Genomic DNA, 115,343 nt, shown 5'->3' on the forward strand with positions numbered 1-115,343 from the left:
CGCATTCTTTCAATATTTTACCAGCCAAATGTACAGCGGATTCCCGTTTCGTACCTGTACGAAGCAGGATCGCAAGCAATTCAGTATGACTAAGCGCTTCAGCCCCATATTGTATCATGCGTTCTCTTGGTCGCTCTTCATGGGGGACATTTCGTAATAAGTTGCCTTGCTCCATGTCCGTCCCTGCCTTCTCTTCCAAATGAATGATATGGCATTACTTGGTGTTATGTCCAAATTAAGATCACTTCATGAAAAGTAAATTAGAAAACATGAATCTCATAATGAGCCAGCATGTCCGACAGCAGCGATAACGGTAAGCCAACAACGTTGAAATAACAGCCCTCGATCTTATCGACAAGTGTTGCTCCTAGTCCTTGAATACCGTATGCACCCGCTTTATCATCGGGTTCACCTGTTGCAATATATCCTTTGAGTCCTTCATCCGACATCGGTTTCATATAAACCTTAGTCATCCTGTGTGCGACAGTCGCAATTCCGGTATCAGCAATGACACAAGCTACACCTGTATAAACTTCATGCTCCCGTCCTTGCAGGCTGCGGAGCATCGATAATGCATCATCCCGGTCCTTCGGCTTGCCAAGCACCTGGCCGTCAACAACGACAATTGTATCTGCACCAACGACAAGAGACGCCTCTGCTTCTTGGCGTTCTCTAAGCAGTGACGCTGTTGCATTAGCTTTACGCAAGCTCAATTGCTCGACAATATGTGCAGGCGACCATTCGGCAGGAACCGACTCATCAGCATCCGAAGACATAATATAAACCGGCAAGGATAGGCCCAGGGATGCGACCAGTTCCTTCCGGCGCGGTGACGACGATGCCAGCACAAGCTGGCTGATCGGACGGATATTTACAGATTCATTCTTGCTCAAGTGTCTCATTTACTCCTTCATTTCCGGTTACACCGGGTAAGTACGGATTTACATTTTACGATACAACCATATAGCGGCTAAAGCGCCAATAATGCTGAATAAACTAATTTGAACATGCACATTCAGATCAAGGCTGAGTACATAGAGATCCACGGCGGGAGACCAAGTTGAATCAATTGTTTTGGTCAAAAAAGAGATTCCGGATACCGGCTCCAGCCAACGTGCAACGAGTGCACCTGCTAATAAGCCAAGCACGAGGAAAAGCAGTAAAATCCAGCCGTTTTTCTTCATTTTTCAACGCCTCTCGCCATTAATTGACACCTGTCTCCTATTATACTTAGGATCGATTTCGTTTACAATGCGTTGATTGGTTCATACCATTCTTTTTGTGTCACGATAGCTTCCATCAAAGCACCTTGAACAGCCCACAAATGCGATTCTGACGGCTTTTTATCGTATTCCTCGAGTGATTTGGCAGCTGTATTCATAGATTGAATTAATTTTATGAGAAATGCCTTTCCTGCCTCATCCTGAACGCCTGCCTGCATTGCTTTTACGCTTTCTGTCCATTTCTGATGCTCGGCCTGCCAGGCATCGGCAGCTGCAGAGCCAAGAGGTGATAGACTTGGCTGCTCAAGCTGTGTCAAAGATAGCTCATCAAGCATACTAATCAGATTAATTGTGTTGTTTAGAAAGGTATCTGCCGCCTTCGCATCTCCGGCAAACGGAAACTGCTGCGGCACCTGAACATCAACTTGCTTAATATATACAGGCAGTTCTTCCCCAATATCTTTAGTGAGCGTAATTGCACGGGCACGATCGATGGCCATCCCCGCATAAACCCGGTAATCAGTAACTGTCTTCATCCCTGCTGCCGCCAGGCCCTTATCTGTCAATTCCTTAATGGCAGCATCTCTGCCCTCCGTATTGCTGAATACCCCGTACTGCAGCAATTGATAGGACTGTGTTGGGATCGTCAGCTTCACGGTTTTCTGTCCAGAAGCATCATTAACCGCCGAACCTGATGTACCACCATTCGTGTTTGTTGATTTATCCCCGCTTGGCGCTGCACTTGGATTGTTACTCACGGAGCCGTTAACGGGATTGGCCAGGTTATTCGTGCCTGAAGTTTGATCAGGTGAATTTGTAAATAACGAGAGCAGCAGGTAGCCGAATAAAGCACCAGTTGCTAATGCGCCAGCAACTGAGAGGAACACTTTAATCCAAGACGGTGGTGTAGAATATCGCTGTACAGGTCTGGACCAGCGCTTGGCAGACTTGTTGTCCAGCTCAAGCTCAGGGTAAAAGGAATCGTCGTCTAGCCCCTCCCACTGGTTCATCATCGGATGTACGTCTGTTGCCAGCACTTCCGCCGGCGGCTTCATCTGCGGCTTCATCTCTGATTGTGGCTTAGACTCAGACTCAACACGCTGCCGTGGATGCCACTGTCCCTTTTTCTTCGGCTGGCTGACAGGCTCCTGCACATGCTCGGCAGCTGGATAGACCTCTTGAGCAGGGCTCTCTGCTTGTTTCTTCGCTGAAGCCGGAACAGACTTACGGTCTGTATCACGTATCAGATCTTCAAGGGCAATAATATCTTCTTGAAACGGGCTAATCCAAGGACTAAACGGACTTTCTCCGTTCTCATATTCGGTATTGGAGTATAACGGTACAACTTTGGAAGGCGTGCTGCTTTTGCTTTGATCCCGAGCAGGGACTTGCTGCGGCACCGAGTTACTGTCCTTACGGCTGTTTTCTTCTACGGTCTGGCCAGTACGATCAAATCGGTAGGTAATTCGGTTATTCTTGTTCATGTCATTCTCTCCTTGTCCCATTCTTCTATTCCTACTCTATGAGACTTTTAAGAGATTTATGATAGATTTGGTCCGAACAAAAAAACGCCCCGAAAAGCCTCCTTCGAGGTTTTCAGGGCGTTCTTCGCCTACATTTTATACATTTGCCTTCAACGTTTTCGCAAGCGCATCCGCTGTCTTCCAGATATCGCCCGCTCCCATTGTAATGACGAGATCACCTGGAGCAACTTTAGCAGTCAAATGCTCCAGCACCTCTTCTTTTGTAGGAATATATAACGTATTGGCATTACTGTTTGTCTTAATCATATCAACAAGCTTCCGTGAATGGACGCCTTCGATTTGCTGTTCGCCTGCCGGCGAGTAGATATCCGTAATAATAACCTCATCTGCTTCCGGGAATGCCCGGCTGAATTGTTCAAGCAGGAAGAAGGTCCGCGTATAACGCTGCGGCTGGAACACGGCGATAATCCGTTTTCCTGTTGCTTTAGCCGCACTGATTGTCGCTTGGATCTCAGTAGGATGATGCGCATAATCATCAATAACCAAGATATCATTCACTTCGCCCAGCACCTGGAACCGGCGTTTCGCACCAATGAATTCATGAATGGCCTCCGCAATTTTTGCGAAAGTCAATCCTGCTTCAAGGCAAGTAATAACCGTAGCCATCGCATTATAAACGTTGTGAAGTCCTGGGACTGATAATTGAATTGTACCAAGCGCTGTACCACGCTTACTCATCTCAAACGCTACTTTTCGATCACCAAGACGGATATTTTCCGCTTTGTACTCCGCATCGCTGTTAACGCCATACGTAATCAGCTTGGATGTTGTATCGCTGTCAAGCTTAGGCAGCAGCTCGGTGATCGTTTCGTCGTCTGCACACACTATCGCTTTACCGCCAGACTTCACCTGAGACAGGAATGTAACATACGCTTCCTTCAGCTTGCCAAAGTCACCATCATAATTCTCCAGATGATCAGGCTCAATGTTTGTCACGATTGCAATGCTTGGGTGATACTGCAAGAATGATCCGTCGCTTTCATCTGCTTCCGCCACGACATACTCGCCTTTACCTGCTTTAGCGTTCGTTCCCACATTAACAATCTCGCCGCCGATAATATACGTTGGATCAGCTTCGCATTTCTCCATGACGAGTGCAATCATAGAAGATGTTGTTGTCTTCCCATGCGCTCCGGCTACAGCAACGCCTTTGCCAGCATTCATAAGCCGTGCAAGCATCTGAGCACGATGCAGCACAGGAATGTTAAGATCTTCCGCTGCTTTCCGTTCTACATTGTCCTTGGAGAGTGCTGTCGAGTAAACGACAAGATCGGCACCCTTTACATGATCCGCCTCATGGCCGATATAGATATGCGCGCCTTTAGCCGCAAGCTTCTCCGTCAACTCCTGACGGGCCACATCGGAACCGGTAATTTTATAACCCATTTCAAGCATAACGCGGGCGATCGCGCTCATGCCGTAACCGCCGATTCCGATGAAATGAACATGTTCTGCCGTATTCAAAGACGGTTCACCAACCTTTTTCAGAATCCGAGTTGTACAATATGCGGGAGCGAACGTCACCTATTAAATAAAGCGTACCAGTGACCACCCCAAGGTCTGTTTCCCCGGTCATTTGTTGCAATTTGCGGAGGCCTTCGCGCCAATCCTTCTCCACGATAAGCTCAAAGGAATGCTCCTCCGATTTCTCTTCGCGGACAAGATCGGCAAGAAGTTCCGCATCAAGTTTGTTGCGGAAATCAGGCTCGGTCACGATAAGCGTATCCACTATTGGTAGTATATGCTTTAGAACATCACGATGATTCTTATTCTCCACCATCGCCATCATGACATGAAGCTGATCATATTGATACGTCGAGCGAAGCGTCTCAACAAGGGCTGCAGCGCCCTCGGGATTATGCGCGCCGTCGATAAGAATACGCGGCGATTGCGACACAATCTCCAGTCGTCCCGGCCATGCAGCCGCGCGGAGTCCTTCTGTGAGTGCGTCATCTTCTAGGATTAAAGCGTAATATTGACGAAGCACTTCAAGAGTCATTACCGCCACAGCAGCATTAGTCCGTTGATGAGCACCATTTAGTGTTATCGTTAATGGATCAATCGCTCTGAACATGCCTTCAAAGCGGAAGACCTGTTCATCTTCCTTACTCGACAGCTCCTTGATATTAAACTGCTCTCCGAGCAGATAAAGCGTGCTTTTCTTTTCTTTCGCCGTCTGTTTTACAACTTCAATCACTTCTGGCTGATCAACTGCACTCACAACGGGAACACCGGCTTTAATAATACCTGCCTTCTCGTTAGCAACTGCTTCCAGTGTATTGCCGAGACGATCCATATGATCATGGCCAACATTTGTAATAACCGAAACAATAGGAGTTACAATGTTCGTAACATCCATTCTGCCGCCAAGACCGGTCTCCCATACTACAAAGTCTGGATAAGTAACCGTAGCATAGAAAAGAATAGCCAGTGCTGTCGACACTTCAAACATCGTTGGGGAGCCAAGCTCAGTCGCTGCAATTTCTTCAACATGAGGCTTAAGCGTGTTCGCAAGATTAAGAAGAGTCTCTTCCTCGATATCTTGGCCGTTATATTGGAATCGGTTCGTGAACTTCGTAATGTATGGCGAAGTAAACGTCCCCACATCATAACCGCACTTTAACAATACACTCGTTAAGTAAGCACAAGTCGAGCCCTTGCCGTTAGTACCGGCAATATGAATAAATTTAAGTCTGCGCTGCGGATTATGAAGCCGCTCCAGCAGAAGCTCGATACGATCAAGACCAGGACGGATTCCGAACGGGATGAGCCCGTTGATCCAATCGACCGCTTCTTTATAGGAACGAAGCGTGCCGCTTCGTTCCATTTCAATCCCGTTATCGATCATAAATAAACGTCCTTCTTCCATCAGATCATTAGCTGCGTAATTCGGCGATTCTCGCAAGCACCTTGTCACGTTTGTCAGCATAGTCCATCATTTTAGCACGTTCTTCTTCAATTACTTTAGCAGGCGCTTTCGCTACAAAACCTTCGTTATTAAGCTTCTTCTCGACACGCTCTACTTCGGAGTTAAGTGTAGCTACCTCTTTCTCGAGGCGTGTGATCTCTTGCGAAATATCGATCAAGCCGGCAAGCGGAAGATAAAGCTCAGCACCAGTAACGATCGCGGTCATCGCTTTGTCAGGAGCAGCAATTGCAACACCTGTCTCCAGCAATGAAGTGCCGCAGAAGCGTCTTACGAATTCTTCATTGCGGCTGACGATAGCAGCTTCAGCTTCTCCTGAAGGTTTGATCAGCAGTTCTACCTTTTTACTCATCGGCACATTTACTTCTGCACGAACGTTACGCACCGCACGGATGATATCCATCAGCAACTCCATCTCTTTCACTGCTTCAGGCGCTTCAAGCGCTTCGTCATACAGCGGCCATGCTGCAACCGTAATAGATTCGCCTTCATGCGGCAGATGCTGCCAAATCTCTTCGCTGATATATGGCATAAACGGATGGATCAGGCGCTGTGTACGGTCAAGGACATAAGCGAGTACCGATTGTGTCGCACGTTTTGCCTGCTCATCTGTACCATAAAGGTTCAGCTTCGCAAACTCAATGTACCAGTCACAAAGATCATCCCAAATGAAGTTATAGAGAATTCGGCCTGTTTCGCCAAATTCATAGCTGTCAATCAGACGAGTTACTTCACGTACCGTTTCATTCAAACGATGGAGAATCCAGCGCTCTGCCGTACCAAGATTGCTCTTGATATCAATATCCGCAGCCGAGAAATCTTCCAGGTTCATTAACGCAAAGCGTGAGGCATTCCAAATCTTGTTTGCAAAGTTACGTGCTTGCTCGACCTTCTCAAGACGGAAACGCAAATCCTGCCCTGGCGTACTGCTAGTCGAGATCATATAACGCATGGCATCTGCACCATAATTCTCGATAACATCAAGCGGGTCAATACCGTTGCCAAGCGACTTGGACATTTTGCGGCCTTCAGCATCACGAACAAGACCATGCATTAATACATCCTTGAATGGAATTTGATCCGTGAACTCAAGAGCTGTAAAGATCATACGCGCTACCCAGAAATAGACGATATCATAACCCGTTACGAGAACATTGGTCGGGTAATAACGTTTGAAGTCTTCCGTTTCTTCCGGCCAGCCAAGTGTCGAGAACGGCCACAGACCAGAGCTGAACCAAGTATCCAGAACATCTTCATCCTGACGGAGCGATGTGCTTCCACAAGCCGAGCAGGCAGTTACATCTTCAAGGGCAACATGCATTTCACCACATGACTCGCAATACCAAGCCGGAATACGGTGACCCCACCATAGTTGACGGGAAATACACCAATCGCGGACATTCTCAATCCAGTTCAAATAAATTTTTTCGAAGCGATCTGGTACAAAGTTAACACCATTGCCAGCCTTCTGTGCTTCAATAGCACGCTCAGCAAGTGGCTTCATGGCCACGAACCATTGTGTCGACAAGTAAGGCTCAACTACTGCGCCGCTGCGCTCGCTATGGCCGACTTGATGGACATGGTCCTCAATACGGATACAAACGCCTTGCTCCTGCAGATCTTTCACAAGCTGTTTACGGCAGTCTGCACGATCCAAGCCTTGATAAGGACCGGCATGCTCATTCATTGTGCCTGTCTCATCCATAACAATAATTTGCGGCAGATCATGACGAAGACCAACCTCGAAGTCATTAGGATCATGTGCAGGCGTAATTTTAACCGCACCGGATCCAAAGTCACTCTCTACGTATTCATCAGCTATGATCGGAATTTCACGGTTAACAACTGGCAATATGATCATTTGGCCAATCAGATGCTTGTAGCGCTCGTCTTCCGGATGAACAGCTACAGCTGTATCGCCAAGCATCGTCTCTGGACGAGTTGTTGCAACGGTAATATATCCGCTGCCGTCTTTGAGCGGATATTGCAGATGATACAGATGACCGTTCAGCTCTTTGTGCTCAACTTCAATATCGGACAAAGCTGTCCGTGCTGCTGGATCCCAGTTGATGATTTTTTTGCCTCGGTAGATCAAGCCTTTCTCATGCAAACGAACGAATACTTCACGAACTGCCTTGGACAAGCCTTCATCCAATGTAAAACGTTCGCGAGAGTAGTCCAGAGACAGTCCCATCTTGCCCCATTGTTCACGGATTGTGTTCGCATAAAGCTCTTTCCAGTCCCATACTTGCTCAAGGAACTTCTCACGGCCAAGGTCATAACGGCTCAGTCCCTGCTCGCGCAGCTTCTGTTCTACCTTGGTTTGAGTTGCGATACCCGCATGATCGGTACCAGGCAGCCAGAGTGTATCAAAGCCCTGCATCCGTTTCGTACGAATAATAATATCCTGAAGGGTAAAATCGAGCGCATGCCCGATATGCAGCATCCCTGTTACGTTCGGCGGCGGAATTACAATTGTAAATGGTTCTGCTTCCGGGCGCTGGCCCGCCTTGAAAAATTGACCCTGCTGCCAGAAATCATACCATTTCTGCTCGGCAGCCTTCGGATCATAAGTCGTCGGCATCGTTGTCTTGTCTGACATCTTTACATCCTCCTAAAATGAATTGCCATACCAAAGGTAAACCATTAACCATTGTGGTAATTCATGCTTCGTAAGCATTTGCTCTAAAAAAATTGTGCATACAATTTTACTTCGTAAGCATTACCACTCTTGTCATTGCTTGGATAGAAATACAAAAAAACCTTCCGCCCTTATAGCAAAGGACGAAAGGTTATCTTCCGTGGTACCACCTTTGTTCCGCGCTCAAAAAATAAGCACGGCACTCAAACAGATAACGGCTGTGGCCGGCTCGAAATAACGGAAACCGCTTCATTCAAGCAACTCCGGGGCGACAAGCATAGCAGTAAATTCCTGCGGCACCTTTCAGCGTTACAGTCCCGCTCTCTGAAGGCTTGGCTGCTAACTCTTCCCCTTCAACGTCAATATATGTTGAAAAAAATCAGATATAGCATATTTTATCCAAGATGTCCTCGAAAGTCAACTTGTGACTACGCCTATTAGTGACCCATCATCATTGGCATTTCTGCTTTTTCTGCATCTTTGCCAACCGCACGCTTAGGCTTCGACAGCAGGAAACCAACCAAAGTACCCACAACACCAACGATCGTTAAGATCAGGAACGTGTCGCCATAAGAAGCAGAAGCAATATGCGACGCAATAGCTGGTGTAATGTCAGCAGGATTCGTAATGCCTTCCGACGCCATATAATGCTCCGTGCGCCGAGCCAGAATCGTTGCAAGGCCTGCTACCGCAAAGGAAGTCATAACCTGCTGGGCAGCACTTGTAAGGGATGTAACACGGCCGACCAGCTCAGGAGGTGCTGCTTGAATAATATGTGTATTAAGCGGCATCATCGAAAGGCCCATACCCGCTCCAAGCAAAATCAAAGGAAGAATATAAGTGCCTACTGTTGCATCGGCCGAAATATTAGAAAGCAGGAATGCGCCAATCGTAACAATCGCAAGACCACTCATAACAAGCGGACGAGCACCAATCTTGTCAAACAGTTTCCCGCCAATAGGCATAAAGATCGCAGCTGCCAGTGCTTGCGGAAGCAAGATCAAGCCCGTATCAAGAGCGGAGTAACCTTTCGCTGTTTGCAAGAACAACGGGAACAAGAACAAGGTACCAAAGAGAGCAATTTGCGAAACCCATTGAACAACGATACCTTTGGAGAAATCCGGGGATTTGAATACACGAAGTTCCAGCAAAGGCTGCTTACGGTTCAATTCAACGATAATAAAGATAATAAGGGACACGCCGCCAACAATTAGACCGGTCAACGTTTTCGTAGAGCCCCAGTCTGTACCGCCTTCACTTACACCGTATGCGAGACCTGCAAAGGCAAGTGGTGCAAAGATCATGCCAAGAAGATCAAGCTGTGGAACGGATTGGCGTGCCAAAGCCGGCAATGTACGAAGACCAAGGAAGACCGCTACCGCACCAACAGGGATATTGATAATAAAAATCCAGTGCCAAGTTACGTAGTCAACAAGCCAGCCGGCAAGTACGGGTCCAAGTGCAGGAGCAAGCAGCATAGGAATACCGATCATGCCCATTACCGCACCTTGTTTGCCCGGAGGGCTTAAGCGATAAGTAAATGCCATTGCGATTGGAGCAACCATACCACCGCCAAGGCCTTGAATAATACGATAAATAATCAATTGTTCAGCATTAGTCGCGAGCGCACACAACGCAGAACCAATTGTAAATAAAACGATCGAAGTCAAATAAATCTGCTTCGCTCCAAAACGGTCGGATAACCAGCCAGCGAGCGGAATTACGGCTGCTTGTGCAAGTGCATAGCCCGTAACGGTCCATTGCACGAGCGACAGAGACGCTCCTCCAAAATCGTCACGCAGCTTAGGAATCGCTACGTTCATTGCCGTACCATCAAGAATAACCATGAACATACCCACAATGATAGCCAGAAGCGGCACCATAATGGATTTGATAGACATGGAGTTGTTTGTTGCATTTACTTCAGTCATTAATTTCTCTCCTCCTAAATTATACTTCTATCTGTATCTAGCCTTACGGCGTCTTGACCTATTTATGAAGCAGCAGTAAAATGGGTTAGGTGCAAGCCGACTGCGGACAATTGTCCGCTAACGTATGATACCGGACAATTGTCCGGTTGTCAATACAGCCTTGCTCTGTTTATTTTTTCTTAATAATTTGCATGAAATGGAGGGTGCGCGCATGACCGATAAAAAGAAGGACTCGCAAGAGGTTAGCAAGATGATTTTGCAAACCGCCAGGTCCCTTTTCGCCGAACACGGCGTCGAAGCAGTCAGCATGCACCAAATTGCTAAATCTACTCAGATTGGACAAGGTACGCTGTATCGGCGTTATGCGAATAAATCCGACTTATGTATGGATCTAATGAATGATATATTCGAGAGCTTGATAGAGGAAATCACTATCATGCTCGAATCCATGAAGGAGCTGACGGTTCAGCAAAGACTGACCTCCGTTTTTCGGCGTCTGCTGTATTTTTCTAATGAACAGCTGGTTTGGCTTAATGTCATTAAGATCAGCAAGCCCTGCAAGCCGGATGATATGAACTTTTTTGAAAGTCCAAACTATTTACAATTGAACAGCATCTATGTCGCCCTACTAGAAGAAGCTCTGAGCAAAAACGAGATTATCCCACTCACTCCTGAATTTACGGCACATACGCTGATCAGTGCGATGGCTCCGGAATCACTGATCTACTACTCCAGGGTTCTGGGCTACTCGATCGAACAAATCGCTGACAATTATTGCGGAACATTCATTAACCCGCTGTTCGCGCGATAATACAAACTGCATATCAACTAGAGGAATGATTACGGAAGAGGTGGCAAACTTGTCACCTCTTTTACTTGTATTGGAGGGGAAAATCCATTCGCTTCACGGCTAACGAATCCTCATAACGCTATTCTCCGCATATGACCATCATTTTTCCACAATCTAGACAGATAGCGATATCAGGATTCGTTAGATTCTTGAAGCTGCTGTTTTTAGCCAAATAAGCATTCTATGGTTCGTTAGAATAGTGACGACACGTTATCCCTCTTCCCAAATCCACACAAAAATAAGAGGCTGTCTCAAAGTCATTAAGATGACGATGGGAAAGCCTCTTATTTTCAATTAGGTTAAAAACTTATGGGATATACAGCAGTTGTCCCTCTGCAACGGAAGACTCGTTCAAGCCGTTGTAGAGCAGAATCTCACGTGGATTTAAGCTGTACCTTACCGCGATCGATTCCAGTGTCTCGTCTCTTTGCACAATGCAGACCCGGATTTTGCGGAATTCATTTTCATCCGACTGCTTATTCAGGAAGAGAGTTTTCCACTCAATCTCATCGCCGGATGAGCGGCTTTTCTCTTGCTCGGCCTGCTTTGCCGCTACCTGCTCCGCCACTTGGCGGGCTGCCTGCTCACGTCTGCTCGTCTGAAGCAGCGTCATCAGTCCGACATTAGGTGCCTGTTCCGGATCAGCCTCCGGCTGCTTGCTTCCTACTCCAATTCGAATCTCTTGCTTGTCGTTATCTGGTATACGAGACGACTCCGATTGAACATTCCAATCGGGCTCGCTTGAAGAATTTTGAGCAAAGGATGCAAAGGATTGGTCAGGACTTTGTGCTGCTTCCTCCTCAAATGGCTCCTGCCATTCATCCTCATCTTGATCTTCCTGCTCTGAAGCGTAAGTATTGTCCCGCTGCTCCACTTGTGGAGGCTGGGCTGGCGCAGCCGACTGGAATGGCTGTTCAATAGGCTGATTAGCAGCAGGCTGATTGGATTGGAACCATTGCGATGCTGACCAGCCGCCATCCCTCGGGGATGCCGAAATCGTCACAGAAGCTTCCGCTTCCTCAGCGGAATCATCAGCCTCTACTTCATCCTGCTCTGCTTCCTCAAAGGCTTCGAAGTTCTCATCTTCCTCTTCCGCCTCCGCCTCTTCTTCATCCTCAAACGACGTCTCTTCTGCACGCTGAGCATTCGGTAACTGACCTGCAAAGCCTGTAAAATAAGGCTGCTGCGTTACGGACTGCCAATCATCCTGTCCAGGGTTCGCAGCTTCAATTGGAAATTCATCCTCTGAAGCTTCGCGTTCATGCAGAGCGGTAATCGGCTCCTCACGCCAGGCTTCATCAGCATCCGGAAGCGGTTCTACAAGAATGCCCCTGAGCGACAAGACGCCAGTCACATTTAATGTCCGAGCGGACAATAAATCGACGTCAAAGTTATCGATCTCTACCGAAATATCATCGAGCCTGGATACACGGTTAAGCGGCAGTGTAATCTCCACTGGGATCCAATGCTCCAGCGTCTGCAGGCTGCCTCCATCGGTTTGGCCGCGATACACACCATTTAAGAGCAGCTGTCCTCTTAGTACCGCATGATCCCCCTGCTCGACCACCTGAATACGCGGAGTAAGCTCAATCTCCTCCAGTTCGTCAATCGCCGCTACTTCATCCGGCAAGTGAATACGCTCATACAAATCAAATCGCAGTCCCTTGGATTGATCCGTCACGCGATGTCCTCCCTCCCTATTACCTGAATAATAGATAGCAAATGCATAAAGCTTGGGCTAAAGTTACATTCACTACTATCTATATGGCGAGGAAATAAGGAGCATGACTATCAATTTGTCCGGCCGGCCAGCTTGTCAAGCAGCGACATCAGCCAAACAGGCTCCGGTGCTTGTACCTGAACCATTTCTCCAGTCCATGGATGAGGGAAAATCAGCCGTTCTCCATGCAAAGCTTGATGTAGCAGCAGCCTTGAATCGCCTCCGTAAAGCTTGTCTCCAACAAGGGGATGACCGATATGGCTCATATGCACCCGAATTTGATGGGTCCTGCCTGTCTCCAGCTGTAATCGAACAAGAGAGACCTGCGGATACGTCTGAACCGCCTCAAAATGCGTGACTGCTGTATCCCCGCTTGGAGTCACCATACGCCTGGAGGAATGATGGCGGTCCTTGCCGATCGATGCTCGAATCGTACCGGAAGATTTCGTAAGTTTGCCATGTACAATGGCCAGATAACGGCGATCAATCCGCTTCTCTCGCATCGCTTCATCGAGTACCCATTGTGCTAGATCATTCTTCGCATATAGCACCGGACCTGAAGTATCGTCATCAAGACGATGAATATGCCGGACAAGCACTGGGTCACCTGCCTTCAGCAGCCAGTGTGCAGCCGCCTGGTCCAGCGTACCGGTCTGCCCGGAGTAAGATTCATGAACGGGCATTCCTGCAGGTTTATTCATAACAAGACAAAAATCATCTTCATACAACACTTGAACATCGTCTTTATTATTTTGCGCTTTGCAGTACAATGGATCAGCGGCAGGATCTACAGCAGGAAATGCAAGAAGGCGGATTGCCTCCCCTTCCCATCGAATACCACCAACGGAGAACAAACGATTTATCCATTTTGCCGGAAATACAGAACGGGCCAGCAGCCATTGCCGCAGAAGATGCGGGTGACTGCCGGCCTCCGGTATGGAGATCAGCTCCGTTTGCTGTGTGGAATCCGAATCCTTGCCTTGCCCACCCAGCAGATCTGCCGGGTGAAGCTCCAGCCATTGCCCTACGCGCCGGTAAGGATGCTTTTGCATGGATTATTAGATCTCCTTAAAAGGATTACTACATAAGCGGCCTATACTAAGACTGCTTGTAGTGATTCTTACTTCGTAAGCATAAGCTTTTCGTTCTTATAAGCTGCCAAACGCCTCGTCATGCGCTGCAATTGTCGCTTTAATATCTTCGTCCGAATGGACGGCAGACACAAACATTCCCTCAAATTGTGAAGGAGCGATGCTTACGCCAAGATCAAGCATAGCCGAGAAATATTTTCTGAACTGTTCAAGATTTGATGTCTTCGCTGTCTCGAAGTTAATAACATGGGTTTCCGTAAAGAATGGACATACCATTGAACCGACACGGTTAATCGTACTGGCAATGCCATGCTTCTCCGCATTACTCTCGAAGCCAAGCTGAAGCTTAACGGCTTGACGCTCCAGAAGCTCATATGTCTCTTTCGTCAGCAACTTAAGCGTTGTATAACCTGCTGCCATAGCAAGCGGGTTACCCGATAGCGTACCGGCTTGGTAGATCGGGCCGCTTGGAGCGATCATTTCCATAATCTCACGTTTACCGCCATAAGCACCAACCGGAAGGCCGCCGCCAATGACTTTACCGAAGCAGGTAAGGTCAGGTGTCACACCATAAAGTCCTTGTGCACAGTTATAATGGACACGGAAGCCGGTCATTACTTCATCGAATATCAACAGGCTGCCGTATTGCTCCGTCAGCTCACGTAGTCCTTGCAGGAAGCCAGGCAGCGGAGGTACAACACCCATATTACCCGCTATTGGCTCAACGATAATACAAGCAATTTCCTCGCCAAACTTCTCGAAGGCAAGTTTAGCAGATTCCAGATCATTATAAGGAACCGTAATCGTTTGGGAGGCAACACTTTCCGGTACACCAGGGCTGTCCGGCAAGCCTAATGTCGCCACGCCTGAACCTGCTTTAATCAGCAAGCTGTCAGCATGTCCATGATAGGAGCCTTCAAATTTCAGAATTTTGCTTCGTTTCGTGTAACCACGAGCGAGACGAAGCGCACTCATTGTCGCTTCCGTACCCGAGTTAACCATACGGACAATATCAACCGAAGGAACACGTTCTACAACCAGCTCAGCCATCAACGTTTCCAGCTCAGTTGGTGCGCCAAAACTTGTTCCCTTCTCAGCCGTTTTCTTAATCGCTTCGATTACTTCCGGATGAGCATGACCCATAATAAGCGGTCCCCATGAACCGACATAATCAAGATAACTATTGCCATCTATGTCATATACACGGCTTCCCTTGCCATGATCCATATAAACCGGGTTAAGACCAACTGATTTGAAAGCACGTACCGGGCTGTTCACACCGCCAGGAAGTACTTGTTTTGCGCGGGCAAATGCCTCTCTTGAACGATCATCACGTCTATTGCCAATACTCATCCGCTTATTCTCCTCTCAGCCAGCGCGAAGCATCCTTCGCATGGTAGGTAATAATGAGATCTGCACCTGCACGCTTCATGCTAATCAGCTTCTCGAGAACGATAGCACGTTCATCAATCCAGCCATTAGCCGCAGCAGCTTTGACCATCGCATATTCTCCACTTACGTTGTAAGCAACAATCGGAAGATCGAAGTTCTCTCTCAGTTGGCGAACGATATCAAGATATGACAGCGCAGGCTTCACCATAAGCATGTCCGCACCTTCCGTAACATCAGAATCTGCTTCCCGAAGTGCTTCACGGGCATTAGCTGGGTCCATCTGATACGTTTTGCGGTCACCGAACTGCGGCGTTGATTTGGCTGCATCGCGGAAAGGTCCGTAGAAGGCAGAAGCATATTTTACCGAGTACGACAAAATTGGAACATGACTAAAACCCGCTTCATCAAGACCTTCGCGAATAGCTGCAACAAAGCCGTCCATCATGTTGGATGGAGCAATAACGTCAGCCCCAGCCTCTGCTTGTGATACAGCCGTGCGAACAAGCAGCGAAAGCGATGGATCGTTATCCACGACAGCCGTTCCTGTCACTTCATCCTGATGTACCATTCCGCAATGTCCATGGTCGGTAAATTGGCACAAACAGGTATCCGCCATCACTACAAGCTCAGGTGCCCATTTCTTGATTAGACGAGTTGCTTCTTGAACAATGCCGTTAGGATCATAAGCCGAAGTACCTTCTGCATCTTTATGATCCGGCAGGCCAAACAGCATAATCGATGGAATGCCAAGTGATGTAATCTCACGAATTTCTTGTTCCAGAAGATCAAGAGAGAACCGGTATACCCCGGGCATCGAGCTGATCTCTTCTTTGATATTCGTCCCGTATTTCACATAGATCGGATAAATAAAATCATTAGCTGTCAGCACAGTCTCACGAACCATGCTGCGCATAGCGGCCGACTGGCGTAATCTGCGGTGTCTTACAATTGGGAATGCCATATCAATTCCTCCTCATTCTCGGTCCTAAGGTCCTGATGGATATGAAAAATAATTTCTAAATAATTGTTCTACTATGCTTAACATTCGTGCGAATAGTTACTTGATGTTGAACGAGAGCCTCAACTAGCGCATCTATCGTTGCCTCTTCTGGCTCAATAGTAACCGTAAGCCCTGCCTCCACCGCCGTCTGAGTGGTAAGCGGGCCAATACTAGCGATAGCGATGCCTGCAAGGTGTCCAGCAGGGTCTTCAATACCTTTGCGTTTCAGCAACTCAAGCAGATTGATTACCGTTGAAGAGCTGGTGAACGTAATCGCATGGATCTCCCGATTGCGGATCCAGTCCAGTGCCTGTTCATCTTGATCATCTGCCAATACGGTCTCATATACATTCAGCTCGACTGGAAGAAGACCTCTCTCTGCAAGTTCCCGAGGCAAAATTTCACGTGCTAAATCGCCGCGTGGCAGCAGAACTTTTTCACCCGCTTTAAGCTCCAAGTCCAGTTGCTCCAGCATACCTTCTGCCTGGAACTTGGCTGGCAGTTGGACAACGCCAAGCCCCCGCTTCCGAAGTGCTTCAGCTGTCTTTGGACCTACAGCTGCAATTCGAGCGGTATGGAAACGACGAATATCTACATCAAATCGAGCCAACCAGTTAAAGAAATAATCAACCCCGTTCACGCTAGTGAACATGATCCAGTCATATTGCTCCGCTTCAGCTAGAGCTGTACGAATCGATGCAACTACAGCTTCATCCTTTGGCTCACGCGTTTCAATAACAGGCAGCTCACAAGGCTCACCACCAAGCTCCTCAATCCTGTCAGCCAAATCACTGGCCTGCGCTCTGGCACGGGTAACAAGCACGCGTACGCCAAACAATGGCTTTTGCTCATACCATTTCAGCTTTTCACGCTGCAACACAACCTCGCCAACGACGATAACCGCAGGAGGCAGGAAATTCGCTTCTTTTACGATTCGCTCAATCGACTCCAACGTGCCAACAATCGTTTCCTGCTCAACACGTGTACCCCATCGAATCAAGGCAACTGGTGTATGAGCGGGTTTGCCATGGCGGATCAGCTGCTCGGCGATATAGCCGATCTTGGCAACGCCCATAAGGAATATAAGCGTCCCTGTTGCATTCGTTACTTTGTCCCAATGAATAGAGCGGTCAAGCTTATCCGGGCTTTCGTGGCCCGTTATAATCGATAAGGAAGAAGCAAGATCCCGATGGGTAACCGGTATGCCTGCATAAGCAGGCACCGCAATAGCTGATGTAATGCCTGGCACAATCTCAAAAGTGATGCCATTGTCCTGCAGCAATTCCGCTTCCTCGCCAACACGCCCGAATATCGTCGGATCGCCGCCCTTCAGCCTTGTAACCGTATGACCTTCAAGCGCCAAATCAACAAGCAGCTGGTTGATTTCTTCCTGCTTCATCGTATGGCGGTCCGGCAGTTTGCCCACATAGATTTTGCGGGCGCCTTCCTTCACATGACGAAGAAGCCTAGGACTAGCCAGACGATCGTAGACAACAACATCACTTCTTTTCAAACATTCCAGTCCACGAACTGTAATCAGCTTCGGATCACCCGGTCCTGCGCCAACTAAATAGACGATCCCTTTATTCATATGTTTTCCCCGATTTCTGCCAAAATGCGATCTGCACCTCTAGCTACCAGAGCATCTGCAACGTCGCGGCCAAGCTGCTCAGGATCCGTTCCTTTCCGGATTTCCTTCAGCATAACCTCTCCATTCGGGGACCCTACCATACCCGTCAGCTCCAGCTCTGCATTCTCGAAGCTGTCTTCTGACTTCTTCTGAACCACTGCAAAAGCACCAATCGGAATTTGGCAGCCGCCGTTTAGTGCACCAAGGAAGCTTCTCTCTGCTCTTACGGCAAGTGAAGTTTCTGTATCATTGAATAAATCAAGTAATTCCCGAACTGCTTTATCTTGAACGCGGCACTCAATGCCAAGTGCGCCTTGTCCAACAGCCGGTATAGAAAGATCTACCGGAATATAAGCGGAGATCCGGTCCTGCCATCCCATACGTGTAAGACCCGCAGCAGCAAGCATAACGGCGTCAAAGCCATCGGTTTCCAGCTTACGGATCCGGGAATCAATATTGCCGCGAATCGAATCAAGCTGAAGATCCGGACGCATATTTTTAAGCTGGCTGGAGCGGCGAAGGCTGCTCGTTCCTACACGTGCTCCCTCCGGCAAATCATCAAGCGAAGCACCTTGCTTCATAATGAGACAATCGCGTGGGTCAACACGCTTCGGTATTGCGCCGTTAGTTAGTCCTTCGGGCAGTTCGTATGGCATATCCTTCATACTGTGCACAGCCATATCAATCTCACCATCAAGCAAGGCCTGTTCAATCTCTTTAACGAACAAGCCTTTACCGCCAACCTTGGATAAAGTAACGTCTAGAATGCGGTCACCTTTCGTCACAATTTTCCGAATTTCAAATTTATAATCGAACCCATGCTTTGCGCTGATACGCTTCAGTTCATCAATAACTTGCCCGGTTTGAGTCAAAGCTAATGCGCTTTGGCGTGTCCCAACCACGATTGTGCGTGGTTCGTTATTCGCTTTTTCCATTATGATTATCCTCCCGTTGTCCATCCTCAAGCCTCTTCGCTCGAAGGCTGTCTGTCCAAGCTTGCATATCCTTCTCGGTTTCACTCCCGAACGGTACCTCTTCAGCAGCTAGCCGCAGCAAAATTTCACGTTCCAACACATCCGAGACTGAAGTTTTCACATAGTCACGCAGCTTTCTAAGCTGCACCAGACTATCCGTGTATTCACTGCCGTATTGCTGCTCCAGCTCCCGCTTCAATCGGATAGATAAAGATGGGCTTGCTCCTGAAGCCGAGACGGCGATAAGCAAATCCCCGCGCCGTACAACCGCAGGATTAACAAAGCCTCTGCCTTCCGCCTCATCAACGGTATTCACTAGTACCCCGGCCCGTCTGCTATCTTCCGCAATACGACGGTTGAGTTCTAAATCATCTGTCGCAGCAAACAGCAGCCTTGCACCTTCGACATCAGAAGATTGATAAGGACGACCTTGCCATTCAATGGATCCACATGCAGCAAGATCCTGCAAGCCCGGTGTAAGCTGTGAGCTAATGAGAACCACGCCATCTGCCCCCGCCTCTAGCAGGCCTTTTACTTTTCGTTCTGCGATACGGCCGCCGCCGATCATAACGACACGTTCGCCTCGAAGCTGAAGCATTATTGGATACATGCGCATCCCCTTTTTCAATGAAAGGTCGATAAGTAACTGGATGAAAGATTAATAATCAACATAACAAATGCAATGAGATGAAGTCTTGCGAGCTGAGTGCCCGGACGTCTAAGCATCGCCCTTTGAATAATATAGTTCACATAAAAAATCAAAGTCGCAAACGAAGTAAGGACCTTCCAGTCGAGCAGCAGCTGCGGCCTTCCTTCTGCCAAAAGCACGGTAACCGCAACGGATAACGACAGGGCCAGCAGCGGTACGCCGATAATAATAGCACGGTCCGAGAACCGCTCAATCCTATCAAGGCTTGGCAGCCTTCGAGTAAAGGGAGTCCATCTCTTCCCTTTAAGCTGACGGTGCAGGAACAAGTACATCCCTGCGAATATAGAGCCAATTGTAAGTGATGCATAAGCGCATAATACCAGACTAATATGTACAAGAAGCAAGTCGCGCATCGCCTGGGACACACCAAACTGCTCATCCATTCCTGGCCGGCTGTAGAGATTAAGGGCCAACACGGAGAAGCTTACGATATTTACAAGAAAGACAAGAAATTCAATTTTGAAAAATTGACTGATCACAAGTGAGATCGTAACAAGAAGCCAAGAGAAGCCTAGCCAATACTCAAAGGATGAGATCGCTGAGGTCTCAAAATGAGTCACAAGCCGACTTACAAGTATGATCGTTTGTAATATCCATACAAAAATAAGGAGCCCTGTTCCAATCCGCTTTGCTCTCCGGTTCGCATCCATGAAATCGGAGAAGTAAAACAGAAGGCTCAGGGCGTATATATAAAGTATCGCGTCGTATATCCATTTTTGCGTTAAGAACATAGCTTCCACCTTGCCGCCCTTCGCGATTATTCGGGTAGCGCGCTATTATCGAAGGATGGACGCCAGTGCCGAAGCAGCAGAACGTGCAGGCATGTTTTTCTTTTTCTCCGCAGCCGCCGTGTTTGCTTCCTCTTGTTTCGACTGGGCCAGTTCATCTTCAAGCGCAAACAACTTCACGAACATATCCATTGCTTCTTCCGAATGTTTGTCCCCAGCCATCTCTTTAATCCGCAAAATAGGATCTTGAAGCATCTGGTTCACAATGCTCTTCGTCAGCTTGCGGATAACTTTCAACTCATGCTCCTCCAGATCAGGGAGCTTGTTCGTCAGACTATTAAGCGTCTCTTCATGAATATCAGCAGCCTTGGTCTGCAAGGCACGGATCAGCGGCACAACGCCTAGGGTCTTGTACCATAGTTCGAACTGTTCGCGTTCTAGTTCAATCATCGCTTCGATCTTCTCCGCTTCCTTCCGACGTTGTTCGAGATTGCTCGCTACAATGCCTTCCAAATCGTCGATATCGTATAAGAACACATTCTCGACTGCAGCAATACCGGGATCGAGGTCACGCGGAACAGCGATATCAATCATAAAGAGCGGCTTCGACTTACGGCGCTTCATGGCCGTTGCAACAGCCTGGCGTGTTAATACATATCCATCAGCACCTGTCGAGCTAATCACAATATCTGCTTCATGGAGCTTGTTAACCGCATCCTCCATGGAGCTCGCGATACCGTTGAACTTCTCGGCTAGCTGCGCTGCCCGTTCATAAGTCCGGTTCACGACGATAACTCGATCAGCACCATTCGCATACAGATGCTTAGCCGTCAATTCGCCGGTCTCACCAGCGCCAATGACCATAACCGTCTTCTTGCTAAATTGGCCAAAAATCCGTTTGCCTAGTTCAACTGCTGCATAGCTGACCGAAACCGCCGATTCTCCAATCGTAGTTTCCGAATGGGCACGCTTAGCCATCGTAACAGCTTGCTTGAACAGCATGTTAAATAATGTCCCTGTCGTCTTCTGCTGCTGCGCCAGCGCAAATGCGTCCTTCACTTGTCCGAGTATTTGCGTCTCGCCAATGACCATAGAATCAAGACCACTTGTCACCCGGAATAAGTGCTCAATAGCCTTGTTATCTTCATACATATATAAATGACTCGTGAACTGCTGTCTAGGCAGCTTGAACCATTGTTCCATAAAACTGCGAATATAATGTCCGCACAAATGGTGTCTGTCCACTACCGCATACAGCTCAGTACGATTGCAGGTCGCAACAATGACACACTCCATAATACTGCTTGTGTTCATTAGTTGTTTGAGCGCTTCTGACAATTCCTTCTCCGCTATAGCAAACCGTTCTCTTACTTCTACAGGAGCCGTACGATAGTTCAAACCGACTACGATAATGTGCATGCGCGATCACCTGCCTTTCCTTAAATTTACGTTAGAATGATTATAACATAGTTCGACATACGAAAATGCCTTCATAATGTCTTCATTTATGAATAATGTTTGAAAACCCTCTTTGCCATTATTCCCTGTTTATATAAAGAAAATAACCATGGACCGGAGTCTATGGTTATCTCTATATCTTTTCAATTTAATAGCTTAGACAAGCTCAATTTGTTTCATAATTGGTTCTTCGACCTTCAACTCACCCATACCGCGAACAAGTTTCTTCGCATGAGTCGTTGTAGGCTTCAATACAGAGATCATGTAGTCAATTGCAAGCTGTGGATCCACGGTTTCACCGCATGTGTAGCAATCGAGAGCGGCAAATCCCTTCTCAGGATACGTGTGAATCGAGAGGTGACTCTCCGACAGCAGTACAAGCACTGTTGCTCCTTGAGGCTCAAATTGTTTCGATTGTACCGATAGTACAGACGCGCCGCATGCTTCAGCAGCCTCCACCATTTGGGCTTGCAGAAATTCCGCATTGTTCAGTAGATCAAAGTCTACCCCCCCAAGTATCAACAGCAACGTGTCTTCCGAAAGTTGAATATTCCATCTTCCGGTTCCCCCTTCCTAGGAATAAAATGTTTAAAAAAATTTCATCCGCTAGGACCTACGTCATTCACTTCCCGAGGGAATAATCTCTCGCAACATAACCATGTCCTGAGTGAATCCTGGTTCCTATTTTGTTTAGACCAATGTTTTCAACGAGATTAAAAATAACATCTATTGGGGAGAATTGCAACTGTTTTTTTTCGGGACATACGAAAACTTTTTGGTATGCCAATCCCGTATTCAAGGTATGTATCGGAAGTGAGATAGGTACCATTCACAGCATTCATCCCGTTGTTATTTTTTTCGTGAACAAATGTAAAAAAAAGAAGCCGTATTAAGCGGCTCCATGTCTTGATAATAGGACGGTCAGGCTTCTAAAACAAACAGCTTGCGGGTCAGCATCGATAGCCTTTCATCGATACCGGCAATTTGCAACCGATCCTTGGTTTGATTTCGAAGATCAAGCAGTTCGTTAATTGCGTTGTTTACCAGCTCAATCTCACGTTCGATCAAGCGGCTGCGGAACACACGCTCTAATTGGCCAAGCGTATCCTTGTATTCGAATACAACCCGTGTGCCAGAAGCTGTGCTTTCAACGATTTTGCGGACGCTGCCGTTTGTATAATGATAGATCATCGTATAATGGCTGTAGATCCGATTGACAACTGCGTCTCCATGGAAAGCAGTTACCGCTTTACGCATAGCGTTAGTCAGTTTGGGGTGAATCAGGCGGCAAGAGAGTTCACATACATAGTGGTTCTGCTGACGTTCAAACGTCAGTGTAACCTCTTCCTTCCCTGCTACGTCTTCGAGAACCAGCTCCTGGTTTCCGTTATCGAGTACCTTCACATTCATACTAACTTGTTGGTCATCGAAAAAACGGATAAATTGCTTCATCTCTTCGCTCGTCAATTGCAGTTTGGCACTTACATACTCTGTGGCTAGCCGCTGAGCCATAAAAATCTCCTCAATTCTATAAACTTGCGCTTGTGTTCTTAATTCCTAAGTATATTATACGTGATCAGAGCTTTTTATTCCTGCCGTCCAGCTTCGATATTCTCGCATATTTCTGAAAAATCCCGTAGAATTCACGATGAACACAACATTTCTTACAGAATCCTCGCCATTATAGAGGAAGTTATTGAACTATCTCCGTTATGTGCCAATTACCTCGGTAATGACCTCCCACAGTCTGTCGCGTCCAAGCCCTGTCTCCGAGGAAAACATGACGACAGAATCGCGGGGATCCGCCTCCAAAGTCTCTTTAATAACCTTAATATGCTTGTCCCATTTGCTTTTCGGAATTTTGTCTGCCTTAGTACAAACAATACATGTTGGCACGTTATAATGCTTCAGCCAGTGATACATGAGTACGTCATCCTTCGATGGCGCATGCCGCATATCGATAACAAGAAGCTGCAGCTTTAATTCCTCTCGGTCGCGAATATAAGTCTCGATCATCTGACCGAACAACTCACGCTTCGTCTTTGATACTTTTGCATAGCCATAGCCTGGAAAATCGACAAAATAAACCATATCATTCACACGATAATAGTTAAGCTGCTGCGTCTTGCCGGGCTGCGAGCTAGTTCTTGCTAAGTTTTTACGCAAAATCAATTTGTTAATCAGTGACGATTTTCCGACATTGGAACGCCCTGCCAGAGCGATCTCTGGCAAGGCGTCAATTGGATATTGCTCTGGTCTTACTGCACTTATTATAAAATCTGACTGTGTAATTTTCATCCGATTACTGTTCCTGCTTTCTCTTCGGTGTTGACCGGCAGCAGCGCGTGCTGCAGTACTTCATCCATATGGCTGACAGGTACAAAGGTCATTTCACTGCGAATACTGTCTGGGATATCACTTAAGTCACGTTCATTATCTTTTGGCAGAAGCACCTTCTTGATGCCTGCACGATGGGCAGCTAGTGACTTCTCCTTCAATCCGCCGATTGGAAGCACCCGTCCACGGAGCGTAATCTCACCGGTCATTGCAACTTCCTTCGATACGTACCGATTCGTCAGCGCTGAGATAAGCGCCGTTGCCATCGTAATACCAGCCGATGGGCCATCCTTCGGTATCGCCCCTTCGGGGATATGAATATGGATATCCCTGTTCTCGTGGAAGTTAGGATCGATATTCAGCTCAATCGCTTTGGAACGCGTGTAGCTGAATGCAGCCTGAGCCGACTCCTTCATAACATCACCAAGCTTGCCGGTTAGTGTTAGTTTACCGCTTCCCGGCATAACTGTCACTTCAATGACAAGTGTATCGCCGCCTACCTCGGTCCAAGCAAGGCCCGTTACTGCGCCAATCTGATTCTCAGCTTCAGCAGTGCCATGACGGAACTTCGCAGGACCAAGCCACTCCTTCAGAAGCTCTGGCGTAACCGTTAATGGAGCAGGTGTTGCTGCTTCCACAGGCTGCTTATAGGCAGCGGCATCAGAATCAGCATCAGAGCCAAAGGCCGCTTCAAGGGTATTAAGCTCTGGCGCTTCATAAGAGGCCCCCTCCGCTTCACTGGTGGTCCGCGGCACAAAACCTGAAGCTACGATATGCTTCGCAGCCTTACGGCATAGAGCAGCCACTTGCTGCTCCAGATTACGTACGCCAGACTCACGCGTATACTCCCGGATAAGCTGAAGGACTACCTCGTCCTCTAGGATTAGCTGGTCTTCTGTCAGCCCATGCTCCTTACGCTGCTTCGGCAGCAAATAACGCTCGGCAATCTGCTGCTTCTCCAGTTCCGTATATCCTGGGATATACAGCACTTCCATCCGATCAAGCAGCGGACGAGGAATGTTATGCATCGAGTTAGCCGTTGTAACGAACATCACATTCGATAAGTCAAAAGGTACTTCGATAAAATGATCGCTAAACGTATTGTTCTGCTCCGGATCAAGCACCTCAAGCAGGGCAGATGAAGGATCTCCACGGAAATCACTTGCCATCTTATCAATTTCGTCTAGCAGGAAGACTGGATTATACGAACCTGCCGTCTTCATCCCCTGGATGATCCGGCCAGGCATTGCACCGACATAAGTCCGGCGATGACCACGGATTTCCGCTTCATCACGTACGCCGCCAAGCGAAATCCGCACAAATTTGCGGTCAAGAGATTTGGCGATGGAGCGAGCGAGCGAGGTTTTGCCGACACCTGGAGGCCCTACAAGGCAAAGGATCGGCCCTTTCATCTTCTTCACAAGCTGCTGTACCGCCAAATATTCAAGCACACGTTCCTTCGGCTTCTCAAGACCGTAATGGTCATTGTTCAAGATGTCCTCCGCTTTGCTTAAGGAAAGATCATCTTCCGTATGCTTGCTCCATGGAAGAGCTAATAACCAATCGATATAATTGCGAATAACGCCGCCCTCGGCGGAGGTTGCGGGCATTTTCTCCAGACGGTCGATTTCCTTCTCAACCTTTTCTCTTACGAGATCAGGCACTCCTGCTTCAGCCAATTGGTTACGAAGTTCTTCAACTTCACCCGCACGGCCTTCTTTCTCGCCAAGCTCCTTCTGAATCGCCTTCATCTGCTCGCGCAAATAATATTCCTTCTGCGTCTTCTCCATCTGCTTCTTAACGCGTTGGTTAATCTTGCGCTCGAGCTCCAGCACTTCACGTTCGTTATTCAGAATATCAAGTAACCGCTCCAACCGTTCACGCACATCAATGGTCTCAAGGATATCCTGCTTATCTTTGATCTTTAGCGACAGATGGCTTGTAATGACATCGGCAAGCCTACCAGGTTCATCGATGTCAGATACAGCTGCAAGGGTCTCTGGCGTAACCTTCTTCGACAGTGTGATGTAATGCTCAAATTGACTGAGCACCGACCGCATGAGCGCATCCACTTCTGGATCATCTGTCTCAGGTTCTGGAAGCTCAAATACTGAAACCTCATAGAATTGTTCGTTAGGCACGTAATCCACAATCTCAGCTCTTACAACACCTTCAACAAGAACCCGAATCGTACCGTTTGGCAGCTTGAGCATTTGTCTGACTTTCGCAATGGTGCCGACGCGATAAATATCGTCCTCAGTAGGCTCTTCAATATTGACTTCGGATTGGGAGCACAAGAGAATCATATGATCATCGATCATTGCTTTCTCCAGTGCTCTTACCGATTTGTCCCTTCCCACATCAAGGTGGAGCACCATGCTGGGATATACAAGCAGCCCCCTTAACGGAAGCAGGGGAAGCCGCCGGCCTTTCGTTTTTCCGGATCCCACACCAGCACCTCCAATTGTTTCGAATACCTTATTTTATCATTCTACGGAATCCGCCTGCAAATAGGGAACGCCTGTAGCGATAAAAAGATCGGAACTGACATGGTTTTCCACCTCTGCGACAACCGTGTCGCCGATTGGAAATACGTATCTAAACACTTCATCTACCCGATCTACTGGTATAACTTTAAGCCCTTCCAACCCTGCAAAAATCGCCTGCCAGTTCTCACGTGGGATGATAACCGTATCTGCACCAGCTTGGAAAGCTGCTTCAACCTTGGCAAGTACGCCGCCAACCGGCTTCACATTGCCATGAATACCAACCTCGCCTGTCATCGCCAGCTTGTTGTCAATCGGGATCTCTTTAATAGCCGATGCGATAGCTGTTGCCATAGCCACACCAGCGGACGGACCATCAATAGGCGTACCGCCAGGGAAGTTAATATGCAGATCATAGTCTTGCGGGTTGAGGCCGTAACGGCGGAGCATGGTCAATACATTTTCAACCGAGCCCTTAGCCATACTTTTTCTTCTGAGAGTACGGGAGCCGCCTCCCAGCTCTTCCTCGTCCACTACACCCGTAATGGTATAGAGGCCTTTGCCGGAAGCGACCGGAATAGCACTAACCTCGATTTCAAGCAGGGTGCCCATGTTAGGGCCATATACGGCAAGCCCATTCACGAAGCCGATCTGAGGGGCCTCTGGAATTTTGCGGTCAGGGCGCGGCGGAATTTGACTGCTGTTAACTACCCATTCCACATCTGCACCTGTAATCGTGTCACGTTTCTCCGATAAAGCAATACCTGCTGCCAATTGGATAACATTAACCGCTTCCCGCCCGTTGGTCGCATATTTTTTCACCACATCAACTGCATCAGGGCAAGAGCCAAAACCAATCTTTTTAATTGCATTTTCTGCAATTGAAGCAATTTCACTCGCCAGTAGAGGCCGGAAATAAATCTCCATACAGCGGGATCGAATTGCCGGAGGCAGATCCTGAGGTGAACGTGTTGTCGCACCAACAAGCCGGAAGTCAGCTGGAAGGCCGTTCTGGAATATATCATGGATATAGACCGGAATATTCGCATCCTCCGAATTGTAATATGCGCTCTCCAGGAACACTTTGCGATCTTCCAGTACTTTTAACAGCTTATTCATTTGAATTGGATGCAATTCACCGATTTCATCGATAAACAGAATCCCGCCATGCGCCTTCGTTACTGCACCTGGCTTCGGCTGAGGAATTCCTGCTACCCCCATCGCGCCGGCACCTTGATAAATAGGATCATGAACGGAACCGATCAAAGGATCGGCAATCCCACGCTCATCAAACCGCGCCGTTGTTGCATCAATTTCGGTAAATTTCGCTTCTGTCAGAAAAGGTGAGGAAGGATTCTTCTTCGCCTCTTCCAATACAACACGTGCAGCTGCCGTCTTCCCAACACCTGGTGGTCCATAAATAATAACATGCTGCGGATTAGCACTGCAGAGCGCTGCCTTGAGCGCACGAAGGCCGTCTATTTGACCCACGATGTCCTGCATCGCCTGCGGACGTGTTTTCTCCGCTAGAGGCTTTGTAAGCGAAATGGAGCGCAGCTTACGAAGCTTATCCATCTCCTTGCGTGATTCCCGATCGACCGCCGAGCGGTTCGTCTTCTGATTACGCAGTAAATTCCAGAAATATAAACCAATAACCACAGCAAAAAAGACTTGAATCAGCATTAATACCATACTTAAACTCATCAATATCTTCTCCTCTCAAAAGCAAATCATCCGGCAAAAGAGTACGTAATTGGTAGTATTGCCCCTTGCCGCAGGGAATAATCGCTTTAAGAAGAAAAAAGAGGTATTCCTATACCCTGCCTATAAAGGCAGCTAAGGAATACCTCTTCGTTAAGTTATTGAGAGTCGTTATGCATGAGCATGATTCTTGCGTCCAGGAATTTCTCCTGTCTCTTCAAAGGCGCGAACAATCACGTCGATTTCTTTCTTCAGCTCGTTAAGCAGCTCCGCTTCCGGCACCTTACGAATCATTTCTCCATAGCGGAACAACATGCCTTCGCCGCGGGCACCAGCAATGCCGATATCCGCTTCACGAGCCTCACCAGGACCATTTACGGCACAGCCAAGGACAGACACCTTAATTGGCACCTTCAGCTTCGAGATATACTCTTCCACTTCGTTAGCGATAGAGAAGAGATCAATATCAAGACGACCACATGTCGGACACGAAATCAGAGTTGCTGCATTCGTAATAAGACCAAACGTTTTGAGCAGCTCGCGTGCTACCTTCACTTCTTCAACCGGATCTGCACTTAAGCTGATGCGCACCGTATTACCGATGCCCATTGCCAGCAAAGCACCGATGCCTGCCGAGCTCTTGATCGTTCCCGTATGAAGCGTTCCAGCCTCAGTAATACCAAGGTGAAGTGGATACTTGATTTTCTCCGCTGCCATGCTGTAAGCCGCAATAGCCATCGGCACATCTGAAGCCTTCAATGACACGATAATGTCGTGGAAATCCAGCTCTTCCAGGATCCCGATATGGAAGAGCGCGCTCTCCACCATCGCTTCCGGTGTTGGATAGCCGTATTTCTCGAGCAGATGATTCTCGAGCGAGCCGGCGTTAACGCCGATCCGGATCGGAATACCACGTTCCTTACAAGCTTTAACAACAGCTTCTACTTTCTCGCGGCGGCCGATATTACCCGGATTAATCCGGACTTTATCAATGCCGTTCTCAATAGCTTGCAGCGCAAGACGATAATCGAAATGAATATCCGCAACGAGCGGAATATGAATCCGTTTCTTGATTTCCTTGATCGCTTCAGCAGCTTCTTTATTATTAACCGTTACCCGGACAATCTGGCAGCCGGCTTCTTCCAGACGCAAGATCTCGGCTACTGTAGCCTCTACATCAGCCGTCTTCGTTGTACACATACTCTGAATGATGACTTCATTGCTGCCGCCAATCGTTAAGTTGCCGACTTTGACCGGCACAGTATCCTTGCGCAAATACATAAAATGATCTCTCCCATGAACGTCAAAGTCCACCCTTTGACGAGCGAAAAAATCCGCGGTCTACGGGTGGAAGCAATGACGGTAATGAACTTAGGCGCTCTCTTCTTTTTTCTTGTTGCCCTTCTTGGCTGTAAGCTCCGGCATGATTTTGTCTTTTACGGTTTTCTCCGTAATGAGACAAGTATTCACATCATCACGCGAAGGGACTTCGTACATAACTTCCAGCATAATGCCCTCGATAATAGCACGCAAGCCACGAGCACCTGTGTTCCGCTTAATCGCTTCTTTGGCGATTTCTTCAAGAGCAGCAGGCTCAAAGTCAAGCTTCACGTTATCCATCTCAAGCAGCTTCTGGTATTGTTTAACCAAAGCATTCTTAGGCTCAGACAAAATACGCATCAAAGCATCTTCATCAAGCGGCTCCAAAGTCGAAATAACCGGCAAACGGCCTACGAACTCTGGGATCAAACCAAATTTGAGCAAGTCTTCAGGCAGAACCATCGACAAATACTCGCCTGGCTTCAGATCTTTTTGCAGTTCGCCCGTCGAGCTGAAACCAATCACTTTTTTGCCGATCCGGCGTTTAATGAGCGATTCCAGACCGTCAAATGCGCCGCCGCAGATGAACAGAATGTTAGTTGTATCAATTTGAATAAACTCTTGGTGCGGGTGCTTACGTCCGCCTTGCGGTGGAACAGAGGCAACCGTGCCTTCGAGAATTTTGAGCAACGCTTGCTGAACGCCTTCGCCCGATACATCTCTTGTAATGGACGGGTTTTCAGACTTACGAGCTACTTTATCAATCTCATCGATATAGATAATGCCGCGCTCGGCCTTCTCCACATCGTAGTCTGCAGCTTGAATAAGCTTGAGCAAAATATTTTCAACGTCTTCACCGACATAACCGGCTTCCGTCAGCGATGTTGCATCTGCAATTGCAAACGGTACGTTCAAAATTTTAGCCATTGTTTGAGCAAGCAGCGTTTTACCCGAGCCAGTAGGGCCTACGAGCAGGATGTTACTTTTTTGAAGCTCAACGTCTTCGATTTTGCTTTGCGAGTTAATCCGTTTGTAGTGGTTATATACCGCAACAGAAAGGGATTTCTTCGCAAATTCTTGTCCGATGACATACGAGTCAAGAATCGCACGGATATCTTTTGGTTTCGGGATATCCTTCAGATCAAGCTCTTCCTCATGACCGAGCTCCTCTTCTACGATTTCAGTGCAAAGCTCGATACATTCATCGCATATATATACGCCGGGACCGGCTACCAATTTTCGTACTTGTTCTTGCGATTTGCCACAGAACGAGCATTTCAATTGACCTTTTTCATCATTGAATTTAAACATACTTTTTCACCCCTTCGATTAAATCCTTACGATACCGGAGTTGTTATTACTCTGTCAATCAAACCATAATTCAGCGCATCTTCCGCGCTCATGAAATTATCGCGGTCAGTATCGCGGTCGATCTTGTCATAAGGCTGACCGGTACGTTCCACATAGATTTGATTCAGCTTTTGCTTCGTCTTAAGGATCCAATCTGCATGGATCTTAATATCCGATGCCTGACCACGGACGCCGCCAAGCGGCTGATGGATCATGACTTCTGCATTAGGAAGGGCAAAACGCTTGCCTTTCGCGCCAGCCGTAAGGAGGAGCGAACCCATGCTTGCTGCCATGCCCATACAAATCGTGGACACATCAGGTTTAATATATTGCATCGTATCATAAATAGCCATACCAGCCGTTACCGAGCCGCCTGGGGAATTTATGTACAAGTGGATGTCTTTCTCCGGATCGTCGGCCGCCAGAAAAAGCAGCTGTGCGATAACTGAATTTGCTACGTCATCATCAATAGCGCTCCCGAGAAAAATGATTCTGTCCTTCAATAAGCGCGAGTAAATATCGTAAGACCGTTCTCCGCGATTCGTTTGTTCAACTACGATAGGTACCAGATTCATGCGACCAACCTCTTTTCTTTTTGGGACTTTTATGTTTCATGTTTTCTATTGTATCACGTCAAATGAGCAATGTCATTTTTCCAAGTAATACAGTAATACAGTATACGGTGAGCTTCGCTCGATATGTACGGAGATTCATTCTCCATTGTAAAGCACTTCGGTTATGTAGGGTGAAAAGAAGGCACGTATCTGACGATGACGTGCCTTTTCTTCGTATTTATTCAATTGAAAGTTTGAGACGATTACGCTCCAGCTACTTCAGCTGTTTTGCTGTTTTCAACGAGGAATTCAATCGTTTTACGAAGCTCGATATCTTCTTTCAAGCTGTCGATTTGACCGTTTTGCTCGAAGATTTCGCGAAGTTCAGCCGCTGGGCGGTTGTAAGATTTTGACAGCGATTCGAGTTCTTCGTTCACGTCTTCTTCGGATACTTGAACGCCTTCTGCTTTCGCAATTGCATTCAGAACCAGGTTGTTGCGAACGCGTTTCTCAGCATCGCTCTTCATTTGGTCGCGCAGAACTGCTTCGCTTTGACCGGAGAATTGATAGTACAGGTCGATGTTCATGCCTTGCATGCGAAGACGGTTCTCGAAGTCGCGAAGCATGAAGTCAACTTCTGTATTGATCATTGGCTCTGGAACTTCTACTTCAGAAGCTTCAGCCGCTTTCTCGATTACAGCATTTTGCAGGTTACGTTCTGCTTCGTTCTCTTTGCTTTCTTTCAGCTTGGAGACAAGATCCTGCTTGTACTCTTCAAGCGTGTCGAATTCGCTCACATCTTTAGCGAACTCATCGTCAAGAGCTGGCAGGTTTTTACGTTTGATTTCATGCAGTTTCACTTTGAATACAGCTTGTTTACCAGCCAGGTTTTCTGCATGGTACGATTCAGGGAATGTTACTTCAATATCCTTGAAGTCGCCAGTTTGCATGCCAACTACTTGATCTTCGAAGCCAGGGATGAACGAACCTGAACCAATTTCAAGCGAGTAAGCTTCAGCTTTACCGCCGTCGAATGCTTCGCCGTCTACATAGCCGTCAAAGTCGATTACAGTGATGTCGCCTTGCTCAGCAGCGCCTTCTTCAAGGACAGTCAGCTCAGCATGACGTTGTTGCAGACGCTCAAGTTCAGCGTTTACCTCTTCGTCGCTAACTTCAGCTTCAAAGGATGGAATTTCCAGACCTTTGTATTCGCCAAGCGTTACTTCTGGACGAACGATAACTTTTGCTTTGAATTTGAACGTTTCGCCTTTAGCGAATTGTTCAACATCAATTTCAGGACGGTCAACAGGACGTTGTTCCGTCACTTTAACTGCTTCTTCATAAGCTGTAGGCAACAGGATGTCAATTGCATCCTGGTACAGGCTTTCCACGCCAAAACGGGATTCGAACATTGCCCGTGGCACTTTACCTTTACGGAAGCCAGGTACGTTTACCTTTTGTACGACTTTCTTAAATGCTTGATCAAGCGCTGCAGCGACTTTCTCAGCTTCAACCTCAACATCGATCGATACGAGGTTCTTGTCTATTTTTTCCCAAGTTGCTTTCATTTTATGCTTTCCCCTCCAAAATACGCATCACGCCAATTAGTATTCGCTTCATAAACCACTCTATTATAATCAACCTGCGCCATCATTTCAAGGCTGATGATCATCTTCTGTAGATTGCTGCATCGCAGCGACCTGCCGAAGTGTCCTGCAAGCCTGCTCATATCTGAATCTTAATGGCTCGGTTATGCCGTAGGCTTCCCGGACATCATCATCATTGGCAGAGCCGTAAACCGTCAGTAACAGCGTGAGATGTAGCGCCGCTGCATAGCTGTCGACCGTCTCCTCATCCTCTCGGAGCATCCATTGATAGGATGTGGTTCCATACAGAAATTGGAGACTTTCTTTCCACAATTCTTTGGCAAAATGAGGCAGTGTTGGGTCATCTGCTTCTGTCACAGCTTCCACTCGTTCAAGAATCCGGATGACCGGTCTTGGAAAATCATCAAGTGCAAGCGGTGTAGATTCAATGTCGAGTTCTACCCTCTCGCCCATCCGATCCAGCGTCAGCTGACCGGATATTTCCCGCTTACGCAGGCATTGCAGCGCCTTAAACTGTACAACAGGATGAATGGCCTTGCCGCTAGTCAGCCATTCTACCATTACCTGATCAATCTCAGGTGAATGTATGTATGCTGCTCGTTCCAATGCCAATATTTGCTGGTCAATCATTGGATGATGCTCCATGATATAGAGCACCTGCTTAATGTATGCCTCATCCTGTTCTGGCGGATTCAGCAGCTGCTCGCGAAAGCTCTCCTCACTGACGCCTTCATCATCCTGGCCTCCGGGCACAACGGCTCCTTCGGAATCTGAACCGGGAAACGCCATGTCAAGCCAGGTTAGAAGGCTTTTCCACTCTTCATAATGCCGTTCATCCTCACCGCGGCATTGCAGGAGAAAGCGGAGTAAATTTTTGGCTTCGCTATATTGCTCGGATTCCAGCATCCGGGTGAGCTGAATTTGATAATGATCCAGCATCTTTGGAAATAAATAAACGTTATCTGGTGTAGTTATGGTATCACCGCCTTGTCGGTCAAACCGCTTCATTCGTGACTATTGCTTGCGTTAGATTATATCACGTTACATGCTAATATAAAAACAATGCATTCACGAGTCTTGATTTTTTGATCAGGCCTATGCTATATTTACCAAGCGAATTTTTTTCACAGGCTTTTAGAAGACAAAGACCATGATTCGATTCTCTTCACCCGCTCCAAACTTTTTGAAATTAGGTATTGCTAACTCATGTGATCGCATGATATACTACTTCCTACGTGTCCCAGTAGCTCAGCCGGATAGAGCACACGCCTTCTAAGCGTGCGGTCGGGGGTTCGAATCCCTCCTGGGACGCCATTTTCCCAAACATAATGACAATTAATAAAACCCGCAAAACCTTGATACACAAGGCTTTGCGGGTTTTTTGCTTTTTTTACCTTTTAATTAAATCTTGAAAGTAGCATCCTGTTTCTCTGTGTCGGTACAGGTCCAGCTTGCATCTTTAAGTCACCAGGGCAGCTGGGTGTCAGGCAGGTAAGCAGGATTAATATAGCACCTTCCAAGAAGGATTTATTTAGAATAAATGGTTCATTTCATTTGTTTTTTGTTCATCTATATATAAAAAGACGAAACCTCTATTCAAGGCCTCGTCCTATATAACTATACCTTTGTTACTGTTTTGTCTGTCACGAATTGATAAAGCGTCTCCACTTGCTCGCCGCTCATCTCACCGCTGTTATCATATACAAGAATGGAAGATTGCGGGATATCCCAATTAATCTCAGGAACAAAAGCTACACGTTTCTCAAAATGCGACCAATGGTCCAATTTCCATTGATCACGCTCCGTTTGACGCCCGATAATGCGGTTTTTCTGCAGTTCGATATTCTCAAGGGTGACTACGATGACCTTAACGTTCACCTGATCTTTGGTCAGACCTGCAGATGTAATGACTTCTTCGATCCATACTCTATTCTTAAGCTCGGCTGTGAACGGAGAAATCATAAATACGTTCTGGCCTGCAGCTAAGTTCTCAATACAAATATCCTTAGTCGTATCATATTCCAAATCACGAAGGTTTTGTTTATAGAAGTCCGAATCACGGTCGTTCTTGTCGAGGCCGTTAATTTCCAGCATCGCCTCTACGAATCGTCCGCCTACCGTATCACGATCAAGAAAAGCAGCCGGAATACGTTCCGATAATTTTCTTGCAACGGTTGTCTTACCTGTACCTGCTACACCAACGAAAAACACTAACTTTTGCAATGCCTGATGCCTCCACTATGAAACTAGTTTATCCTCCCATTGTACCACTCCTCGCCCAATAAAGGTATCACAAAGGTTACAAATTCCGTTAGATTCCGACATTTCACTTACAAAAAAAGGATAATGTCCGCATAGCGCTCAACCACGCTTTCGGTGCTCATTATCCTTGTATCCCATTCTTATAATCTGCCCGGATCCAATAATCCCATAGATTCAACATGCTTCTGAGTGGATGCAGTCCCATGCTCGTGAATAAATAAATAGATATCGTGCAGAATCGCATCGTATCCACCATTCATCTGGCTGTCACTGGTTTGCGATAAATGGGTGCCAAATTCGTAATTGAAATGACCCGTAATGGCATTATCCATGCTGGACAAATCCTCGAACATCACTTGAAGCTGGTTGAACTCCTCGTTGTTTGCCATGATCTCCAGCTCATAAGAAGCTGCACCTTGATCCTCCAAAATTTGTCCAGCCTGGACCGAGACATAATATTTTTTTCGTTCATCGACTGACATGCGTTATTTTCAGCTCCTTTTTAAGACATGCTCTCTTAGCATCCCCTAGCGGACAGACATTTTATGCCTTTTTTCAGCATATAACGGATATTATTGCTACTGGAGTCCAGCAGAAGAGAGGAATGAGATTATGTGTGGAATAACCGGCTGGATCGATTGGACCCGAGATCTAACCCATGACAGCAACAGCCTAGTTAAAATGACGGAGACGTTATCACTGCGCGGTCCTGATGCGTCAGGTACTTGGATCTCATCGCATTGTGCGCTAGGCCATCGCCGGCTCAGCGTGATTGATCCGGAAAATGGCGCTCAGCCGATGATTCGGCGCTCGGGCGATGACACATATGTCGTTGTCTATAATGGTGAACTTTATAACGCACTTGAACTAAGGAAAGAGCTGGAAGACCGAGGCAGAACGTTTACAACCCATTGCGATACAGAAGTACTGCTTGTGTCTTATATCGAATGGGGCAAAGCCTGTGTTGAACGCTTCAACGGCATTTTCGCCTTTGCCATCTGGGATGTAACTGAACAGGAGCTGTTCCTTGCCCGCGACAGACTAGGTGTAAAACCACTGTTCATCAGCTTTGCAGATGGACTGTTTATTTTTGGTTCGGAGCCAAAAGCTATTCTTGCTCATCCGGCTGTTAAAGCTGAGGTAGGTGCAGAAGGATTAGCTGAAATCTTCATTATTGGTCCCGCCAGAACACCTGGCCAAGGCGTTTACAAGGATATTACCGAACTGCTGCCAGGACAATGTGCAACTGTTAATCGTTCAGGTATCCGCAAGACAAAATATTGGAGTCTCGAGACGATTCCGCATGAAGAAGATGTCGATACGACGGCTGAACATGTCCGGGAGCTGCTGAAGGATACAACGGAGCGCCAGCTTGTTTCGGACGTGCCAGTTGGCACCTTACTCTCCGGAGGCCTTGACTCCAGCGCTTTAACCACACTGGCTGTTCGTTACTACGAGCAAACCGGTCAAGGTAATGTGCATACGTATTCCGTCGACTACGCGGATAACGATAAGCATTTCACGGCTCATGCCTTTCAGCCAAACAGCGACGCCCCTTGGATCGAACGGATGACTTCCCATCTGGACACCATCCATCATCCAATCCAATTTGATACACCTGAGCTCGTAGCTGCTCTCAGAGACGCTACATTGGCACGCGATTTGCCAGGTATGGCCGATGTGGATGCCTCGCTCCTGCTATTCTGCCGGGAGATAAAGAAAGGTGCTACCGTCGCAATTTCTGGTGAAGCAGCGGATGAAATCTTTGGCGGCTATCCTTGGTTCCACCGTGAAGAAGCACTGAGTGCAAACACCTTCCCATGGTCTCTCGCCTCTTCTATGCGGGCAGATCTGCTTGCGCCGGATGTAGCTGCATGGATTAAACCACTTGATTATATCGGTGACCGTTATGCCTCTGCGATCGCGGAGGTGCCGCACTTGGATGGTGAATCCGAGACGGTACGGAAGATGCGCAAGATGTCTTATCTTAACATTACCCGCTTCATGCCAACACTGCTTGACCGGAAGGACCGGATGAGTATGGCAGCTGGCCTCGAGGTTCGTGTCCCGTTCTGCGATCACCGGCTCGTGCAGTATGTCTGGAATATCCCTTGGGAGATCAAGACAGCTGGGGACCGGGAGAAAGGCATCCTTCGCCGTGCTTTGAAGGGCGTACTTCCTGAAGATGTGCTGACTCGTAAAAAAAGCCCTTATCCAAAAACGCATAATCCAAATTACTTGGCAGCAGTCAAAGGACTTCTTCTTGATGTGCTGAACGATCCGTCTTCCCCGCTCCTGCCGCTGATTAACTTGAATAAAGTAAGAGAGCTTGCTGAATCCGATTCGGCAAAATCTAATATTCCGTGGTTCGGACAATTAATGTCCGGTCCTCAGCTGTTTGCTTATTTGTATCAGGTGAACGTGTGGCTTAAAGAGTACGGTGTTAGCGTGAAGTAAGTAGCAGCTAAGTTATATTCACTGAACATTCGAATTGCTCCGCTCACCTAACCTTTAAAGAGTGAAGAATAAAAAAGGCGTCACAGGAATTTCTCCTGTGACGCCTTTTGCTTAATATTACTTAACTTCCAGCTTCTCGATCAGCTTTGCCAGAGCGTTGCCGCGATGGCTGATAGCCTGCTTTTCTTCCTTGGACAGCTCTGCCATGGAACGTCCGAGCTGTGGGAGCCAGAACAATGGATCATAACCAAAGCCGCCTTCGCCACGAGGCCGGTCGGCGATGAAGCCGTCGACTGTACCTTCCGTCTCGATAAATTCCCCTGTCGCAGGGTCATATAAAGCGAGTACGCAGACGAATTGCGCTTTGCTGAGCAGCCGCGTGCCGTCAGCAAGCGGTTCTGCTGCGTCCACATTCAATTTACCAAGCTCGTGAAGCAGCTTTGCATTGTTATCGGCATCTGCTGCACCTTCACCGGCATAACGGGCTGAATATACACCTGGAGCACCGTCAAGGGAAGCTACACGCAGTCCAGAATCATCTGCGAGCACCGTTACTTGAAAAGCATCGCCGGCCGCTTTTGCCTTAATACGAGCATTTGCAGAGAACGTATCTCCGTCTTCTACAATATCCGGGAAGGTTGGAAAATCATTTAGGCTAACGACGGTTCTGCCAAGCTTCTCAAAGGCATGTGCAAATTCCTTCACCTTGCCTTGATTTTTGGTTGCAATCAATATAGGCTGAGTCAACGTGTTAACCCCCGATCCGGTCTGCCTGCTCACCCAAAGCAGCGCGCTGCTTCTCGATTAATTCCTCGATACCGCCTTCTGCTAGTTCCAGCAGCTTGTTAAGCTCTTCACGCGAGAACGGGGAATCCTCGCCTGTTCCTTGCAGTTCAACAAATTTACCATTGCCTGTCATGACGACATTCATATCCACTTTGGCCTTGGAGTCCTCATCGTAGTTCAAATCAAGCAGTTCACGCTCTTGAATAACCCCTACACTTACCGAAGCAAGAAAATCCGTAATCGGATATTTGGCAAATTGTGTTGTTTTCGAGATTTTGTTAACCGCAAGGCAAAGAGCCACAAATGCACCTGTAATCGAAGTGGTACGTGTACCGCCATCGGCTTGAATAACATCACAGTCAAGCGTAATTGTACGCTCACCCAGCGCCTGCAGATCAACAATAGATCTGAGGGCACGTCCGATTAAGCGTTGAATTTCCATTGTTCGGCCGGAAAGTTTGCCTTTGGCCGCCTCCCGGTGGTTACGGGAATGAGTTGCGCGTGGCAGCATCGCATATTCAGCCGTAATCCAGCCTTTACCTTGCCCCTTCATGAAAGGGGGTACCCGTTCTTCCACACTGGCTGTACAAATAACCTTAGTCTCGCCTACCTCAATGAGTACCGAGCCTTCCGCATATTTATTAACGCCTGTCGTTATCGTAACCGGCCGAAGCTGGTTCGGTTGCCGACCGTCTGTTCGCATGCTTATGTTCCTCCTGAATCAATCGTTATCGCTTATGTGTAGATCGCGTTGCAATCTTTCCTATTTTACCAAAGTGGCATGTGAAAAGCATCTTTAATTCTCCTCTAACAAAAAGCTGCCTTACCTGGTCCCGAAACGGGCCTGGTAAGGCAGCCTTTCTCTAGTTATGGCTTTTTTCGCTTACCCTTTAATCGCATTCACATGATGCGGACGCGATACTGGCTCGCTGTAAGAAACATTGTTCTCGTCCGTGACTTTCTGACCGTTCAGTGTAATCTGAACTTTGTCAGCGCCCGTATTTTCAGTAACCGACAGGACGATGGCTTCAAGCATCTCTGCTGGAGCAGGCAGTCCTTCTTCATACGCTTGGTCTTTTAAGTCCACCATTACTGTGTCATCCTGCTGCTTGATGTTTGTTACTTCCACATCATTCGTAAGGACACTGATCAAATCCTTCGTGTTAAGCGGACCTGTGATCAGCTGTTCAAGAGCAGCTTGTGCAGCTGTTTCCTCTGTGCGGTTAATTAACCTTGTAACCGGCACATAATATTGTTCATCGTTAGTTGTTTGCGAAGAGAAGTACAGAGTAACCGGTGTCGAGTTCGAATAGTTCACACCATCGGCAGCTTCAAGGTTAATCCCTACCGAACGTGTAAGCGGCTCATCGAGCGGGAAGCCATCTTGCGGCATCTCCGACAGCTTAGCCCCTTCATACCACAGCTCTACTCCTTTTGCTCCCATAGCCGTCAAAGTCCAAGTAATCGCCTCTACAATTGTACGCTCGTCCGTCGCAGGATAATCATTGAAGGTTCCGCCAAATTCAACGGTAGCCAGTTGAGTTTTCGGATCAATATGAAGTGACTTGACCTCAGTGCCTTTCGGAATGACTGCACGGAAGTCTTCTGGCAGCTGGCTTGCCATGCTACCGCCGTCCACCATGATTTCCAAAGCTTTTTTGCCGGCTTCGTCAACTGCATTCTCGGTAAGTGTTGTCTTCAGAGATACCGGGGCAAGATAGCCATTGCGGTCCTCTAAGTAAACCGTGAGATTGGAATCATCATCTTGTCCAGTCACGACAGCCTGTCCGGTATTTGTACCGTCTACGGCACCTGTTGCATCAGTTTGCTGCGGTGGATCAATCTCCCCTTTTGTGTCCTGCGAAATCAAGCCGCATCCTGTTGCAAGAATGGGAAATACCATCACACCGCAGATTGCTGCACGGCGAATCCATCTTGTTTGAGCCATTGACTTTTTCCTCCCCAAATTGTAATTGCCTGTTCGGCGACTTTGTACATTTGTTGATTTGTAGTACTATGTATACGAGCCCTTCCCTGTTTTAGACCAGTTTTGTCCACAAAATCTGAGGGGGTAATCAATTTGTTCAAACAAGTCACCTACAGCTTAAACAGCCGCGAGGTTGCGGAAGCAACCAATTCATGGCTCGACAAACGAGGCGTATCTAGAACATCCATTGCACAGCTCGTGCATTTTCTGCAAAAGGATTATTATCCAGAGCTTACGCTGGATGAATGCATCTCTCATGTTGAAGCTGTGCTGCAAAAGAGAGAGGTACAAAATGCCATTTTAACTGGCATACAGCTCGATTTGCTGGCGGAGGAAGGCAAGCTGATGGCGCCGCTTCAAGATATGGTTCGTAATGACGAAGGCCTGTACGGCTGCGATGAAATATTGGCTCTATCCATTGTTAATGTATATGGCAGTATCGGATTTACTAATTTTGGCTATATCGACAAGCTTAAGCCCGGCATCTTAAAGAAATTAAACGATAAAAACGATGGGCAAATTCATACCTTCCTGGATGACATCGTTGGAGCAATCGCTGCTGCTGCTGCAAGCCGACTGGCGCATCGCAAGCAAGCAAGCCGTGAAGAAGCCGCACAGAATGTGAAGGAATAGAAACTGGTCTAAAGACTGTCCTACAAAAGTAGGGCAGTCTTTTTTTTGCCCTCTAACTCTAGCTGCACCTTTTGAAATAAATGGAATATTTTAGTAGTAAATTACAAGATAGAGAGGAGTGATCATACCGTTGAATCACAATCCCCTAGTGTGGCATAACTCTCGCATCACCAAACAAGATCGGCAGCTCCTGAATGGCCATCGCAGTTATGTTCTTTGGTTTACTGGCCTTTCGGGATCAGGTAAATCAACGCTTAGTACAGCCTTGGAACATGAACTTTATAAACTGCAATGCCGCAGTTACGTACTTGATGGCGATAATCTTCGTTACGGCTTAAATCAGGACTTGGGCTTTCAGCCAAAAGATCGTTCTGAGAATATCCGAAGAATTGGAGAGGTGGCCAAGCTAATGATCGATGGAGGCATGATTGTCATTGTAGCTGCTATTTCGCCTTATCGGCAGGATCGTGATGGGGTACGATCTTCTATGCTGCCCGATGAGTTTATAGAAATTCATGTAAAATGTTCGATTGAAGAATGCGAGCGAAGAGATCCAAAAGGAATGTACAAGAAGGCAAGAGCTGGAGAAATTACACATTTTACAGGTGTTTCTGCGCCTTACGAGTTTCCTCTTAATCCGCATCTTACCATTGAAACCGATAAGCTGACGGCTGCTGAGTCTGTCAACGCAGTAATGGAATACTTGCATCTTCATGGCTTGATCATTGCCGAGGAGAAGGACGGTGAGAGACTTGAACAAGGATAAGCTGTTACTTTACATGCATCTTCCTAAGACTGGAGGCTCTTCTTTTACACAAGCCATTATCGAGAATTGTCCAAATATTATTCATTATCATACAATCCAGACCGCCCCGCAATTAAGTCAAGAACTCGTCAAAGCCGATGCCCTATGCGGACATTTCAGCTATGGTATACACCAGCTGACAGACCGGCCTTATCAGTATGTTACAATGCTGCGTCATCCTGTCGAACGGACTCTCTCCTATTTTTATTTCAAATATAAAAATCCTGAATATGATATTTTTTATAATAAAGATTTAACCTTCGAAGAGTACGTACTTAATTCTAACTATGATCTGGAGTACTGCAATCTTCAAGCCAGAATGATAATGGGCGAGATCGCTAACCCTTACCCGAATTTCAAAAAAGTCCAGGCTCATCTCTTCAAGCATTTTACCTTTGTTGGTCTTACGGAACAATATGACATTTCTTTATTTTTATTTATGCACAAGATGAACTGGAAGCCAAAGTATTACCCTAAAGTCAATGTAACGCCTAATCGCCCTCCTGCAGAGCTTTCGTTATCCAGTGAAGCCATCCAATCTGTCCTGCAAAAAAATGAGATCGATATAAAGCTATACGAATACGTCTGTCGGGAATTTATCGATCACGTGTTAGATCTGTCCTCTGAACAAGAGCAACAGCTCAGAGCTTATTTAAGAGCGTCCAGAAATTAAAAAAGGCCTCACAAATGTGAAGCCTTCTTTGCTATTTATTCAGCTGTACGAAACATAACCGTATCCATTGTTCCGGTTCGAATGATTTTGCCCCGCTTCTCCAAATAATGGAGGTGAGCAATAGTCTCCGACATCGCAAACCGCAGATTATGAGGATTCGTCCGCAGGTGACCACCAAAAGATTGCTCGCAAAGCTCAAAAGCGCTGCTTGGCACTCTCAAGATTTCCCACATTTTATTCAAACGCCGTTCATGATGCTGCTTGATCTCAATAATTCGGTTTGCAAAATCAGTGAACGGTTCTCGATGGCCCGGAAACGCCAGCTTCACTTCATAATCGGATAGCTCATCCAGACTCTTAAGGAAACATCCAAGCGGATCTTCCTCTTCTCCAGGATTAAAGCTGATGTTAGGTGTAATATGAGGCAGCACTTGATCACCGCAAAGCATATAGCCGTTGGACGGCTCGTAGAAGCATAACTGACCAAAGGCATGCCCCGGCGCATCAATTAGCTGCCATTCCATTCCGCCCAGCTGAATCGTCTCTCCTGCCTCCAAATACGTGACGTCGGGCTGAGGAGATACTCTTCTGACAAAGCCATCAAGGTTGTTCTTAATATCAAGTGTCAGCTCATCAGGCATGCCGTGGATGGCGAAATGCGCCCGAAGTTCCTCAGAGTAAGTACTGTTGTCTCCCCATAATCGCTGTGTATATGCATGAGATCTTTCTGATATATATACCGGAGCTCCGGTCCGTTCTTGAAAATAACCTGCCAGCCCATAATGATCCGGGTGCTGATGAGTAAGAACGATCCGTTTAATCTGCTCTATAGTTATGCCGTGCTTCAGGAAAGCCTCATCCCAAGCTGCCAGCGCTTCATCGGTATGCAGGCCGGGATCAATAACTGTATAACCTGTCCCATCCTCTGGTATTAAGTAACTGTTTACCCACTTTAATGAGAAAGGGAGCGGAATCTTTACTTGAATCCACCCGCTGTCCCAGACCTTCGTCTCCACTAGCCCAGTCATGGATGCTGTGCCCTCCCTATCCTGATAAGCCAACCCTTCGACCATCACAAAATTCTCGAGCAGTCTAGTATTTGCTAAGTTGGCCTGTCTTAGTTGTTTAACGGACTGGAATAAGTCGGTTCGTATGTTTGAGTTCCGCAACGGATGCTGCCCCGATCCCGAACATCGCCGCACGAAGCTCAAATTCAATCCGTTCGAATTGCTCATTTAACTGGTCGACCGATACTTTTGTCTCACCTTCTGCAGCACGTGGGAGAAGGGCACGTCCAAACCCAGCAATATCGGCCCCTAATGCAATGGATTTCGCTGCGTCTACACCATGCTGCAGACCACCACTCGCGACAACCAGCATATGCGGCAGACGACTTTTCACTTCCTGAATGCTTTGAGCAGTTGGGATCCCCCAGCCAGCGAAAGCTTCTGCAGCCAATCGGCGCATCGGATCATTTTGCCGGTATTTCTCAACCTGACTCCAGGATGTGCCTCCGGCTCCCGCAACATCAATAAATGCTGCTCCCACCGAAGCGAGCGCTGCAGCAGTATCGGCATCAACACCCCAGCCTACCTCTTTGATACCGACCGGCACCTCAAGTGCCCGGCATACTTCTTCTATCTTTGGCAGCAAGCCGCGGAAGTCCGTATTCCCCTCAGGCTGGAATACTTCCTGCATGCTGTTCAGATGAAGCACTAGAGCATCCGCTTCGGCAATGTCTACCGCTCTGCGGCATGCTTCCACACCAAACCCATAATTTAACTGCACCGCACCAAGATTCGCAATAACGGGTACAGAAGGAGCAAGATCACGGATATAAAAAGAAGCAGCAAGTTCTTCCTGTTCGATCGCCGCACGCATGGAGCCTAGTCCAATAGCCCAGCCGCGGTGCTCTGCCGCCTCTGCTAACCGCCGATTAATGGCACCAGCCTCACTTGTACCTCCTGTCATGGAACTGACCAAGAGCGGTGTTCGCATGCGCCGTCCCAGCCATTCTGTATCCAGCAGGATATCTTCGAATGCGATTTCAGGTAAGGCATTATGGCGGAAGCGAAGACTCTCCAGCCCCGTATCAATGCCCTCTCCAGCCACATTCTCCTGCAGGCATATGCGAATATGCTCACTCTTACGTTTCGATGTGGAAGCGCCCTCATTAGCCTCCGTATTTTGCATTACTGTCATAGGGCAATCCTCCTATTTAAATAGCCAATCATCCCGCTTATGTAGGAATGCCAGCGACATCAGTACATAAGCTTCATGCTTTGCGAGAATACTTTTGTTCATCATAACTCAGTGATTAGGACTGGAGCAAGGATGGAACTAGGTCCACCCATAATTTTGACGTTTACAATCATAATAATGAATTTTACAATCATTTTTGTTGTGAAAATGAATAATATAAATTAGAATAGAGTCAAAAGTAAATGAGGGGGCATCTTCCGATGAACGTGCACATTTTTGATACCCAATTAGAACTGGACGCCTTTGCAGCCAATCTTATTACCGATATCGTGACATCCAAACCAAACGCCGTATTAGGGCTTGCAACAGGATCGACACCTATAGGCATTTATGCCAAAATAGTAGAGAAATACCGTAAAGGTGAAGTATCCTTTGCAGATGTAACTTCCTTTAACCTGGATGAATATGTCGGGTTAAAGCCCTATAACGATCAAAGCTATGCTTATTATATGAATAAGCATTTATTTGCACACATTGATATTCCAGACACACAAACCTTCCTGCCGAACGGAATGGCTGATGATCTGGAAGCCGAATGTGCGAATTATGACCGTATGCTGCTGGAGCGGCAAATTGATATTCAACTGCTTGGCCTTGGCCATAACGGCCATATCGGCTTTAATGAACCAGATCATGCCCTGTCAGGCGGTACTCATGTGGTGAAGCTGAAGCAGGCCACTCTGGAGGCGAATGCTAGATTTTTCGCTACGATGGAAGAGGTGCCCGAATATGCCATTACAATGGGTGTGGGCTCCATACTAAAAGCAAATTCGATTGTGCTTGCGGTGCGAGGCGCGGATAAAGCGGACATCGTCAAGCAAGCGTTGACCGGCCCTATTACAACAGAGGTACCGGCTTCCCTCTTGCAGACGCATCCCCGCGTAACTGTGCTTCTTGACCGCGAGGCGGGAAGGATGTTGGGGTAATGGAACAACAAGGCAGATCTCTGCTTATCAACCACGTAAAGATCGTGCTGGAGGATCGTATTGTAGAAGGCAGTATCCTCGTCAGAGACGGAATCATTGCACAAATTATCGAAGACAGCGAGCAGCCGGAAGCTGATCATATCGTAGACGGCCAGGGCAAATGGCTTCTGCCAGGCTTTATAGATGTTCATGTTCATGGCGGATTTGGCGGAGACTTCATGGATGCAACCGCTGAGAGCTACGATACGATCACTAAGTTTCATGCTTCACAAGGAACCACCGGGATGCTTGCTACAACCGTGACTGCATCCCAGGAAGCCATTGAGACCGTGTTCCAGGCAACCAGCGAATATATGAAGAACGATATGCCATACACAGCACTTCTTGGCGTTCATCTGGAAGGACCGTTTCTCAGCATCAAGTGGATAGGTGCTCAAAACCCTGCTTTCCTCTCCCCTCCTCGGCTCGATTGGCTGCAGGATTGGACAGAGCGTTATCCGGGAATTTTGAAGCTGCTGACGCTTGCACCTGAGAATGAAGGTGCAATTGAAGCTATAAAATGGCTTGCTGATCATAACGTTGTTGTTGCATGTGGCCATACCGATGCCACGTACGAAGTCATGAAAGAAGCAGCTGATGCTGGCCTCACTCATGCCGTTCATACTTATAACGCGATGCGTCCGCTTCATCATCGTGAGCCTGGTACAGTTGGTGCTGTACTGACCGATGACCGGATTTACGCCGAACTGATTGCTGACGGGCATCATGTCAGCCCAGGAGCGATAAAGCTGCTTGCCTCCTCCAAGCCGGCAGACAAGCTTATTCTGATCACAGACGCTATCTCTGCCGCAGGCAGACCTGATGGCCTGTATGACCTTGGCGGCCTCCCAGTCATCGTACAGGATGGTGTAGCAAGACTCCAGGAAGGCAATCTGGCAGGAAGCAGCCTGACGATGATCAATGCTTTCCGTTATATGCTTGAACACACCGATTATAATGTTATGGACATTAGCCGCTATGCAAGCGGGAACACAGCCAAGCAGCTTGGCATGTTCGAACATACTGGTTCTATTGCGATCGGTAAGCAGGCTGATCTTGTTCTTGCAGAGCCTGACTTCAGCAGCGTGAGTCATACTTGGGTAAACGGCAAGCAAGTTTATGAAGCGAAGTAATTTTGAAACGAAAGAGCGGTTGAACAGGAGATGATCTCCGTTCAACCGCTCTTTTGTTATACTCATTCCGGCTTGTCCGCAACATGGACGACGATATGATGCTGCTCCGCCATCTCTGCCAGATCTCCCGTTAGAGGCAAATCGGTTATAAGCGCCTGCAGTTCAGATAACGCAGCTATGGAGAATAACGACGTTTTCCCAACCTTGGTTTGATCGAAAACGGCAAAAGTCGTGTGCGATCGCTTAATAAGTGCTTTTGCAATTTGGGCTTCTTGCTCGGAGTAGGTTGTAATGCCGCCTGCTGCTGAAAGACCGTCAACACCAATGAACATCTTCCCGATATTCAGATGAGCAACCATCCCTTCGCCAAGCGGACCGCAAAGCTCAAAGCTGTTATGCCTCATAATGCCGCCTGTTACAACGACCTGTACGCTGCTTCCGGCAAGCTCCATGGCAATGTTAACCGCATTCGTCACAACGGTTATACCGCTGCGCAGCTTAAGCAGCTTCGCCAGCAAGTAATTTGTTGTTCCGCCCGATAAGCCGATTACATCGCCTTCCTCAATAAGTGAAGCGGCTTTAGCCGCGATACGCTCTTTCTCCAAGTACGACAGCCCTTCCCGCTCCGCAAATGCAACATCACGGACCGTATTCATGCCGTCATACATCGCACCGCCAATGGTACGGATAATGGGATAAGCCGCCTCCATTTGCTCCAGATCACGCCTTGCGGTCGCTTCTGAACAATCAAAGCGCTCAACGAGCTCTTGAATGGTAATGCGTCCTTGCTGCTTGAGCAGCTGCAAAATCGCTTCGCGCCGGCGCTGCCCTTTGGATCCAGAAACGTTCGATTCAGCCATTATTATCGCTCCACCCATACTTTAGCGGACATGCGCTGCTCAACTGCGTTCCACTCTGGAAGCGCCTCCCAATCACCGCGCATTTGTACCACCAGCGATCCGTTAATGCTTGCTAGTTTAACTGCTTCTACTGGGGACATGCCTTTCATTAAGCCAGCTAGGAAACCAGCGCAGAAGCCATCTCCTGCACCAACTGTATCAACCACATTCTCTGCTGGATAGAAAGGAACGGATACTTCTTCCCCTTTTTCCAGCACGACAGTTGTATCACCAAGCCCTTTGATAATGGTTACGGCTTTAAGCTGCTGGAGTTTTGCCTTCACAACTTCGTAATCCTCGGTTTGATACAGAAGCTTGAGCTCATCCCAGCCAGGCAGGAAGTAGTCTGCCGCTTCTGCAATTGGCAGAAGCACCTCGCGCGCTTCTTCGATAGACCATAGCTTCAATCTCAAATTCGGATCAAAACAAATGGTTACACCCGCCTCTTTGGCAATCTCAACTGCCCGAAGCACCGTACGTTTGGCACTATCGCTGAGCGCTGTAGTAATACCCGTTATATGAAGCAGCTTCGCTCCACGAATATAATCCTCATCCAGCTCCTCAGGAGCCATACGACTTGCTGCGGAATGCTTGCGATAATAGTGAACAGCAAGACGCCCCGCAACCTGCTCACGGAACATCATCCCTGTAGGAGCTTCGTCGCTAAATTTAACGCGCGATACATCAACGCCCTCTCCACGAAGCGTTTTCACGATCATTCGGCCAAACGGATCATTACCAAGTGCTCCGAACCAGCCTACCGAACAGCCTAGTCTTGCCAGCCCGATTGCTACATTGCTTTCTGCACCGCCAAAGCCTTGCTCGAGCGTAGCCGCCCGTTCAAGAGATTTATGCTCCTGCGGCATAAATAAAGCCATAGATTCCCCGAAAGTCACTATATCCGGTGATGACTGATGCACGTTTTCTCCCCCTAAAAAGAATTACCACATAAGTGGCTGGTTTCTGCCTACTGTGGTAATTCTTACCTCGTAAGCATTAGCTTAAAGAATTACCACATAAGTGGCGGTTCTTTGCCTACTGTGGTAATTCTTACCTCGTAAGCATTAGCTTAAAGAATTACTGTGGTAATTCTTATCTTCGTAAGCATTAACTTGGAATTACGATTAAGCGTACATCGGGAATGCCATGAAATAGATAACAACCACATAAAGAACCAATACGATCAAGCTGAATGTACGTGCTTTAGCGATATGGCCAGTTGCGCTTTGTCCATCTTGAATCGAAGACACAATCCGTTTCAGCGGCTTCGACATAATGCCGGAGATCGCTGCAATCGCAAGGAACAGCAGCGTTATGATGATCATCCAGGCAACAGAGTAATCAGCCTGTGACATCATGTAACCACCTGTAAGCAATTGGATAACAAGCGCATACTGTACAACGCGGTTTGCAGATGTAAGACCATCAGCTAGTCCGCCTTGTCCAAGACCTGCGAGCTTCGTTGCTTTACCGATCATAATCGGCAGAACGATATAGAAGCCCATCCCGACTGCTCCTAACAAGTGTAAAAAGAAAAATACATCATTCATTAAAAAACCCTCCTGCATATGCGTAATCTACCAATAAGTATACTAAATGCCTGTCTGAAACACAAAGTATCACCCTTAGTTATCCGGCTTTTCGGAAGCATTTCCGGTAAAGTTCAAGATTTTGTCTTAAAGCCGTATTTAGCGATTACACCATGAATGGAAAAATAATCCACTTCTTCCGGTAAAGCATCTTTGATCGGCCTTAATTTATCCGGACCAAGTTCCTGCACAACAAGAACAATCTGCTCCTCATATTGCTCCGGAATAACACGGCCCCAATCGAGCTCATGTCCCTCATCGGCACAACGAATCAGATGTCCCTCAATCGTCACCCGGCTAAGTCCACGTTCATCAGCAATCTCCTGAGTGGATAGACCGGTGTTAAACCGCTCCAGGGTCATGACATGGCTAGGTGTATCCTCTGATGAGGCAGGTGGACGCGCGGCAGGACGCTTCTGCGTATTACTAATGCTAGCAGATGGCGCGTTACTCGTACTTCCCGCATGCTCTTGAATAATAGCAAGTACTTCTGCTCCATACTTGTTTGCTTTCGCCGCGCCAATACCTTTCGTCTGCAGCAACTGCTCTTCCGTCAGCGGCCTTGCATCCGCAAGCTCCTTCAGCGTAGCATCAAAGAACAGCATAAACGGAGGAACGTTTTCCCGTGCTGCCGCTTCTTTGCGCCATTGCTTGAGTGCATCGAATAATGGCGACGATGCTCCAGCACCATCTCCCGAGGCACTTCTCCTAACGCTAGTCCTCAGCCGCTGCTTGACTATCTCGTTGCCTTCCAGCACTGGCAAAGCAGCAGTTGTTAGAGATACTGTAGGATACTGCCCTTCGCTCATACGTAAGTAACCTTCCGCTACAAGCCAGTACAACCAATCGGCGATTTCTTTTTCCGGCCAATTATTGAATAATCCGTATGTCGTTAATCGGTCCAGCCCTAACTCCAATAACCGTTTGTCGCGTGATCCTTTTAATACTTTAGCCGCCATTGTTACACCAAAGCGTCCCTTCATACGGCCAACGCATGAGAGTGCCTTCTGTGCTTCCGGCGTACGGTCAACCAGCTCGCTCTTGTCGAGGCAGTTACTGCATTTGCCGCAAGGCTCAACACCCTTCTCGCCGAAATAATCGACGATATATTGCTGTAGACAGCGCTGGGTGCGGCTGTAGTTCATCATGTTATGAAGCTTGGACAACTGAACCGATTTGCGGTATTCATCTCCCATCCCCTGCTCAATCAGGAAACGCTGTACCTGTACATCCTGCGGTTCGAAGAGCAGCACACATTCGCTCTCCTCCCCATCCCGGCCGGCACGCCCCGCTTCCTGATAGTAGGATTCGATATCGCCAGGCATCTGCCAATGGATGACATATCGCACGTTAGGCTTATCGATGCCCATTCCAAAAGCATTCGTCGCCACCATGATGCGAAGCTCATCAAACCGGAACTTCTCCTGCGTATCCGCACGTTCGGTATCAGACAACCCGCCATGATACTTGCCAGCCGCAATCCCTTTTCGAATCAACAGCTCGTGTACCTGCTCGGTTTCTTTCCGTGTGGCTGTATAGATAATGCCGGATTGATCCTCCCGCTCGCGCAAAAATTGCTGAAGGAAGTTTTTCTTGTCACCACCACTTACAACGGATAAGGACAGATTGGGTCTAGCAAACCCGGTTACAAACACATTAGGCTGCCGTAAACCCAGCATGGCCGTAATATCCTCTGCCACCTCTTGTGTTGCTGTTGCTGTAAACGCAGAGACTAGCGGTCGATTTGGCATTTTGCCGATCCATCCCGCGAGCTGCCGGTAGCTCGGACGGAAATCATGCCCCCACTGCGAGACGCAGTGTGCCTCATCAATCGCAATCATTGGGATATGGAGCTGCTCGGACAAGGTTGTAAACATAGGTGCATCAAGCCGTTCCGGAGCCACATACAGCATCTTGTATTCGCCTCTCAGTGCATTTCGCAACACTGTCCGGTATTCCTCCGCTCCGAGAGAGCTGTTCAGAAAGGCCGCTGAAACACCAAGCCGGTTCAGTGTATCAACCTGATCCTTCATAAGCGAAATTAATGGCGATATAACTATTGAAGTACCTGGCATAATGAGAGATGGAACTTGAAAGCAGATTGACTTCCCTCCGCCAGTCGGCAGAATGGCAAGCGTATCACGCCCCTCCAATATTCCCTCTATAATATCTTCTTGTCCGGGACGAAACGTATCATACCCGTATACTCTTTTCAGCTCGCTTCGTGCTTGCTGCAGCACGTTTATTCCCCCTTCCTTAAATCAAAATGAGGACCCTGGCAGCTAAGTGTCAGGGTCCTCCCAAACGAATCTTTATAAGGCTCATGGCCGTTTACGCTTGGCCTGTAACTACTTTAATAACATTTTGAACGGATTCGGCTGATTTGTCCAGAGCCGCTTTTTCTTCCGCGGTTAGATCCAGCTCAATCACTTTCTCAATGCCATCGCCGCCGATAATCGTAGGTACACCCATGAACAGGTTATTATACCCGTACTCGCCTTCAAGCAGAGCAATGACCGGCAGAATCCGTTTCTTGTCCTTCAGAATCGCCTCTGTCATTTGAACGAGTGAAGCTGCAGGTGCATAGTAAGCTGAGCCATTGCCTAGGAGGTTCACGATCTCACCACCGCCAACACGGGAACGCTGTACGATAGCTTCGATACGGTCAGCTGGGATCAGCTTCTCGATCGGAATACCGCCAACATTCGAGTAACGTACGAGTGGAACCATATCGTCACCATGTCCGCCAAGCACAAAGCCGCGAACATCTTCCACCGATACATTCAGCTCTTGCGCAATAAATGTGCAATAACGGGCCGTATCAAGCACACCGGATTGACCTATGACACGGTTTTTAGGAAAACCTAGCGCTTGGTAGGCCACATAAGTCATGGCGTCCACCGGATTGGAGAGGATGATGACATAAGCGTTCGGGCTTGTTGCCTTTACTTGCTCACATACCGACCTTACGATACCTGCGTTTGTATTGACGAGGTCATCACGGCTCATCCCTGGCTTGCGGGCAATACCTGCAGTGATAATAACAACGTCGGAGTCCTTAGTATCTTCATAACTGGCCGTACCAGTGATGTTCACGTCCAGACCTTGAACAGGAGTTGATTCGAGCATATCAAGCGCTTTACCTTTTGTCGGGTTTTCCAGCTGGGGAATGTCGACAAGAACAATGTCACCCAGTTCCTTTTGTGCTGCCATCAGAGCCGTAGTAGCCCCGGTGAAGCCGGCACCTACAACTGTAATTTTTCTGCGTTTAATAGCCATTTGATAACTACCTCCTTAAAAGAATTACTACACAAATGGGCTGATTCGAGGCCATTTGTGGTGATTCTTACTTCGTAAGCACTACATAAGAATGACCACACAAAGGGCCGAGTTGAGGCCATTTGTGGTGATTCTTACTTCGTAAGCAAGATGACCACACAACAGGCTCAGTTAAGGCATTTGGTGATTCTTACTTCGTAAGCCTTAGTTGTATTAACCTCTGCATTATTGCCATAAATAAGTATTCCTATCTAAAAAAAGAGGGGGCATAAGCCCCCACTTTTTATAATTACATGTTTTTAATTACTTGGTTAGCGAACTCCGAGCATTTCACTTCAGTAGCGCCGTCCATCAGGCGTGCGAAGTCATAAGTAACGGTTTTGTTGTTAATCGAAGCTTCCATACCTTTATAGATCAGGTCAGCCGCTTCTTGCCAGCCCAGATGCTCAAGCATCATAACGCCGGACAGGATTACGGAACCTGGGTTAACAACGTCTTTGTCTGCATATTTAGGAGCAGTACCATGAGTTGCTTCGAAGATTGCATGTCCAGTCAGGTAGTTGATGTTCGCGCCCGGTGCAATACCGATACCGCCAACTTGTGCAGCCAGAGCGTCGGACAGGTAGTCGCCGTTCAGGTTCAAAGTTGCGATTACGTCGAAGTCAGTAGGACGAGTCAGAACTTGTTGCAGAGCGATGTCAGCAATCGCGTCTTTTACGACGATTTTGCCAGCAGCTTCTGCTTCTGCTTGTGCTTTGTTAGCAGCGTCTGTGCCTTCTGCTTCTTTAATGCGGTCGTATTGACCCCAAGTAAAGGTTTCGTTAGCGAACTCTTGCTCAGCCACTTCGTAGCCCCAGTTCTTGAACGCGCCTTCTGTATATTTCATGATGTTGCCTTTATGAACGAGTGTAACAGTTTTCTTGCCATGTTTGATCGCATATTCGATTGCAGCACGAGCAAGACGTTGGGAGCCTTCTTTGGATACTGGCTTGATGCCGATACCCGAAGTTTCAGGGAAACGGATTTTGTTAACGCCCATTTCGTTTTGCAGGAACGCGATTACTTTCTTCACTTCCTCAGAACCTTCTTGGTACTCGATACCAGCATAGATGTCTTCTGTGTTCTCACGGAAGATAACCATGTCAACCAGCTCAGGACGTTTTACCGGGGAAGGCACGCCAGCGAAGTAACGAACTGGACGAAGGCAAGTGTACAGATCAAGCTCTTGGCGAAGCGCAACGTTCAGGGAACGGATACCGCCGCCGATTGGCGTAGTCAAAGGACCTTTAATAGCAACGATGTATTCACGGATTGCAGTCAGCGTGTCAGCTGGCAGCCACTCGCCATATGCGTTGAAAGCTTTTTCGCCAGCGAATACTTCGTACCAAGCGATTTTTTTGCTGCCGTCGTATGCTTTCTCAACAGCTGCGTCAAGTACGCGTTTCGATGCTGCCCAGATGTCACGGCCTGTGCCGTCGCCTTCGATGAAAGGAATGATTGGGTTGTTAGGTACTTGCAGTACACCGTTATCAATTGTAATTTGTTCGCCTTCTGTAGGAAGTGCGTATTTTTCGAATTGCGCCATTAGAATAAATCCTCCTTAGAATATGTAAGCACGCGCTTAATTAGCGCTGCTCGATTGGAATGTATTTCGCGTTAACTGGGCCAACATAGTCCGCACGTGGACGAATGAGGCGGTTATCTTGATATTGCTCAAGAATGTGTGCACTCCATCCGGATACACGGCTGATTGCAAAGATTGGCGTAAACAGATCGCGTGGGATACCAAGCGTAGTATACACGGAAGCCGAGTAGAAGTCGACATTTGGCTTCAGACCTTTTTGGCCAGTAACCATATCTTCAATCTTGATCGACATTTCGTACAGTTCCATATTGCCAGTCAGTTTGCCCAGCTCGCGGGACATTTGCTGCAGGTGCTTCGCACGAGGGTCGCCATCTTTGTATACACGGTGACCAAAGCCCATAATTTTTTGTTTGTTCGCAAGCGCGTTGTTGATGTAGCCTTCAACGTTAGCCATCGAGCCGATCTCTTCAAGCATCACCATAACGGCTTCATTCGCACCGCCATGCAGAGGGCCTTTCAAAGCGCCAATCGCGGAAGTTACGCCCGAATAAATATCAGACAATGTTGCAACGGTTACACGAGCTGCGAATGTCGAAGCGTTAAGCTCATGGTCAGCATGGAGAACCAATGCTTGATCAAGTGCTTTAACTGCAACTTCAGCAGGCTCTTCACCTGTAAGCATGTATAGGAAATTGTAAGCAATGGATACGCCTTGTTTTGGAGCAACCGGCTCTTTGCCTTCGCGAATACGAGCAAATGCCGCAACAACTGTAGGCAATTGAGCTTGCAGCTTGATTGCTTTACGTTGGTTAGCATCTGTCGACATGTCATTAGCGGATTCGTCATACAGCGCCAGGCTCGAAATAGCCGTACGGAGCGCTGCCATTGAATTTGTACCGGCAGGATAAAGTTTAATTTGTTCGATTACTTGGCTTGGGATAGCCGCGTATTGATCTAATTGCTTTTGAAGTCCGTCAAGCTCGGAACGATTAGGCAGCTTGCCATACCAAAGCAGGTAGGCAACCTCTTCAAATGTTGCGTTTTCTGCAAGATCATCAATATTTATACCGCGATACGTCAATACTCCATCGATAATGGAGCTGATCGACGATGATGCGGCCACAATTCCTTCCAGACCTTTTGTAGCTGTCATCGTTCTCTCTCCTCTAACTCGAAAATTTTTCGGTGAAAATAGTATTCGAATCTTTCTCGTCGCTATTAATCATAAATGATTTTTAGAGCGAAGTGAACAAAACCAGACATAGAAATGCTTTATCGGCGCTATAAAGTTTTTTTTCAATCCCTTTCTTCCGCAATTTTCGCACATTTGCTCCAGCTGCATTTTTCCCTAAACTGCACAAAAATAGTCGCATACCGAAATCATATTTCAATGTGATAGAATAGAAGTTATAACATGCACGGAGGAACTTGCGATGACTGAACAACGAATCGGCATCATCGATATCGGCTCTAACTCGGTTCGCCTTGTCGTCTATGAGCGGACGGCAAACGGCGCGCACCGGGTCATTGACGGAGGTAAGCGTCCAGCCCGCCTGGCCGAACGCGTCGATGACAGCGGCTGCTTATCTGAAGAAGCAATTACGGAACTGCTTGGTACATTAAATCATTTTACCATGATTTGCGCTCATAACCGAACCGGACATATTCGCGCAATTGCAACAGCTGCTATCCGCAATGCTGCCAATCAATCGGAAATTCTTGATGCTATTAAGTCGGAGACGGGACTTACCATCGAATTATTAAGTGGTGCAGATGAAGCGACTTACGGCTTCCTTGGCATGATTAACGCGATGGACGTACAAGACGGCTTCCTCGTCGACATAGGCGGAGGCAGCACGGAGGTATCCCTGTTCCGCAATAAGGAGTTAGTTCAATCCGTATCCTTTCCTTTCGGTTGTGTCAGCTTGAATCGGAAATATGCGGTTAAAGGTCTGTTAAGCGAAGAAGGGTTAAAAGGCATTGAGTCACTCGTCACTGAATCCGTCAAGAATGAGCCTTGGCTGTTGAAGTCACCGTCACTGCCACTGATCGGGGTAGGTGGAACCGCCCGTGCGATGGGTAAAATTCATCAAGCGGTGACCAAATATCCATTCACCCAGACTCATAACTATCCGATGACCGGTATGGATGCAGACTTCTTGTTCCAGGATTTGTTCCAAACCCCGCTCGATAAGCGGCGCAAATTCCCGGGGTTATCCAAAGACCGGGTTGATGTCATCGTGCCTGGTATTGCTGTGCTGCGCACTCTTTTCCGCCTGCTCAAGGCGTCTCATTACCGCATATGCGCTTCAGGACTGCGAGACGGATTGTTCTACGCTACCCGGTTCCCAGGCCGTTCTCTGCATCAGGATGTGCTTGCTTTCAGCCTTAGTAATTTAAGCGCCCTTCATCCGGCTGCCCCCAAGCAGCATGTGATGCAGGTTAACCGGCTGGCGCTTCAGCTGTATGATGAGCTGCGGCCTGTCCACCTGCTGCCGAATCGAGGCAAAATGCTGCTTGATGCAGCCTCAACCTTATTCCGAATTGGAGCATCTATTGATTACTATGACTATGCGAAGCATACATTTTATCTGATCGTCAATTCCCATTTGAATGGCCTTGCTCATCGCGAAATTCTAATGATTGCAGCCATAGCTTCCTACAAAAGCAAAAATCGGACCCGCCAGCAGCTCCTCGATTATAGGGAACTGTTAAACGAATCCGACTATGATACAATTCATAAACTTGGTGTTCTGCTCCAGCTTGCAGCAGCACTTGACCGCAGTGAGACACAAGCCATTGGCAGGCTTGAAGCTTCCCAATCGGCAAATCAACTGCTTCTTGATCCCGTACGTTCCGAAGGAACATTAGCTCTTGAAGCACGAGAAGTCGATGAATTAGCTTCCGACTTCAAAAAACTGTGGGGACTTATTCCTGTTCTGAATCTGCCCGACTATACGTAATATTTCCACTGCGGAATCGATCTCGCCTCGAATTGGCTGCGGAACGGCATCATTTCATTTTTAACATGAGTATAGGTGCCGTTCGACTGCAGTTCTCTCGACTTTACATTATCGTCAAGATTCAGCTGCAGCATGTTAATCAGCGTCTTGCGAAGGTTTTTGTCAAACACCGGTGACATTAACTCAATACGTCTCGTTAAATTCCGTGTCATCCAATCCGCGCTCGACAGGTACACCTCTTCATCCCCGCCATTATGGAAGTACATTACCCTTGCATGCTCCAAGAAACGATCCACAATACTGATCACGCGAATATTCTCGCTGCGTCCTGCCACTCCTGGTCTGAGACAGCATACACCACGAACGATTAATTCGATCTGAACCCCAGCCCGTGATGCTTCATACAGCTTATCGATCATTTCCTGATTTGAAAGTGAGTTCATCTTCGCGATAATACGTGCTGGAATGCCCTGCTCAGCATTCGTAATCTCACGATCGATCAACCGGAATAACTTCTCCTTCAAATCCGTAGGTGCTACGCCAAAAGCCTTCCACTCATACGGCGATGAATAACCAGTCACTTCATTAAAGAGCGCCGACGCATCACTGCCGATGATCGGATGTGAGGTGAAAAGACCAATATCGGTATATAACGTTGCTGTACTGTCATTATAATTACCCGTACCGACATGTACATAGCGGCGGAGCGTGCCTTGCTCTCTGCGGACAACTAACAGAATTTTGGCATGCGTCTTTAATCCAACTAGCCCATAGACAACATGACAGCCCGACTTTTCCAGCTGACGAGCCCAGGCAATATTCCGTTCCTCATCGAATCTGGCTTTGAGCTCAACAACTACCGTCACCTGCTTACCAGACTCCGCTGCTTTCGATAAGGCTTGCACAAGCGCAGACTGTCCGCTTACACGATATAAGGTCATCTTAATCGCCAGAACATCTGGATCCTCTGCTGCCTGCTCGATGAAATCAGTCACCGCATCAAACGATTCATAAGGGTGGTACATAAGTACATCACGTTGACGGATTACCTCAAACATGTCATCCGTCTCGTCAAACTCATGCGGATAGACCGGATCAAGCCGGCTATATCGAAGATTATCATGACCTGGAAGAGAATGAACAAATTTCATCAAGAAGCTGAGATCAAGAGGTCCATCGATCTCGATTAGATTATCCTCAATTTCCAGCTCTTCCTTCAGAATCTCAAGAGCCATCGGATGCATACCGCGGGCTACTTCCAGCCGAACCGGAATACCCCAACGCCTTCTGCGAAGCTCCTTCTCAATCTCCTCCAAAAGGTCCTCTGCACCATCTTCATTCAACGTAAGGTCGGCATTACGAGTAAGACGGAAAGGATGAACGGCCGTAGGCGTGTAACCGTTAAATAAGGATGTAATATTATGCTCAATAAGATCTTCCAGCAGGATAAATTCCATCTTCTTGCTGTTAGTTCTGCCGGGAACCGGTACAAACCGAGGCAGGATCGAAGGAACTTGAACGATAGCAAAGAGCGGACCATCCTCGTGGATTGCATGATCTTGCTCCTGTTGGAGCAAGATCGCCAGATACAGCTCCTTGTTATGTACAAGGGGAAATGGCCTGCTCTGGTCTACTGCCATCGGTGTCAGTACTGGGAACACAATTTCTTGAAAATACTGCGTTACCGCTTTGAGCTGATTGGCATTCAGCTCCTCAACGGATGTAATCAATATGCCTTCCCGACCAAGACAACGGAATACTTCCCGATAAGTTCTGTATTGATCATAAACCATCGTCGTGGTTCGTTTAATTAATCTTTTCCAAAGACCTTGAGGCGTATAGCCTGTAAAATCCATCTTCGTATATCCAGCCCGTATCTGATCTTGGATACCGGCAACTCGTACACTCATAAACTCGTCTAAATTACTTGTTACAATAGACAAAAATTTGGCGCGTTCAAGCAAAGGATTGCTCGTATCCTGTGCTTCCTGGAGCACTCTGCGATTAAATTCGATCCAGCTTAGATCCCGATTCACATAGTGGGACAATTGTCTTGTCATTTCCTTACGCCTCCCCAATCATGTCCCTATTATGACAGAAGACTATTATTGGAATATTAACGAATTGTAAAGATAAAGTTAACACGGCTTCGGTTGTTTCGGCCGAGTGCTCCTTGTGGTTTCTTTCTTGATCAACCTTAAACAGGTTGAAACAAACGCACAATAGTCGCACTCGACTCGAAACAACCTCCACATACAATAAAGAAATAAAGAAATAGGGATCAGCTATGCCATTGACTGAAGCAAAGCATATAATTCCGGCAGGCCTTTATCCAGTCTTGCCGGCCGCCATTTCTCATTTACCCAGACATGCTTGGTACCGCCTGTAACCAGTCTTTCACCAGGCAGCTTCTCTTTATTCTCAACGATAGCAGGGTGGAATTCATCAAGATCTACTCTGCGGATTTCGGATTCGAAGGATAGACGAACTGGGGAAAAATCCGCGACTCTTGTACAAATCAGCAGGGTATCGTCATAACGTGCAGGTAGTTCGTAGCGGCATTGAAGATCTACAACCGGCAGCAATAAGCCTTGTTGTTCGATGGATTTGTAATCATAACCTGCAGAGCGGATCAGCTCCGTCCGGCCAATTTCAAACCAAGTTATGTAATTGCCATGAAAAACAACCCCCATTTGATCCGTTTCCTGATAGCGCACGCGCAGCGGATGCAGGAACCATTTCTGTGACGGCATAATTGAAGCTACCCCCTATATTATTACGAACTTCATTTACAAATAATTAACCTTTAGTTGAAACAAAAGCGAAGGTGAATTGCTCACCCTCGCTTCTGCTCCTCTCTACGCTGTAGAGAAATATGAAATTGTGAGATTACAGGACTTTAGCTTGTCCGGAGTATACAACACCAGTCTCACCGTAGACTGTAACTTCAGTACCGTCCATCAACAGTTCAGTTGCATTCGAGATACCCAGAATAACTGGAATACCAAGGTTGATGCCACAAACTGCAGCATGGCTAGTGATGCCACCTTGCTCAGTAATAACGGCTGCTGCTTTTTCGAAAGCAGGCATATATTCTTTATCTGTCGATACCGTTACAAGGATCGAACCAGCTGTTACTCTTGCATTTGCTTCTTCAGGCGTGCGTGCTACAACGATACGGCCGGTAGCTGTTTGGCTGCCGATACCTTGTCCTTGTGCCAGAAGCTCGCCTACATGGTGGATCTTGATCAGGTTTGTTGTGCCAGCGCGGCCAACAGGTACACCTGCAGTAATAACAATTGTATCGCCAAGGCTGATCAGGCCAGTGCTTCTTGCACCTGCAACAGCATTTTCGAACATTGCATCCGTTGTTTCAGCAATCTCACCAAGAACCGGTTTAACGCCCCAGATCAGAGCCAGACGACGCATTACTCTCTCGTCGTTTGTTACTGCGATGATTGGTGCTTTAGGACGATATTTGGCAACCATACGAGCTGTGAAGCCACTTTGCGTCGAAGTTACGATCGCTGCAGCGTTCAGGTCAAGAGCGGATACTGCAACCGCTTGGCTGATCGCTTCTGTTACGGATGTTTGTTGAGCACTTGCTTGTTTGTTGAAAATTTCACGGTATTCCAAAGCCGCTTCTGCGCGCTCAGCAATACGGGACATTGTTGTTACCGCTTCAACCGGGTATTTACCAGCAGCTGTCTCGCCGGAGAGCATGATTGCATCTGTACCGTCGAAGATCGCGTTCGCTACGTCACTCGCTTCTGCACGAGTAGGACGCGGGTTGCGCTGCATCGAATCCAGCATTTGAGTAGCTGTAATAACTGGTTTACCAACGCGGTTACATTTTTCGATCATCGTTTTTTGTACCAGCGGTACTTCTTCAGCCGGGATCTCAACGCCAAGGTCACCACGAGCAACCATCAGACCGTCGGAAACTTCCAGAATCTCATCGAGGTTGTCAACACCTTGTTGGTTCTCGATTTTGGAGATGATTTGGACATGACTTGCATTGTGACGCTCAAGCAGCTCACGGATTTCAAGCACGTCGCTTGCTTTACGTACGAACGAAGCTGCAACGAAGTCGATGCCCATCTCGATACCGAAGATGATATCGTTAGCGTCTTTTTCTGTAATACCAGGAAGGGAAATAGCAACGCCAGGAACGTTAACGCCCTTCTTGCTCTTAATTTGACCGCTGTTTACGATGCGGCAAATAATTTCAGTTCCTTGCACTTCTTCAACTGTCAAACCAATCAAGCCGTCATCGATCAGAATTGTCGAACCAACGGATACGTCGTTTGGCAGGTTGTTGTAAGTGATAGGCACGCGGTTAATGTCGCCCAGAATTTCTTCTGTTGTCAGCGTTACTTGCTCGCCTTGAATCAGCTCGATAGGCTCTTCTTTCAGTTTACCAAGACGAATCTCAGGGCCTTTCGTATCGAGCAGAACAGCTACCGATGTTCCCATCTCTTTGTTCGCGATCTTGATGTTCTTGATCCGGTTGCCATGCTCTTCAAAGTCGCCGTGAGAGAAGTTCAGACGGGCAACGTTCATACCCGCTTTAATCAATTTCTTCGTGTTTTCCAACGATTCGCTGGAAGGTCCAATCGTACAAACAATTTTAGCTTTACGCATGTTTAATTTTCCTCCGTTTAGTGCCTGCTATAGTCATTATTATCAATAATCTAATACTTGAGCCGCAGCTTGTACAAGAATCAAAAATTTTTATACTTTTGCGGATTCCGTCATCTCAGGAGCTTCCGTAACCTCTTCAGCTTCCTGCGAAGCAGTCTGAGCAATTTGGAATTGTCCAATCTTCCGGAATTTATGGTAACGGTCTTCAATGAGTTGCTCAGCTGTCATCGGCAGAAGTTCCGCCAAATGCTTCCACAACTTCTCCTTCAGCCGTTCAGCCGTGAACGCCAAATCTCGGTGTGCGCCGCCTTGCGGCTCCTCAACGATATCCTCGATCACTTCGAATTCGAGCAAATCCTTAGCCGTAATTTTCATTGCCTCAGCTGCAATATCTGCTTTTGTTGCATCCTTCCACAGGATGGAAGCTGCACCATTTGGCGAAATTGCAGAATAAATCGCATTCTCGAGCATAAGAACCCGGTTGCCGACGCCAAGAGCAAGAGCTCCACCACTTCCGCCTTCACCAATTACGATGCAGACGATCGGCACACCAAATCCGGCCATTTCCCTTAAGTTACGGGCAATCGCTTCGGACTGACCACGCTCTTCAGCAGTGTTGCCTGGATAAGCACCCTTAGTATCAATGAGAGTAATAATCGGGCGATTAAACTTATTGGCTTGCTGCATAAGACGCAGTGCTTTCCGGAAACCTTCCGGGTGAGGACTGCCAAAGAAACGGGCAATATTATCCTTCGTATCCTTGCCGCGCTGATGGCCGATTACCGTAACCGGTAATCCGTTCAGCTTAGCGAGGCCGCCGACAATAGCCAAATCATCAGCATATAGACGGTCGCCATGCAGTTCGATGAAATCCGTAAACACCGCTTGAATGAAATCAAGCGATGTTGGGCGCTGATGAAGACGCGCGATATGCATCTTCTGCGCAGGAGTCATTTCGTTGTACAGCTCTTCCTCCATATTCTTGCACTTCTCTTCAAGACGCGCAATTTCTTCGGAAAAGTCCATACCGTTGCTCTCAGCCAGCGTCTTCAGTGTTGCAATTTTCTCGCGCAAATCACTGATTGGCTTCTCAAACGGAAGCATTTGTTCACCCGCCATGGGACAATCCCTCCCTTACGGTATGCATATCCAGCAGCTTGCCAAGCGTTGTCTTCATATCCTTACGGTGAACGACCAGGTCAAGCTGTCCATGCTGCATGTTGAACTCTGCTGTCTGGAAGTTGTCCGGCAGCTTCTGACGAATCGTCTGCTCGATTACAATCCGGCCGGCAAAACCAACAAGAGCGCCGGGCTCGGCCAAATTGTAGTCGCCAAGACTCGCAAAGCTGGCGGAAACTCCGCCCATCGTTGGATCTGTAAACACCGAAATGAACAAGCCTCCAGCCCCTTGAAACATGGAAAGAGCGGCGCTTGTTTTCGCCATTTGCATTAAGCTAAGTATACTTTCCTGCATACGAGCACCGCCGGAAGTGGAGAAAATAAGCAGCGGCAGTTTCTTCTCATGTGCCGCTTCGATTGCTCTTGTTATTTTCTCACCAACTACAGACCCCATGCTTCCACTGAAAAAGTCAAAGCTCATCACTGCGACTACGACCGGATGGCCGCCAATCGTGCCTTCACCTGTTACAACAGCTTCACGAAGATTTGGGTTCTTCTGACGCTGCTGCTCCAGCTTCCCTTTGTACCCTGGGAACTCCAAAGGATCGACCGATTCCATATCAGCATCGTATTCATACAAACGCCCGTCATCAAGCGTCATCCCAATCCGTTCAAAAGCACTCAGACGGTAATGATGCCCGCACGACGAGCATACCTTCAAGTTTTTATCCAATTCTTTGCTGTACTGAATGGTGCCGCATTTGGAGCACTTATTCATTAGACCTTCCGGTATGTCGCGCTTAGGGCGTTCAGAAGGGATGGTCGCATACTTCTTCTTTGAAAATAAGTCCTTAATTTGCAATGTGTGACACCTCTCAAGGCGCAATAGTATAAGGTTCTACGGCTGCATAATGGAGTTAAATACTTCCTGTACTTCCTCCAATTCACCCGATGGAACCAAGATCTCATATTGCTGTTTAGACAGATTAACTGGACGGACTTTTACGAGAAAGCCTTCTTCCGTAAGCCGCTTCTTGATGTTGTCCGCGATTCTAGCGGTTGGAGCGATGTAAATGACCGTCCACATTATGGTACCTCCTGAAAACTTTACCTTGGGCAAAGTTCGCATCTTCAAACAAGTCAATCCCGTTTAAGGCCATATGATGTCATAATGATACCACAGTCATGGCGAATCGGGCAAATGGTATTGGATGGCTTTTGGGTCCTGGTGCGCGATCCTAGCTGATGCTGCCGCAGCCAATCCCGCTACAAGGTCATCGAGAAACACATGAATTTTCTCGCCTTTCAGGTTGAGCTGACGAATAATGCCGGGCTTTACTTTATCCAAATATCCGAAACTCGTCAAGCCAATCATGCCATAAACATTCGTAATCCCTAGAGCTAAAGTCTCATCTACCCCATATAAAGACTCATCCGTCTCCATGATCGCCTGCAGCGGTTCCGGCAGCAGTCTGCGTTCTGCCAGCTCATCCAGCGCAATACCCGTATAGAGCACGTATTGCACTTCACGTTTTTCCAGTACAGCCCTTACGCTCTCTTCGCATTCAGCAATAGTCAAATCTGCATTATAGGGGCGCTGCAGTGTATATACAATTTCTGCAATATCATCAACACTTACTCCACGTTTCAACAACCAATTTTCGATTCCGGACGTCATGTCCATCCCTCCCGCATATGCTTGTACGTCTTCATGCAACGTAAGCTGGGAAAAAACAGCGGCAACGATGCCGCTTAATCCCACTTGTATCACTAAATGTATGCGGGAGATCTTAAGGTTGTGCATAAATTATCTGACAATTACAGCTCCTTGCCCAAGCAATTGCTCAATGGCGCTGAACAACTGTGGTGAAGGCTTCGTGCGGTACGTCTCGCTAAGGGCAATTGAGCGCTGTTCCCGTTCATAGAAAAGCACTGTATCAAGCTGTCCATGATGGGATGCAAGCAGCTCCTTCAGCTTCTCGAGTACATCAGGATGTTCATTTGATGTGGTAATTTTGATATAGATGCGCTGACGCTTGCGTTCAGAGTGCGCTACAGTTTGACGTTCAGACTGTTCGACTGGCCTTGCCGGCGACTGCGGTTGCGGCTGTGGTTGCGGCTGCCGTGAAGTTGTCACCGTCTGAACGGCTTGCTTAGCAGCAGGCTTTAGCGCTGAGGACTGCGGCTGATAACCGGATCCTGCCGATCTGGCAGCACGACTTCTCGCCTGTTTCCTCATCCGGCTAACCTGCTCGGTAAGTTGAGCGGTGGAAGCTGAGCCTTCCTGAATCGGCAGAACGTCCTCGACAATAAGCTTAAAATCTTCATCCTGCTGCTGGACGGTAGCTTGCACAATAGCAAGACCACCTTTCTCCAGCTTATCGCCGCACCGCTTCCATACAGCCGGGAATACGACAGCCTCGGCTCGCATGACTCTATCTTCCAGTTCTAGAAAACCCATCGCATTTCCTTTTTTATTCGTAAAAGGTTTTAGAGATACAATTCTGGCGCCAATTACAGCAGGTGCACCTTCTGCGGCTTCAGCAAGCTCGACGAAACGGTCCAGTCCAAGCGGCTCAAGCTCTTCCTGAACGGCATCAAGCGGATGGCCGGACAAATAAAGGCCCAGCAGCTCCCGCTCCAGCTCCAATTGTTCGCCCGTTGAATAAGGACGGATATCTGGCAGCTCGACATCCCAGTTCTGCACCTCATCAAATCCAAACAGCTCAATTTGCAGCTCTTCGCGTTCTTTCCGCCATTTGAGCGCAGCTTCCACTGTCTCTTCTAGTGCAGCAAGCTGCTGAGCACGATGGCCGGGCAGCGTTTCAAGCGCACCAGCCTGTATTAGGGATTCTAATACACGCTTGTTCACTACACGCAGATCAACACGTCGGCATAGATCAAGCAAGCTGTCGAACGGACGCTCCCTGCGTTCCTTCTCGAGCGCTTCAATCGCCTGTGTACCCACGTTCTTAACCGCCGCAAGGCCGAAACGGACTGCACCTTCAACCGGCGTAAAAGTAACACCACTTTCGTTCACATCAGGCGGCAGAACCTCAATTCCCATCCGCTTGCACTCATCTACGTATTCTGCCGTCTTGCGCTGGTTGCCCGTTACAGAGGCGAGCATCGACGCCATAAAAGGCACCGGATAATTAGCCTTCAGCCAGGCGGTCTGGAAGGCAAGTACACCATATGCCGCAGCATGAGCACGAGGGAAGCCATAGTCGGCGAAACGGACGATCATATCATATACAAGATTCGCTTCTTCGCTCGTATACCCTTCACCTAAGCTGCCCTTCACGAAATGCTCTCGCTGCTCATCAAGCACTTCCCGCTTTTTCTTCGATACAGCACGACGAAGTAAATCCGCTTCACCCAGCGAGAAGCCTGCCATCGCGGAAGCGATCTGCATGATCTGCTCCTGGTAGACGATAATACCGTACGTATCTGCCAGAATCGGCTCAAGTGAAGGATGCGGATATTCAACCGGAGCAAGTCCATGCTTACCTTGGATATATTTCGGAATAAACTCCATTGGACCCGGACGGTACAAAGCGAGTACCGATACGATATCTTCAAATTCCGATGGCTTCATCTCACGCAGGACACGTCTAACGCCTGATGACTCCAATTGAAAAATACCCATTGTCTCACCACGGCCCAGCATCGCATAAGTTGCCGGATCGTTATCTAATACTTTACGGAAATCAATCTCCTTACCATATTGACCCTTTATCCAGGTGAGCGACCTCTCCAAAATCGAGAGTGTCCTTAAACCTAGAAAATCCATCTTCAGCAGCCCGATAGCTTCCAGATGCTCCATGGAGTATTGGGTAAGCGCCGTTCGTTCACTTCCGGCCTGCAGCGGAACATAGTCGGTCAACGGCCCGCCGGAAATGACAACACCCGCCGCATGGGTGGAGGCATGACGCGGCATGCCTTCAACCTTCAGCGCCATTTGGACCATCGCATTGGTCTTCGGCTGACGCTCGCAAGCTTCGCGAAGACCTTCGCTTATTCGAAGCGCATCCTCGAGCGTAATGCCAAGCTGATTCGGAATCAGCTTAGCCGCCCGATCAACTTCAGCAAACGGTACATTCATGGCACGTCCTACGTCGCGGACAGCTGCTTTGGCTGCCATCGTACCAAATGTAATGATTTGCGCGACATGCTCATCACCATATTTGGCCGAAACATACGCAATTACCTCATCACGCCGTTCATCATTAAAGTCGATATCGATATCCGGCATTGTAATCCGCTCCGGATTCAGGAACCGCTCGAAGAGCAGCTTGTATTTCAACGGATCAACATCCGTGATGCGCAATACATAAGCTACAAGGCTGCCCGCCGAGGAGCCCCTTCCCGGGCCGGTACGGATGCCTTGCTCATGCGCAAAACGGACAAAGTCCCACACGATCAGGAAGTAATCGCTAAAGCCCATATTTTCGATAACGGACAATTCATAGTTGAGCCTTGCTTCGGCACGCTCACGGTAAGCCGGATCCTCTGCCCATTGCGGCAATCCTGCGTACCTTGCAGCAAGCCCATCCCGGCATAGCTCTGCCAAATAAACAGCCGAAGTCATCCCATCAGGTACCGGCCGGAACACTGGCAGCGCCGCACGGCCAAACGTAAGCTCAAGCGAGCATTTGTCCGCAATTTCGGCTGTATTCTGAATCGCTTCCGGCACATGACGGAACAGGAGAGCCATCTCATCCTCGCTCTTCATGAACAGCTGATCCGTCTGCATCCGCATCCGGTCCGTATCGTCCACCGTCTTGCCGGTACCGATACAAAGCAAAACATCCTGCACAGCAGCATCAGCAGCAGTTAAATAGTGAACATCATTTGTAGCTGCCAGCTGAATGCCAGTCTCTCTAGACAGCTCAATCATCGCGGCTGCTACTTTCTTTTGATCAAGCATGCCATGATCTTGCAGCTCCAGATAGAAGTCATCACCAAAAATGTTCTTATACCGTAATGCAGCTGCCAGCGCTTCTTCCCGGCGATCATGAAGAAGATGCTGCGAGATTTCCCCATTCAGGCAGGAGCTTAAGCAGATCAGCCCTTCCGAATGAGCTTCCAATACTTCAAGATCAATACGCGGCTTATAATGAAAGCCCTCCAAATGGCCAATGGAACATAATTTCATCAGGTTACGATAACCTGTCTCATTTTTGACCAGAAGAATCAAATGATAGATTGGGTTCTCTTTGCGTGTTCCCTTCTCGAAACGGGATCCCGCTGTAAAATACATCTCACACCCGATAATCGGCTTGATGCCTTGCGCTAGACATGCTCTATAAAAAGGAATAGCTCCGTACATGACTCCATGATCCGTAAGGGCGAGCGCCTTCATCCCAAGACCAGCCGCTCTAACTACTAAGTCGCGGATTCGGGCAGCGCCGTCAAGCAGACTGTATTCGCTATGTACGTGCAAATGCACGAAGTTGGATTCTACGCTGTTCATCCACATCTCCCTTTCCGGTTCTTATTCCTTCTATTTTATCATAATAGGCCATACACCGCCCATAGAATGGTAGTAAAGCAGCCGGACAGGCTGGATTATGCGTCAGAAGGCAGGTGTAACATGTGAACGTGATTTTAACGAAAGCCGGACTAGACTTCTTTATCGCCTTTGGCGTCGTCCTCGGCGGGTCTATGCTGGCCGGAATCGGTTCGGTCTTTCTGCTCCTCCCCACCACCTCAATTATGCTAAGTACTGCCTCAAATTTGAAAATATGGGCGATCGTCGCTGCAGTTGGCGGTTCTATTGATCCAATGCGGGTTATTGAAAGTAATATCGCAGATGGGCATCTCTCTCCTGCCGTTCTACAGATCGGTTATATTGCAATTGCCTTTCTTGGCGCCCATATGGGGACCGAGTTGGTCAAGCTCATCTGTAAAGGAGCGGTTTGATGCATGCGAGTGCCACCGTTCGAACGATATATGAAATGGTTACAAATGTGCGGGGTTCTTTTGCTAGGTATGCTGCTAGGTGCTATCGTCTATAATTCGATCTATCACGCTCAGTTCGATGCGCTAGTCAGCCTAAAGAGCGAACTTGAAGTTAAGCTTGAGCAATATGAGACTGATATAGAAAGCTTAACTGAGTTTAAAAACCAGCATACCGTCATCAAAAGCGTCCTGCCTCACATTGAAGAAGAAGCTGGACAAAAAACAGATAAACCAAAGCTCGATAAAGTAACCGAGGCACAATTAATAAAGCGGATTAAAGCAGATCTGTCGGTCTTCCTTGGGCAAAGTATCTATGAAATCGATTCCGATGCTAAGCTTGCCAGAAAGCTCCTAAGTAGAAAAATCTATACCAATGTCCTCGAAAAAGATTACACCGTTGAAATTACAACTATGCTCCTCGTAGATAATAAACTGCAGGTCTGGGTAAAAGTTAGGCTGTATGAGCGTCCGCCTTCTTAATTCGCATTTATTTCCGGTTCTGGGCGGTTTCATGCTACAATAGCCAAAGTCAAATAGTAAACTTTTACTTACTTATTTAACAAAAGGAGCTGTCGGTTTACCATGGATTCACTCATGCAATGGGTGTTTGCGCCATGCATCATATTCACATTGGCGCTTACTGTGTTTTTCAGCTTTAAATCACGCCGTTCAACAGATACACGCATTCGTGGTCTGAACGCATCCCGAATGAATATCAGCATGGGCTTTATGCTTATGTTTATCGCAGGCGTTCAGCTGTTCCTCTCCGGTACATCCACCGCACGTATCGTGATCGGGTCGATCTTCCTTGTCATCGGATTTTTTAATCTGTTTGCGGGATTGCGTAACCATAGTATTTTTCGGACTATGCAGCAGTAAGAGGTAGTTGTGAAAATGGATGCTGGTCACTGCGTGAACGAATGTTTCTTCCGATCGCTGTTGATTAAGGATTCCTCTGATTTAACTTGGACAAGGTAGGAATCCTAAATCAAAGGCGAACGCTCCGCTTCTCCAGTAACATTCGTTCACTCCGTTCTCTCATTATCACAAAAAATCTACTGCTGCCTGTCCTTTGGGGCAGTTAAAAGAGCCGACCGGTGCATTTCGCCGGTCGGCTCTTTTATATAACACGGAATTTTTTCTTTTAATTAAATTTTCCATGGACATTAATGTCATCTACTACCTATAATTAGCACATCTTACTACAGGAGGCTGATGTGAAATGAAAAACCTATCGATTGTTACAACGTCCCTTAACGTTCATTATTCTCGGCCTATACGGACCGCTTTCTAACTCTTAGAGAAGCGCCGCTGGACCGAGAGGTCCTTGCGGCTTTTTTTGTACCCACCGCAGGGATTCCCTGCGGTTTTTTTGTTGTCCAAATTCAATCAAAACATATAAAAGAGGAGCATTTTAATTTGAAAAATACCGAAACAAAGCAACAACACTTGGCCTATGGCTGGAATCACGATTGGGAAAATAAACTGGCGCAACTGCCAGCTAGCTCACGCTTGCTTTCTCCCGCACGGGTTATCGCTCAGCATTCCCACTCTTATCAGATCATGACGCCGGATGGTGAACATACAGCTACAGTCACAGGCAAATATGAATTTAATGCGGTGCTAAAAAGCGATTTTCCTGCCGTTGGAGATTGGGTCATGGCGGAGAAGCTGGCGGGAGAAACTCGTTCCGTCATTCACTCTCTCCTGCCTCGCCAAAGCGTGATGATCCGCAAAGCGGCCGGAGGTGCAGTAGACGACCAGGTTATCGGTGCCAATATGGATTATTTATTCATTACGAACGCCCTTAACCAAGATTTTAATGTTCGTAAAATGGAGCGCTACTTAATCGCGGCATGGGAAAGTGGTGCTGCTCCGGTTATCTTGCTGACGAAAGCCGACTTATGCGAAGAGCCCGAGGCTTTCGCAGCTCTCATGGAAAGTGCCGCACCAGGCGTACCCATCCACTTGATCAGCGCCCTACAAGACCAAGGGAAAGAGCAGCTTCTCCCTTATTTGCAAGCGGGTAAAACAATTGCTGTCACAGGCTCGTCCGGCGTTGGAAAGTCAACCTTGCTGAATTGGCTCGCAGGCGACAACATCATGGAGACACAGGGCATCCGCGAGAACGATGCGCGCGGACGTCATACAACGACGCACCGGGAGCTGTTCCTACTGCCAAGTGGTGCACTTGTCATGGATACGCCAGGTATGCGCGAGCTCCAGCTGTGGGATGCGCATGACGGACTAGAGCAGGCTTTTTCCGATATTGAAGAGCTGTCTGCCCAATGCCGTTACCGGGATTGCCGTCACGAATCGGATCCCGGCTGCGCTGTTCTGCAAGCAATCGAAGATGGAACACTGGAAGCAAAACGGCTGCATAACTACAAAAAGACAGCCAAAGAGCTGTCTCATCTCGCCCGTAAAGAAAACAGCCTCGCGAAAAAAGCAAAAAAGGCAGCCGGCTCTTCACCACGTAAAAACGAACACCGAGCAAAAACGGACGTTTGGGACTACGATTAAGCCGTTAGCGAGCAAAGCCTTCGCCGATCTATCTGAGAAGTCTGGCGAAGGCTTTCTTCTACATAATCACATAATAGGGTAAGTAATAATTTTCCATGTGGTTAGTTTCATATGTCCATTAACAATCTGACTCAGATTGATTATATTCCTAGTGAATCCATTATTACTGAGAAGAGGGATATATTGAGTGAGGAATGGAAAAAAGACCGGTTTGGAGCAATAGAACGCGGAGAGAATCCGATGGTCATCACCAAAATGAAAAGCGGTTATGCCGTAATAGGAGATACTCAATTCTTGCCCGGGTATTGTGTACTTCTTGCTTACCCAAAGGTTAACTCTCTAAATGATCTAACCCTGCAGCAGCGTAATGACTATCTGCTCGATATGAGCTTAATCGGGGATGCGATTCAGTTCGTATGTAATCCGCGGCGGATCAATTATTCGATTTATGGCAACTCGGATGCTTTCTTACATTCTCATATTTTCCCCAGGTATGATTGGGAGCCAGAGGACAAGCAGTCTTATCCTGTTTGGCAATATGAAGCTCTATGGCATTGGCGAGAGCTTCAATACAACGATGAAAAGCATGGACAACTTCGAAAAAACATCACAGATAAACTTAATAATCTCATAAACGAAGCTTACAAAAATTAGCTCCACTAACTCATTACTACTTTCTCCGTATCACCCTTAATGCCAACATATACAGCAAAAAGGTGATCATTACTCCAATCAGATAAGCCTGCCACGTGAAATGAACAACAACAAAAGAACTATCATGATATTGAAAATCTCCAAAGTCCTCACTCTGCTTAGCATTCATATATCCAACAAACAAAAAAACAAAGTACGGGATCAACAAACTAAGTGCAATCCCCAAAAAAGTCTGCTTCATTGTAAGCTTCAAATCAATTACCTCCATCCATAAAAAGGGCTGCCAAACAAATGGCAGCCCTTTACCTATTCCTTTAAAAATGATTGATTCATTTAGTCGGTAGTGGGGGTGAAAGAAATGTATCTCCTGAAGGAAGGTCTATGCTTCCGAAGTAGCTTTCTTTCAGAAAGCTTTTAAACGCCTGCCTTTGCTTACACTTTGCAACCCTTGAATAGTATTCAAGGGTTGCAAAGTGTAAGCAACAGCGGCCGTAAGGAGATACCTTTCTGCAACCCCCATGCCCTACCTAATAAGAATCAATCATCTGAGCCGTCATCATAACCTTCGCAGCCAGCCCCGTCTGATCAATGAGCTCGATCTCGAGCTTGGTTGATTTGCGGCTCATCTCAAGAGCGCGCGGCACGATCTTAATCTGGCTGTCGATTTGAACTGGCTTGATAAAGAGTGCCGTCATCCCATCGATCAGATAATCCCGCTTGCCGGCGTCACGAATCATTCGCCTGCCTGCTTGCGTCATCAGCGTCACTAGAATCCCTTCCGATACCATACCTAGGGAGCCGGACATCTGAGGCGTTATCGCGCCTTTGTAGATCGGTGTTCCTTCTGCCTCATCCGCATCAAAGCCAGCCCAGATCAGATCGTCAAACGTCTCGCCAATCTCCTGCTGTTTGCCAGCAAATCGCAGCGCTTCAAGCAGCTGCTGGCGGGTAACAACCCCTAGCAGCTTCCGGTGACGGTCAACAATGGGCAGCAAATCAATGCCTTCTGCCGCCATCGTATGCGCTGCTGATGTAACTGCAATATTAGGTGCAGCGGTGATGGGATGCTTCGTCATCAGCTTATCAATCGTGCAGTCATCAGGCGCACCGCCTGTATCCTTCGATGTCATCATACCAACAACTCTGCCTCGGTCATCAATAACCGGGAAGCGCCAGCTGCCCGTCTCACGGCATAGCTTAAGAAAGTCGAGCAGCGTATTGCCGGTTCGCAGCACATCAGCGGGTCTGCTGAAGGTCATTAAATCTTCAATGAGCATGATTTTACGCTTAATAAGACGGTCGTACATCGCCCGGTTAATCATCGAGGCTACAGTAAACGTATCGTGCCGGGAAGAAATGATCGGCAGGCCATTCTCGTTCGCAAGTGCCTTTACTTCTTCACTTGGCTCGAATCCACCAGTGATGAGAACTCCAGCTCCCTGTTCTAGTGCACAACGATGTGCCCCAGCCCTGTTACCTACAATGAGCAAGCTGCCTTCATCAATATAGCGGAGCATGGCATCAATCTCCATAGCGCCAATGACCAATTTATGAAGCGACTTGTCAAGACCCGAAGCCCCTCCGAATAAATGTCCTTCCACAATCTCTGCCACTTCTCCGAAGGTCAGCTGATCAAGTGCTTCACGTCTTCTCCGGTCGATCCGAACCGTTCCGATTCGTTCTTTAGTGCTGACAAGACCAGAAGCCTCAGCTTCCTTAATCGCCTTATAAGCTGTTCCTTCACTGACGCCAAGTGCTTTGGCAATTGCCCGCACAGATATTTTCTCTCCGATGTTCAGCGTCTCTATATATTGCAAAATTATTTCACGTTTCGTAGTACTAGTGTCCATGCCGGAAACGGTTGCCACACTCCTCTTTAAGCCTTCGTTCGTCTCATACCATTATACCAGTCGATGGACACGCTCGCGACCTTTAGTCCTGCGTCCACCTCTTGGCCGTCTGCGCCGGTAAAACGATATTTGTCGAATACTTGTTGGAGGGAGTGCACGGTAAATGCTTCTTGTGTTCCTTTAAATATAAAGGCATACCAGTCATAATTGATAGGCACAGGATACCGCAGCTTCAAAATCGGGTACTGATCGATTACAACGGCCTGCGAAGGAATCTCTGCATATTGACTGGAAAACAACAAAGAGCCTTTCTCACTAAATGGCCTTGCGATCATTTCCGAGGTTAAGCTCATTTGATACTCCACATGCTGCGTACGGGGGTTCACTCTGCAGCTGAAACTGCCGCATGCTTTTGCTGATTTATTAGTCTTATGTAAAATGCGGTACGAAAACTGCACCTGAAACCGCATATGCTGATAGTAAGCTTGTACGTTCCGAAAAAACTCAAACTCATCAACCATAAGCGTTGCTCCTTGTTAAAAAGTTCCTATTTAGGAAATCATATTAATAGGTAGAACCTTTTTACACAATTATAATAAAAAGCATAACTTTTGGTCAATGACTATAAGCACTATTTTTAATAATGACTATAAGACGTTGTTGCTGGAATAGGAAACCTCTATCTTAAGGCTGAGGTGACGAATGTGAACGAAATCAGCCGAAATATCGGTGATAATATACGTGCTATACGCAAGCAAAAAGGCTTCAGCCAAGAGCAATTGGCTCTTAGGGCTGAGATTAACGGCTCTTATATGGGTCAGGTGGAACGCGGCGAGAAAAGTCCTACGATTGATGTCCTGGGAAAAATCGCCCAAGCGCTTAAGTGTCCGCTTGAAGAGCTGGTTCATTTGTCCTCGACAGCTCGAGAGGAACAAAGCAGCAGCTATGCCGATAAGATTGCCAATCAGCTTCAGGGCTTGTCTGTGAAAGAACAAGAGGCCGTCTACAAATTTGTAAAGCAGCTTGTTCAATTTAAAGATATACAACCTTAAACAAGAAAAAGCCCCTCACGGGGCACAGGCTGCGCATTATGGTTAACCTCTTGCTTTTCGTTTGGAGCCTCTGTTCACAGTCTGATGCAGCCTGCGCTCCCAGCTTCTTCTCTTCGCCCGCTTGATACGGTCGAGCTCCTTCTTCTTCTCTTCGTTCATCCACAATAATGCGTTTAAGTGAGCTGCTATAACGAGCAGTGCAAACAAAGTCCACACCACTCCGAAAATCGTCGCCGCATTCCATGGACCATTAAGCTCCACCTTCGTTACCCCGTAGAACAGCATTCCTACAGCCGCCAGCAAATAAATAACATGCTTAGCTTTACCCTTCATCTTCGCCTCAACTCCCGCTCTATCAGCTTGTCCGCATCACTATCCTATGATGACAACCTTACAGATATGACCCGGCATTTCAATCACCAAGGGATAGATGTCCTCATATGATGAAGTAATTCGTGTAAAACACCTATGGGCCTTTATCCGCTTTTCGTCATCCTCCTGCTTGGAAGGAGATTTACACAATGCTCAAATCGAAAGTAGCCGTGCAGCTAATAAGCTCCGGCATGCTTCCGGAAGATACGATTATGCTTGGTGAGGTCTACTTGAAACAGTGGCATATTTCGCACAGCATGTCGATCACGCTCAGATTCGGGACATTCCGGAAGACGGTTAAAATTATCCCGGTACCAAAGTACGATGGTATGCGTATGAACCAATCTCTTGGCAGACAACTGGGCATTCTCACCAATACCGCCCTTCGTTTGCAATACGAAGCGTCTTCCACGACCCTTCGGCTTGGACCGCTGATCGGCGTACTTATCAGCCGCGATTATCCAAGCACACCTGACAAACCATTTGGTACCATCACGATGTTTTGCAAGGAACTAGTCGATGGCAGCGCCTCACAGGGAGCACATGTTTACTTCTTCACTCCGAACCATATCGCTGGAAGCAGCGATAAACAAATCGAGGGCTGGACCTTCGCAAATGGTTGGAAAAAAACGAAGCTGCCGATGCCGGATGTTGTCAACAACCGGTTAACCTCCAGAAAGCTGGAGAGCAAGGCAAGTGTACAGTCGTTTTTTAAAGAGATGAAGAATACACATCATGCAAGTGTGTTCAACGAAAAGTTCCTAGACAAAATGGAAGTATTCGATGCGCTGAAGAAAGATCAGACCGTTGCACGCTATTTGCCGGAGTCCCATTTCCTGCGTAATTACACCACACTTAAATCCATGTGCGCCCGTTATAGCAATGTATTTCTTAAGCCTTCCAAAGGCAGCCTCGGCAAAGGCATCATTCGTGTCTCTAAGCACGAAGGTGATACCTATCAAGCTCTGTTTACAACCGGCACGGGAACAAGACGGCAGGTGTACCCTAACCTCGTGAAGCTGTTCTCAAATATCTCAACCAAGATGAAGACGATCCGCTATCAGATTCAGCAGGGGCTCACCTTGATTGAAATTCAGAAACGCCCTGTTGACTTTCGCGCCGTCGTCCAGAAGAACGCAACGGGCAAGTGGACACTCACTTCGGTCGTAGCACGTACAGCCAGCAGCCAGCACTTTGTCTCCAATCTTGCTCGCGGCGGAACTCTCAGCACGGTTAGTGAAGCCGTTGCACGCTCTAATATATTCGCCGGCAAAGAAGGAGCCGCCAAACGTCTGCGTACCGCTGCACTAACTATTGCCGAAGGCATCGATAAGCAGATTCCGGCACATTTTGGCGAGCTTGGCATTGATTTGGCGCTGGATACGAATGGACGCGTATGGCTGCTGGAGGTCAACTCCAAACCGTCGAAAAGCGATAATACACCACTCAATCAGGAAAACGACAACAAGATCCGGCCATCGGTTCGAAATGTTATCCAATACTCCCGGTTCTTATCGGGATTCTAGTCGGAGGGCCTTATGAAGGCTGCGCTTATAAGAGTGGGAGTGTTCGTTGCTTCGATTGAAACAGTCCCGGCGGACAAAACGGCCGGAGAAACTGGACGGATCAAGCTGCCCGAACCGTTGTTCTATCAGAAGCTGAGCGAGGCGGCGGAGCGGCTTGGCATAGACTTGTTCGTATTTTCACCTAGTCAATACAACAAGCACACCAAGCAGTTAACCGGCTTCCGCTTCCGCAGCGGAAGCTGGACCGAGGAGCAATGTTTGCTGCCGGATATCCTCTATGACCGCTGCTTCTATAAGCAGGCTGCGGAGAGAGCTGCCTGCCAAGAGGTACTCGCTGCTATAAGGGAACAACATCCCATTCGATCATTAAGCGGCAGCCTTCCGGCCAAATGGGAAGTTTATAACTCCCTTCGCCAATTCCCCCAATTGCTGCCTCTTCTCCCACAGACGGCTAAGGTGGATCAAAAGGGATGCCTCGCAAGGCTGATCACACACCATGGCAAAGACATCTTCCTGAAACCATCAGCCGGGATGCAAGGGAGAGGTGCAATGCGAATTAGATTCCTTCCCTTATCGCTGCAATGGGAAGCGACTGGCCGAACGAGAAAAAACCTCCCTTTCCGCCGTTATTTCGAAGATTACTCTGCGCTTACGCAATGGATCACAACATTCATTGGGCATGCGTCTTATATAGCTCAGCCTTATTTGCATCTGATTGACCAAAGCGGCAATCCATTTGACTTAAGAGTACTCGTACAGAAGGATGGCAATGGACGCTGGGGCATTACGGGCACAGCTGTCCGCATCGGCCTCCCTGATTCCGTGACTTCAAATCTCCATGGTGGTGGAACAGCATCAGGAGCATCCGAGCAGCTCTCTCAACTGTTTGGATCTGCTAAAGCCAAGCGAATGATTAACAAAATACAAGACATCAGCATATACACAGCAGAGAGGCTCGAGAACAGCTTCGGCCGATTAGCCGAGCTTGGCCTTGATTTCGGAATTGAGCCTGATGGCCGAAGCTGGCTGCTTGAGGTAAACGCCAAGCCAGGAAGATCATCCTTCCAGCAGTTTGGCGATCATCTGGCGGATCAGCTGTCGGTAGAGATGCCTCTGCGTTATGCACGGATGCTCACGCAGAGGTCTAATAAGCCTTTTGTAACAAATGACTCCGCAACAGCCCCAATCCTTGTCTATCCATCAGACAAAAGGATACGGTCTGACAACGTTCAGGAGGTTCACCCATGAGCTTGACAACTTGTAACGTCCATTTCTCTCAACAATCGGATAAAGTTATTTACTTATCCAATACACTTCTGAAGGAGCTGAAGCTGGCCGGCAAAAAAACCGTCCACCTCAAGCTTGGCAAAGAAGTGATTACAACAGCCGTAAGGCCCGTCCGGCGGCAAGGCAATCATCTCTATCTGTCCGCCGGAGTCAGACAATACATCCGGGTTCCCAAAACCGGCAGCATCTTCGTTCATACGTCCGGCGACAATGAGGTACAAATTGGTCCGCTCATCGGCGTTCTAAGTGATTCATATGCCCATTCCGAGAACCTGCCCTTTGGCATGAGAACCAACTTCATCAAGCAAATCGTCCGTTCAGGGGACCGGAAGGCTTTTCTATTTGGCTTTACTCCCCAAGATATTAATTGGCAGCAAGAAACGGTAAACGGGTATTTTCTGAACTCGCATGGCGGCTGGTACCGTAAAACCGTTCCTCTCCCTGATGTCATCTACAACCGGCTGCCAAGCCGCAAAGCCGAAACGTCAAACTACATCGGTTCATTACGTGAGAGACTGCTTCGCAAGAAGATTCCTTTCTTCAACTGGGGCTTCTTTAATAAATCCGATGTATATAAATTATTGGATAACGATCCGGAGGCGCTGCACCATCTGCCGGAATCCGTATCCGGTCCAACTAGTGAGAAGATGAAGCAATTGCTCGAAAAGCATCATTTCCTCTATTTCAAACCAACGGCGGGCAGCCTTGGAGTAGGCATTTACCGGCTGACCTACCATCCTAAACGCGGCTACTTTGCGCGCTATCGGAAAGGCTCACGCAATGTACTGCTTCGTTTCTCTACCTTCAACAGCTTATACCGCATGCTTCAATCCCGGCATGGAGCAACACTAAGCAATTATGTCGTGCAGCAAGGCATTCGGCTTGTGGAGATTGACGGCTGTCCGCTCGACTTCCGTTTCCATATGCATAAGAATGGCAAAAACGAATGGGTACCTGCTGGAATTGGTGCAAAAAAAGCTGGTAAAGGCAGCGTTACAACCCATGTCAAAAACGGCGGTGCCCTGATGACACCGGAACAGGCGCTTAACCGCGTATTCGGCGCACAAGGCAAAGAGGTGCTGGAGAAAGCAAAAAAAGTGTCCATCAAGATGGCCGAAGCCATTGAGCGGAATTATCCGCATCGGCTTGGCGAGCTTGGCCTTGATATTGGCATTGATAAAGATAACGAAATATGGATGTTCGAAGCAAACGCGAAGCCGGGACGCTCGATCTTCAAGCATCCTTCCCTTGAAGCGGAAGGCAAAGCTTCCGTCGAATGCATTATTGATCATTGCTTGTACCTCAGCAAGTTTCAAGGAGGGAACAGCTAATGGAGACTCGAACCGCTAAGAAAGAAGAGGTGTATGAACGGCCGGCGGGGCGCCCGGTGCTTGCGATACTGACAATTGAAAATGATGAACAGTTATTCCGGGGCAACCGCCACAACTTTGCGGACATTATACGAACAGGTCAAGAAAAGGGATTTCTTGTCTATGTGCTTACGGTAAAAAACCTAATATTAGGGCGTAACAATCTACGGGGCTTCATCTACAATGAGAATTCGGATTCGTGGCAGCAGCGTTTGCTGCCTTTCCCGGATATTATTTATAACCGTATTCCGCTTCGCGAGGATGAGATGCTTCCTGCCGTTCAGAACAAAATCGCCGCTTGTATGCGGGACCCGCGGATTAAGCTGTTTAACCCTTCCTTTTTCAACAAGTGGTATTTATTCGAATGGCTGCGCGGGAACAAATCCACCAAGCCGTTTATTCCAACTACGCGTAAGCTGGTAACAGCGGTGAGGCTGGAGAGAATGCTGCAGAAGCATCCTTTCCTCTATCTGAAGCCAGAAAGCGGTAAAGCCGGTAAGGGCATCATGACCGTCAAATTGCAGCCCGACAAACCACTCCCTTATCTGCTTAAAGTACAGGAGAACAAGAAAAGCTCCACCTTCGGCTGCACGGATATTCAGAAGCTGTGGAATCGGATCAAGAAGGAAAGCGCCGGGGAGCCTTATATCGCCCAGCAAGGTATCCAGCTTGCTTCCTTTAACGAGAGAAGATTTGATCTCCGGGCGCTCGTGCAGAAGAATGAACGGGGCAAATGGGATTTAACCGGTATAGGTGCCCGCGTTGCGGGTTCCTCGAGTATTACGACCCATGTTCCCAGGGGTGGATCAATAGAAGACCCTGAGAAGCTGTTGAAGAGCTCCTTTAATGCCGATCAAGCGCGTAGAATTCTTATTAAGGCGAAAAAAACGTCGATCATGATTGCAAGACAAATTGAAAAAGGATCCGGCTTTATGCTCGGCGAAATGTCTATGGACCTTGGTATAGACAGTGCCGGCCACATCTGGTTCTTCGAAGCTAATTCCAAGCCAATGAAGTTTGATGAGCCGCATATCCGGCAGAAATCGCTGGATCGGATTTTTCAATACAGCACTTATCTTGCAAGAATGAGGAACGAGAGAATGAAGCAGGAGGCGATGAGATAATGGAACTGCAGCTGCTTACTCCCGAGCAATGGGTCTTAGAAAGAAAGAGACTGATTGAATTTGCTGTCCGATTCGGGGAGAAGCGGCTGACAGTTGCAGCTATCCATTCCCTTCGGCGATTGTCGCCGGATTTACTGACTGGTGATGGCGCTGTAATCGCCGTCGCAAAGGTCGGCAGCCGGATTGTAGGACTTGGTTTTGCAGCTGAAGCCGGAGAACAAAGCTGTATCATCGTCACTCATCCCGAAGCCCGTGGCATCGGGATCGGATTCGCCGTCATGAATGCGATGATGCAGAAGCTTGGGAAGCTGACCTGCCAGGTCGCGCTCGACAACGTGCCGAGCCTAACTCTCTTTTTCCGCCTCGGCATGAAAGCCGTCGCAATATCGACCGGACCAACCGGTAAGCCTACGCTGCGGTTCGAATGGTCGAAGGAAGAGGCCGTGGGGCTTGCTGAGCAGCAATTATAGAAAAAGGAAATCCGCCAGCTCAAAGCTGACGGATTTCTCTGTTTTAAGCAACTTATTTCAATTACACAACTGTCCGTTTCTTCTGCGCCAGATAGGTCAGCAGAATTGCAGCTGCACAGAGGATAAGACTGACTACCAGAGCGGCCATCGCATAGGAGAGCGGCATTCCAAACAGATTGTAAATCTTTGATTGACCAAAGATGACGTTAAACATCGCAAGCGAGCCGAAGTTAAAATCTACGACCGGCCAGATCAGTTCTTTGATCCCGTTACTGAAGTAGTTGGACATAGATCCTGCAAGAAGGATCACCATACCTAGTCCAAACGCGGCACTTTGGCTTTTCATCTTGGAAGAGATGTAGGCAAGTGCAAGACTAAACGTGATAGCTGCGAAAATAAGCCATAGTGATCCCAGCAATGCAGTACCTCCTGCCGATAACTGAAGCATAGAGGACTCGAAACCGTCCATACTTCGGAGTGTTGCATTCATGCCGCTCAGATCACTGTAACCAATAAAGGTACCAATAAACGACCCAACAAGATACACAGCTGTAACAACAGCACCCGATACCGCGGCGGTTAAGAGTTTGGCCGTAACAACCTCTTTCCTTCCCTTGACGGTACTAAGCACAATACTGTCCATCTCTGTTCTGACCTCCTGGGTAAACAACGGTGATATAAAGTAGGTCAGTACTAGCAAGAGTAAAAACACAACCATAAATCCGTCAAATCGGATAAAAAAGCAGTTCCAGAAAACAGCATTCTCGAAGACTGGTTCTCCTATAGCCAGCTCGGTATCTAATCGACTGGAATACTTTTTGTATTCAAAGCTATCCGTCTGACCGGAAGCCTTAAGTTCCGTCAGCTTCTCCTGAAGGGGATATACGCCTCTTAGATCTGCCTTGTTCTGCTCTGCTGGACCATTCCAATATTCATTCACCTTCTGTCCAAACTGGGCATATCTCATGTTAAATTTCAACTCAGGATCACGGTTAATCTTCATGCTAAGCTCTTCTCCGGTGCCATGCTCAGCGATTGCTTTATCACGAGCTTCCTGTGACTTGGCTAGCTGCTCTTGATCCAGCTTGCCAGTATGCTCAGACATTAAGCTTGTATATTCACTGATCGCTTGTTTCCCTTCCTGGCCGCTTAATTCAAATTGTCCCTTGGAGGAAAGCCAAGCCACGAGGATATAAATCAGGAACAGAACAACAAGCAAAACAAGCCGATTTTTATTAAGGAGCAGCTTTTTCATTTCATACTGGAATATTTTCATTACAGAGTACCTTCTTCGTTATGGAATTCATAGAGGTATGCATCTTCAAGCGTTGGCACTGCGGCAACCGCATCCGGGAAAGGTTTATCATCCGTTACGACACGCACCTCCATGCGATCGCCAATCGGTAGGACATTGCTGATAATATGGTTATTCTGGTACTCGACCAGCTTGTCCACTGTCATCATGACCAGCCAAACCTTACCATCCATAGCATGTACAAAGCTCTCATTGGTCTGCATTTTGCCAATCTTGCCGACTTTGATCATGACCGTCTGCTTCGCAATCGAATCGATATCAGACACGATATGAGTAGATAGAAGGACCGTTCTGTCACGGGAGATAAGCGAAATAAGATTTCGGAACTTGATACGCTCATACGGGTCAAGCCCTGCCGTCGGCTCATCGAGGATAAGGATTTCTGGATCGTTAAGCAGGCTTTGGGCAATGCCTAAACGACGTTTCATCCCGCCGGAGTAGTTCACGCTTTTTCGATGCAAATCATCCGTTAGTCGAACCTGCTCGGCAAGCTCCATCACTTTCCTCTCTGCCGCTGCGCCTTTCAAACCTTTGAGGGCCGCTATATAGAGCAAATAATCCTGTCCAGTAAACTCAGGGTAAAAATCTAAGGACTGCGGCAAATACCCCAGCTTGGAGCGATACTCACGTTCGCATTTTTTTCTATTCATTCCATTGATCAAAATTTCTCCACTGCTAGCCTCCATAACCCCTGCTAATATACGGATAAGACTTGATTTACCTGCTCCGTTAGGTCCAAGAAGGCCGTATACGCCATTGTCCATTTCAAAGTTGATGCCGATGAGGGCTTGTTTCTTGCCATAGCTTTTACTTATATTCTCAATTGTTAGTTTCACTGCTGGGCCTCCGCTCTTGATGAATTGAATACTTTCATTCTAAACAGGAGTGCTAAATAGCCAGATGAGAATACATAAACAATTTCTAAACAAAAAAACCATGTGGAGTAATGGTCCACATGGTTTTCGTATAAATCAGTCTTATTTCGAGCTTAGCTTCACGTTATCCGCAGTAGCCCAGCTGCCTACAGGAACAATATCATATTGAACACCAGCTTGCAGCTTGCCGTTGTTTTGAAGCTCAAATACTCCAACTGCGCCTTTACGGGTTTGCACTTTATATTGTGCCGTTAACGTTGTACCGTCAGAACCGTTTAGCTGTATCGAGCGGTAAGCAAATAGTTCATCTCCAGGATCCGCTGTCAATGTGACATTCAACGTTGTCTCATTCACTTGATCAACAGCCCCGATCTCAAGTGATTCAATGCTTTGTGCAGTAAATGTCGGGTTATTGAGTACAAACCAGTCAGACGTTACCGTATACTTCTTACCAGGCTGTAAGGTCTTGCCTGCCGGAAGTCGGAACTTAGGCTCTTGCTTGCCGTCTGTAGATTGCGTAAAGCCAACATAGTTGACCGTCGTTTGCTCTCCATCTTCTGCTGTAAGAACAGCTTGTCTAGAAGCAAGGGACGAAATGATTTGCATCGTTTGTCCATTAAGCTTGTTGTTCTCATCCAGAACAACCGCATTAGCGCCACGACCGCCAGCGTAAGCCGAGATCAAATAGCCATAGTCGATGACACCATCCGTGCGGAACGACTCAACCTCAAACGTATCGGATGTTACTTGACGCACATTTTGAAGCTTGATCATCTCATCACTTGCCGCAACCTCAAACTGCTGCTTTCCTTTATAGTTCAAGGAATAGCTTGTACCTAGCTTCATCGTTTGTACTGGGATGATATACGTTGCAATAGCTCCTGTTTTGAGGCGGGGCTGGTTAACCAGCTTCAGTCCTTCACTGAAAGTGAAATTGGCGTTGGCTTGATCGGTTGTCTCATCTTCTAAAGTTAGAGGCGCCGAGAAAGTGACTTCAAATGTGATTTTATTGAGTGCCTTAATGGATACGATCTCAGCTGCTGAAGTGCGGATCGCTTGTTCTGAATAAACAAGGAGCCTCGCTGCTTCGCCGCGGCTTAGTTGTTTGCCGTCGATCTTCATACCTGCCATCCAGTATTGGACGGATTTCACATCACGCTGCAGTGCTTTGGCGATTAGATCAGCAGCTTCACCGCTGGAAGCCGGTTTATTAGGCTGGAAGCCTTGTGCATTGTCGAGCACTCCAGCAGCAACCGCTGCATTGACATAAGGGGTATACCATTTTTCTTTACCTGTCGGCGGGGTCATATTTAAATCAAGCGCGAGTACAATCATCTTGATAAGCTCGGCGCTTGTTACTTTATTCTCAGTGCGCATCGCACCATCTTGATAGCCGTTGAGCACTTTCTGACTAACAAGCTGCTGAATAACTTGCTCCAATGGCTGATCAAAGCTGGCTGCCTTAGCAGATTGAACTGGAAGCAATGCTCCTCCTCCAATAAGTACGGCTAGTGCTGCGATAGCTGCCTTTTGCTGCATCTTCTTCATCTTTCATCTTTCCTTCCCGTTATTAGAGTGATTACCTGTTCCTGAATCTATCTTAGGCGACCGCTCTAAACACGCTGAAAAGAAAGTATAAACAAACTATTAAAAGGACGATAACTTTTTACAAAATGAACTTAGACAGTAAAGCGGTAGCCCGCTCCCCAAACCGTTTCAATAAACTGAGGATTAGAAGGATCTGCCTCCAGCTTTTCCCGAATGCGGGAAATATGAACGGTCACGGTAGCGATATCACCATTAGAGTCCAGCCCCCATATTTTTTCAAACAGCTGGTCTTTACTGAATACCCGGTTAGGATTGGACGCCATAAATACAAGCACCTCAAATTCCTTGGCTGTGAGGAATACTTCCTGATCGTGCACAAATACGCGATGAGAGGAAGGATTAATCGTCAGTTCTCGAATGTGCAGGCTCTCATCCGGCTTCATTTTCTGACCGTTCTTAAATCGTTCGTACCTCGCCAAATGAGCTTTTGCTCTTGCAACCAGCTCATTAGGACTGAACGGTTTGGTTACAAAGTCATCTGCCCCAAAGCCAAAGCCGCGAATTTTATCCAGCTCTTCATTTTTCGCTGAAACAATAAGAATCGGCACATCCAGCCGCTCCCTGATTGTTTTGCAAATTTCAAAGCCGCTTATACCTGGAAGCTGAATGTCCAGAATAATTAAATCATAGTCCCCACTTAAAGCCAGACTAAGCCCTGCCTGCCCATCATCGCTTAATTCAGCCTCATACCCGTGCAGCGCAAAATAGTCCTTTTGTAACTCTGCAATATAAGGATCATCTTCAACAATTAATATCCGTGTCATGTCCATCACCGTCGATCTTCAAATATTTTGAGTGTAAATGAAATGCTGGTGCCTCGGCCAAGCTCGCTGCTTGCCGAAATCTTGCCTCCATGTCCTTCTATAATCTGCTGAGCAATCGCAAGGCCAAGCCCGCTTCCGCCAGCCTTCGACTGATTTCGGGAAGGCTCCACCCGGTAAAATCGTTCGAAAATATGAGGCAGATCTCCTTCAGGTATGCCAGGGCCATTATCCTTCATGGTAATGACCACATCCTCCGCTTGGTACTCAATGGCTATTGTGATTTGCTTAGGCTGCTGATTCATATATTTCAGACAGTTATCAAACAAATTCAAGATGACCCGCTTCAGCTTCTCACGATCGGCAAGAACGAACAAAGGCTGCTCGGGCATTTTCTCCCATACCAATTCGACATCCTGATCATGAAACTCAATGGACATCTCATCCGCAACATTGTATAGAAATGGACCTAGCTCTAATTTGTGAAAGGAGAACGGTTCTTTCTTCAAATCTAATTTGGAATAGAAAAGCAGCTCGTTAACGAGACGTTCCATATCCGAAGCACGAGTATAAATGGCATGTACATATTTGTTCAGCTTTTCTTCCGTATTCGTAACCCCGTCCCTAATTCCTTCCGCATAGCCTTTAATCGTTGTAATCGGCGTTCTGAGATCATGCGAAATGTTCGATAGCAGCTGTTTACGATTTTCCTCATAATGAATCTGGAGCTGGATCGAATCGTACAATCTTTGGCGCATTTGATCAAAGGTTTGAACCAATTGCCCAACCTCATCCTTCGAATCCGCCTTAAGCTCAAAGGTTAAATTCCCTTCCTTAATATGCTCGGCAGAACGTCTAAGTTGATCCAGTGGCTTAATAATTTTCCTCGTTACATAACGATATAACAAAAATCCGGTTAACAATAAAATAAGGACGAACAAAGCGATAAGAAGCGGAAGCAGCTTGCGTATAACCTGAGCAAACGGGCTTCTCTCGTGAAGAACAAAGATACTGCCCTTCTCATTCGTGCTGGAGGAGTAATAGAAATCAAATTTGGAATAGGAGAAAAACCGACTTCCAGCATTAAGCGTATTGCGAATCATATTGTTACCCATATCATAGCTAGGCAAAATAGCCAAAAGATCAACTTCACTAAGCGATGGCGCCGTATATAGAATCGTATCATTATCCCGGATAACTAAAGCGGCCTTTTCCATTTTTAACTGTGTGTTGTATTGCGCAAGCAGCTGTTTGTCTTTTAATTGTTCCGGGTCATTTTTCGCCAAATACTTAAGGTCAAGGAAGAGGCTTTCCTCTTCTTCGGACAACGGATGAAGGGAATAATGAATTTTATAGAAGTTGTGCAGGCTTCGAACATCACCGGTTACAGCAACAGACAGCAGATAAGACAATAATACAAATAAAATGACCGACACAATAACGACAGAGGTAAAAGAAAGTAAAAGTCTAAATCGTAAGGACAAGCCTATCACCGCACTTCTATGATTTTCTTAAAGTGTAAGCTAATTCGGATTAACCTAAACATTTTAGCAGAAAGGTGTAACAAGTCCGCAAACAACATATTAACAATTTATAAATTCGTGCAAATTCGCGCAAAAAAACCATGCGTCGCCGCATGGCTCATTCATTCGTATCCTACTCAGCGATTCAGTCTGTAGCCTGCTCCCCAGATCGTCTCAATCATCTCAGGCTTTGCCGGATCATTCTCAATCTTCTCGCGGATCCGGTTAATATGAACCGTCACCGTCGCGCTGTCGCCTGCGTAGTCATAACCCCAGATTTTCTCAAACAGCGCATCTTTGGAAAACACGATATTCGGATGTTCTGCCAAAAACAATAGAAGCTCAAACTCGCGGTTCGGGAACCGGATTTCCTGCCCCGCCTTGTACACCTTCCAGCTTCTCCGCAAAATCTTTAACTCACCAACGATAATCTGTTCCTCATTATCAGCCTTTCTTGTCGTACCAACCAGCCGTTCATAACGGCTTATATGTGATTTGACCCTTGCAACAAGCTCCGCAGGATCAAACGGCTTAGCAATATAATCATCCGCCCCTAGCCCAAGCCCACGGATCTTATCCATCGACTCCGTCCTAGCCGTAACCATTAGAATCGGGATATCCGTCTTGTCTCTTACTTCACGGCAAATATCATATCCGTTCTGCCCCGGAAGCATCAGATCAAGCAGGATCAAATCATAGGAATTATCCAGGATGGCAGTGACCGCCTGTTTCCCATCAGCAATGATCTCTGTCTCAAAACCGTTAATCTCCAAATAATCCTTCTCCAGCATTGCAATCTCGGTATCATCTTCGATGATTAATATTTTGCTCATGTTCCCTCTCCATCTGGCTCGGCAGTATCATTTCAATGTGAAGTCCGTTATCATTTGTCGCCGCCACTGTTCCGCCATGCCTGTCCACAATATATTTCACGATATAGAGACCTAGTCCGTTACTCTCACCGTTCTTCTGAGATCTTGCGCTGTCGCCCCGCCAGAACTGATCAAACAAATAAGGCAGATGATCGTCTGGCACTCCTCCGCCATTGTCGGCGAACATCAGATGTATCTGATTTTGCTCATGCCATACGGATATAGTCAGATGAATCGGCTGGACATTAGCGTATTTTATCGCATTCTCAATGAGGTTGGCCATCACACGATTCATCTGCTCCTCATCGATTCGAACAGGATAAGAACCAGGCTTCAGTTCGACTGATATGGTCACCATACTTTGTACAAGCTCCTCTTTACGAGCTAGTACATATTCATGAACAAAATCACCTAAGTCCCTTTCCTCAAGCAACAATGGAAGATTGCCCGTCTCCATGCTTGAGAAATAGAACAGCTTCCGAAGAAGCGCGTCCATGTCACAAGATTTCTGATAGGCTATCTGCAGATATCGCTCTCTCTTCTCTGGCGTATTCGCTACACCATCTTGAAGGCCCTTAATATAGCCTTTTATGGAGGTAAGCGGAGTACGCAGGTCATGCGATATGCCAGCAACCAGATCAACGCGAGCTTTCTCGTAAGCCTTATTTTTCTGCTGTTCATCTAAAAGATGCTCCTGCATGTGGTTAAACGCAGCGCTTACGGGAGCAAATTCATCATTCCCCTTATAGATTACCGGCCGTGATAGATCACCACTTTGAATCCGCTTAGCCCCTTCTGATAAAGCCTCCAGCGGTTGGAGGATCCGATGAGCCATTTTACGAGTAAACAGCTGGCTGAGCAGCACGATGACGACGATAACAGCGAGGCTGATGAGGACAAATGGCATCCAGAAATCAAGTAAGCTGCTGTCTCCGGTGCTATCTACGTCCTGCTTTACGGCGTACAGGGCATAACCCTCATATGACTTGGCAACAAAGGTGGTGTGTTGTAACCGTCCTGCCAATACATCATTCTGCAAATTTATATTTGTAAAACTTTTAATCATCTCATTCACTTCATCCTTAGAAGCAGTCAGTGAATGATAAAGGATTCGCTTATCCTGTAGAACAAGCAGGTTATAGCCATATTCAGTAAGCCGGTCATTCAGCAGCTCCCAATTCTTTTTGGAGGCCTCTATGCTGCTAAGCTGGTTCTCAGCCTGAAAAACTTTGCTGTCGAGCATCTCCTTGCCCCCGTCACCACGTACGGAATCCATTAATAGAAAGATTCCAAACACAGCAAGCAGGGAGACAAGTGAAAGAACCACTAACAAGGCACTCGAGACCATAATGCGATTGATGACTTTCATATCGACACTTCTTTCAGAAGACATATTCATTAGTTAGTGTATAGTATCAGATAGGTGTAAACAACAAAGTGAGAAGAGATTAACATTTCATAAACAAGTCACTGCGTATTCGAATGTTCTCTAGACCGCTGTTGCTCTTGGACTCATTGAATTAAGTTTTATTGGTGGGAGTCCAAGAGCAAAGGCGGGCGCTTGTGCTTATCGAGAATCATTCGATTACTCCGTTCCAAGTTTAGAAAATGTTAAAGAGAGAAGACAGAAAAATGGCGTCACAGGACAAATTATCTGTGACGCCATCTTTTTTATTTGAGCAAGGTGAGAAGCTCTGGCATTTCTTGGATACATACATCTGCTCCGGCAAGCTCGGAGTCGCGTCCATAGCCGGCATATGCACAGCCAATAGCGACAAGATTATTGCCTTTAGCTGCTTCTACGTCGGAAGAACGGTCGCCTACCATCCAGGCTGTCTTAATCTGATGATCGGCGAGCAGCTTCGCAACAAGATCAACCTTGCTTGCGGTCTGGAATTCTCCCGCGCTGTACAAGCCGTCGAATAGCTCCGCTATACCTTTGTAGCGAGCAACCTCTTTTACGTAAACTTCCAGCCCGTTACTTGCCACAAACAGCTTAATCCCCTGTTCCTTCAAGGTACGCAGCGTTTCAGCCGTTTGTGGGTACAGCACTCCTCTACCCGCTTCCAACTCTTCAAGCTCGTATTGCACCATAAGCTCATCTGCGCGCAGACGTGCTTCTTCTGAGCTCCCAGGCATCAGCTTCCGCCAAATATCCTCCAGCAGCATGCCTAGGCATCCAAGAAGATCATCTAGCGGAGGAGTCTGATCATAAAGCCCTTCCTCGCGTAAGGTACGGAATAAGCGCTCATGTACCGTCTCCAGCAAGGTAGCCGTTTCAAATAAGGTTCCGTCCATATCAAAGATTACGGCTTCTGGCCGTTCGAATGTTGTCGTCATGGCATTTCCCCCTTTAAAGTCTGCCATTATCATACTGGATAGGGGGATATGCCGCAACCTCAGAGAGCAGCTCTTCCACTCGAGTTCTCATTATTTATTGGATTCCATCCAGCCACTTCTCAACCTGCTCCGGATGGCCTTCTGCCCAGGCTTTAGCCGCTTCTTCCGGCGATTGGCCCTCTTGAATGGCAACCATCACTTGAGCCATATCGTCAGGTGTCCATGTAAATTGATCAAGCAGCTTGTAGGCATCTGCCTTATCGGACTTCAGATCTTTACGTGCTATCGTATGAATACTTTCAGCTCCGCCATAAACACCTTTTGGATCGTCCAAATACTTCAAGTCCATCTTGGCGAACATCCAATGCGGCGTCCAGCCTGTCACAATGATGGGCTCCTTCGCCTTATAAGCCTTCTGCAGCTCCTGAGCCATAGCAGCTGATGAGCTTTCAATCAGCTTCCACTTGTTATCCAGTCCATAATCCTTCAGCACCTTGTCGGTTGACTGCATAATACCCGCTCCAGGCTCAATGCCGATAATCTCATAGTCCACCAATTTACCTGTAGCTTCGTTATTCAAATCTTCGATCGAGCTTTCCTTCATATAAGAGGGAACAACAAGACCCGTCTTTGTTCCTTCCAGATTAGGACCTAGATCCTCAACGCTGCTGCCGTATTTCTCCAAATAGGATGCATGCGTTGTAGGCAGCCATGCAGCTACCATAGCATCCGCACTGCCGTCAGCCATTCCGGCCCACATTGGACCTGCATCAACTTGTAGAAGATCAACAGAATAGTCCAATTTTGATTCCAACACATATTTAACGACATTCGTGCTTGCAATTTCCGAGTCCCAAGCGACGTATGCGAGTTTAATCTCTTTTGAGTCATTTGCTTTCGAATTCGAACAGCCTGCAAGTGCTGCTGCCAATACAACAGCCGATAATGTAAATCCCCATTTTTTATGCAAAATGTTTCACCTCTAGCGTTTATTTTTTTTCACGATATGGTTAGACATCCGGTCTAATAAAATAGCCAGCACAACTATAGAAATACCAGCTTCAAAGCCGATGCCAGTCTTGGTCTGAGTAACAGCCCGATAGACATCCGCGCCAAGTCCTTGAGCACCAATCATCGAGGAAATAACAACCATAGATAATGACAGCATGATGGTTTGGTTAATACCCGCCATCATCGTAGGCAGCGCCATAGGAAGCTGCAGCTTAAACAGCTTCTGATTTGGCGTTGACCCAAAGGCATCGGCAGCTTCAACTAGTTCCGAAGGAACCTGCCTAATCCCTAAATTCGTCAGACGAATGGTAGGCGGCACCGCAAATATGATGGATGCAATAACACCTGGTACAACACCAAGCGAGAAGAAAGAAACCGCTGGTAATAAATAAACAAAAGCGGGCATGGTCTGCATCAAATCAAGCAAAGGAGTAATGATTCCTTGTAATAAGGAACTTCTTGCACACAAAATGCCAGTTGGCACACCAATGATGATGGATAACAGGGACGCCGCAAGAACAATAGCTAAGGTTTCCATGGCATGTTCCCAATACCCTAGATTCTCTATAAGCAAAAGCCCTATAAACGCAAAGGCAGCAACCTTCCATTTTCCAAGATACCAGGCTATAGCTGTTATAATCAGAATCATGATGATCGAAGGACTGAAGAGAAGAACATTATGTAGAAAATCAACGATGGAGCCTATAATCAGGCGTATGAAATCAAACAACGGGGAGAAATGATTTTCTAACCAGCTTTCTAACGATTCGATCCAATTACCAAGTGGAAGCTTCGGAATATTCACTTTACACCCCCTGCCTCAGGTATGGCATTTCCGGCAAGTGCGGCAAACACAGCCCCACGAATAACGATACCTAACAGCCGATTCGTGTCATCGGTTACAGCCAGTGGGATCTTAGAATCCGCCATAGGCTCAAATAATTCGTTTAGCGGAGTTGCAGGAGAAATAACCGGTAAATCCTTGATTAATATATCCTCTAACGGCAAGCCTTCTTTTAAGGCAGCAGAGGCAAGCTCAGCGGTTATGACACCTAGAAGCTTCTTCCCCTTATCGGTCACATACAAGCTCGATACCCCTTGATCCTTCATAATTTGAAGAGCTACACGAGGACCACGCTCGAGCATAATCGTTCCAGGTTTCCGCATAACATGAGCTGCGGTCAGCACCTTGGAAAGATCAACATCCTCTATAAATTTCTCAACGTACGGGTTAGCCGGATTTATCAATATTTCGTCAGGAGTGCCAATTTGAACAATAACGCCATCTTTCATTAATGCAATCTTGTCCCCAATGCGCAGCGCCTCGTCCAGATCATGTGTGATGAAGATGATCGTCTTCTTCATATTGGATTGCAGCTGCAAGAGCTCATCCTGCATATCCTTTCGAATAAGTGGATCAAGCGCGCTAAACGCTTCGTCCATAAGAAGAATATCAGGATCATTAGCTAGGCCCCTAGCCAGACCTACACGCTGCTGCATTCCTCCGCTCAATTGATCAGGATAGCTGTTTTCCCATCCGCCGAGGCCAACCAGCTGTAAGGACTGCTCAGCCATTTGCCTGCGGGCTTGCTTCTCCACTCCTTGAATTTCCAGACCATATTCAACATTTTGCAGTACCGTCCGGTGAGGAAATAGAGCAAACTTTTGAAACACCATCCCCATCTTTTTACGTCGGAGCTCTCTTAGTTCTGAGGAACTCATTTGCACGATATCCCGTCCCTCGAATAAGAGCTGACCAGATGATGGCTCAATCAAACGATTCAGCAGGCGGATTAAGGTGGACTTGCCGCTGCCGGATAAACCCATGATGACGAATATTTGTCCTGCTTCAATACTGAAACTAGCCTGGTTTACCCCTACTGTCATTTTCGTTTCTTTAAAAATCCTTTCTTTCGTCCATCCTTGCTTGAGGAACTGCATCGCTTGTTCCGGATGGTTACCGAATATTTTAGTCAGTTGTTTGGCTTCGATGATGGACATTACTTCCCTCCTAAAAAAAAATTGGCACCACGAGTGGCCGCCTTTTTGGCCACTTGTGGTAATTTTTACTTCGTAAGCATGAGTATGCTTTCAAGTACTGACGACAGTTTAGGCCTTTTTACCTTAATTAGTCAACACTAATATCCGTACGTAATGTACGTACAGTTTAAACTTTACGATAGGAATACTCCGGATCCCTCCTTTTTCCTCCTAAATGCATATGAAAATGAGCCCTTTACTTTTAATTTCAGATAAGCTTACAATGTCTATGAAGTGTAGCAAGGTGACCCAGGAGGCAATTATGGACGATAATTTAGGCGGCTTAACGCCCGAGCAATCGCGCGCGCTGCACACATCGCGACAGCGTGTGATTGACTCGATAGGAAAAAACATGGATCTATACGGCATAACATTATCAATTGGTCATCTTTACGGCTCTATGTATTTTCAGAATGAACCCATCACTTTGGACCAAATGAGCCAAACGATGGGGATGAGCAAAACATCCATGAGCACGGGCATGCGGACGCTAATGGATTTGAAAATGATCGAGAAGGTTTGGGGTAAAGGGTCTAGGAAGGACTTTTACGAGGTTGTACCGGACTGGTATCAGAACTTTACTGATTTCTTCTCTATTAAATGGCGGAAAGCTGTGGAGAGTAATATGACTTCGCTCGAGAAGTCATTAAAGGAGATTCGTATGCTTCAGGCATCCGATCCTGATAACAGCGACCTGCAGGAAATCACAACAATCGACGAGCAGAAAATTAATGATGCACTTAACTATTATCACTGGCTGCATCGTTTGATCGATGCTTTTGAGTCAGGAAAAATATTTGATTTTATACCAAAGGAAGAATAGCGCTCCTACAAAACACCCCTTAGCCTGCATCGGATGAGTAATCCGATGTAAGCTAAGGGGTGTTCCTCATTTTTAATCTAATCAATAGAGTTGTTTCGCTTAGCTGCTCTTGCTCTTCTGACGCAAACCTATGTCCGGAATCGTAAAAGCGTTACAACAGATAACTCGCAGGAAGGAATACTATACGAAGAAGTATGAGGATGTGCCAAAAGGAATTTGCGGGAGATAGCGATTATACCCTCTTTTTATATGCCTTCATTGCAAACACATAAGCCACAAGCATAATGCCAACACACCAAGCAAGCGCGATCCAGATGTCATTGCCCACCGGTTGACCCGACAGCAATGCGCGGATGGTTTCTACAATAGAGGTTACTGGCTGGTTTTCAGCAAAGACGCGAACGGCGGTAGGCATTGAATCGGTTGGCACAAATGCAGAGCTGATAAATGGCAGGAAGATTAGAGGATAGGAAAAGGCGCTCGCGCCATCGACTGTTTTTGCGGTAAGTCCAGCTATAGCTGCGACCCATGTTAAGGAAAGTGTAAATAGAGCGAGTATACCTGCTACGGCAAGCCAAGGCAGGACTCCAGCAGACGAACGAAAACCCATGAGGAGCGCTACAAGGATGATGACGAGAACCGATATGGCATTGGATACTAACGAAGTCAATACATGCCCCCAAAGCAAAGCGGAACGTGAAATCGGCATCGTTTGAAAACGTTCGAAGATGCCCTTTTGTACATCGGTAAACAATCGAAAAGCCGTGTAGGATATTCCACTGGCAATAGCCATGAGGAGTATGCCTGGCAGCAGGTAATTCACATAGCTATCTGTTCCGGTTTCAATGGCACCACCTAACACATAAACAAACAGCAGCATCATTGCGATTGGCGTGATGGTTACCGTAATGATCGTATCCATACTCCTCATAATGTGACGCATGGAACGTCCTAGCATGACGCTAATATCGATAAAGAAATGCTTCTTTACTATTTCTGTTTCCATTTATATGGCCTCCTTTTTACCGACTATTGCAAGGAAGATCTCCTCTAATGAAAGCTGTTTCTCCACATACTCTACCTTAGTCGTCGGGAACATCTTTTTAAGCTCCTGGAGTGTGCCGCTTGCGATAATTCTGCCTTCGTGTAAAATGGCAATCCGGTCAGCAAGCTGCTCAGCTTCCTCCAAATATTGTGTCGTAAGAAGTACTGTCGTGCCGCCATCGGCAAGCTCCTTGACGATCTTCCATACCTCGATCCGCGCCTCGGGGTCAAGTCCGGTGGTTGGCTCATCTAGAAAAATAATTTGTGGTTTTCCAACAATGCTCAAAGCAATGTCGAGCCTGCGGCGCATCCCACCGGAGTAAGTAGACACTCTGCGGTCTGCTGCCTCAGTCAGGCCGAAGCGTTGTAACATATCGTCTGCAACCTGACGTGGGTTCTTGAGGTATCTCAGCTTGGCAATCATGATCAGATTTTCGCGTCCAGTCAAAATTTCATCCACGGCGGCAAATTGCCCAGTCAGACTAATCGTCTGCCTCACTTGATCAGGTTTGAATGCGACATCAAATCCGTTGACGGCGGCGGTTCCACCATCCGACTGGAGCAGCGTAGTGAGGATTCTGACTACGGTCGTCTTTCCTGCCCCATTTGAACCGAGGAGTGCGAAAATACTGCCCTTTTCCACCTCGAAATCTACGCCCTTCAGCACTTGGAGCTGCTTGTAGGATTTTTGCAGACCTTTTACTTGAATCGATTTGGATTGCATCGGATTCCCTCCTAAAAAGAATTTGTGAACAGATTAAACGACCGTAACTTTAGACAAATCAACTTCCATGCCTTTTAGATGCGCAAAGGTCAGTTTATCCATCGTTGCACCGTCAAAGTTGATGGTTTTGAGCATGCGATAGTATTTCTTCGTCAACGTAAATCCAGGCTGGAAGGAAACATTCTTTAATGTAGCGCCTTTGAACGAAGCTTCGGTTAAAGCTGCTTTGTCGAACTTAACGCCGATAAACGTCTGTCCGTCAAAACGCTGCCCGCTCAGGTCGGAGAGCTTGAAGTCAACCCCATCAAATAAACAGCCTTCGAAAATCGTTTTTCTAAGATCGGTCAGTGTTAACGACACGTCCGTCAGTCTTACTCCTGTGAATTTGGCTCCATCAAGCCCCGACTTGCTGAAATTGGTACGTACAAGGATCGACTTATTGAAGCTTGCATTTGCCAGGTCAAGCGTGGATAGGCTGCAGTCCGTCAGATTCGCACCATCAAAATTAGATTCACGTACGTCGCTGCTCTTAAACGTACTGCCGGTCAAGTCAGCGCCTGAGAAGTCCGAACCATGCAGCGCACTGCTATTAAACTGTCCTTTATGAGCGGTAACGCCTGCAAAGTCGCTTTTCACAAGATTACTTGCGCTAAAGTTTGTCACGACTTGCCGCTCCAGCGAGCGGGAGAGGTTGGCTACCTCCATGATCGTTTGCTCGATGTCGCCAATCCCCTCAATCGTCATCTTAAATGCTGTTTCATCATCTTTGCCCTCAGCTTTGAGTTCAAGATATCGCTCCTGCAAATCGGAAAGCAGGTCAGCCTTTAATTCAGTAACGCTTTTCACCCCATCGTATGGCGTAAACACACTGTTCAGGTAATCAGTCAATTTTGGATTCATCATAATCAAATCGCTCCTTATAATAGGTTTTCTAACACGCGTTTTGCATACTCCCAATTGCTTTTGTTGCGGTCGTAAGTTTCTTTACCCTTTGCGGTAATCCTAAAATATTTGCGACGTCCGCCCTGTGATTCATCGCCCCAATACCACTCGATGTCGCCGTCAGCTTCTAGCCGCCGGAAGCTGGAGTACATCGTAGCTTCCTTTAGTTCATGCTCGCCATCCGAACGTTCGGCAATCAGCTTGACAATCTCGTATCCGTAACGATCCGCTTCGGACAAGAGCCTTAAAATCATCGTATCCGTATGTCCTCTCAGCAGGTCGGATGTGATTTTGTTCTCGCTCATGCAATCACCTCCATATCCGTATAATAAGGCATACTACCTCGACTGTCAAGGTACTATTTTGATTATAATACTCTACCTCGAATAATTCGGTGCATGCATAACAAAAAAACCGCGCTAGGCGCGGTTTCTTGGGGTGATGCTTATATACCAATGTCATAGGTGTAGGCAACAACTTATCCTTAAATCTAATTCACCAAGCGCGGCTGCAACATTCGATCCCAGTGTCGATGCTAGGCGATTGAAGTTGTTGTTACTATACTTGTCCAATCACCCACATGATGGTAATTTTCTCATGGTCCAGGCTGCAGTGCAAAAGTGAAGGAAACGGTTGTATTTATTTGTAATTTAGCATCAAGGGCATCATAAGAGACGACAACCATACCCGTTTCAAGATCATTAAGGAACCGTACACGACTAGGAGACTTGAAACCGGCTGCTTTCAACAAAGCTCTCATTCTAATTACTTTTTGATTTTTGGTTAACTCATTGTCACCGATAAGATCTTCGACTTTCTTTCGAAATGGTACGTCCTTAGCTAATTTCCTCGAAAGTCTGGCAATCTGTCGTAACGCACATTCTACAGTTAGAGCCATACCATCACTCCTTAAAAATAAGATAAAATAATCTATGCAAAATAGATCCAATGTGCTTGTACAAATATAATTAGCTGATTTATATCCTCATCAAGTCATGAATGTATCTTATGATTTTGATGATGGTTTCTTAGAAGAAAAAGGATACTTGACTCATATGATTGGATTTGCAACTACAAAAGAAAATACATTCGATGATTTAGAACAACTCTCTATTGAAGTGTCACGCTTCAAGAAACTACCGCTAAAATTTATTCTGAATGGTTGCCCTCTTCAGGTTAAATTTGGATGCCAGTAAAGAAAATAGTTAGTGCCCATTAGCTTAACAAAAAACAGCAGCCGGTTACCGGCTGCTGTCGAGTTATGTTGAATTAGATGTTACACCTTAAACACTTTCTTTGTACCTCAGTCTATTTGAGCAACGAATTCATTAACGGCTTGCGTAAATTGCTCGGTATGCTCAACATGCTCCATATGACCGCCCCGCTCGAACACTACGAGGTGAGATCCTGGTATCTTTTCTGCCAATTCTTTGGACCACCTTGGCCCGCAGTTGACGTCATATTCACCGACTAGAATGAGCGTTGGCGTGGTGATCGTGTGCAGGATATCTCGTACATCCCACTCATATGGCTGCCGGTTAGGGTCTCCGAAGAAATCGAGAACAACCTTCCATTTGTCTACTTTCTCCTTAACGCTCCAGTAGTTACCGAAGTATGCGGGCAATAAGCGGTGGAGAACTGCCAGAGCCGACTCTTTGTCTCTTACGTTTTTCGAATCCATCATAGCCTGCTTCGCATCTTGAGCTTCCGCGTTATCCGGCCAACGCTCTGCAAAGTTCTCAATTTGTTTGAATTGCTCCATATACAGTTCTGGCCCCATGGAAGGAGCACTGGATTGGAGGATTAGACCGCCAAGTTCGTTCGGGTAATCCAAAGCGTATTGAATGCCAACGCCGCCGCCATGAGCATGACCCAGGAAGTAATACTTTTGAGCTCCGATATGCTCGGCTACTTTATGTGCGAAATACGCATACCGAGACATACTATAGTCTCCGTCTGGCAGCATATCTGACTTACCTGTTCCTACAGGCTCTAAGTACACCATTGTCATTGTTTTCTCCAGCTCTGGCATCTGCAGATACTTCCAGTGAAATCCAGGCCCTCCCGAATGAACCAAACAAACGGGGCCGTTGCCAGCTACGTGATAAACTTGACGCACGCCGTCGATGAAGATTTCATGTTCTCCAGCTGACAATGGGTGTTTGATCTCATAATTAGATTGATTCATTCTTAAATTCCTTCTTTCTTGGTTAATTATTTTCGAAAGCAACCTTGAATATAGATCCTGTAATAATAGTCACCTCGTGACCGCGGCGAATAAGGTCTTTTGCTATGGCATCATGGGAGCGACGTGTCCATACAAGTGTAATAGGAATGATAACTTTTGTTGTAATTAAGCCTCTTTCTTTTGTCCTTTTTTACCTGCGCAGTAATGAGATCGATCATTCTCATAATGGAACGCCATCAACGTTTTGTCAACGTATCTAGCGCAAACTTAATATTTCATAAATTCTTCCTGTTAGTAATTTTATGTTTAAAAAGAATCTCCGCAGATAAAAGTGGCTTCATCAGATAGCAGATACTTCCATAGCCATACTTGACGCTTAAAGAATAATCGAAGATGATTGTTCTCCTATTACATTTAACTCCCAATTGCGCAGCAGCATTGCTTAAATTTTTGACATTGTTCAGAGGATAGAGAAATAAAGGTTACCCATTGCCTTATACGGCAATGGGTAACCTTTATTTACGATTTGATTACTTTATCGGTTGAATCGGATTGCTCTGTAAGATGTCTTCTACTTCTTGGTAGCCATCAGGGTAGGCAAAGTTATAGCGCGCCGGTAGTGCGAACACGTATTTTTGATTACGCGTCAGTTCTCTTGGACCGGTAGGCGCTGCGCCGATGAAGAATTTCTCCTGCTGAAGCTCGTTCCATTGGTGGATAGTAAAGACGAGAATAGGGATATCCTGTCTAGGCTGTTCAGCGGTCCATTTGGGATGGCGGATGCTGAGTTCCGCACCACTTTCTACGACCTTAGCTCCTTGCGTACTGCCTGCAGAAAGACCTTCCCATTTGTCCGTTACGATCGTGTACCCTCTCCAACTATCCGGCAGCGTGAAACGGAAGCCATATTGAGTATTCTCATAGACCGTATGGTTTACTTGACCAGTTTGTCCACCGACTGGGCTCATCGATTGAATCGGATTGCTCTTCAAGATGTCTTCTACTTCTTGGTAGCCATCAGGGTAGGCAAAGTTATAGCGCGCCGGTAGTGCAAACACGTATTCTTGATTGCGCGTCAGTTCCCTTGGACCGGTAGGCGCTGCGCCGATGAAGAATTTCTCCTGCTGAAGCTCGTTCCATTGGTGGACAGTAAAGACGAGAATAGGGATATCCTGTCTAGGCTGTTCAGCGGTCCATTTGGGATGGCGGATGCTGAGTGCCGCACCACTTTCTACGACCTTAGCTCCTTGCGTATTGCCTGCAGAAAGACCCTCCCATTTGTCCGTTACGATCGTGTACCCTTTCCAACTGTCCGGCAGCGTGAAACGGAAGCCATATTGAGTATTCTCATAGACCGTATGGTCTACTTGACCAGTTTGTCCACCGATTGGGCTCATCGGTTGATTGCTTCCATTCCTTGGAGTGTCGTTGGATAAAGGCACAGAATGGTGATGCGGAGCAAGGTGGACGTATTGGAACGCGTTAAAAATCATCTCAGCGGCATGCGAGCGAGTAATCGCCGCTGTTCCGTTAACCTTTACACCATGATTCGTTCCGTTTGCGGCCACTACAGCTGGCACAGATACGGCAACCACCGCTACCAGCAGCAGTGATGCAGCTCGCTTGTTCATTCTTTTCATCAACAATTCCTCCTCAAAGATCTTATGATTCACTACCCTGAGTGACTGAGAGACGACATCGCTCACGACTTTCGTAAATTCCTGCTGATTCTCGACATTGTTCTGGTATAGATATAGAAGGCGAAAAAGATCCGCTAAAATTCAAAAAGTAAAATTATAGACCCGGATACGTAATATTATATTTTTCGGATACTTGTATGAGCTTCTGGAGAAACTCAGGATGAGGGGGATTCATTTGGGCTTCCATCCCCTCCACATAAGGTGTGCCTAATTCCTTTACAAAAGAATCAAACCCTGCGGGGTAGGCCGTAACTAAAAAACGAGCTTTTTGGGACTTCACCTTAAAGGTGTGTGGAATGCCGCGAGGGGCGAAGACATATTCTCCGCTTTGCACAAAAAACGTGTCATTCCCAAGTGTCATCTCTAACTCTCCATCGAGTACGTAGAAAGATTCATCTTCGTTTCCGTGGATATGAAGCGGCGGGCCATCATTCTCATTAACCGAACAATGCACGACACAAAATTCCCCGTTTGTGTCTTCCCCGCTTACCAAGATGGAATTAATGTCGGTAAGGAATAAAAACGTATTATCACTTTCTGGCTTCCGGTGCATCTTTCCAGCTTTGCTTTGATTACTCATGGTTCGTCCCGGTCTCCTCTTAGTTGTCGATTTTTTTACCTGCGCAGTAATGAGATCGATCATTCTCATAATAGAAACTCCATCAACCTTTGTCAATGAATCTAGCGCAAACTTAATATTTCATAAATTCTTCCGTTAGTAATTTTGAACGTAAGAGAAATCAATAATAGCGATTGTTCAAATGAGTTGGAATTCATTGGTACTTTTCTAGCATATTAAGAAACTTGCTGCCTGTGAGAGTTGGGGTTCCTGCATTAAGGCGGAAAATTTCATCTGCCCCCTGTTTGTTAATGCCAGGATTTGTTGTGAAGAATAGAGTAACACCTGCATTTTTCTCAATCTGCTTTACTGTCGGGTTATAGACACCATACGGAAACGCGATCAACTGGAGGGTGTTACCAAGCTCTTCCTTTAATCGTTTTTCTATCAATTGTGTATCCTCTTCAATACGAGCTTTGTATTCAGCATTAGTCTCAACACGGCCCTTTTCAGGCAGATAGATCGGATTGCTTAGCATAGGTCCCATTTTATGACCAACTTGATCAAAGGAAGCATAGTTATGTTGATTATAGGTATGGCTATAGAAGCTGAAGCCTTCTGCTTTAAGCTTGCGCATCGTATCCCAGGTTAGATGTTTCGTGTGTACGTTTTGCTGGTCACTGCTCGATCCAATAATAAAGTGAGTAGCGGTAAAATTATATTTTTTTAGAATTGGAACCGCATATTGGTCAAAACTTTCGTACCCATCATCGAAAGTAATAACTACCGCATTGTTTGGCACCTTAATTTTGTTCTGCATAAAGTCCACGAATTGCTCTACGCTAATTACCTTATAACCATTATCCTTCAAAACCTTCATATGATCATTGAAACGGCTCGGGGAAATGGTTGCGCCGCTTTCCTTCACATCAATATGATGATACATGAGTACAATAACTTTATTCTTGTAATGAATCGGTTGGTTACTAGTTGTTTGTACGGGTTGGTTAGTATCCCTCACAGGTGCAGCTGCCTCGAGTTGATATTGGTGCACCGACCAGGTAATCACGATGGCAATCACGAACAGCGCACTTATAATTTTCATGTTCAAAACTTATTCCTCCTAGATGAACTCAATGAATGCAGTGCGTTTCTTACTGTATTAGATGTTACTCATCGTTACTCCCAGCCTCCTCTTTGTTGTCGATTTTTTAGCTGCGCCGTAATGAGATCGATCATTCTCATAATAGAAACTCCTTCAACGTGTTGTCAACGCATCTATTGCAAAATTAATATTTCATAAATTATTCCAGTAAGTATTTGTATATTAAAAAATATAGTATTTTCAGCTTATTTAAACCTGGGACTTTTTTGGATTAAAAGGTCTAATAAGGAGTAATTAGGTTATTATTAGTTATACTTTAAATTGTTCATGATCGATCTTTTACCGATTGTTCTAATATGATAAAATCGTTCTAAAGAGGTGTAGACGATGACAAGAAGCAAAGAGTTCGATGAGAGAGAAGTACTTTTAAAGGCAATGTATTTATTCTGGGAAAAGGGTTATGAGAAAACCTCGTTGCAGGACCTTGTTACGCATATGGGGATACATCGCAGAAGCCTGTATGATACTTTTGGCGATAAGCATAGCCTCTTTGTAAAGACGCTGGAACTGTACGATAAACACAAAACAGCAACTATAAAGGCAGAAGTAACACGCGGACGTTCGGCGAAACAGGCCATTCGTTTCATCTTTGATTTGCTGATTGAAGTGAACGACGATCGACCGTTAGGCTGCCTATTTGTGAATTCTGCGACCGAACTGGCTTTGAGGGATCCGGAAGTACGCGAAATAACAAACGAAAGTTTTATTAACGGGGAGAAAGTTCTGGTAGACATCATTCAAAAAGGTCAGCAGTCGGGCGAGATTCCTATTGATAAGGATGCAAAAATACTTGCGGCTAGTCTGCAGACTACATTGATTGGATTAAGAGTATTAGTTCGAACGTCCACTGATAAAGAGAGGCTGCATCAAATAGCAGATACTTCTATAGCAATGCTTGAGGCTTAAAGAATCCTATACGGCGATTCTTAAGTCTACACAATAACTTGATGATAATAATTAAAGAAAAATAGGAACTCGAGTCCTGTTACACGTTTGTTACCGAGGATTGCTGGGGATGTTTTTCAATAGCTCTTCAAAATGGTGCTGAAGGGATTAAGCAAGAGCATCAAGTCAAAATTAAAAGGCATGAGCCCGGTACAATACCGAGCTCATGCCCAACAGGTTGCTTAATCATATTCATATTGTCTAACTTTTAGGGGGCACTTCATCTCCGGCTGCTGTTGTGTCGTATTACACTTTAAAGACTTTTTTCGTTCCCCAGTCGGACTTGATCATCTCCACGGCTTCCCTGAACCGGAGGGAGTGGACGATCTCGCGTTCGCGCAAAAACTTCAACCCGTCCTGCAAATCAACGTCATCCGTCATATCAATGAGCCATTGATAAGTCGCGCGCGCCTTCTCCTCGGCAGCGATATCCTCGTATAAATCCGCGATCGGATCGCCTTTAGCCTGAATATATGCCGCGGTCCATGGCACACCAGATGCATTTACATACATCATTCCGTTGTCATGATTGACAAAGTTCTCTCCAAGCCCCGCTTCCTTCAGCTGTCTTGGCGTCGCATCCTTCGTCAGCTTATACACCATCGTTGCGATCATCTCAAGGTGGGCAAATTCCTCCGTACCGATATCCGTGAGCAGACCAATTACTTGATCTGGGATTGAATACCGCTGATTCAAATAACGAAGCGCAGCAGACAACTCGCCATCGGCTCCACCGTATTGCTCAATTAAGAATCTGGCCATCATCGGGTCGCATTTGCCTACCCGTACCGGGTATTGCAGCCTCTTCTCATATAACCACATCCGTATGGCTCTCCCCTTTCCCTAGTGAAAGTTTAACCTACACCAATTCCTGCCTTATACCTGCCAAGGCCATGGGCTTTCTGACCACTGCCATGGGTATTTGGAAAAACTGTTACCGTATTGTAACGTTGGTCCGTACAAGCTTTCAAATTGCTGCCTGCACTGATGCAGTTGCATGCCAAGCTGATTAAACTGCTGAATCGCCTGCGCATCATGCGGATGGGTATCCAAATATAAGGTCAATTCGACTAGAGCAAATCCAACCGCCTGCAGCTCCTCCAATTTACGATAATATTGTTCATCTAGAACAATGCTCAAAGGATTCGACCTCCTCAAAAGAATTGTCACACAATTAGCCATCTTCATTTGGCTAATTGTGATAATTCTTACTTCGAAAGCATTAGCTTAAAGAATTATCACCCAAGTGGCCATTCTGGCCAGTTGTGTGAATTCTTACTTCGTAAGCATGATTTTTACACTGATAATTCTAACTTCGTAAGCATTACAAGTAATACCTAGATTGATAGGAGCTGTATAAAGCAGGCCAAAGTGTTCCTCTCCTCAGCGCCTCATGAATCGAATATTGGGGTAGTCCCTGCGGCTGATAATTAATGAACTGATTTGGCGGTACGACGTATGTTTTTAATTTCATCGGCGGACATGGATCACATGGACCAATAAAAGGTACATAGGTATGAACCTGATTTAACGGATTCACATTATTTGCGGTTTTGTACTCCGCATTCTCCTTTCCGTATGACACGTTCTCCACCGCTGCTGTATTCTCGACGGGAACGTTATTGGCGGCTTTGGCGTTAATTGCAGCATTAGCGCTGTTCTCTGCTTGGACCGCCATGTTGGCATTGTTCTCGGCACGGGCATTTCTCTCGGTGATCATCCAGCTATCCCTCCCTGACATTCAGGCTTCTCCTATTCATTTTATGCCTGGTAGGGCTTATCTCATCATTACAATTTCACAAAAAAAAGGTCCGGCAGCGAAAAAACCCACTGCCGGACCAAAAGTATTATAATTTAATGTTAATTTTGAACAATCCTGCCTTGCGGATCGCCATGTAGATAATAACAACAAGAGGTCCCAAGAACACCCCTATAACACCTACAAGCTTAAATCCGACATACAAGCTGATGAGAGCAGATAATGAACCGATACCAACTGCATCGCCTAATATTTTCGGCTCAACAATCCGGCGGAATACGGTCATGAACAAGAACATGACGTACAGTCCGATTCCGGCATATAAGTTACCTGTGACAATTAAATAAGTCCCCCAAGGCACAAGTACCGTACCTGTTCCTAGGATTGGCATAATATCAACGATAACGATGAGCAAAGCAATAGCGAGCGGATACTTGATATCCAGGATCAACAATCCAATAAACGAAATGATGTAGGTCAATGCGCTAAGTATAATTTGCGAGCGTAGAAAGCCAAAGATCGATTTCTTCAAATTATCCAATACTTCATTCACCTGAGGCCGAGATTTCTCTTCGAATAGGGTCAGGAATGTTGCTTTCATCGTATTCAAGCTGTATCCGAACATATAGACAGCCACGAGGAAGACGATGAAGAAAATGAACATGCTCGGAATACCTGAAGCGAAGGAAATGACGGAGGAAGATACGGTCCCAACCATACCCGTGAGCGACTTACTCATATCGGTCAGCCAATCTTCGATCTGGCTTACCGTATCCGGTGAGAAGTTAGCGTAAAGCGATCTAGCGTTCTCAATAAGGTCAGTCACATAATCACTGGCATCTCCAACGTAATTAGGCACCTTTTGTGAAAATGCGATAAGCTCAGCGACAACCTTTACCCCAAGCAAAGCCATCAGCCCAATTAATATCACCGTGAATATACTGCTTGAAATGGTCGAAGCGACTAGACGGTTTGTCTTCAATCTGCGGCTAATAAACTGTGTAAGCGGTTCTAGAAAGATAGCTACTACAAGTGCCAGAAGAAACGGTGCCCCTACTGTAAACAGCATATACAACAGGAAAAGCCCAACCCCAAGCATGACTAACGTTTTAATCGACACTTTTGCCTAGTCCTCCTTTCTCATAGAGATATGAGGTAAACCTATGTATGAGGGGCCATCACTTTCGAAAGTTAGCGTCCACTATAGCATACGCCCGTTCGAGAAAGTAATGTCCCCTTTTCCATCATAAATCGTTAAAGAATTGCCTTTTTCTGGTGGAAATCAACTTCATTGTAGTACATGTCCTTCACCAGCAGATTTGGACCACAGCATGCGGCAGCTGGACAATGACAGTTCACACTACGAGCCAGCGAGTGATCAAGCCAGCGATCGAACAAATCATCCAGCTTCTCGCCCTCGATATTGCCGAAAGCAGGTACATCCGAGAAGTCAGTCACGAACACTTCTCCGGTAAACAAGTTCACATTAAGGCGATTACGGCCGTCCGGATCATTGCGGACCGTCACATTTGGTTCAGCAGCAAGACGTTTGAGCAAATCTCTCTCTTCTGGATTTTCACTGCAATGATAGAACGGAAGGGTCCCAAACAGCATCCAGATGTTTTTATCTCTTGTATCAAGCAGCCGCTCGATGGCTTTCCGCATATCCTCTCTCGATAACACGGGAAGATCCTTCGCGAACGAGCTTGGATACATCGGATGCACTTCATGACGCTGACAGCCCATCTCCATAATCAGCTTATGGATCTCAGCAATTTGACTATGAGTCCGATAGTTGATCATCGATTCAGCTGAGACAAGTACTCCCGCATCACTTAAACGCCGTGCATTGTCGATCATCCGGTCATACAGCTTAGCGGCTGCATCACGAGACACATGATGGCCAGCTTTCGCAAACCCGATTTGATGGAAATCATCAGCGTTCGTATAGTTGAAGGAGATATGCATGACATCCAGATAAGGAGCAAGCTGCTCATATCTGCTGTAGGGTAAAGTAACATTCGAATTAATCTGCGAACGAATGCCCCGGCTTCTTGCATATTGAAGGAGCGGAACCATATATTCCTTGACTGTCCGATCCGAGAACGACGGCTCTCCGCCTGTAATACTAATCGTCTCCAAATATTTCACTTCATCAAGACGTTTGATCATAAGCTCCAAAGGAAGCTTCGCTGGTTCCGTCATCACAAGCGTATCGCCAACGGCGCAATGCTCACATCGCATATTGCAAAGATTGGATACGGTCATCTCGACACTTGTCAACGTATGCCGGCCAAATTGCTGCAAGGAACGAATCGGATCCCACGGATCATTATGAGGAGATAACGGATTGGATGGTTGTTGTAATGCAAAGTCTATTGAATTCATTAATATCAGCACCTGACTTACATGGTTAGAATGGGTATAGCTTATACCATTGTAATGTTCGAAGGGTAAGGAAGCAAATGAAAATAGGTATAAAAACCGAAAAAGGAGGCACAATAGCCCCCTTTTCCATCAATTATGTCTATCATATTCCCGATGCAAGCCCTACACTGGACTTCTCACCATTTACACCAACAATCATGGTGCTTAGCTGCTTCGACATATCAATCTCATATGGTGAAGCTAACGCCTCACCAGCTTCATTATATAGCATACGGACAATTGGACGATGTGGATATGAATGGTTAAAGTCAACCACAACTCCTGTCTCTCCCGTGTGAATTTGTACAGTAATCCCGATTGGATAGATGGCCACCTTGTCTCTGAACAGCTGTACCATGTGCTGTTCATACAACGTCCCCGTTCCTGCATACAGCAGTTCAATCGCTTGATGCGGAAGCATTGGCGACCGATAGATCCGGTTCGTCGTCATCGCATCATAGGAATCAACAAGACCAATCCACTTGGCAAAATCATGTATCTCATTTCCTTTGATGCCACGTGGATAACCACTGCCATCAACCCGTTCATGATGCTGGAAGGCGCAATGGGCCACGATAAGCGGCATATTGGGCTCATCTTTCAGCAGTTCAAAGCCGATCTTCGCATGATTCCTCATCATTTGAAATTCATGATCGGATAATGATCCGGGTTTCTTGAGAACATCCATCGGAATTTGCGTCTTCCCTATATCATGCAGCAATGCCCCCATGCCCAGCTTCATCAGTTCATCTCTGGAATAACCAAAGGCTGAACCCAGCAGAGTCGTATAGACGCATACATTAAGCGAGTGTTGATAGAGATAGTCATCAACAATCCCCATGTTCATCAGCATAATCATCGCATCTTTATGATTGGACAGGTCATCAATAATCATATTCATCATCTGCTTGAAAGGCTGTGCGATATACGGATAAGGAGCGCCCTTCTTCTGCTTGGGCAAATCCATCATCGCTCGGAAATTAGTCTTAATCTCCTTCAAGGCCAGACTAATCGTATTCTCGCTAATAATCTCCGGTATTACGATGTCATCGGTCCTCGGATCGCTAATAAACACAAAGTGAATACCATATTGCTCCAGACGGACAATATGGCGACTGGTTAATTCGATGTTTTCTCCTAAGAGGACTAAACCGTCGCCCGAGAAAATTTTTTTGGCAAGTCTCATGCCAGGCTGGCATTGCGATATAGGTACCAAGCGCATGTTCTCGATCCTTCCCCTTAATACTATGTCTATAATTAACATCGGACAAAACTAGCCGTATTGTTAATGTAAGGGATAAATTAACGCTTGGCAACCATTTTATACTAAATTTTCGACAATATTCTCCATCTTTCTTGGTGGCAGCGTGGAATCTCATGACCTTGCTTCAGTTCATTTGCCAGCAGATCACGGATAAACTCAGGTAAATAGTAAGAAACTCCCGCCGCTTGCCCTAGCGATAAATACCCGATATGGAAGGTAAACATATCGATGCAGCCAACAACATATTCTCGGTCGTTTGCAAGCGGCTCACCATTAACAACAATCGACACGATTCGCTGCAGCTCCGGAAGCGCAGGATCGTACTCTACAACCATACCATCTAGCGCAAGTGTACCAAGCACTTCACCACGGAAGCCGTAGCCTTTTATCCTCATGCCGGTAAAAGACGGCAGCAGTGCCTCTTCGAGCGCTGCTCGTATATTCGCGCCGCTGAGCAGCATGCGGCACGGGTTGATCGGCGACGGACAGAGGGCATGTAACTGCCCCTCTGTCACGTCGCCCTGCTGCAGGCCGCCAAGCAGCTGCCCCGTATTCACGATGCCGATCTCGGCATCGGTATGGCGGCGCAGGCCGGCGGCCAGCAGGTTCCCGAGCGGTGATTCCCGCTCGGGCAGGGCGGGCAGCGGCGCATCCAGCCGGGCAATCACCCGGCTGAGGCGCCGCTGGCCCGCCTCGCGCCAGCCGCCGATAATAGCGGCGGCGGCTGGCTGCTCCGCATATGCGGCCATGGGTACGCATGATGCGCGAATAATCGGCCGCGTGTCCATCTTAATTTCCACGCGGCCGATCTGCTCACCATATTTCCCCGCAGCACAAATGTAGGTGTCGCCGATAATAATCGGCTCCTCCAATAAATGATGCGTATGTCCGCCCATGATCAGATCGATACCGGCAATTTTCTCCGCCATTTGCTTGTCAACGTTAATCCCCAGATGCGACATCACGGCTATGACGTCAACGCTGTCTCTAAGCTTGGCGACTTCTGCTTCGATCGCCACAAGCGGATCGGTCACATCCCAGCCCAGCAGCTCGTAAAAATCCGTATAGCGTGCTGTAGCCGCAATAAGACCAATCTTGATGCCGCCCTTCTCGATCACCGTACTAGGCAGCAGCCACTCGGGCAGCCTCCCAGTCTCACGCTCCAGCATATTAGCAGCAAGCACCGTAAACTTTGCCTCGTAATACACTCGCTCAAGCGTTGTCTTGTCATACGTTAGTCCTTCATTGTTACCAAGCGTTACAGCATCATATCCAGCTTCGTTAAGCAGCTCAATATTCACCATGCCGTCGCTGCCTTCCGTCTCCAGCCGTATGCGGTCCATATGATCACCGATATCCAAGCAAAGGAGGTGACCGCTGCCGTGAACAGAACGCTGCTCATCAATATAAGCGGCCATTCTCGCTGCATTCTCAAGACGGCTATGAATATCGTTGCTGTGAAGAATGACAATTGGTCTGTTAGAGAATGTCATGCTGACCTCCTTTTTCACCCTGAAATAATCTGTCCATTACCCGCCAATTTGAGACATCCGCCGGTCAGTTGGCGTATGGGTTAACGCCTCATCCGCCAGCTTAGCCGCCATTTCATGATTCTCAGGCTTAAGATCCATCGCTCTATAGAAAATGTTCCGCATAGCTTCCGGATCACCAAGTGCATCCTTCACATTCAGTTCATCCACCCAGTAGAGGCATGGCTTCATGGAACCGTCTGCCGTCAAGCGAAGCCGGTTACAGCTTTTGCAGAAATGATCACTGACAGGATGAATAAGTCCAAACGACCCTCGGCCACCTTCCATGTGCCAGTCATCTGATGGGCCATTACCTTTTATATTCAACAGTCTTGTAATCGTATATCCTTCACGCTCTGCCGTCTCCAGGACATGTGACAGAGGCAGATAGTGGTTACGCCAATTATCGTCAGCGTGGCCAATCGGCATATATTCAATAAACCTGACATGCATCGGCTGCTCGTATGCAAGCTTCAGGAATGCTGCAATTTCGTCCTCATTAATCCCCTTAAGAAGCACGCAGTTCAGCTTAATAGGCGCAAGTCCTGCTTTGCCGGCTGCTTCTATGCCCTCAATAACCCGTTTCAGATCACCTCTACGGGCAATAAACTTAAATCGTGTTGGATCTAAAGTATCCAGACTAATATTTACCCGGTTCAAACCTGCATCCTTCAAAGCCTCGGCATATTTGCCTAGCAGCATGCCATTGGTCGTCAAAGCAATATCATCGATACCCGGAATCGCCTTCAGCCTGCGGATCAAGCCGTCCAGGCCCGGGCGTACAAGTGGTTCTCCGCCTGTAATACGAAGCTTGGAGATGCCTAGTTCCGCCGCTGTCTGCACAACCTCAACAATATGGTCATAACTCAGCAGATTACTAGCGTCCTCGAACTCCATCCCTTCCTCTGGCATGCAGTACAAACAACGCAAATTGCATCTATCCGTAACCGAAATACGCAAGTAATCGTGTTCTCTCCCGAAACGGTCCATCAATGGGGGCATGCCTCTCACTCCTTTTCTCTTCTACTAGAATAACATTTTTCACATGATTATGGTATGCTAATACGGTGTTTACCCTTAACTAATGAGAGGTTATCTGCCATGACATATACTTGGACTATTCAACTATTCGCCGGACTCTCGGACCGATTCGGAAGTCCCATTATCCATATCGAGACGGACACACCTTCGGTGACTGTTAGCGAGCTAAAACAGCTGCTTGCAGCGAAGTTTCCGGAACAAGCCGATCTCGTACGTATTTCCTTTGTCGCATGTAACCAAACTTATGCTTCTGATGATACGATCATTCAAGCATCTGACGAGCTTGCTGTCCTGCCACCAGTATCTGGAGGCGAGCCTGAAGAGAATGAAGATACACCAGACTGTACATCCGCTGACGGCCGTTACGTCATTACGAAGCATCCCCTGACCTCAGATGAAGTGCTGGCTAAAGTAATCGTACCTGAGCATGGTGCGTCAATTGCTTTCGTCGGAACGACGCGGGAATGGACGCAGGGACAACGTACGATTCGTCTGGAGTATGAAGCCTATGCTCCAATGGCCGTTCGTACGATGGAGCAAATTGGCGAAGAGCTGGCTCAGCGCTGGCCAGGCACGTTAACCGCGATCTCACACCGGATTGGTGTGGTCGATATCGCAGAGACAAGTGTTGTCATCGCCGTTTCCTCCCCACATCGGGATGCCTGTTATGATGCTAGTCGTTACGCTATTGAGAGACTAAAGCAAATCGTCCCGATTTGGAAAAAAGAAATTTGGGAAGATGGCTCCGAATGGAAAGGGCATCAGCAAGGAAGCCCTTGGAATCCGATTCAGTCATTATCCAATTAATGGATTATATTACAGTATTCGCTGTAAAATGGGGCTGAGAGTATAGGACAATAGTCACGAATTAACTTCCCTCTTATTGCCATACTAATCATTCATTGTTACTATTACTTCATACATACCGTTCATAAATAACTATAGAGGTGCAACGATGAGGGTGCATATATCGGATTTAAAAAAGGGAGATATTTTGCTCAAGGATACCTTTAACGGATACGGCCTGCATGTGTTATCCAAAGGCACAATCCTGGAGCAAAAAGATATTGCCAAGCTGTTTCAACATCAAGTTGACTATGTTGATGTTGAGAACCGGACAACTACAGAGCAACCTGTTCATCGCACATTAGAAACCTCAGTTCATCCCAAATGGCTGCCCAATGTGCGGCCTGATTATGAGAATGCAGTCAAAGGCTTCGAGGAATTATTCCTAAAAGCAAACACCGGTGGAATCCTCAAGCAAGACGAGGTTGCAGCTGCCTTCCAGCCTCTCCTGAAAAATTTCCAAATGGAACGCGATGTCGTTTCCATGCTTCTGCTCTTAAATACAGCAGATGATTATACCTATCAACACTCCGTTCAAGTGGGCATGTTGTCCTACTACTTAGCTTCATGGCTTGGCTACAGCGAATTGGAAGCGCTTGAAATCTCGAAAGCCGGGTATCTCCACGATATTGGCAAGAGTAAAATTCCAGACAGCATACTGAATAAGCCGGCTTCCTTAACCGATGAAGAGTTTGAAGAAGTAAAAAAACATACGCTTTATGGTCATGACATTATTCTTAACTCTTTCGAAAATCAATCGCCTTACCTTGCGATTAGCGCCCTACAGCATCATGAACGTAATGACGGAAGTGGTTATCCACATGGCCTTACTGGTGAGCAGATTCATCCTGTCGCCAAAATTACAGCCGTCGTAGATATTTACAGTGCCATGATCTCGGAGCGTGTCTACAAGAAGAAACGTGACTTGTTCTACGTTCTGAAGGAATTACACAAGATGAGCTTTAATGAGCTTGATGCCCACACAACACATACCTTTATTAAACATATGATTCCTAACTTTATTGGCAAAAAAGCAGTACTTGAATCTGGTGAAGTTGGTACAATCGTGATGACACATCCAACCGAGTTTTTCCGTCCGCTTATCCAGATCGGCGACCGCTTTATTGATCTTACCGTTGATCGTCAGTATGAGATCAAAGAAATTATCTTCTAATCTTCCAGCTAATAAAACAACAAAAATCCCGTCCTGTTGGACGGGATTTTTTGTTTGCCATCAAATATCGATTAACCGATCGAGCCTTCCATCTCAAACTTGATGAGACGGTTCATCTCAACCGCATATTCCATCGGAAGCTCTTTCGTGAATGGCTCGATGAAGCCCATTACGATCATTTGTGTTGCTTCAGCTTCGGAAAGACCGCGGCTCATCAGGTAGAACAGTTGATCCTCGGATACTTTCGATACTGTTGCTTCATGCTCAAGCGTAATATTGTCGTTCATGATCTCGTTGTAAGGAATCGTATCGGATGTCGACTCGTTATCGAGGATGAGCGTATCACACTTGATGTTTGATTTCGCGCCTTCGGAGTTACGTCCAAACGATGCGAGACCACGGTACGTTACTTTACCGCCGTGTTTACTGATCGATTTCGATACGATTGTCGAAGTCGTGTCAGGTGCCAGGTGAAGCATTTTCGCGCCTGCATCCTGGTGTTGGCCTTTGCCTGCAACAGCGATGGACAATACCATACCTTTTGCGCCACGGCCTTTCAGGATTACTGCAGGGTATTTCATTGTCAGCTTGGAACCGATGTTACCGTCAACCCATTCCATTGTTGCGTTTTCTTCTGCAACCGCACGTTTTGTAACGAGGTTGTAGATGTTTGGCGCCCAGTTCTGGATTGTTGTATAACGGCAGCGAGCGTTCTTCTTAACGAGAATCTCTACTACTGCGCTATGCAGCGAGTTCGTGCTGTAGATCGGAGCTGTACAGCCTTCTACGTAGTGTACGAAGCTGTCTTCGTCAGCGATGATCAACGTACGTTCGAATTGACCCATGTTCTCGGAGTTGATACGGAAGTAAGCTTGCAGCGGAACTTCACATTTCACACCTTTTGGAACATAGATAAAGCTGCCGCCGGACCATACCGCACTGTTCAAAGCTGCGAATTTATTGTCCGTACGTGGAATGATTGTGCTGAAGTATTCTTTTACAAGGTCTGGATATTCACGAAGCGCTGTATCCATATCGGTGAAGATAACACCTTGCTTCTCCAGATCTTCTTGCATACTGTGATAAACAACTTCGGACTCATATTGAGCCGATACGCCTGCAAGGAACTTTTGCTCCGCTTCAGGAATACCAAGTTTATCGAAAGTTTCTTTGATTTCCTGCGGTACTTCTTCCCATGTTTTACCTTGTTTCTCAGATGGCTTAACATAGTATTGGATATCGTTGAAATCCAGATCATCCATGTCGCCGCCCCAGTTAGGCATTGGCATTTTGTTGAACTGCTCAAGCGATTTCAGACGGAATTCGAGCATCCATTGCGGTTCGCCCTTCATCTCGGAAATCGTACGTACGATTTCTTCAGTCAGACCTTTACCGGATTGGAAAACGGCTTTATGCTCATCACGGAAACCATATTTATAATCTTCCATTTCAGGCATTGTTCC

Annotated in this window: 104 protein-coding genes, 1 tRNA gene, 2 pseudogenes and 1 other annotated feature (2 of these 108 cut by a window edge); of the genes and pseudogenes, 25 read left to right on the top strand and 82 right to left on the bottom strand. The window is 47.0% G+C overall.

Features of this window, described 5'->3' with window-relative positions:
- The 8 genes from radC to FHS17_RS19830 all read right to left on the bottom strand — a co-directional run.
- A protein-coding gene (radC, locus tag FHS17_RS19795) for a RadC family protein (RefSeq protein WP_167280178.1) crosses the window boundary here: on the bottom strand, positions 1 to 175 show its start. It extends 512 nt beyond the left edge of the window; only the first 175 of its 687 coding nucleotides appear in the window; the start codon lies at positions 173 to 175; its stop codon lies beyond the left edge, outside the window.
- Positions 176 to 260: 85 nt separating this feature from the next.
- Complete coding sequence (locus FHS17_RS19800; protein ID WP_243865458.1) at positions 261 to 893, bottom strand: Maf family protein; 633 nt, start codon at positions 891 to 893, stop codon at positions 261 to 263.
- Positions 894 to 941: 48 nt separating this feature from the next.
- The gene (locus FHS17_RS19805; protein WP_167280180.1) at positions 942 to 1,184 is read right to left on the bottom strand and encodes a DUF4321 domain-containing protein; all 243 of its coding nucleotides are present in this window, start codon (positions 1,182 to 1,184) and stop codon (positions 942 to 944) included.
- A gap of 62 nt (positions 1,185 to 1,246) precedes the next feature.
- Positions 1,247 to 2,707, bottom strand: a complete 1,461-nt coding sequence (locus FHS17_RS19810) for a hypothetical protein (protein WP_167280181.1) — start codon at positions 2,705 to 2,707, stop codon at positions 1,247 to 1,249.
- A gap of 135 nt (positions 2,708 to 2,842) precedes the next feature.
- Positions 2,843 to 4,231, bottom strand: a complete 1,389-nt coding sequence (gene murC / locus FHS17_RS19815; RefSeq protein WP_167280182.1) for a UDP-N-acetylmuramate--L-alanine ligase — start codon at positions 4,229 to 4,231, stop codon at positions 2,843 to 2,845.
- Positions 4,232 to 4,238: 7 nt separating this feature from the next.
- The gene (locus FHS17_RS19820) at positions 4,239 to 5,615 is read right to left on the bottom strand and encodes a bifunctional folylpolyglutamate synthase/dihydrofolate synthase (RefSeq protein ID WP_167280556.1); all 1,377 of its coding nucleotides are present in this window, start codon (positions 5,613 to 5,615) and stop codon (positions 4,239 to 4,241) included.
- Positions 5,616 to 5,643: 28 nt separating this feature from the next.
- Positions 5,644 to 8,295: a valine--tRNA ligase gene (locus FHS17_RS19825; protein ID WP_167280183.1), complete on the bottom strand. Its 2,652-nt coding sequence runs from the start codon at positions 8,293 to 8,295 to the stop codon at positions 5,644 to 5,646.
- Positions 8,296 to 8,470: 175 nt separating this feature from the next.
- Positions 8,471 to 8,700: a binding site (T-box leader), on the bottom strand.
- A 71-nt stretch (positions 8,701 to 8,771) separates the two neighbouring features.
- Positions 8,772 to 10,265, bottom strand: a complete 1,494-nt coding sequence (locus FHS17_RS19830; RefSeq protein ID WP_167280184.1) for an MDR family MFS transporter — start codon at positions 10,263 to 10,265, stop codon at positions 8,772 to 8,774.
- 211 nt (positions 10,266 to 10,476) lie between these two features.
- Here FHS17_RS19830 and FHS17_RS19835 point away from each other — a divergent pair, with 211 nt between their 5' ends.
- Positions 10,477 to 11,076: a TetR/AcrR family transcriptional regulator gene (locus FHS17_RS19835; RefSeq protein ID WP_167280185.1), complete on the top strand. Its 600-nt coding sequence runs from the start codon at positions 10,477 to 10,479 to the stop codon at positions 11,074 to 11,076.
- A gap of 346 nt (positions 11,077 to 11,422) precedes the next feature.
- Here FHS17_RS19835 and FHS17_RS31125 read toward each other — a convergent pair whose 3' ends face one another.
- From FHS17_RS31125 to FHS17_RS19930, 19 genes and pseudogenes are all read right to left on the bottom strand, one after another.
- Complete coding sequence (locus FHS17_RS31125) at positions 11,423 to 12,796, bottom strand: LysM peptidoglycan-binding domain-containing protein (protein WP_167280186.1); 1,374 nt, start codon at positions 12,794 to 12,796, stop codon at positions 11,423 to 11,425.
- Positions 12,797 to 12,906: 110 nt separating this feature from the next.
- Entirely contained in the window at positions 12,907 to 13,887 is a 981-nt protein-coding gene (locus FHS17_RS19845; RefSeq protein WP_167280187.1) for an RluA family pseudouridine synthase, read from the bottom strand.
- A gap of 96 nt (positions 13,888 to 13,983) precedes the next feature.
- On the bottom strand, positions 13,984 to 15,279 hold the full coding sequence (gene hemL, locus FHS17_RS19850; protein WP_167280188.1) for a glutamate-1-semialdehyde 2,1-aminomutase: 1,296 nt from the start codon (positions 15,277 to 15,279) through the stop codon (positions 13,984 to 13,986).
- Between the two features lie 4 nt (positions 15,280 to 15,283).
- The gene (gene hemB, locus FHS17_RS19855) at positions 15,284 to 16,279 is read right to left on the bottom strand and encodes a porphobilinogen synthase (protein WP_167280189.1); all 996 of its coding nucleotides are present in this window, start codon (positions 16,277 to 16,279) and stop codon (positions 15,284 to 15,286) included.
- 55 nt (positions 16,280 to 16,334) lie between these two features.
- Positions 16,335 to 17,909: a uroporphyrinogen-III C-methyltransferase gene (gene cobA / locus FHS17_RS19860; protein ID WP_167280190.1), complete on the bottom strand. Its 1,575-nt coding sequence runs from the start codon at positions 17,907 to 17,909 to the stop codon at positions 16,335 to 16,337.
- Positions 17,906 to 18,883, bottom strand: coding sequence for a hydroxymethylbilane synthase (gene hemC, locus FHS17_RS19865; protein ID WP_167280191.1), 978 nt, complete (start codon positions 18,881 to 18,883; stop codon positions 17,906 to 17,908). The genes cobA and hemC overlap by 4 nt, the downstream gene beginning before the upstream one ends.
- Positions 18,867 to 19,532: a precorrin-2 dehydrogenase/sirohydrochlorin ferrochelatase family protein gene (locus FHS17_RS19870; RefSeq protein WP_167280192.1), complete on the bottom strand. Its 666-nt coding sequence runs from the start codon at positions 19,530 to 19,532 to the stop codon at positions 18,867 to 18,869. The genes hemC and FHS17_RS19870 overlap by 17 nt, the downstream gene beginning before the upstream one ends.
- 14 nt (positions 19,533 to 19,546) lie before the next feature.
- Entirely contained in the window at positions 19,547 to 20,362 is an 816-nt protein-coding gene (locus tag FHS17_RS19875) for a cytochrome C assembly family protein (RefSeq protein WP_167280193.1), read from the bottom strand.
- 45 nt (positions 20,363 to 20,407) lie between these two features.
- A complete protein-coding gene (hemA, locus tag FHS17_RS19880) occupies positions 20,408 to 21,778 on the bottom strand; it encodes a glutamyl-tRNA reductase (RefSeq protein ID WP_167280194.1) in 1,371 nt (456 codons plus the stop codon).
- A 195-nt stretch (positions 21,779 to 21,973) separates the two neighbouring features.
- A pseudogene (gene speD / locus FHS17_RS19885) lies at positions 21,974 to 22,373 on the bottom strand (adenosylmethionine decarboxylase).
- 365 nt (positions 22,374 to 22,738) lie between these two features.
- Positions 22,739 to 23,329 carry a non-ribosomal peptide synthetase module gene (locus tag FHS17_RS19890; RefSeq protein ID WP_167280195.1) on the bottom strand — a complete coding sequence of 197 codons (591 nt, stop codon included), beginning with the start codon at positions 23,327 to 23,329 and terminating at the stop codon, positions 22,739 to 22,741.
- A gap of 198 nt (positions 23,330 to 23,527) precedes the next feature.
- Positions 23,528 to 24,115, bottom strand: coding sequence for a ribosome biogenesis GTP-binding protein YihA/YsxC (gene yihA, locus FHS17_RS19895; protein WP_167280196.1), 588 nt, complete (start codon positions 24,113 to 24,115; stop codon positions 23,528 to 23,530).
- Complete coding sequence (lon, locus tag FHS17_RS19900; RefSeq protein ID WP_167280197.1) at positions 24,112 to 26,604, bottom strand: endopeptidase La; 2,493 nt, start codon at positions 26,602 to 26,604, stop codon at positions 24,112 to 24,114. Before lon ends, yihA begins: the two co-directional genes overlap by 4 nt.
- Before the next feature lie 36 nt (positions 26,605 to 26,640).
- Positions 26,641 to 28,344: an ATP-dependent protease LonB gene (gene lonB / locus FHS17_RS19905; RefSeq protein WP_167280198.1), complete on the bottom strand. Its 1,704-nt coding sequence runs from the start codon at positions 28,342 to 28,344 to the stop codon at positions 26,641 to 26,643.
- Positions 28,345 to 28,512: 168 nt separating this feature from the next.
- Entirely contained in the window at positions 28,513 to 29,622 is a 1,110-nt protein-coding gene (gene ispG, locus FHS17_RS19910; protein WP_167280199.1) for a flavodoxin-dependent (E)-4-hydroxy-3-methylbut-2-enyl-diphosphate synthase, read from the bottom strand.
- Positions 29,623 to 29,712: 90 nt separating this feature from the next.
- The gene (clpX, locus tag FHS17_RS19915; RefSeq protein ID WP_167280200.1) at positions 29,713 to 30,972 is read right to left on the bottom strand and encodes an ATP-dependent protease ATP-binding subunit ClpX; all 1,260 of its coding nucleotides are present in this window, start codon (positions 30,970 to 30,972) and stop codon (positions 29,713 to 29,715) included.
- Between the two features lie 26 nt (positions 30,973 to 30,998).
- Positions 30,999 to 31,586: an ATP-dependent Clp endopeptidase proteolytic subunit ClpP gene (clpP, locus tag FHS17_RS19920; protein WP_167280201.1), complete on the bottom strand. Its 588-nt coding sequence runs from the start codon at positions 31,584 to 31,586 to the stop codon at positions 30,999 to 31,001.
- Between the two features lie 242 nt (positions 31,587 to 31,828).
- Entirely contained in the window at positions 31,829 to 33,133 is a 1,305-nt protein-coding gene (gene tig / locus FHS17_RS19925; RefSeq protein ID WP_167280202.1) for a trigger factor, read from the bottom strand.
- Positions 33,134 to 33,220: 87 nt separating this feature from the next.
- Complete coding sequence (locus FHS17_RS19930) at positions 33,221 to 34,180, bottom strand: hypothetical protein (protein WP_243865459.1); 960 nt, start codon at positions 34,178 to 34,180, stop codon at positions 33,221 to 33,223.
- A 229-nt stretch (positions 34,181 to 34,409) separates the two neighbouring features.
- Here FHS17_RS19930 and FHS17_RS19935 point away from each other — a divergent pair.
- Positions 34,410 to 34,486: transfer RNA gene (locus tag FHS17_RS19935), tRNA-Arg, on the top strand.
- 303 nt (positions 34,487 to 34,789) lie between these two features.
- On the opposite strand, the gene FHS17_RS19940 is transcribed toward FHS17_RS19935, so the two are convergent.
- A complete protein-coding gene (locus tag FHS17_RS19940) occupies positions 34,790 to 35,395 on the bottom strand; it encodes a P-loop nucleotide/nucleoside kinase family protein (protein WP_167280203.1) in 606 nt (201 codons plus the stop codon).
- Positions 35,396 to 35,574: 179 nt separating this feature from the next.
- Positions 35,575 to 35,916 carry a hypothetical protein gene (locus FHS17_RS19945; RefSeq protein WP_167280204.1) on the bottom strand — a complete coding sequence of 114 codons (342 nt, stop codon included), beginning with the start codon at positions 35,914 to 35,916 and terminating at the stop codon, positions 35,575 to 35,577.
- A 130-nt stretch (positions 35,917 to 36,046) separates the two neighbouring features.
- On the opposite strand from FHS17_RS19945, the gene asnB reads away from it, so the two are divergent.
- Positions 36,047 to 37,891, top strand: coding sequence for an asparagine synthase (glutamine-hydrolyzing) (gene asnB, locus FHS17_RS19950; protein ID WP_167280205.1), 1,845 nt, complete (start codon positions 36,047 to 36,049; stop codon positions 37,889 to 37,891).
- Between the two features lie 117 nt (positions 37,892 to 38,008).
- Here the strand turns inward: asnB and FHS17_RS19955 are convergent, their stop codons facing one another.
- The 3 genes from FHS17_RS19955 to FHS17_RS19965 form a co-directional block, all read right to left on the bottom strand.
- Positions 38,009 to 38,638: an XTP/dITP diphosphatase gene (locus FHS17_RS19955; protein WP_167280206.1), complete on the bottom strand. Its 630-nt coding sequence runs from the start codon at positions 38,636 to 38,638 to the stop codon at positions 38,009 to 38,011.
- Between the two features lie 4 nt (positions 38,639 to 38,642).
- Complete coding sequence (rph, locus tag FHS17_RS19960) at positions 38,643 to 39,380, bottom strand: ribonuclease PH (RefSeq protein ID WP_167280207.1); 738 nt, start codon at positions 39,378 to 39,380, stop codon at positions 38,643 to 38,645.
- 180 nt (positions 39,381 to 39,560) lie between these two features.
- Positions 39,561 to 40,625, bottom strand: coding sequence for a GerMN domain-containing protein (locus tag FHS17_RS19965; protein ID WP_167280208.1), 1,065 nt, complete (start codon positions 40,623 to 40,625; stop codon positions 39,561 to 39,563).
- 132 nt (positions 40,626 to 40,757) lie between these two features.
- On the opposite strand from FHS17_RS19965, the gene FHS17_RS19970 reads away from it, so the two are divergent.
- From FHS17_RS19970 to FHS17_RS19980, 3 genes are all read left to right on the top strand, one after another.
- Complete coding sequence (locus tag FHS17_RS19970; protein ID WP_167280209.1) at positions 40,758 to 41,297, top strand: phosphatidylglycerophosphatase A family protein; 540 nt, start codon at positions 40,758 to 40,760, stop codon at positions 41,295 to 41,297.
- Positions 41,298 to 41,427: 130 nt separating this feature from the next.
- The gene (gene cysC / locus FHS17_RS19975; RefSeq protein ID WP_167280210.1) at positions 41,428 to 42,063 is read left to right on the top strand and encodes an adenylyl-sulfate kinase; all 636 of its coding nucleotides are present in this window, start codon (positions 41,428 to 41,430) and stop codon (positions 42,061 to 42,063) included.
- Positions 42,041 to 42,775 carry a sulfotransferase family 2 domain-containing protein gene (locus FHS17_RS19980; protein WP_167280211.1) on the top strand — a complete coding sequence of 245 codons (735 nt, stop codon included), beginning with the start codon at positions 42,041 to 42,043 and terminating at the stop codon, positions 42,773 to 42,775. The genes cysC and FHS17_RS19980 overlap by 23 nt, the downstream gene beginning before the upstream one ends.
- A gap of 35 nt (positions 42,776 to 42,810) precedes the next feature.
- On the opposite strand, the gene FHS17_RS19985 is transcribed toward FHS17_RS19980, so the two are convergent.
- Positions 42,811 to 43,803 (bottom strand): MBL fold metallo-hydrolase, encoded by a 993-nt coding sequence (locus FHS17_RS19985; protein WP_167280212.1) that lies wholly within the window; start codon positions 43,801 to 43,803, stop codon positions 42,811 to 42,813.
- Positions 43,804 to 43,900: 97 nt separating this feature from the next.
- Positions 43,901 to 44,968 (bottom strand): type 2 isopentenyl-diphosphate Delta-isomerase, encoded by a 1,068-nt coding sequence (fni, locus tag FHS17_RS19990; protein WP_415639882.1) that lies wholly within the window; start codon positions 44,966 to 44,968, stop codon positions 43,901 to 43,903.
- 269 nt (positions 44,969 to 45,237) lie between these two features.
- Between fni and nagB the strand changes: the two genes are divergently transcribed.
- Positions 45,238 to 45,963 carry a glucosamine-6-phosphate deaminase gene (gene nagB, locus FHS17_RS19995; RefSeq protein WP_167280214.1) on the top strand — a complete coding sequence of 242 codons (726 nt, stop codon included), beginning with the start codon at positions 45,238 to 45,240 and terminating at the stop codon, positions 45,961 to 45,963.
- A complete protein-coding gene (gene nagA / locus FHS17_RS20000; RefSeq protein ID WP_167280215.1) occupies positions 45,963 to 47,135 on the top strand; it encodes an N-acetylglucosamine-6-phosphate deacetylase in 1,173 nt (390 codons plus the stop codon). The genes nagB and nagA overlap by 1 nt, the downstream gene beginning before the upstream one ends.
- Positions 47,136 to 47,197: 62 nt before the next feature.
- Here nagA and FHS17_RS20005 read toward each other — a convergent pair whose 3' ends face one another.
- The 7 genes from FHS17_RS20005 to citZ all read right to left on the bottom strand — a co-directional run bounded on the left by FHS17_RS20005 (position 47,198) and on the right by citZ (position 55,640).
- The gene (locus FHS17_RS20005; RefSeq protein WP_167280216.1) at positions 47,198 to 47,995 is read right to left on the bottom strand and encodes a DeoR/GlpR family DNA-binding transcription regulator; all 798 of its coding nucleotides are present in this window, start codon (positions 47,993 to 47,995) and stop codon (positions 47,198 to 47,200) included.
- A 2-nt stretch (positions 47,996 to 47,997) separates the two neighbouring features.
- Positions 47,998 to 48,954 carry a PfkB family carbohydrate kinase gene (locus FHS17_RS20010; RefSeq protein ID WP_167280217.1) on the bottom strand — a complete coding sequence of 319 codons (957 nt, stop codon included), beginning with the start codon at positions 48,952 to 48,954 and terminating at the stop codon, positions 47,998 to 48,000.
- A 204-nt stretch (positions 48,955 to 49,158) separates the two neighbouring features.
- The gene (locus FHS17_RS20015) at positions 49,159 to 49,584 is read right to left on the bottom strand and encodes a hypothetical protein (RefSeq protein WP_167280218.1); all 426 of its coding nucleotides are present in this window, start codon (positions 49,582 to 49,584) and stop codon (positions 49,159 to 49,161) included.
- 113 nt (positions 49,585 to 49,697) lie between these two features.
- Complete coding sequence (recQ, locus tag FHS17_RS20020) at positions 49,698 to 51,863, bottom strand: DNA helicase RecQ (RefSeq protein ID WP_167280219.1); 2,166 nt, start codon at positions 51,861 to 51,863, stop codon at positions 49,698 to 49,700.
- A gap of 91 nt (positions 51,864 to 51,954) precedes the next feature.
- Positions 51,955 to 52,902 carry a malate dehydrogenase gene (gene mdh / locus FHS17_RS20025; protein ID WP_167280220.1) on the bottom strand — a complete coding sequence of 316 codons (948 nt, stop codon included), beginning with the start codon at positions 52,900 to 52,902 and terminating at the stop codon, positions 51,955 to 51,957.
- Between the two features lie 289 nt (positions 52,903 to 53,191).
- Positions 53,192 to 54,487 (bottom strand): NADP-dependent isocitrate dehydrogenase, encoded by a 1,296-nt coding sequence (icd, locus tag FHS17_RS20030; protein WP_167280221.1) that lies wholly within the window; start codon positions 54,485 to 54,487, stop codon positions 53,192 to 53,194.
- Positions 54,488 to 54,527: 40 nt separating this feature from the next.
- Positions 54,528 to 55,640: a citrate synthase gene (gene citZ, locus FHS17_RS20035; protein ID WP_167280222.1), complete on the bottom strand. Its 1,113-nt coding sequence runs from the start codon at positions 55,638 to 55,640 to the stop codon at positions 54,528 to 54,530.
- Positions 55,641 to 55,920: 280 nt separating this feature from the next.
- Here citZ and FHS17_RS20040 point away from each other — a divergent pair, with 280 nt between their 5' ends.
- The gene (locus FHS17_RS20040; RefSeq protein ID WP_167280223.1) at positions 55,921 to 57,450 is read left to right on the top strand and encodes a Ppx/GppA phosphatase family protein; all 1,530 of its coding nucleotides are present in this window, start codon (positions 55,921 to 55,923) and stop codon (positions 57,448 to 57,450) included.
- Here FHS17_RS20040 and FHS17_RS20045 read toward each other — a convergent pair.
- The 8 genes from FHS17_RS20045 to FHS17_RS20080 all read right to left on the bottom strand — a co-directional run bounded on the left by FHS17_RS20045 (position 57,441) and on the right by FHS17_RS20080 (position 68,689).
- Positions 57,441 to 59,510, bottom strand: coding sequence for an RNA degradosome polyphosphate kinase (locus tag FHS17_RS20045; protein ID WP_167280224.1), 2,070 nt, complete (start codon positions 59,508 to 59,510; stop codon positions 57,441 to 57,443). The two genes, FHS17_RS20040 and FHS17_RS20045, sit on opposite strands and share 10 nt — an antisense overlap.
- Before the next feature lie 225 nt (positions 59,511 to 59,735).
- Positions 59,736 to 60,203 carry an acyl-CoA thioesterase gene (locus tag FHS17_RS20050; protein ID WP_167280225.1) on the bottom strand — a complete coding sequence of 156 codons (468 nt, stop codon included), beginning with the start codon at positions 60,201 to 60,203 and terminating at the stop codon, positions 59,736 to 59,738.
- A 136-nt stretch (positions 60,204 to 60,339) separates the two neighbouring features.
- The gene (pyk, locus tag FHS17_RS20055; RefSeq protein ID WP_167280226.1) at positions 60,340 to 62,094 is read right to left on the bottom strand and encodes a pyruvate kinase; all 1,755 of its coding nucleotides are present in this window, start codon (positions 62,092 to 62,094) and stop codon (positions 60,340 to 60,342) included.
- A 90-nt stretch (positions 62,095 to 62,184) separates the two neighbouring features.
- Positions 62,185 to 63,213, bottom strand: coding sequence for an acetyl-CoA carboxylase carboxyltransferase subunit alpha (locus FHS17_RS20060; RefSeq protein WP_167280227.1), 1,029 nt, complete (start codon positions 63,211 to 63,213; stop codon positions 62,185 to 62,187).
- On the bottom strand, positions 63,203 to 64,075 hold the full coding sequence (gene accD, locus FHS17_RS20065; RefSeq protein ID WP_167280228.1) for an acetyl-CoA carboxylase, carboxyltransferase subunit beta: 873 nt from the start codon (positions 64,073 to 64,075) through the stop codon (positions 63,203 to 63,205). The genes FHS17_RS20060 and accD overlap by 11 nt, the downstream gene beginning before the upstream one ends.
- Positions 64,076 to 64,111: 36 nt before the next feature.
- Complete coding sequence (locus FHS17_RS20070; protein ID WP_015846041.1) at positions 64,112 to 64,300, bottom strand: hypothetical protein; 189 nt, start codon at positions 64,298 to 64,300, stop codon at positions 64,112 to 64,114.
- A 96-nt stretch (positions 64,301 to 64,396) separates the two neighbouring features.
- A complete protein-coding gene (locus FHS17_RS20075; protein ID WP_167280229.1) occupies positions 64,397 to 64,891 on the bottom strand; it encodes a phosphatidylglycerophosphatase A family protein in 495 nt (164 codons plus the stop codon).
- Between the two features lie 129 nt (positions 64,892 to 65,020).
- Positions 65,021 to 68,689: a DNA polymerase III subunit alpha gene (locus tag FHS17_RS20080; protein ID WP_167280230.1), complete on the bottom strand. Its 3,669-nt coding sequence runs from the start codon at positions 68,687 to 68,689 to the stop codon at positions 65,021 to 65,023.
- Positions 68,690 to 68,811: 122 nt separating this feature from the next.
- Here FHS17_RS20080 and FHS17_RS20085 point away from each other — a divergent pair, with 122 nt between their 5' ends.
- The 5 genes from FHS17_RS20085 to FHS17_RS20105 all read left to right on the top strand — a co-directional run bounded on the left by FHS17_RS20085 (position 68,812) and on the right by FHS17_RS20105 (position 72,354).
- Positions 68,812 to 69,138 (top strand): YtrH family sporulation protein, encoded by a 327-nt coding sequence (locus FHS17_RS20085; RefSeq protein ID WP_167280231.1) that lies wholly within the window; start codon positions 68,812 to 68,814, stop codon positions 69,136 to 69,138.
- Between the two features lie 3 nt (positions 69,139 to 69,141).
- Positions 69,142 to 69,657 carry a sporulation membrane protein YtrI gene (locus tag FHS17_RS20090; RefSeq protein ID WP_167280232.1) on the top strand — a complete coding sequence of 172 codons (516 nt, stop codon included), beginning with the start codon at positions 69,142 to 69,144 and terminating at the stop codon, positions 69,655 to 69,657.
- A 102-nt stretch (positions 69,658 to 69,759) separates the two neighbouring features.
- On the top strand, positions 69,760 to 70,056 hold the full coding sequence (locus tag FHS17_RS20095; protein ID WP_167280233.1) for a YtpI family protein: 297 nt from the start codon (positions 69,760 to 69,762) through the stop codon (positions 70,054 to 70,056).
- Positions 70,057 to 70,596: 540 nt separating this feature from the next.
- Positions 70,597 to 71,700, top strand: coding sequence for a ribosome small subunit-dependent GTPase A (gene rsgA / locus FHS17_RS20100; RefSeq protein WP_167280234.1), 1,104 nt, complete (start codon positions 70,597 to 70,599; stop codon positions 71,698 to 71,700).
- Between the two features lie 111 nt (positions 71,701 to 71,811).
- Entirely contained in the window at positions 71,812 to 72,354 is a 543-nt protein-coding gene (locus tag FHS17_RS20105) for an HIT family protein (RefSeq protein WP_243865460.1), read from the top strand.
- Between the two features lie 16 nt (positions 72,355 to 72,370).
- Here FHS17_RS20105 and FHS17_RS20110 read toward each other — a convergent pair whose 3' ends face one another.
- The 3 genes from FHS17_RS20110 to FHS17_RS20120 all read right to left on the bottom strand — a co-directional run bounded on the left by FHS17_RS20110 (position 72,371) and on the right by FHS17_RS20120 (position 74,725).
- Complete coding sequence (locus FHS17_RS20110; protein WP_167280235.1) at positions 72,371 to 72,607, bottom strand: hypothetical protein; 237 nt, start codon at positions 72,605 to 72,607, stop codon at positions 72,371 to 72,373.
- A gap of 274 nt (positions 72,608 to 72,881) precedes the next feature.
- Positions 72,882 to 74,204, bottom strand: coding sequence for a DRTGG domain-containing protein (locus FHS17_RS20115; RefSeq protein WP_167280559.1), 1,323 nt, complete (start codon positions 74,202 to 74,204; stop codon positions 72,882 to 72,884).
- A gap of 26 nt (positions 74,205 to 74,230) precedes the next feature.
- A complete protein-coding gene (locus FHS17_RS20120) occupies positions 74,231 to 74,725 on the bottom strand; it encodes a hypothetical protein (protein WP_167280236.1) in 495 nt (164 codons plus the stop codon).
- 183 nt (positions 74,726 to 74,908) lie between these two features.
- On the opposite strand from FHS17_RS20120, the gene FHS17_RS20125 reads away from it, so the two are divergent.
- Positions 74,909 to 75,256, top strand: a complete 348-nt coding sequence (locus FHS17_RS20125) for a helix-turn-helix domain-containing protein (protein ID WP_167280237.1) — start codon at positions 74,909 to 74,911, stop codon at positions 75,254 to 75,256.
- A gap of 42 nt (positions 75,257 to 75,298) precedes the next feature.
- On the opposite strand, the gene FHS17_RS20130 is transcribed toward FHS17_RS20125, so the two are convergent.
- Positions 75,299 to 75,589, bottom strand: coding sequence for a hypothetical protein (locus FHS17_RS20130; RefSeq protein WP_167280238.1), 291 nt, complete (start codon positions 75,587 to 75,589; stop codon positions 75,299 to 75,301).
- Positions 75,590 to 75,777: 188 nt separating this feature from the next.
- On the opposite strand from FHS17_RS20130, the gene FHS17_RS20135 reads away from it, so the two are divergent.
- From FHS17_RS20135 to FHS17_RS20155, 5 genes are read left to right on the top strand one after another with little or no spacing between them, the layout of a single operon-like run.
- The gene (locus FHS17_RS20135; protein WP_167280239.1) at positions 75,778 to 77,154 is read left to right on the top strand and encodes a YheC/YheD family endospore coat-associated protein; all 1,377 of its coding nucleotides are present in this window, start codon (positions 75,778 to 75,780) and stop codon (positions 77,152 to 77,154) included.
- A 12-nt stretch (positions 77,155 to 77,166) separates the two neighbouring features.
- Positions 77,167 to 78,402: a YheC/YheD family endospore coat-associated protein gene (locus FHS17_RS20140; protein ID WP_167280240.1), complete on the top strand. Its 1,236-nt coding sequence runs from the start codon at positions 77,167 to 77,169 to the stop codon at positions 78,400 to 78,402.
- Positions 78,399 to 79,772, top strand: coding sequence for a YheC/YheD family endospore coat-associated protein (locus tag FHS17_RS20145; RefSeq protein WP_167280241.1), 1,374 nt, complete (start codon positions 78,399 to 78,401; stop codon positions 79,770 to 79,772). The genes FHS17_RS20140 and FHS17_RS20145 overlap by 4 nt, the downstream gene beginning before the upstream one ends.
- A complete protein-coding gene (locus tag FHS17_RS20150; RefSeq protein ID WP_167280242.1) occupies positions 79,772 to 80,935 on the top strand; it encodes a YheC/YheD family endospore coat-associated protein in 1,164 nt (387 codons plus the stop codon). Before FHS17_RS20145 ends, FHS17_RS20150 begins: the two co-directional genes overlap by 1 nt.
- The gene (locus FHS17_RS20155; protein ID WP_167280243.1) at positions 80,935 to 81,405 is read left to right on the top strand and encodes a GNAT family N-acetyltransferase; all 471 of its coding nucleotides are present in this window, start codon (positions 80,935 to 80,937) and stop codon (positions 81,403 to 81,405) included. The genes FHS17_RS20150 and FHS17_RS20155 overlap by 1 nt, the downstream gene beginning before the upstream one ends.
- A 61-nt stretch (positions 81,406 to 81,466) precedes the next feature.
- Here FHS17_RS20155 and FHS17_RS20160 read toward each other — a convergent pair whose 3' ends face one another.
- From FHS17_RS20160 to FHS17_RS20210, 11 genes are all read right to left on the bottom strand, one after another.
- Positions 81,467 to 82,681 carry a hypothetical protein gene (locus FHS17_RS20160; protein WP_167280244.1) on the bottom strand — a complete coding sequence of 405 codons (1,215 nt, stop codon included), beginning with the start codon at positions 82,679 to 82,681 and terminating at the stop codon, positions 81,467 to 81,469.
- A complete protein-coding gene (locus FHS17_RS20165) occupies positions 82,681 to 83,556 on the bottom strand; it encodes an ATP-binding cassette domain-containing protein (protein ID WP_167280245.1) in 876 nt (291 codons plus the stop codon). Before FHS17_RS20165 ends, FHS17_RS20160 begins: the two co-directional genes overlap by 1 nt.
- 141 nt (positions 83,557 to 83,697) lie before the next feature.
- Complete coding sequence (locus FHS17_RS20170; protein WP_167280246.1) at positions 83,698 to 85,143, bottom strand: S-layer homology domain-containing protein; 1,446 nt, start codon at positions 85,141 to 85,143, stop codon at positions 83,698 to 83,700.
- Positions 85,144 to 85,274: 131 nt separating this feature from the next.
- A complete protein-coding gene (locus tag FHS17_RS20175) occupies positions 85,275 to 85,967 on the bottom strand; it encodes a response regulator transcription factor (RefSeq protein ID WP_167280247.1) in 693 nt (230 codons plus the stop codon).
- A 5-nt stretch (positions 85,968 to 85,972) separates the two neighbouring features.
- Positions 85,973 to 87,448 (bottom strand): sensor histidine kinase, encoded by a 1,476-nt coding sequence (locus FHS17_RS20180; protein ID WP_167280248.1) that lies wholly within the window; start codon positions 87,446 to 87,448, stop codon positions 85,973 to 85,975.
- 176 nt (positions 87,449 to 87,624) lie between these two features.
- Positions 87,625 to 88,320, bottom strand: a complete 696-nt coding sequence (locus FHS17_RS20185; protein ID WP_167280249.1) for a response regulator transcription factor — start codon at positions 88,318 to 88,320, stop codon at positions 87,625 to 87,627.
- On the bottom strand, positions 88,292 to 89,728 hold the full coding sequence (locus FHS17_RS20190) for a sensor histidine kinase (protein WP_167280250.1): 1,437 nt from the start codon (positions 89,726 to 89,728) through the stop codon (positions 88,292 to 88,294). Before FHS17_RS20190 ends, FHS17_RS20185 begins: the two co-directional genes overlap by 29 nt.
- 302 nt (positions 89,729 to 90,030) lie before the next feature.
- Positions 90,031 to 90,699 (bottom strand): HAD family hydrolase, encoded by a 669-nt coding sequence (locus FHS17_RS20195; protein WP_167280251.1) that lies wholly within the window; start codon positions 90,697 to 90,699, stop codon positions 90,031 to 90,033.
- Between the two features lie 94 nt (positions 90,700 to 90,793).
- Positions 90,794 to 91,672, bottom strand: a complete 879-nt coding sequence (locus tag FHS17_RS20200; protein WP_167280560.1) for a glycine betaine ABC transporter substrate-binding protein — start codon at positions 91,670 to 91,672, stop codon at positions 90,794 to 90,796.
- A gap of 9 nt (positions 91,673 to 91,681) precedes the next feature.
- The gene (locus tag FHS17_RS20205) at positions 91,682 to 92,515 is read right to left on the bottom strand and encodes an ABC transporter permease subunit (RefSeq protein ID WP_167280252.1); all 834 of its coding nucleotides are present in this window, start codon (positions 92,513 to 92,515) and stop codon (positions 91,682 to 91,684) included.
- Positions 92,512 to 93,711 (bottom strand): quaternary amine ABC transporter ATP-binding protein, encoded by a 1,200-nt coding sequence (locus FHS17_RS20210; RefSeq protein ID WP_167280253.1) that lies wholly within the window; start codon positions 93,709 to 93,711, stop codon positions 92,512 to 92,514. Before FHS17_RS20210 ends, FHS17_RS20205 begins: the two co-directional genes overlap by 4 nt.
- Before the next feature lie 301 nt (positions 93,712 to 94,012).
- Between FHS17_RS20210 and FHS17_RS20215 the strand changes: the two genes are divergently transcribed.
- Positions 94,013 to 94,573 (top strand): GbsR/MarR family transcriptional regulator, encoded by a 561-nt coding sequence (locus tag FHS17_RS20215; protein ID WP_167280254.1) that lies wholly within the window; start codon positions 94,013 to 94,015, stop codon positions 94,571 to 94,573.
- A 232-nt stretch (positions 94,574 to 94,805) separates the two neighbouring features.
- Here FHS17_RS20215 and FHS17_RS20220 read toward each other — a convergent pair whose 3' ends face one another.
- The 5 genes from FHS17_RS20220 to FHS17_RS20240 form a co-directional block, all read right to left on the bottom strand.
- Entirely contained in the window at positions 94,806 to 95,579 is a 774-nt protein-coding gene (locus FHS17_RS20220) for an ABC transporter permease (RefSeq protein WP_167280255.1), read from the bottom strand.
- The gene (locus FHS17_RS20225; protein ID WP_167280256.1) at positions 95,580 to 96,341 is read right to left on the bottom strand and encodes an ABC transporter ATP-binding protein; all 762 of its coding nucleotides are present in this window, start codon (positions 96,339 to 96,341) and stop codon (positions 95,580 to 95,582) included. It abuts the gene before it with no gap.
- Positions 96,342 to 96,374: 33 nt separating this feature from the next.
- Positions 96,375 to 97,241, bottom strand: coding sequence for a pentapeptide repeat-containing protein (locus tag FHS17_RS20230; protein WP_167280561.1), 867 nt, complete (start codon positions 97,239 to 97,241; stop codon positions 96,375 to 96,377).
- A gap of 17 nt (positions 97,242 to 97,258) precedes the next feature.
- Positions 97,259 to 97,588, bottom strand: coding sequence for a PadR family transcriptional regulator (locus FHS17_RS20235; protein WP_167280257.1), 330 nt, complete (start codon positions 97,586 to 97,588; stop codon positions 97,259 to 97,261).
- A gap of 290 nt (positions 97,589 to 97,878) precedes the next feature.
- Positions 97,879 to 98,181 carry a hypothetical protein gene (locus FHS17_RS20240; protein WP_167280258.1) on the bottom strand — a complete coding sequence of 101 codons (303 nt, stop codon included), beginning with the start codon at positions 98,179 to 98,181 and terminating at the stop codon, positions 97,879 to 97,881.
- Positions 98,182 to 98,251: 70 nt separating this feature from the next.
- Here FHS17_RS20240 and FHS17_RS31130 point away from each other — a divergent pair.
- Positions 98,252 to 98,457, top strand: a pseudogene (locus FHS17_RS31130) (AraC family transcriptional regulator); the annotation flags it as partial.
- A 129-nt stretch (positions 98,458 to 98,586) separates the two neighbouring features.
- Here the strand turns inward: FHS17_RS31130 and FHS17_RS20250 are convergent.
- The 4 genes from FHS17_RS20250 to FHS17_RS20265 form a co-directional block, all read right to left on the bottom strand.
- Positions 98,587 to 99,471, bottom strand: coding sequence for an alpha/beta fold hydrolase (locus FHS17_RS20250; RefSeq protein ID WP_167280259.1), 885 nt, complete (start codon positions 99,469 to 99,471; stop codon positions 98,587 to 98,589).
- 530 nt (positions 99,472 to 100,001) lie between these two features.
- Positions 100,002 to 101,111 (bottom strand): hypothetical protein, encoded by a 1,110-nt coding sequence (locus FHS17_RS20255; protein WP_167280260.1) that lies wholly within the window; start codon positions 101,109 to 101,111, stop codon positions 100,002 to 100,004.
- Between the two features lie 154 nt (positions 101,112 to 101,265).
- Positions 101,266 to 101,820, bottom strand: coding sequence for a quercetin 2,3-dioxygenase (locus FHS17_RS20260; protein WP_243865461.1), 555 nt, complete (start codon positions 101,818 to 101,820; stop codon positions 101,266 to 101,268).
- 124 nt (positions 101,821 to 101,944) lie between these two features.
- The gene (locus FHS17_RS20265; protein WP_243865479.1) at positions 101,945 to 102,835 is read right to left on the bottom strand and encodes a polysaccharide deacetylase family protein; all 891 of its coding nucleotides are present in this window, start codon (positions 102,833 to 102,835) and stop codon (positions 101,945 to 101,947) included.
- 387 nt (positions 102,836 to 103,222) lie between these two features.
- Between FHS17_RS20265 and FHS17_RS20270 the strand changes: the two genes are divergently transcribed.
- Positions 103,223 to 103,801: a TetR/AcrR family transcriptional regulator gene (locus FHS17_RS20270; protein ID WP_167280262.1), complete on the top strand. Its 579-nt coding sequence runs from the start codon at positions 103,223 to 103,225 to the stop codon at positions 103,799 to 103,801.
- Between the two features lie 285 nt (positions 103,802 to 104,086).
- On the opposite strand, the gene FHS17_RS20275 is transcribed toward FHS17_RS20270, so the two are convergent.
- The 8 genes from FHS17_RS20275 to moaA form a co-directional block, all read right to left on the bottom strand.
- Positions 104,087 to 104,662 carry a manganese catalase family protein gene (locus FHS17_RS20275; RefSeq protein ID WP_167280263.1) on the bottom strand — a complete coding sequence of 192 codons (576 nt, stop codon included), beginning with the start codon at positions 104,660 to 104,662 and terminating at the stop codon, positions 104,087 to 104,089.
- A gap of 54 nt (positions 104,663 to 104,716) precedes the next feature.
- Positions 104,717 to 104,980: a spore coat protein CotJB gene (locus FHS17_RS20280; protein ID WP_243865462.1), complete on the bottom strand. Its 264-nt coding sequence runs from the start codon at positions 104,978 to 104,980 to the stop codon at positions 104,717 to 104,719.
- 184 nt (positions 104,981 to 105,164) lie between these two features.
- Positions 105,165 to 105,314, bottom strand: coding sequence for a spore coat associated protein CotJA (locus tag FHS17_RS20285; RefSeq protein WP_167280564.1), 150 nt, complete (start codon positions 105,312 to 105,314; stop codon positions 105,165 to 105,167).
- A 373-nt stretch (positions 105,315 to 105,687) separates the two neighbouring features.
- A complete protein-coding gene (ytvI, locus tag FHS17_RS20290; protein WP_167280264.1) occupies positions 105,688 to 106,719 on the bottom strand; it encodes a sporulation integral membrane protein YtvI in 1,032 nt (343 codons plus the stop codon).
- Positions 106,720 to 106,853: 134 nt separating this feature from the next.
- Entirely contained in the window at positions 106,854 to 107,987 is a 1,134-nt protein-coding gene (gene yfkAB / locus FHS17_RS20295; protein WP_167280265.1) for a radical SAM/CxCxxxxC motif protein YfkAB, read from the bottom strand.
- Positions 107,988 to 108,129: 142 nt separating this feature from the next.
- Positions 108,130 to 109,248, bottom strand: coding sequence for an HD-GYP domain-containing protein (locus tag FHS17_RS20300; RefSeq protein WP_167280266.1), 1,119 nt, complete (start codon positions 109,246 to 109,248; stop codon positions 108,130 to 108,132).
- Positions 109,249 to 109,352: 104 nt separating this feature from the next.
- Positions 109,353 to 110,783 (bottom strand): bifunctional metallophosphatase/5'-nucleotidase, encoded by a 1,431-nt coding sequence (locus FHS17_RS20305; RefSeq protein WP_167280267.1) that lies wholly within the window; start codon positions 110,781 to 110,783, stop codon positions 109,353 to 109,355.
- Between the two features lie 36 nt (positions 110,784 to 110,819).
- Complete coding sequence (moaA, locus tag FHS17_RS20310; RefSeq protein WP_167280268.1) at positions 110,820 to 111,821, bottom strand: GTP 3',8-cyclase MoaA; 1,002 nt, start codon at positions 111,819 to 111,821, stop codon at positions 110,820 to 110,822.
- Positions 111,822 to 111,920: 99 nt separating this feature from the next.
- On the opposite strand from moaA, the gene FHS17_RS20315 reads away from it, so the two are divergent.
- Positions 111,921 to 112,667 (top strand): molybdenum cofactor biosynthesis protein, encoded by a 747-nt coding sequence (locus FHS17_RS20315; RefSeq protein WP_167280269.1) that lies wholly within the window; start codon positions 111,921 to 111,923, stop codon positions 112,665 to 112,667.
- A gap of 148 nt (positions 112,668 to 112,815) precedes the next feature.
- Entirely contained in the window at positions 112,816 to 113,880 is a 1,065-nt protein-coding gene (locus FHS17_RS20320; protein ID WP_167280270.1) for an HD-GYP domain-containing protein, read from the top strand.
- Between the two features lie 71 nt (positions 113,881 to 113,951).
- Here the strand turns inward: FHS17_RS20320 and sufB are convergent, their stop codons facing one another.
- A protein-coding gene (gene sufB, locus FHS17_RS20325; protein ID WP_167280271.1) for a Fe-S cluster assembly protein SufB crosses the window boundary here: on the bottom strand, positions 113,952 to 115,343 show its 3' portion. Its footprint extends 6 nt past the window's final position; only the last 1,392 of its 1,398 coding nucleotides appear in the window; its start codon lies beyond the right edge, outside the window; the stop codon is at positions 113,952 to 113,954.

Source organism: Paenibacillus lupini (genome assembly GCF_011761355.1).
GTDB classification, from domain to species: Bacteria; Bacillota; Bacilli; order Paenibacillales; family Paenibacillaceae; genus Pristimantibacillus; species Pristimantibacillus lupini.

Bases quoted from the DNA above. Each gene is read 5' to 3' on its own strand.
- FHS17_RS19805 (WP_167280180.1), bottom strand. From the start codon at position 1,184: ATGAAGAAAAACGGCTGGATTTTACTGCTTTTCCTCGTGCTTGGCTTA.
- FHS17_RS19810 (WP_167280181.1), bottom strand. From the start codon at position 2,707: ATGAACAAGAATAACCGAATTACCTACCGATTTGATCGTACTGGCCAG.
- FHS17_RS19820 (WP_167280556.1), bottom strand. From the start codon at position 5,615: ATGATCGATAACGGGATTGAAATGGAACGAAGCGGCACGCTTCGTTCC.
- FHS17_RS19825 (WP_167280183.1), bottom strand. From the start codon at position 8,295: ATGTCAGACAAGACAACGATGCCGACGACTTATGATCCGAAGGCTGCC.
- FHS17_RS19830 (WP_167280184.1), bottom strand. From the start codon at position 10,265: ATGACTGAAGTAAATGCAACAAACAACTCCATGTCTATCAAATCCATT.
- FHS17_RS19835 (WP_167280185.1), top strand. From the start codon at position 10,477: ATGACCGATAAAAAGAAGGACTCGCAAGAGGTTAGCAAGATGATTTTG.
- FHS17_RS19845 (WP_167280187.1), bottom strand. From the start codon at position 13,887: ATGCAAAAGCATCCTTACCGGCGCGTAGGGCAATGGCTGGAGCTTCAC.
- hemL (WP_167280188.1), bottom strand. From the start codon at position 15,279: ATGAGTATTGGCAATAGACGTGATGATCGTTCAAGAGAGGCATTTGCC.
- hemB (WP_167280189.1), bottom strand. From the start codon at position 16,279: ATGGCATTCCCAATTGTAAGACACCGCAGATTACGCCAGTCGGCCGCT.
- cobA (WP_167280190.1), bottom strand. From the start codon at position 17,909: ATGAATAAAGGGATCGTCTATTTAGTTGGCGCAGGACCGGGTGATCCG.
- hemC (WP_167280191.1), bottom strand. From the start codon at position 18,883: ATGGAAAAAGCGAATAACGAACCACGCACAATCGTGGTTGGGACACGC.
- FHS17_RS19870 (WP_167280192.1), bottom strand. From the start codon at position 19,532: ATGTATCCAATAATGCTTCAGCTTCGAGGCGAACGTGTCGTTATGATC.
- FHS17_RS19875 (WP_167280193.1), bottom strand. From the start codon at position 20,362: ATGTTCTTAACGCAAAAATGGATATACGACGCGATACTTTATATATAC.
- hemA (WP_167280194.1), bottom strand. From the start codon at position 21,778: ATGCACATTATCGTAGTCGGTTTGAACTATCGTACGGCTCCTGTAGAA.
- FHS17_RS19890 (WP_167280195.1), bottom strand. From the start codon at position 23,329: ATGGCTCAGCGGCTAGCCACAGAGTATGTAAGTGCCAAACTGCAATTG.
- yihA (WP_167280196.1), bottom strand. From the start codon at position 24,115: ATGAAAATTACACAGTCAGATTTTATAATAAGTGCAGTAAGACCAGAG.
- lonB (WP_167280198.1), bottom strand. From the start codon at position 28,344: ATGAGTTTAAGTATGGTATTAATGCTGATTCAAGTCTTTTTTGCTGTG.
- ispG (WP_167280199.1), bottom strand. From the start codon at position 29,622: ATGTATTTGCGCAAGGATACTGTGCCGGTCAAAGTCGGCAACTTAACG.
- clpX (WP_167280200.1), bottom strand. From the start codon at position 30,972: ATGTTTAAATTCAATGATGAAAAAGGTCAATTGAAATGCTCGTTCTGT.
- clpP (WP_167280201.1), bottom strand. From the start codon at position 31,586: ATGAATCTGGTACCTATCGTAGTTGAACAAACGAATCGCGGAGAACGG.
- tig (WP_167280202.1), bottom strand. From the start codon at position 33,133: ATGAAAGCAACTTGGGAAAAAATAGACAAGAACCTCGTATCGATCGAT.
- FHS17_RS19930 (WP_243865459.1), bottom strand. From the start codon at position 34,180: ATGAAGCGGTTTGACCGACAAGGCGGTGATACCATAACTACACCAGAT.
- FHS17_RS19945 (WP_167280204.1), bottom strand. From the start codon at position 35,916: ATGTCAGTCGATGAACGAAAAAAATATTATGTCTCGGTCCAGGCTGGA.
- asnB (WP_167280205.1), top strand. From the start codon at position 36,047: ATGTGTGGAATAACCGGCTGGATCGATTGGACCCGAGATCTAACCCAT.
- rph (WP_167280207.1), bottom strand. From the start codon at position 39,380: ATGCGAACAGACGGTCGGCAACCGAACCAGCTTCGGCCGGTTACGATA.
- FHS17_RS19965 (WP_167280208.1), bottom strand. From the start codon at position 40,625: ATGGCTCAAACAAGATGGATTCGCCGTGCAGCAATCTGCGGTGTGATG.
- FHS17_RS19985 (WP_167280212.1), bottom strand. From the start codon at position 43,803: ATGACTGGGCTAGTGGAGACGAAGGTCTGGGACAGCGGGTGGATTCAA.
- fni (WP_415639882.1), bottom strand. From the start codon at position 44,968: ATGCAAAATACGGAGGCTAATGAGGGCGCTTCCACATCGAAACGTAAG.
- nagB (WP_167280214.1), top strand. From the start codon at position 45,238: ATGAACGTGCACATTTTTGATACCCAATTAGAACTGGACGCCTTTGCA.
- nagA (WP_167280215.1), top strand. From the start codon at position 45,963: ATGGAACAACAAGGCAGATCTCTGCTTATCAACCACGTAAAGATCGTG.
- FHS17_RS20005 (WP_167280216.1), bottom strand. From the start codon at position 47,995: ATGGCTGAATCGAACGTTTCTGGATCCAAAGGGCAGCGCCGGCGCGAA.
- FHS17_RS20015 (WP_167280218.1), bottom strand. From the start codon at position 49,584: ATGAATGATGTATTTTTCTTTTTACACTTGTTAGGAGCAGTCGGGATG.
- mdh (WP_167280220.1), bottom strand. From the start codon at position 52,902: ATGGCTATTAAACGCAGAAAAATTACAGTTGTAGGTGCCGGCTTCACC.
- icd (WP_167280221.1), bottom strand. From the start codon at position 54,487: ATGGCGCAATTCGAAAAATACGCACTTCCTACAGAAGGCGAACAAATT.
- citZ (WP_167280222.1), bottom strand. From the start codon at position 55,640: ATGACAGCTACAAAAGGTCTGGAAGGAATTGTGGCCGCATCATCGTCG.
- FHS17_RS20040 (WP_167280223.1), top strand. From the start codon at position 55,921: ATGACTGAACAACGAATCGGCATCATCGATATCGGCTCTAACTCGGTT.
- FHS17_RS20045 (WP_167280224.1), bottom strand. From the start codon at position 59,510: ATGACAAGACAATTGTCCCACTATGTGAATCGGGATCTAAGCTGGATC.
- FHS17_RS20050 (WP_167280225.1), bottom strand. From the start codon at position 60,203: ATGCCGTCACAGAAATGGTTCCTGCATCCGCTGCGCGTGCGCTATCAG.
- pyk (WP_167280226.1), bottom strand. From the start codon at position 62,094: ATGCGTAAAGCTAAAATTGTTTGTACGATTGGACCTTCCAGCGAATCG.
- FHS17_RS20060 (WP_167280227.1), bottom strand. From the start codon at position 63,213: ATGGCGGGTGAACAAATGCTTCCGTTTGAGAAGCCAATCAGTGATTTG.
- FHS17_RS20070 (WP_015846041.1), bottom strand. From the start codon at position 64,300: ATGTGGACGGTCATTTACATCGCTCCAACCGCTAGAATCGCGGACAAC.
- FHS17_RS20075 (WP_167280229.1), bottom strand. From the start codon at position 64,891: ATGACGTCCGGAATCGAAAATTGGTTGTTGAAACGTGGAGTAAGTGTT.
- FHS17_RS20080 (WP_167280230.1), bottom strand. From the start codon at position 68,689: ATGAACAGCGTAGAATCCAACTTCGTGCATTTGCACGTACATAGCGAA.
- FHS17_RS20090 (WP_167280232.1), top strand. From the start codon at position 69,142: ATGCGAGTGCCACCGTTCGAACGATATATGAAATGGTTACAAATGTGC.
- FHS17_RS20095 (WP_167280233.1), top strand. From the start codon at position 69,760: ATGGATTCACTCATGCAATGGGTGTTTGCGCCATGCATCATATTCACA.
- FHS17_RS20105 (WP_243865460.1), top strand. From the start codon at position 71,812: ATGTCCATTAACAATCTGACTCAGATTGATTATATTCCTAGTGAATCC.
- FHS17_RS20115 (WP_167280559.1), bottom strand. From the start codon at position 74,204: ATGGACACTAGTACTACGAAACGTGAAATAATTTTGCAATATATAGAG.
- FHS17_RS20120 (WP_167280236.1), bottom strand. From the start codon at position 74,725: ATGGTTGATGAGTTTGAGTTTTTTCGGAACGTACAAGCTTACTATCAG.
- FHS17_RS20130 (WP_167280238.1), bottom strand. From the start codon at position 75,589: ATGAAGGGTAAAGCTAAGCATGTTATTTATTTGCTGGCGGCTGTAGGA.
- FHS17_RS20135 (WP_167280239.1), top strand. From the start codon at position 75,778: ATGCTCAAATCGAAAGTAGCCGTGCAGCTAATAAGCTCCGGCATGCTT.
- FHS17_RS20140 (WP_167280240.1), top strand. From the start codon at position 77,167: ATGAAGGCTGCGCTTATAAGAGTGGGAGTGTTCGTTGCTTCGATTGAA.
- FHS17_RS20145 (WP_167280241.1), top strand. From the start codon at position 78,399: ATGAGCTTGACAACTTGTAACGTCCATTTCTCTCAACAATCGGATAAA.
- FHS17_RS20150 (WP_167280242.1), top strand. From the start codon at position 79,772: ATGGAGACTCGAACCGCTAAGAAAGAAGAGGTGTATGAACGGCCGGCG.
- FHS17_RS20155 (WP_167280243.1), top strand. From the start codon at position 80,935: ATGGAACTGCAGCTGCTTACTCCCGAGCAATGGGTCTTAGAAAGAAAG.
- FHS17_RS20160 (WP_167280244.1), bottom strand. From the start codon at position 82,681: ATGAAAATATTCCAGTATGAAATGAAAAAGCTGCTCCTTAATAAAAAT.
- FHS17_RS20170 (WP_167280246.1), bottom strand. From the start codon at position 85,143: ATGAAGAAGATGCAGCAAAAGGCAGCTATCGCAGCACTAGCCGTACTT.
- FHS17_RS20175 (WP_167280247.1), bottom strand. From the start codon at position 85,967: ATGACACGGATATTAATTGTTGAAGATGATCCTTATATTGCAGAGTTA.
- FHS17_RS20185 (WP_167280249.1), bottom strand. From the start codon at position 88,320: ATGAGCAAAATATTAATCATCGAAGATGATACCGAGATTGCAATGCTG.
- FHS17_RS20190 (WP_167280250.1), bottom strand. From the start codon at position 89,728: ATGAAAGTCATCAATCGCATTATGGTCTCGAGTGCCTTGTTAGTGGTT.
- FHS17_RS20195 (WP_167280251.1), bottom strand. From the start codon at position 90,699: ATGACGACAACATTCGAACGGCCAGAAGCCGTAATCTTTGATATGGAC.
- FHS17_RS20210 (WP_167280253.1), bottom strand. From the start codon at position 93,711: ATGTCCATCATCGAAGCCAAACAACTGACTAAAATATTCGGTAACCAT.
- FHS17_RS20215 (WP_167280254.1), top strand. From the start codon at position 94,013: ATGGACGATAATTTAGGCGGCTTAACGCCCGAGCAATCGCGCGCGCTG.
- FHS17_RS20220 (WP_167280255.1), bottom strand. From the start codon at position 95,579: ATGGAAACAGAAATAGTAAAGAAGCATTTCTTTATCGATATTAGCGTC.
- FHS17_RS20225 (WP_167280256.1), bottom strand. From the start codon at position 96,341: ATGCAATCCAAATCGATTCAAGTAAAAGGTCTGCAAAAATCCTACAAG.
- FHS17_RS20230 (WP_167280561.1), bottom strand. From the start codon at position 97,241: ATGAATCCAAAATTGACTGATTACCTGAACAGTGTGTTTACGCCATAC.
- FHS17_RS20235 (WP_167280257.1), bottom strand. From the start codon at position 97,588: ATGAGCGAGAACAAAATCACATCCGACCTGCTGAGAGGACATACGGAT.
- FHS17_RS20240 (WP_167280258.1), bottom strand. From the start codon at position 98,181: ATGGCTCTAACTGTAGAATGTGCGTTACGACAGATTGCCAGACTTTCG.
- FHS17_RS20250 (WP_167280259.1), bottom strand. From the start codon at position 99,471: ATGAATCAATCTAATTATGAGATCAAACACCCATTGTCAGCTGGAGAA.
- FHS17_RS20255 (WP_167280260.1), bottom strand. From the start codon at position 101,111: ATGAAAAGAATGAACAAGCGAGCTGCATCACTGCTGCTGGTAGCGGTG.
- FHS17_RS20260 (WP_243865461.1), bottom strand. From the start codon at position 101,820: ATGAGAATGATCGATCTCATTACTGCGCAGGTAAAAAAATCGACAACT.
- FHS17_RS20265 (WP_243865479.1), bottom strand. From the start codon at position 102,835: ATGAAAATTATAAGTGCGCTGTTCGTGATTGCCATCGTGATTACCTGG.
- FHS17_RS20270 (WP_167280262.1), top strand. From the start codon at position 103,223: ATGACAAGAAGCAAAGAGTTCGATGAGAGAGAAGTACTTTTAAAGGCA.
- FHS17_RS20275 (WP_167280263.1), bottom strand. From the start codon at position 104,662: ATGTGGTTATATGAGAAGAGGCTGCAATACCCGGTACGGGTAGGCAAA.
- FHS17_RS20285 (WP_167280564.1), bottom strand. From the start codon at position 105,314: ATGAAATTAAAAACATACGTCGTACCGCCAAATCAGTTCATTAATTAT.
- yfkAB (WP_167280265.1), bottom strand. From the start codon at position 107,987: ATGAATTCAATAGACTTTGCATTACAACAACCATCCAATCCGTTATCT.
- FHS17_RS20300 (WP_167280266.1), bottom strand. From the start codon at position 109,248: ATGCGCTTGGTACCTATATCGCAATGCCAGCCTGGCATGAGACTTGCC.
- FHS17_RS20305 (WP_167280267.1), bottom strand. From the start codon at position 110,783: ATGACATTCTCTAACAGACCAATTGTCATTCTTCACAGCAACGATATT.
- moaA (WP_167280268.1), bottom strand. From the start codon at position 111,821: ATGCCCCCATTGATGGACCGTTTCGGGAGAGAACACGATTACTTGCGT.
- FHS17_RS20315 (WP_167280269.1), top strand. From the start codon at position 111,921: ATGACATATACTTGGACTATTCAACTATTCGCCGGACTCTCGGACCGA.
- FHS17_RS20320 (WP_167280270.1), top strand. From the start codon at position 112,816: ATGAGGGTGCATATATCGGATTTAAAAAAGGGAGATATTTTGCTCAAG.